Origin of the sequence: Solibacillus daqui (assembly GCF_028747805.1) — a bacterium.
Lineage (GTDB): Bacteria > Bacillota > Bacilli > Bacillales_A > Planococcaceae > Solibacillus > Solibacillus daqui.
The window spans coordinates 1270930-1386272 of record NZ_CP114887.1; the positions used below are offsets into that span (position 1 = coordinate 1270930).

A 115343-nucleotide genomic window follows, 5' to 3' on the forward strand; every position below is an offset into this window, starting at 1 on the left:
ATGCTATCGAAAAAGATGAAAAAACGATGAACTTCTATACAGAACAAATTCGTGAGCATTTCTTATTCTTAGATTATGCACCAATCGTATTCGTATCAGCGAAAACAAAACAGCGTGTCCGTAATATCCTACCAATCATCAAACGTGTAAGTGAAAATCATGCAATGCGTATTCAATCATCGATATTAAATGAAGTTATTGAAGACTCTGTTGCACGTAATCCTGCGCCAACAGACAAAGGTCGTCGCTTACGTATTTACTATGCAACACAAGTGGCGATTAAACCACCAACATTTGTTGTATTCGTAAATGAACCAGAAATGATGCACTTCTCATATGAGCGCTTCTTAGAAAACCGAATCCGTGAAACATTCGATTTCGAAGGAACACCAATTCGGTTAATTTCACGTGCTCGTGATTAATAAATGTGGCCTTCCAAAAAGTGTTTACCTTTCGGAAAGTACCAATTACATGTATTAATAATCCGTTGGAGACGGTGCTTCTAGGGTGGTCAGAAAAATTGATCGAATGCTAGAAGCGTCACATCGTGTGACAACGCATTCGTGACCAGTATCGTGCTGGCCTCCAACCTAGGAGCAAAGGGAATGTCCCGGAATTACTTCTCGGGCATTCCCTTTTCTTTCATAATGAAATTTGACTTAAAGATATCTGACAATAAAACTTTGAGTGAAATTGGGGGTTTTAAAATGGAAAATGTAGTAGTTTTAGGGGCAGGCTCTTGGGGAACTGCACTGGCAATTGTATTAGCTGAAAATGGCCATAATACGTTAATTTGGTCGCATCGTGAAGATCAGGCAAATGAAATTAATACGATGCATACAAACAAAAAATATTTGCCAAATACCGTATTGCCGGAATCATTAAGTGCAACAAGTGATTTACAGGTAGCGGCTCAACATGGCTCGACAATTGTTATGGCAGTTCCTACTAAGGGGATTCGTGAAGTTTGTGGTAATATTTCGCAATATTTGGAACAGCAAGCGCTATTTGTACATGTATCTAAAGGAATCGAACCAGATTCATTAATGCGCATTTCAGAATTAATGGAAGAAAGCTTAGCGGCACATGCGGTGAGTGATATCGTTGTTTTATCAGGACCATCACATGCAGAAGAGGTTGTATTACAGCATCCGACGACTGTAACAGCGGCATGCAAAAACTTAGCGGCTGCTGAAAAAGTGCAAGACTTATTTATGAACCAATATTTCCGAGTATACACAAACGATGATGTTGTAGGGGTAGAAATAGGGGGCGCATTGAAAAACGTAATTGCGTTAGCTGCAGGGATGACAGATGGCTTGGACTTTGGTGACAACGCGAAAGCCGCATTAATTACACGTGGATTAGCGGAAATTACACGTCTTGGTGTCAAAATGGGTGGTAATCCGTTTACGTTTGCTGGACTTACAGGTATGGGAGACTTAATCGTTACTTGTACAAGTGTGCACTCACGTAACTGGCGTGCAGGAAATATGTTAGGTAAAGGTATGAAGCTTGACCAAGTACTCGAAGAAATGGGTATGGTAGTTGAAGGTGTGCGTACTACTAAAGCAGCGCATCAATTAGCGATGAAATACGAGGTATCCATGCCGATTACCTCTGCACTTTATGATGTTTTATTTAAAGACATGGAACCAAAAGCATTAGTCGATTCATTAATGATTCGTACGAAAAAAAGAGAAATAGACGAAATGAGCTAATTCATAATAGCTTGCAATGAACGTGAAAAATTTAATAATTTGTCACAAATCGGGAGGTAACATTAGGTGCTTCCTGTATTTTTTTGCCTAAAAAGGCTATAATTATTTGCGGGATAGAGTGAAACTTTGTTCGGTGGGGGTTTTCCTCATCACAACGAGCATTAGCCTTCACCAATCGGGCTTTTAGGGACAGAGAAACACTCGCTAATTGTCTTGTTTTGAAGTGGACCTTAGTGAGGGATATACGTGAAATTAACAGGAAGGCGGTTTTAATGTTGCAACATCTTATGCAAATGAGCCCATCGGTATATGTATTAGCATCAGCACGTGGTCCGTTAGCAAGTATGCACGCACTTGATGTCATGTGGGTCTCGTTTTACTCAATCGGCTTATTGCTTGTTTCGTTATTAATAATTTCGGCCGTTCGTAAATGGGTACATAATGCTTTATTATCTTTTCTTTTGAAATTAGTCGCGTATGTTATGTTTTTTATCGGAACATTATTAATGGTGCTTGTCATATTAACATGGCCAAACTAATGAAAGAGGGATACATATGAAAAAGTTATCGAAATGTTTTGTTGTTTTATCATTTGTTGTAGTATTGCTAGCAGGTTGTGGCTCACCGGCAAATTTTGATCAGTCGAGTTTGCGTCCTGATATTGATATGCTTGCGGGTGTACAACGTGCAGTTGAAGAATATCAAAAGGATACGGGCGTGTTACCGATAAAAACGCGAGATGAAGATACAGATACTTTCATTAAATACTTAATTGATTTTGATAAGCTCGTGCCCAAATATATTGGTTCTCCTCCAGCGAATTCCTATGAAAAAGGCGGTATTTTTCAATATATGATTTGGGATGCGGAGAATAATCCGACCGTCAAATTAGTGGATTTACGTACACCAGAGCGCATGCGTGAGATTAATATTCGTTTCCATGCGGCCGAGTATCCGCAGTTTAAAGATAAGGTTCAAGAACATGTATACACGATCAATTATGAGAACATTGGTTTTGAAGACGAGAAAACGGTAAATAGCCCCTATTCAAACAACCAATTGCCATTTATCGTAACAGCTGAAGGGGATATTTATGTCGATTATTCCATCGATTTATATAATTATATGAAAGATAATAATCTAACTGCGAAGCCAGGTGATGACATTCGTGAGCTATTGGTAGATAATTTCCCAGTAGTGCCGGCATACTCATTACCGTATACAGTGGATGAAAATAATGAGCCGATTATTGTCTATGATCCTCTCAAAAAATAAATTGTAAAATCTCGCACTGTACGTGCGGGATTTTTTCATAGTATGGACGTTCAATTCATATGGTGTTAGTGAGCATTTTTGCAGTTTTTGATTTCGCTTAAAGAGGAGGCAGTGCAATTAGCGATCAAATTTTCCAACAGTTGGCACAACGGACAAACGGTGATTTGTATATTGGGGTAGTGGGACCTGTTCGAGTAGGGAAGTCGACATTTGTGAAAAAGGTAATGGAGAATGTTATATTACCGAATATTGATAATGCAGAAGACCGGATGCGCGCAATGGATGAATTACCTCAAAGTTCGCCGGGGCCGGTTATTATGACGTCTGAGCCGAAATTTGTTCCTGCACAGGGAACAACGGTTACATTTGGACAAAGTGCAATTCCAATGCGTGTGCGACTTGTAGATTGTGTAGGGTATGTTATTGACGGTGCGAAAGGTTATGAAGATGAGTCAGGTCCAAAATATGTCCAAACACCATGGCATAATGAAGCAATCGCGTTTCAAGAAGCGGCCAAAATTGGTACGGATAAAGTAATTAGAGATCATGCAAATATCGGTATTGTAATTACTGCGGACGGTACAGTAAATGGCATGAGTCGTGCGGCTGCTCAAAAAGCCGAAGAAGAAATTATCGGGCAGCTAACGGATATTGGCAAGCCGTTTGTCATTGTTTTAAACAGTAACACGCCAAATAGTATGGAAGCACAAACAATCCGCAAGCAATTAGCGGAGACGTATGAAGTACCGGTTATTGCGACATCTATTACAAATATGCAATTAGAGGATATTATGCATGTCCTTGAAGAAGCGCTATTTGAATTTCCAGTTAAAGAAATACAAGTAGAAAAGCCAGATTGGTTAGATGTACTTGATAACGATCACGAAATTAATGAAACACTTTCATTTGCAAGTGCTCAGCTGCAAGATGATTTTATGAAAATTCGTGATGTTGAAGAAGCAAGTGCGATTTTACAACAAATTGATTTTGTCGAAAGCTGTTCAGTGGAGGCAATTGATCCTGGGTTAGGTGTTGCGACTTTACGTGTAACGCTCTACAATGACATTTATAAGGACGTATGTAAACAATGGCTTGAAAAACCAGTAGATTCAAAAAAGGATTGGCTGTTATTTATTAAAGAAGCTTCAGAAGCTAAAAGTGCGCAGCAGCGTTTCCGCAATGCGATTGAAGAAGCTAAGGGTAGTGGCTACGGTGTGACATTACCAATGATGGATGAATTTGATCCGAGTGAGCCAGAACTGATTTCTCAAAATAATTTTTATGGCGTGCGCATGAAAGCCGTTGCGCCGTCTTACCACATTATTCGAATCGACATGGAAGCTGAGTTTGCACCATTAATTGGTTCGGAATTTCATAGCCAGCATTTGCTGAAGGATTTACAGCATGCGTATTCATATGACCGAAATGCGCTTTGGCAAACGCAATTATTTGGAACGCCATTACATGAGGTGCTGACAGAAAGTATTCGCTATAAGATGAAAGGCGTACCAGAACATGCTAAAAATCGTATGCGTTTAATGCTTGAACGAATGATTAATGAAGGTGAACGCGGCTTGATTACGTTTATCATCTAACGTGTTTTAGCAAAAAATCTAGTTATTCCCTCTGGCGGTTGTTACAGATTTTAGTAGGAGCTTTATTGTGGTGGTCAGCCTAAAAACATCACATTCTGTGATAAAGGCTGACTGATTCACGTACTGTGACCCTACGCTTAAAAATCTGAACGCAATTACGCCGAGGCGCAATGAATAAAAATAGGGTATAAAGAGAATAGTAATACCTGTGCAGGATAGCTCACTTTCTAGGTGATTTGTCCTGTAATTTATGTTTTTATGTAAAAAAAGTTAATTTATCAGTAAAACATGAATGAATTCAGTTGCGTAGCGGTTTTCAGTGTGTTACTCTTTTTACAGGATTTGATTCATGACCCTTTGAGAGGAGGTGAATGGTGTGAATAAAACAGAATTAGTAAACTCTGTTGCTGAAGCTGCAGGTCTTTCTAAAAAAGATGCTTCTAAAGCAGTTGAAGCTGTATTTGATACAATTCAAGATGCTCTTGCAAAGGGTGACAAAGTACAATTAATCGGTTTTGGTAACTTCGAAGTACGTGAACGTGCGGCTCGCAAAGGTCGTAACCCACAAACTGGTTTAGAAATCGAAATCGCTGCTTCAAAAGTACCTGCTTTTAAGCCAGGTAAAGCACTTAAAGACGCTGTAAAATAATTCAGCCTCTAGAGTTACATAGAGTAGTCCTCAGTTTACTTGAGGACTACTCTTTTTTCGTATGCAGCAGAAATAACCGACAATAAATATAGAATTGTAGTATTATTTTGAACGTAAAGCATTTTTCTACATTAACTATGATAAAAATAGAAGAACTGTTTTGAACTTAAGCGCCATATGTGCTACGATTCAAGGGTATGTTTAAAGTTAATAAATAAATAAACATGGAATAAAAATGTAAGTTTTCATATTCAATAATACATAAAACGTTTTGGTTTGTAGGAGGAACTTTTTTCATGACAAATGTCGATTTAAAGAAGATTGAAGAAGCAGTAAAAATGATTTTAGAAGCAGTTGGTGAAGATGTTGATCGTGAAGGGTTACTAGATACGCCAAAACGTGTTTCAAAGATGTATGCAGAAATGTTTAGTGGTTTAAACGAAGACCCGCGAGAATTTTTTAGCACTGTATTCCATGAAGACCATGAAGAATTTGTCTTAGTAAAAGATATCGCATTCCATTCAATGTGCGAGCATCATTTAGTTCCGTTTTACGGAAAGGCACATGTGGCATATATTCCAAAAGACGGTAAAGTAGCGGGTTTAAGTAAGCTAGGTCGCTGTGTGGAGTCTGTTGCACGCCGCCCTCAATTACAAGAGCGTATCACTTCTACTGTAGCCGATACAATTATGGAAATGCTTGATCCAAAAGGTGTATATGTTGTTGTGGAAGCAGAGCATATGTGTATGACGATGCGTGGACTAAAAAAACCAGGTGCTAAAACAGTAACAGCTGTTGCACGTGGTTTGTATGAAACAGACGATGTAAAACGTAATGAAGTCATTACGTTCATTCAAATGAATTAATTAAATTAATATATGGTATGATAAGAAAAACACGTTTCGCACAAAATAGTGCAAAATGATGTCTGATCTTATGTGGAATCAATAAAAATTAATATTTTTTATCCACTAGAAAAAGAATTTGAGATGTGGGGAGAACGAAACAATGGCACAACCAGATTATATTATTATTGAAGCTGAAGAAGATGGCGTACATGTAATTGGTTTAACTCGTGGCACAGATACTAAGTTTCACCATTCTGAAAAATTAGACGCAGGTGAAGTGATGATTGCGCAATTTACAGAGCATACGTCAGCGATGAAAATTCGCGGTAAAGCGAAAATTCATTCAGTACATGGTGTCGTACAAAGTAAAAAATAATCAAATACGATTTAGTATTTGAAGCTTGAAAACAGTGAAATGGAGTAATTTCTATGAGTGCAACATCTATTACACAAGCCATCAATACGTTACAATCAAATATTTTACAGCATGTTCATCATAGAGCATTACTACAAAATGTTGGACAACCTACATTGCAACAAGAGCAACTATTTTTCATTCAATTTCCATTTCTAAACGAAACGCCAATGAATGATGAGCAAATGAAAAGTGCGGTTGCTGTAGGGGTTGTGCATGCATCGCTATTAGAGCATGAAAATGTAAAAGAAACCGAGAGCACAAGCAAACAACAGCAACTAACTGTCCTTTCGGGTGATTATTATAGTGGGCGTTATTATCAAATATTAGCTCACACAGGTAATATCGCATTAATTCAAAAACTTTCGCAGGGTATCGTAGAGCGTTGTGAGCATCAAGTCCGTATTTACGAGCAGTCTCACACATTAGAAGATTGGATTGACAGCCTGACCGTGATTGAAAGTAAATTGATCGAGCAATTTTATGTGGTATACAACTTTACAGCATATATTGAGCTCATGAAACAATCGTTAACAGTCATTCGATTACAAAAAGAGCTGAATACGTTGCAACAAGGGCAATTTGGCTTTTTGTATAAAGCATTTTTGCTAGATGGGCAAGCGTTTTCACGCGATGCTTTAATTGAGGCGTTGCAACAGCAAATACAGCAGCGTAGTGAGCAATTGCAAGAGCTGCTAAACAAAACAAAAATTGATGAAGAGCTTAAGCTGACAATCGCGAAACTGATTGCGATTTAGTGATACAAGGAAGGTTTTGAAAAAATGGAAAAAACGAAAGAACAGCGAGTTCATGAAGTGTTTGAAAATATTTCAGACAGCTACGATAAAATGAATTCCGTAATTAGTTTCCAAATGCATATTGGCTGGCGTGATGATACGATGAAGCGTATGGACGTAAAAAAGGGTTCTAAATGCTTAGACATATGCTGTGGTACTGCCGACTGGACAATCGCCCTAGCAAAAGCAGTTGGCGAAGAAGGTACGGTAAAGGGACTAGATTTCAGTGAAAACATGTTAAAGGTCGGAAAAGAAAAAACGGCCAATATGAAAAACGTGGAGCTAATTCATGGTAATGCGATGGAACTACCATTTGAGGATAATACATTTGACTATGTAACAATCGGTTTTGGCTTACGAAATGTACCAGATTATATGCAAGTATTACGCGAAATGAATCGTGTCGTAAAACCAGGTGGCATGGTTGTATGTTTAGAAACATCGCAATCTGAAATTCCAGGATATCGTCAGTTATTCCGTTTTTACTTTAAATACATTATGCCGATTTTCGGAAAGCTATTTGCCAAAAGCTATAAGGAGTATTCTTGGTTACAAGAATCAGCAGATGATTTTCCAGGTATGAAAAAGCTAGCGCAAATGTTTAAAGAAGCGGGCTTACAAAGTGTGACGTATAAACCATATAGCGGTGGGGCAGCTGCTATGCATATGGGCTTTAAAAAGAAATAATAGTGGGAGTAGGTTTTGACGCGTGGAAAAGATGAAACTAAAAATGCTATATGCGGATATTAAATCAGATATAGAAATCATCGAAAACGAATTAGAACAAGCGTTGAATTCATCTTCACACATATTGAATAATGCCTCTATTTATTTACTACAAGGCGGCGGAAAGCGTATTCGCCCTGTATTTGTGTTACTAAGTGCAAAGTTTGGCGACTATAATATTGAGCGAATGAAAAATATCGCCGTACCATTAGAATTGATTCATATGGGGTCATTAGTGCATGATGATGTCATTGATGATTCAGATATGCGTCGTGGACGTGAAACAGTGAAGTCACAGTACAATAACCGTGTTGCGATGTATACAGGTAACTTTATTTTCGGTAAAGCATTGCAATATGTTACAGATATTGAAGATCCACGTGTGCATCGGATTTTAGCAGAAACGATGGTAGAGTTAGTAAATGGAGAGGTTATTCAAATCGAGGATAAGTTTCGTTTAGATCAACATTTGAAAGATTATTTCCGTCGCATTAAGCGTAAAACAGCGTTATTAATAGAATCAAGTTGCGAGCTAGGAGCAGTGGTTAGTGGAGCTGATGAAAAAACAATTCGTCACTTAAAACGCTACGGCTATTTTGTAGGAATGAGTTTCCAAATTGTTGACGATATTTTAGATTTCACTGCAACCGACAAGCAATTAGGGAAGCCTGCTGGAAGCGACTTGCTACAGGGAAATGTAACATTACCGATTCTATTAATGAAGGATGATCCGCAGTTGGTTCCATACTTAGAAAAGGTAGCATCACATGGATTAACTGAACAGGAGCGGCTAGAAATGCTAGCACTTGTTCGTAAATCGGCTGCTATAAAAGAGGCAACGAAAATTAGTAACCTTTACTTACAAAAAGCATTAAGAGAAGTAGAGGCATTACCAAATCATCCAATGAAGAAAAAACTGCGTGATATCGCGCTTTACATGGGTAAAAGAAAATCGTAAAATATTTGAGCAAATTTCGGCATTACTCTAATATTTGTTGCAGTTTTAGTGCGGTTTTGGTAATATTTATCGGTAGGTGTAAAACCCTTTACTCAAATTTAAGGAGTGTTTAATAATGGCAATCGAAAAAACTTTTTTAATGGTTAAACCTGATGGCGTTGAACGTCAAGTAGTTGGAGATATCGTAGACCGCTTTGAGCGTCGTGGTTTCGAATTACGTGGAGCAAAATTAATGGTAGCTTCTCGTGAGTTAGCTGAAGCACACTATGCTGAGCATGCTGAGCGTCCATTCTTCGGTGAATTAGTAGACTTCATCACTTCTGGCCCAGTATTTGGTATGGTTTGGGAAGGCGAAAACGTAATCCAATTAGCTCGTATCATGATGGGTGCAACTAAACCTGAAGATTCAAACCCAGGTACAATCCGCGGTGACTACGCTGTAACTTTATCTCACAACGTAATCCACGGTTCTGACTCTTTAGCTTCTGCTGAACGCGAAATCGGTTTATGGTTCCCAGAAGGTTTAGCTGAATAATCTAACCTATTCAAAAGCTATCACTTTAAGTGGTGGCTTTTTTCTTATTTATTGCAACGAATAATCTCAAATAATGCTATAATGTATCTGAATAATTGAACTAATTTCGATATATAACGTAAATAGTAGTAAAGGAGAGAATAATACATGTTATGGGTAATGATTATGGTAATCGCGGTTGTTGGAATTTTAACAGATACATATACTAAAAATAAAAAAATAGAACTAAAGCGATTAGACAAGGAAATCCAATTAGAGAAACTACGTCTAGAAAATTTTGATAAAGAGACAGAGAAGATGAAGCTAGAATTAGATTATACAAAGCAGCAGTTGTTAGAAACGAAACCACCATATAATAGTTTAGAAAAGTAAAGCAATAGATAAGGGAGTGTATTATTACTTATGGAAGCTATTATTATTTTGTCTATAATTTTTGGTTCAGGTGCTTTAATTGCCTTAACTGCTATTTTGACTGCGCATAAAAGATCTAGTTTAAAGCTACAAATCAAGATGCTGGAAACGGAAACGCAACTTGAGCAAATTCGTATGGAAAGCTATCAACTAGAAACAGAAAAAATGCGTTTAGAGCTCGAACATTCTAAACAACTTCTACTCGAAACTCGTAATGACTAAATCAATTACGCCTGGCGTAATTGCGTCCAGATTTTTTTCAAGCGCGGGGCCACAGGACGTGGGTCAGTCAGCCGTTGTCACACGACGTGACGTCTTTAGGCTGACTTCCTCTTTAAAACTCCATTAAAAAATCTGTGACATCCGCCGAGGATGAATCAAGTCAAATATACAATCCCTATTTCAGAATTTGGGATAATCGGCTATAATAGGCTTACGAAATATGAGGGGAAAGATGAAACAATGTCAGATTATGAACAATTTATAGATGGCATTAAGCGTAAAACGGGCATCGATTTAGCTCTTTATAAGGAAGCGCAAATGAAACGCCGATTAACTTCGCTTTATGAAAAGAAAGGTTTTAAAAACTTTGTTGAATTTTTAAATGTGTTAGAAAAAGATCGTGATTTAATGAATGAGTTTTTAGACCGTATGACAATTAACGTATCTGAGTTTTATCGTAATGGCAAGCGCTGGGAAGTGTTGCAGAATAAAATTTTCCCTATGCTCCTACAGACGAATAAGCGTCCTAAAATTTGGAGTGCTGCTTGTTCAACAGGTGAAGAGCCATATAGTTTAGCGATGGTGTTATCACATCATATACCATTATCTCAAGTAGGTATATTAGCAACAGATTTAGATGAGAATGTGATTCAAAAGGCTAAGCTGGGTCTTTATCCGGAGCGTTCATTAGCAGAGGTTCCAAAAGATGTACAAGCCAAGTACTTCGAAAAAGAAGGCCAATTTTATAAAGTAAAAGATGAAATTAAACGAACAGTTACATTTAAAAAACATAATTTATTAAAAGATAACTACGAATCGAATTTTGATTTAATCGTTTGTCGTAATGTCATGATATACTTTACGGAAGAAGCGAAAGATCAAATATATGAAAACTTTAGTAAAGCGCTACGTCCTGGTGGGATTTTATTCGTAGGTTCTACGGAGCAAATTTTCAATCCAGCACGCTATGGCTTTGAAGTAGAAGATACATTCTTTTATCGAAAAAAATAACCGTTATTTTATTTTGTATGTCGTGAAAGCAGAACGTCAAATTGAATTTTGAGGCTCAAATTAATGCGCTTTTCGTACAATCACGAAAGGCGTATTTTTGTTTTCAGTCAATAATAATTCAATGATTTGCTTTTCCGTGCATTATTTTTTAAGTAAAACGTTCAGAATATTCTAAAACAGTAAACGTATTTATGGAAAGGCTACTGCTATTTCAAATAAAATATGTTATAGTGAAAAATACATACTTTAGCGAGTTGAAGGGAGAAAGTGTTTTTATGCGTTATTTAACAGCAGGTGAGTCACATGGACCACAATTAACGACAATTATTGAGGGGTTGCCTTCACTTTTACCAGTTACTGCAGAGAAGATTAATTATGATTTAAAACGTCGCCAAGGAGGACATGGCCGTGGACGACGTATGCAAATTGAAACAGATACAGTGGAAATCGTGTCAGGTGTACGTCACGGTAAAACGCTAGGTTCCCCAGTGGCATTAGTTGTAACAAATGATGATTGGAAACACTGGACAAAAATAATGGGAGCTGAGGAGCTTCCGGAAGACATCGATCCAAACGAAATCAAGCGTCAAATTTCTCGCCCACGTCCAGGACATGCCGACTTAGTTGGTGGCATGAAGTATGGACACCGCGATTTACGTAATGTACTTGAGCGTTCAAGCGCGCGTGAAACAACGGTACGTGTAGCAGTTGGTTCGGTTGCCAAAGCATTATTAAATGAATTAGGTATCTCAATTGTTGCGCATGTAACAGAAATTGTTGGCATTAAAGCGGATACGGCACTTTTAGAAGGGAAATCAGCAGATGAAATTCGTGCAATTGTAGAAGAAGATCCGTGCTATTGTGTGGACCCAGAGGCTTCAGCAAAAATGGTAGAAGCGATTGACGATGCAAAAAAAGCAGGTGACTCTATCGGTGGCGTTGTAGAAGTAATCGTAGAAGGTTTACCAGCTGGTATCGGTTCGTACGTACATTATGACCGCAAATTAGATGCAAAGCTTGCAGCAGCCATGTTAAGCATTAACGCATTCAAAGGTGTGGAATTTGGAATTGGCTTTGAAATGGCACGCAAAAAAGGTTCGGAAGTTCATGATGAAATTTTGTGGGATGAAGAAAATGGTTATACGCGTGCAACAAATCGCTTAGGCGGTTTAGAAGGTGGTATGACAACAGGTATGCCTATCATCGTGCGCGGCGTGATGAAACCAATCCCTACACTATATAAACCATTACAAAGTGTAGATATCGAAACAAAAGAGCCGTTTAAAGCGAGTGTAGAGCGTTCAGATAGCTGTGCAGTTCCAGCAGCATCAATTGTGGCAGAGCATGTTATTGCCTGGGAAATAGCCAATGCCATCGTTGAACAGTTCCACAGTGATCAATTACCGCAATTAAAGGCGCAGCTAGACGCAATGCGTGCGTACACGAAGGAGTATTAATATGAAAATTCCAGTTCGTGCTGCATCCCATTCTTATGCTGTTACGATTGGGAAAGGCATATTAAACGAAGCGGTCACGTCTTTACAGGATGAGTTCGCAAAGGCAGATAAAATAATTGTATTAACAGACGAAAACGTATGGGCAGCGCAGCAAGGTTATTTTGAAGCGAATTTCCCACATGCGTTTCAAGTGATGGTTATGCCAGCCGGCGAAACGTGCAAAACATTTGATAATTACAACGCCGTTCAAACGTTTTTATTAGAAAAGAAATGTACACGTAAATCGTTGGTTATTGCCTTTGGTGGAGGTGCAGTTGGTGATTTAGCTGGCTTTGTCGCTGCAACGTATATGCGCGGGATTCCGTTCATTCAAGTGCCGACTACCATTTTAGCGCATGACTCTGCAGTTGGTGGTAAAACAGCTATCAATCACGTGCTTGGGAAAAATATGATCGGCGCGTTTTATCAGCCAGTAGCCGTTGTTTATGATACGAACTTTTTGCTAACGTTAAGTGAAAAAGAAGTGCGTTCGGGTATGGCGGAGGTAATTAAGCATGCATTAATTTCTGATGCGCAATGGGTAGAGGAACTGCTTGAAGGGGAGCATGTAACAGAGCTTCCTGAAGAACTACTGGCAAATTATTTAGCACATGGCGTGCAAGTAAAAGCAAATATCGTTGAGCAAGATGAAACCGAGCAATCTGTGCGTAAGTTTTTAAATTTAGGCCATACATACGGGCATGCGATTGAAGCAGCTGCTGGCTATGGCCGCGTAGCACATGGTGAAGCAGTGATGATTGGTTTAGTATATTGCTTATTATTAAGTGAGCGTTACGGCAAAATCAACCATGCGTTTACGAAGCGTTTCTTACATTTTGCTCAGGAAAATGGCTATCCATTTGCAGCGGTGCATGACTTTACATTTGAACAGTTAACAGAGTACTTAATGAAAGACAAAAAAGCAGATTACGGACAATTACAGTTTGTGTTATTGGAAACAATCGGCAAGCCATTTGTTCAAAAAGTAGATATTATGGAATGCGAAGAAATAGATGAGCAATTTAGACAGTTACTAGCGGAGGTGCAAGCATGATTCGAGGAGTACGCGGTGCGATTACAATTTCAGAAGACAAAGCGGAATATGTTTGGGACGAAACAGCAAGACTTGTCAAAGAGGTCGCACAAAGAAATAATATCGCACCTGAAGATATTGCATCGGTAACAATTTCAACTACCCCAGATATTCATTCAGCTTTCCCTGCAAAGTCAGTACGCTCGATGGAAGGCTGGCAGTATGTACCGATTATGTGCATGCACGAAATGGATGTACCAGGTGCGCTTCCATTATGTATTCGTGTATTATTACATGTAAATACTGAAACAGCGCAAAAAGACATCCTTCATGTATATTTAGAAGATGCTGTGAAACTACGACCAGATTTAGTGAAATAGGTTAGTTAGAGGAGACGTTGACAATGAAGTGGAAACAACAATTATTCGATATGAAGGCTTATAAACCAGGCAAGCCGATTGACGAAGTAAAAAAAGAATTTGGATTAGACGAAGTGGTAAAATTAGCATCAAATGAAAATCCATTTGGTAGTTCACCAAGAGTAAAAGCATTTTTACAATGTGATGAATCGAACCATGCCATTTATCCAGATGGCTATGCGCAAAATTTACGTACAGATTTAGCAAACTTTTATGGTGTTGCTGAAAATGAATTAATTTTAGGGAATGGCTCAGATGATTTAATCGCCATTATTACACGTGCGCTACTTTACCCAGGTGTCAATACAGTCATGGCGGACCTATCATTCTCTCAATACTGGCATAATGCTGAAATTGAAGGAGCAGAAGTGCGTAAAGTACCAATGAAAGAAGGCGTGCACGATTTAGATGCGATGCTTGAAGCAATCGATGATCAAACGTCGGTCGTATGGGTATGTAATCCGAATAACCCAACAGGAACTCTTGTATCTGATGAAGCATTAAGTGCCTTTTTAGCAAAAGTGCCAAGCGATGTATTTGTTGTATTAGATGAGGCGTACATTGAATATGTGAACGATCCGTCTTATAAAGATACCCTTCATTATTTCCGTGACTATAACAACCTAATTTTATTACGTACGTTCTCAAAAGCATATGGCCTTGCCTCATTCCGTGTTGGTTATGGTATTGCACAAGCAGAAGTAATTGCAAAGCTTGATCCAGTCCGCGCGCCGTTTAATAATACAATTTTAAGTCAAAAGGTCGCACAAATTGCCTTAGCAGACCAAGATTTTATCGCAAGTTGCCGTGTGCAAAATGACAATGGAAAAAAACAATATGAGGCATTTTGTGAAAAGCATGGCTTAAATTACTTCCCATCTCAAACGAACTTCGTAATGTTTGAAATTAAGGCAGATAGTGAAGTAGTGTTCAAAGAGTTGTTGAAGCGCGGCTTTATTATTCGTAGTGGGGCGGCACTTGGTCTGGATGGTTATATCCGTGTCACAATCGGTACAGAGGCGCAAAACTCGAAGTTTTTACAACAGCTTGAAGAAGTATTAACGGAACAAGGAGTTTTCGCATGACTCGTAATGTTTTCGTAATCGGACTTGGGCTAATTGGAGGATCTGTTGCATTAGCTCTACAAAAAGCGCCGCATACGAAGGTGTTTGGCTACGACTACCATGAACAGACAAGACAATTAGCTAGCACATTACAGGTGGTACATGAAGTTGTAGAAGACCCAGCTGAATTTGCCAAAGAGGCCGATGTAATTATTTTTGGAACACCAGTGAATAATACACTTGATTTTATGGAACAGTTAAAAACATGGAATTTAAAAAAGAGTGTAATTATTACCGACACAGGTAGTACGAAGGCGCAAATTATGGAAAAGGCGCTTGAATTGCGTGAAATGGGCATTACGTTTATTGGTGGACATCCAATGGCCGGTTCACACAAAAGCGGGATTAGCGCAGCAAAGCCCTATTTACTTGAAAATGCCTATTATATGTTAACGCCAAATGAAGGCGAAGAAATCGAAAAGCTTGCAGCACTCGATAGCTTGCTGAAATTTACATTAGGGAAAATGGTCGTTGTTGATGCAAAAGCGCATGATCATATGACTGCAGTTGTCAGCCATTTTCCGCATATTATTGCGGCATCACTTGTGCATCAGTTAAATTTTGAAAAGAAGGCATATCCGATGACATCTTCCCTTGCGGCAGGTGGTTTCCGTGATATTACAAGGATTGCTTCATCAAACCCAGCGCTATGGCGTGATATTACGATACAAAACCGTAAAGAGCTTGTTGGTCAATTGGATACGTGGTTGAACGAAATGGGCCGTGTCCGTGATATTTTAGATGCAGGTGACGCAAAAGCGGTTGAAGCTTACTTTAGCGAAGCACGTGATGTGCGTGATAAATTACCCGTTGCTAATGGTGCGTTATATATGCCTTATGATTTATATGTGGATATCCCTGACTATCCAGGTATTATTTCAGAGGTGACAGGCTATTTAGCAGAAGATAATATTAGCATTACGAATATTCGCATTGTAGAAACACGCGTTGACATATTCGGGATTTTAGTCATTAGTTTCCAAACAAATGATGACCGAGAACGTGCAGCAAAGTGTATTGAACACAAAGCAAATTTTGAAACGTATATTTCATAATAACAACATCTCGCTTTTACGAAAGGCGAGATGTATTTTTCTAGGGGGGATTAGCTATGAGTTCAAAAATTTTACAATATAATCAGCCATCATTAGTTGGTGACATTACCGTTCCTGGTGATAAATCCGTTTCACATCGTTCTGTTATGTTTGGCTCCATTGCGAAAGGTAAAACGACAGTTAGTGGCTTTTTATTAGGGGAAGATTGCTTAAGCACGATTGATTGCTTTAAACAGCTTGGTGTTTCAATTGAAGTAGATGGTACCAATGTGTCGATTGATAGTCCAGGAATTGATGACTGGGAAGAGCCAAAGGAAGTCCTATACACAGGGAATTCAGGTACGACAACGCGCTTAATGCTTGGGATTTTATCTGGTGCAAAGCTACATACAGTTATGACGGGAGATGCTTCAATTGGAAAGCGTCCGATGCGTCGCGTTGCGGATCCTTTACGATTAATGGGCGCACAAATTGCAGGTCGTGAAAATGGTCAATTTACACCGCTAGCCATTCAAGGTGGGGAACTCCAAGCGATAGATTATAAGATGCCAGTAGCGAGTGCTCAAGTGAAGTCAGCGATTTTACTTGCTGGGCTTCGAGCGAAAGGTACAACGATCGTTCGAGAAAGTGAAGTATCACGTGATCACACAGAGCGTATGCTTCGTCAATTTGGGGCAACAATTGATGTAACGGATGGGGTAGTCACTTTCAAAGGTGGTCAAACACTTACAGGTACGCATGTCAATGTACCAGGCGATATTTCATCTGCCGCATTTTTCTTAGTAGCAGGTGCAATCACTAGAGGTAGCCGAATTGTACTTAAAAATGTTGGCGTTAACGAAACACGTGACGGCATTATTGAGGTACTGCAAAATATGGGCGCAAAGATGGATATATCTTTGAACGATGATGAAAATGCAGCTGAACCAACAGCGACGATTACAATCGAAACATCGGAATTAATCGGTACAACAATTGAGGGGACCATTATTCCACGCCTAATCGATGAAATTCCGATTATCGCATTGCTTGCAACTCAGGCAAAAGGAAAAACAGTCATTAAAGATGCAGAAGAACTAAAAGTAAAAGAAACAAACCGAATTGATGCAGTTGTGAATGAGCTGAAAAAGCTAGGTGCTAATATCGAAGCAACAGATGACGGTATGATTATCGAAGGACCTACACCATTATCTGCGGGATCACTAAAAACATATGGTGACCACCGTATTGGCATGATGGGTGCAGTCGCTGCGTTAATCGCGCAGGGTAAAGTAGAGTTAGACGATGCGGATTGTATCGCCGTAAGCTACCCATCATTTTTTGAACATGTTGAAAAATTAATCTAAGAAAATGCGTCCGTGCAAAATAGCATGGGCGCATTTTTATTTGCGTATTTTTCTGTTTATTTTTGAATATTCTAATAATGTAGTAGAATTTCTGTCTAATAAGAGTTGATATGAAATAAAGTTTCAGAAAAGGGTGTTTTTATGAAAGATGCATTAACAAGAATTCGAATGGTTTATAACCATTTTAAGCCGGCACAAAAGCAAGTTGCTGAATTCATTTTGGAAAATCCACAACTTGTGATGAATAGCTCGATTAAACAAGTGTCACATGCAAGTAATTGTAGTGAAGCGACAATAGTTCGTTTTTGTAGGGAAATTGAGTTTGAAGGATTTAAAGATTTGAAAATGGGGATTTTAACATCTCTAAATCTTCAAAAAGAGACATTGCAACAAGGGATTCATAAGCAATTATTAAAAGATACAAATATTGAAGATTCTGTTGCAATCATTTCGCATAATAATCAACAAGCGATATTAGATATGTTGAAGCTAATGGATTATGAAAAATTAGAAAGTGCGATTGAACTATTATATAGTGCACGTTCGATTTGTATTGCGGGTGTTGGGGCTTCTGCGCTTGTAGCACAAGATTTTTTACTGAAATGTCAACGTATTAATAAGCAGTGTGAGGCGCTTCTGGACATGCATCAAATGCTTGTGAAATCGGTTCATTTAACAGAAGGGGATGTCATTTTTTTAATAACGTATTCGGGCGAAACACCAGAAATAATTGAATTTGCTAAATTAGCAAAAGAAAAGAATGTACCTATTATTGCTTTAACAACATTTAAATTTAATACTGTTCAATCGTTGGCCACTGTTAATCTATACGTTTCTGCAAGTGAAACAAATGAGCGGATTGGGGCGACGTCATCACGAATTTCTCAACTGAATATGATTGATATTTTGTTTACATGTATTGCACGCAAAGATTACGAAAGGTCGGTACAAATGTTTAAGGAAACAAAAGCAATTATTCAAAGAGAGGTGAAATGATTGGTTCGTGAAATCATTCAACAAGGAATATCACAGCAGCTTTATAGCGGGGCAGTATATAGTGTCTGGCAAAATGGTATAGAGAAACACTCTGGGGCTGTTGGCGTAGCAGATCGAGAGTCGAAAGAGGAAATGACAGTAGAGCATTTGTTTGATTTAGCTAGTGTAACAAAATTATTTACGACAACATTAATTCTTCGGCATATTTCGAACAACCTGTTGAAGTTAGAAGATACGTTAGCGACATTTCAAATAGGACCTCAAGAAATATCGGATATCAGCATACGACAATTATTGATGCATCGTTCAGGTTTAGTAGCTTGGTATCCATTTTATGAGGATAAAATGGATGGTTTGAAATTTGAAGAAGTTTTGCAAAGACTTCAGATTCTTCGTCCGCATAGTACGCATGAAGTGGTTTATAGTGACTTGAATTTCATGTTATTACAGACAGTTTGTGAACGAATAGATTCACGCAGTTTTGAGCAACAAATGTACGATATTTTGTTTGAATTAGGCGATAAAGATGCATTTTTTGGTCAGGCAACATCTACTCAGCTAATTGTAGCGTCAGAATATGGCAATCAAATCGAACAGAAAATGTGTGCAGAAAGAGGGTTGTCTTATCAACATTGGCGTGCGCAAAAAAAGGCGATAAAGGGGGAAATCAATGATGGCAATTGTCATTACTTCTTTAATGGGGTATCGGGTCATGCGGGGTTATTTGGTTCCAAAGATACACTATTAAAACTAGGGCAGCTTTATCTTAAAGGAGGTGGTTCACTCATTGATGCTGAGTTCGTCAAACAAGTTTTTTTGGATGAAGAGGGTGGAAGAACGCTAGGATTTAGTAAGGAAGGAATGTTCAACAACGGGATAGGACATACAGGCTTTACAGGAACGATGTTATACATTGAACCAACAAGCAATTTAATTATTGTACTATTAACTAATCGATTACATGTTGATACACCTAGAGACATTAGTGAAATTCGTAAAAAATTGATTGATTCGATTCATTAACGGAGGGGTTTCTATGAAAAAGTATTTGATATTCATTGTTAGTATGTTAGTCGCTATCTTATTAGTCGCTTGTTCAAATGACGATTCTAGTACTTCGACAGATTCACCGAATACAAACTCAACTGAAGATAAAACAAATGATACAGCTTCTGACAATTCAGCAACAGCGAGTGAAATCAAAATCGCAAACGATCAGGAACCAGCAGGCTTAGATCCACATAAAGTTCCTGCTGCGTCTTCATCACGAATTTATTCTCAAATTTATGAAGGCTTATTATCTTTCGATGAAAAGATGAATATTGTAGGTAGTTTAGCAACGGAATGGAATCAAGAAAACGATACAACATATGTCTTTACATTAAAGCAAGGTGTGCAATTCCATAACGGACGTGAAATGAAAGCAGAAGATGTGAAATTCAGTTTTGAGCGTATTTTAGATGAAAATACGGCTTCACATATTCGTTCTTATTTTGCAGATGTAGCTTCAATTGAAATTGTAGGTGATTATGAAGTGAAATTCACATTAAGTAAACCTAATGCGACATTTTTATCGAACTTAACACATGCGAGCGCGGTTGTTGTTCCAAAAGAAACGGTTGAGGCAAATGGTGATTTACAACAACATGCTGATGGTACAGGACCGTTTAAATTAGAGCAATGGGTTCCAGATAACAACGTAACTTTAGTGAGAAACGAAGCGTACCATGTTGATGGTGAACCAAAAGCAGCAAAAATTGCTTTCTATACAATGACTGAAGAATCCGCTCGCTTATCGGCTATTCGTACAGGAGAAATTGATTTTACTACGATATCTGCCAAATCTACGAAACTGCTAGAAGGAAATGGAGATATCAATATCATTCCTTACCAATCTCTTGAATATAGTTATGTTGGATTTAACAATACAAAAGCACCGCTAGACAATGAAAAAGTGCGCCAAGCATTAAGTTTAGCAACAGATCGTCAATCAGTACTAAATGTTGTTTGGAATGGTGAAGGCTTAATTTCTGGTCCAATCGCACCTTCAATGGGCGACTGGTCAATTGATGTAGAGGCACAAGATTTATACAAATTAAATATTGAAAAAGCGAAAGCATTATTAGCAGAAGCAGGCTTAGCGGATGGCTTCGACATTACGATTACGACAGCATCAACGTATCCTGATATGGTCGATACGGCACAGCTTTTACAGCAACAATGGAAAGAAATTGGCGTGAACGCAACGATTAAGCAAATTGAATGGGGCGAGTATGTAGATACATGGAGCAATAAAACTGCAGATATTTTAATTGGACGTAATACTTCAGGTATTGACCCAGACCGTGCGTTAAATTACTTCTTCAGTTCAACAGGCTCTGCGAACGTTTGGAATTTCTCAAACAAAGCATATGACGACCTTGTTGCAAAAGGCCTAGGTACAACAGATGAGGTAGAACGTCAAAAAGTGTACGTAGAAGCACAGGAAATGCTCATCAATTTATCGCCAAACTTATTTTTAGTATCTCCGAAAAACTATGTAGCGGTTCGTAAAGACATTTCTGGTTACACACCATACCCGCACAATGCATCAGATTATAATCATGTCGAGAAGAAATAATAGAAATTCAATAGAGTGATAGGGATTCCTAGCACTCTATTTTTTTAAATGTCTAGGCATTCGCGCCAGCTCCTCGCATCATTTCGGTCCCGCCGTCGAAAGTGGTGAATCGTTTACTTTCTAGTCGGGCCCTCCAATACCTGCAGGAGCTTAAAGGGCACGAATGCGCTTTCTAAAAAGGGGATGAAATCGAACAATGACAAGCTATATTATTCGACGATTGTTAATGCTTGTTCCTGTGCTGTTTGGCGTCTCGATTTTTATCTTTTTGATGATGCGTGTTGTACCAGGAGATGTCGCCCAAACGATTTTAGGTACAGACGCAACGCCAGAAGCACTAGAAGCTTTACGTAACCAATTTGGATTAAATGAATCGTATTTCAAACAGTATGTCAATTGGATAGGCGGTGTATTGACCGGGGATTTTGGCGAATCAATGCGCAATGGTCGTGAAGTGTTGCCCGAAATAGTAAATCGCTTTAAGTTAACGTTTGAATTAACAATTTTGGCGGCGATTATTTCTTGGATAATTTCCATTCCATTAGGCGTTTTAGCTGCTGTCAAAAGAAATAGTGCAACGGATCTTACAATTCGTACAATTTCATTATTCGGCGTATCGATACCAAATTTTGCGTTTGCAACGGTATTGTTGTTAGTTTTAGCACTGTATTTTAACTACAGTCCACCAATTGGATATGTCAGTTTTTTTGCAGACCCATTGAAAAATTTAGAGATAATGTTTTTGCCGGCTTTAGTGCTTGGAATGACGATGGCCGCAGCAGTCATGAGGATGACACGCTCATCGGTATTAGAAGTATTACGGCAAGATTTTGTAAGAACAGTTCGTGCAAAAGGCGCAAAAGAGCGAATTACAATTTTTAATCATGCATTACGTAATGCACTTATTCCAATTTTAACGATTATCGGAATGCAAATTGGTACGCTTTTAGGTGGTGCTGTAATTATTGAACAAATTTTCTCATTGCCAGGTTTAGGGCAATATGTGTTAACGGGAATTACACAGCGTGATTTAACAGTCGTACAAGGAAGTGTTCTGTTTATTTCATTCGTTTTTGTCATGATTAATTTAATTGTAGATATTTTATATGCTTATTTAGACCCACGGATTAATTATAAATAAGACTTGGGGTGAAAGAAATGAAAGAATTTGCAAGTCAACTAGTAAAGGATAAAGTAGGATTAATTGGGGCAATGGGTATTTTATTAATCGTCATTGTAAGTTTGTTTGCCTCAGTTATTGCACCGTTTTCACCCGAAAAGATGTTTACTGACTCGATTTTACAATCACCAAATGCGACGTATTATTTTGGTACAGATGAGTTCGGCCGAGATATTTTTTCTCGCATAATTTACGGTGCGCAAGTGTCTGTGAAAGTTAGTGTGATTGCAGTAGGTATCGGTGCATCTTTAGGATTAATATTTGGCTTAATAAGTGGTTATTTCCAAGGGAAAATAGATAGTGTCATTATGCGTGTAATGGATGTACTGTTTGCATTTCCTGATATTTTACTTGCGTTAGCAATCGTTGCGGTATTAGGTGCAAATATTACTAATACAATGATTGCCATAGGGATTGTTTTTACACCTGTTTTCACCAGGACGGTACGGGCGGCCACGATATCTGTAAAAGAAAATGAATACATTCTAAGTGCGGTAGCGATTGGTGTGCGACCATTACAAATTATTATCCGACATGTCTTACCAAATATTATCGCGCCATTTATTGTACAAGTAACACTTGCTCTATCTGGCGCTATTTTAACAGAAGCAGCACTTAGCTTTTTAGGGCTTGGTGTTCAACCACCGAACCCTTCTTGGGGAAGTATGTTAAACGAAAGCCGTACTTATATGGAGTTTGCCCCATGGACAATTATTTTTCCTGCAGTTGCAATTGTCATCACGATTTTTTGTTTCAATTTATTAGGGGATAGCTTACGTGATATTTTAGATCCTAAAATGAAATAGGAGGAATAGCATGGCAGATAAATTATTAACAGAAGCGCAAAATCCTTCAACTGAGTGGATAGATCAACAATCAATTCCGACCATTTTACAATGGATGAATAATGAAGATGCAACAGTAGCAGGTGCTGTGAAAAATGAGCTACCTCATATTAGCAAAGCAATTGAGCAGATTGTGGAACGGCTACAAAATGGGGGACGGTTATTTTATATTGGTGCGGGAACGAGTGGACGATTAGGTATATTAGATGCTTCAGAATGTCCACCAACATTTAATGTTCCGAAATCACTCGTACAAGGGATAATTGCAGGTGGGGCTTATGCCTTAACGAATGCAGTTGAAAATGTAGAAGATAATCGAACACAAGCGGTTAAAGATATTCAACAATATGATCTTACAGAAAAAGACGTGTTAGTTGGCATTGCTGCAAGTGGTAGGACCCCCTATGTAATTGCTGCCCTCCATTATGCACAACAGCAAGGCATCTATACAATTTCTCTAAGCTGTAACAAAAATAGTGAAATTTCACAATTTGCTAATACATGTATTGAAGTTGAAACAGGACCAGAAGTAATTGCAGGCTCTACAAGATTAAAAGCAGGAACTGCACAAAAAATGGTGCTAAATATGTTAACAACTGCTACGATGATCAAATTAAATAAAGTGTATAGCAATATTATGATTGATGTTCAAGCGACTAATGAAAAACTACGTCGCCGAGCACTTTTTATTTTGAAGCGTTTTACACAAGTTGACGAAGTAACGGGAACAGCATTATTAGAACAGACTAATTATAATATTCGAATTGCAATCGTTATGTACGGTGCTAAAGCCAGTGTGGAGCATGCGACAGAGGCATTGCAACAGCAACAGGGGAATATTGAGGAAGCGATAAAGTTGTTAAGAGGAGGTACTGAATAATGTATGCAATTGGTGTGATGTCAGGAACTTCATTAGATGGGTTAGACATTGTGTGTATTGATTTACATGTATATGAGCAACAACAGTCCATTCAATTAATAGCAAGCAAAACGGTAGATTATGATGTGACGTTTAAAAATCAGCTATCTGAACAATGTCATAATAACTCAGCTACTTTAGCCAATATTACAATGATGAACGCTTATCTAGGAAAATTTATAGGTGAACAGGTCGTCCAATTTCTCCATGAAAATAAAATCTCACCTCAAAAAGTTGCGTTTATTAGTTCACACGGGCAAACAATATTCCATGAGCCCCTTGGTGGTGAGCTAGAATTTGAAATTCCTTCAACCTTGCAAATAGGCGATATCTCTTATATTTCTGAAGTGACACGATTACCAGTTGTTGGAGATTTTAGAACGGGTGATATGGCAGCCGGTGGACAAGGAGCTCCGTTACTGTCCTATTTTGATGCCAATTTTTTGCATGCAGCTGATGTAGGGAGAGCAATTCAAAATATCGGTGGCATTGGTAATGTCACGTATGTTCCAAGTGATAAGCAGCAGGCAGTCATCTCTTTTGATACGGGTCCAGGTAATGTCCTTATTGATAGCACAATACAAAAATTAACGGATGGTCAGAAAAAATTTGATCATCATGGAGAAATGGCGAGTGAGGGTAACATTTATTACGAAGCCATTCAAGAATGGATGAATCATAGCTATTACTCGATACCTTTACCAAAAACGACGGGAAGAGAATTATATACAGTCAGTTATGTAAACGATCTTATTGAGAAATTACATGGTGCGAGTCTAGAAGACATGTTGGCAACGTTAACCGCCTATACGGTGGAAACCATTAAGCATAGCTATGAAAAATATTTGCCACTAAACCAAATTGATGAAATTTATATTAATGGTGGTGGGAGCTTGAATGCCTTTATGATGACGTTGTTAGCCCAAGCATTTCCAACGAAAAAAGTATTACCTTTAGAAGTATTAGGCGTGCCAGCAGTTTGGAAAGAAGCTATCGCCTTTGCACTGTTTGGTTATCAGACAATGCTTGGGCTACCGAATCAGCTACCTTCTGCGACTGGCGCAACTCGAGAAATCGTGATGGGAAAAGTGGCGTACTGTGATGGAAATCCATATGTACGTTTTGAACAATTAAGGGGTGAGATGTAATGGGTATTTTGCTAGCAATCGAAAACCTTTCAATTGCAGTAGGCAAAAAACTCACTGGCGAACCGCTTGTGAAAAATGTGTCATTGCAATTAGAAGAAGGAAAAACATACGGTATTGTAGGGGAATCTGGTAGTGGCAAAAGCTTAACCTCTTTGTCGATATTAAATTTATTAGCAGATAAATTAACCATTACAGAAGGTCAAATTCAATTTGCAGATAAGGGCAATCTATTGTCTCTAAAAAAGAACCAGCTTCAAAAAATACGTGGAAAAGAAATTTCGATGATTTTCCAAGAGCCTATGACCGCACTTGATCCTATGTATACCATACACTATCAATTGTTTGAAGTATTAAAATTTCATAAAAAACTCTCTAAGCAGCAAATGAATGAGCAAGTGATCAATATGCTAAATGCTGTTGGAATATCGAGACCAGAAAAAGTGTTAAAAAATTACCCACATGAACTATCTGGAGGCATGAGACAACGAATTATGATTGCTATGGCATTGCTATGTAATCCGAAGTTGTTAATCGCTGATGAACCAACAACTGCGCTTGATGTAACGATTCAAGCCCAAATATTAGAGCTGATGAAAAATTTGAAGCAGCAATATCAGTCCACAATTTTATTAATAACACATGATTTAGGGGTAATTGCTGAAAGCTGTGATGATGTTGCAGTTATGTATGCAGGACAAATTGTTGAAATTGGTAATGTGGAGGAGATTTTCGATCATCCAAAGCATCCGTATACACAGGGGCTATTAAAGGCGGTAAACAGTATTGGCAACGAAACGCAAGAATTATATGCAATCCCAGGGAATGTCCCAACGCAAGATGAGTTTAATGAAGGGTGTCGATTTGCGTCGAGATGTCCACTTGTTATCGAAAGATGTCACAATAATGTTCCCAATCTTACGCAAATCACACAAAGTCATACAGTGCGATGTTGGGCAGTGGAACAGGAGGGCGTATCCAATGAGGCATGAAGCCATATTAGAACTGAAAAACCTAAAGCAATACTTCCCCATCAAAGGCGGAATTTTTAAGCGGGTAGTGGGTCATGTCCGCGCGGTTGATGATATTTCCATTGCTATTAATGAGCAAGAAACTCTAGCATTAGTAGGGGAAAGTGGCTGCGGTAAATCCACAACAGGCAAAATGATTTTACGACTCATCCAACCTACTGACGGAGATATTTTATATAATGGACAAAATATAGCAGCGTTATCAAACGAACAGTTTAGGGCACTACGTAAAGATATTCAAATTATCTTCCAAGATCCATACAGTTCACTAAATCCCCGAATGACTGTACGACAATTATTGTTAGAGCCGATTTTAACGTATAAATTGATGCCTAAACAACAAGCAGAACATGAAATTATAGAAATCTTAAAACATGTTGGATTAACAGAAAAAAGTTTATCTAAATACCCACATGAATTTTCAGGTGGACAAAGACAGCGCATTAGTATCGCACGTGCATTAGTATTAAAGCCAAAGTTTTTAGTGTTAGATGAACCTGTTTCCGCGTTAGATGTGTCAATCCAAGCACAAATTTTAAATTTATTGAAAAAATTACAACAACAATACCAACTAACATACTTATTTATTTCACATGATTTAAATGTTGTACGTCATGTAAGTGATCGAATTGCTGTGATGTATTTAGGTCATATTGTAGAAATTGCACCAGCACAAGAGCTATTTGAAAATCCGAAGCACCCATATAGTCAGGCACTCATATCGGCAATTCCTAAAAAGCATCCGAATGATTCTGTAGAGCGGATTATTTTAAAAGGGGAAATCCCAGACCCTTCGAATCCACCCGAGGGCTGTCCATTTCATACACGCTGCTTATATGTACAAGAACAATGTAAATCTGGCACCATTCCAAGTTTTCAAATTTCAGAACAGCATGATGTAAAGTGTGTCTTATATGAAAATGCATAAATACCTGAAAAATCTAACACTTTCTCTAAGGGGTTAGATTTTTTTGTTCATAGAAAAATAATAATGAAAAAGGCGGTTTTTCTTGAGATACATGTCTTAGTCATGTAGCATATTATTGAGACAAAAGAAAAAGGTGAACGATGTATGGAACAATTATTACAGGCAATTCAAGAGGGCGATATCCAGTTAGTTAATCAACTTCTAGAATCATTTTTAGTAGATGCAGAACCGGCTGCACAGTACGAAATCGCGGAAGCCTTATTACACTTTGGTTTTTTAAGTGAGGCAGATCGTGTGTTTGAACATTTACAATTTTTATTCCCAGAGGAAGCGCAAATTTCCATTGATCGTGCAGGAGTTTTAATCGAATTAGGCGAAGAAGATGAGGCACTAGATTTATTGATGGCTGTATCAGATGATGTGCCAGAATATCCGCAGGCATTATTAGTATTAGCGGATTATTATCAAATGCAGGGGCTATTTGAAGTAGCAGAACAAAGAATTAATGAAGCATTGCAATTATTACCGAACGAAGCATTGTTACAATTTGCAAAAGCCGAGCTCTTATTTGAAACAGGCCGTTTTTCTGAAGCCGCTCGCATTTATGAAGAATTATATGAAATGGATAAAAAGTTTGCAGGTACGATTTTAGCGCAACGCTTAGCAGAAGTATATCGTGCAGGTGCAGCATATGAGTCAGCACTTGATTTTTATATGGAAGCGCTAGAAGAGGAAGTAACCGCTGATTTATTATTTGGTTCTGGATATGCAGCCTTCCAAATAGAAAAATTTGACTTAGCAATTAAACAGCTAGAAGATTTAAAGGAATTAGACCCTGATTATTTTTCAGCCTATTTATTATTGGCAGAAAGTTATTCGATGCAAGAAGATAATAAACGTGCTTTAAAAGTCATTCAAGAAGGCTTGAAGCGCGATGAATATGATAAGTCGTTGTATTTATTCGCCGGTAAGATGGCATTGAAAAACAGTATGCCGACAGAAGCTATTGGCTATTTAACAGAGGCAATCGCATTAGATCCAGAATATATGGAAGCCATTATGGTGCTTATGTCTGTGTATAGTCAGCAAGAAAGTTACGAAGAAATTATTTCACTATATGAACAACTTCAGCAATATGACTTTGAATGGGTGTCAATATATCCATTTGTTGCAAATGCATTCAATGAAGAAGAACTGTTCGATAAAGCATACGAAATTTACAAAGAGGCATATAATGAGTTTAACGAGGATGTTGAATTTTTAGAAAAATACTGCCTATTCTTAGTAGAAGATGGAAAACGTGAGGAAGCGAAACAAATTGCGGAGCGTTTAGTACAGCTCCAACCTTCTGAACAGCAATGGATTGACCTATTAGAACGCTTTGAGTAAAGGGAGGATCACATGTTGGCTTATTCCGTACCACTCAATGAAAAAAGAGTTTTCATTCGATGGTTTTTGAAAAATTATCAATTAAAACGACGTGAAGGTGTATGGATTTTAAATTATTTATTAAGTAATGAAGCGTTACTTGAGCATGTGCATTTTGTGGATGAAGCGCATTATTGTCCACGTGCCATTGTGATGTCCACCGTCGACACAACGAGCATACCGTTCCGTTTTTATAAAGATAATATTATGACTTCAGATGCTGAAAAGGCATTCCATGATTTACGAATTAATTCGACTGATGAAATATATTTTCAATTAAATTTCCCGAGCATCCCGCCAAATCCACTTTATTTGGCGGTGCTTGAAGAAAATCCATATGCACCGGATATTTTTATTCATGAAAAAGACCGTGTAGCAGCCCAACAATTATTGGAAAATAGTGTTTTAGAATTTCAAGAACATATGTTGTTAAAACAAATAGACGAAGCACTTGATACAGGTGATAAGGAGCGTTTCTTCGAGTTGTCCAATTTATTGCAAGCTTTGAAACATTCAAAGTAAAATTTTATTTGAAATCGTCGAAAAAAATACCTTTATTAGAAATTAAGTTTAGAAGTGTTATTAGGAGGAAAAATAATAATGATTTATAAAGTAAGTGATGTCGAACAATTTCAATCTCAAAAACAATTTATCGATACAGCAATCGTCCCATTAGTACAATTAGATTTTTCCGAAGTTGGAATGAAGCAGGCAAGTTCTGCTTCTGAATACTTAATGTCTTTGACTACATTTATAGAACAACAATTGCATGGACGCTTAATGTTATTACCACCTTTTTCGTATACGAAATTAACAAAATCTTCAGAATCAGCAATTTCTATTGAAAATGAATTAATAGAAGCAGGATTTAAATCGGTTATTTTTGTGACATGTGACCACGAATGGACGGCATTAAAAGAACGAATAAATGTACTATGGTTACCGGCAATCCCTTTAGAATCAATGGATAAGACCGTAAAGCAGCGCATTTTAGAAGATCAATTAAAACAAGTGCTGCCGGTATTAACTTCCGTTTGGGCACAGTAGACGTCACTACTTTCATTAAATGTTCACAATCTACACAAATGGAAATGAATGCTATATTGACCAACTTATTTACTTGATATATCATATATATGTCCTAGTTATTTACTATTTTTGAAAGTATGTCCGTTGGACTGACCTTTTAGTAAGAGGGGGGAAAAGGATGAGTAATAATCGAGTTACAAGACGTCAATTTTTAACATATTCACTTACTGGGGTAGGTGGATTCATGGCTGCTGGTATGTTAATGCCGATGGTTCGCTTTGCGGTTGACCCAATTCTTCAAACGAAAGAAGAAGGGGAGTTTGTATTAACGAGCCAAAAAGTTGCGGAAATTACAGACGCTCCTGTTAAAGTTGACTTCTCGTATGAGCAAACGGATGGTTGGTATAAATCAGAGGTTTCGGATTCAGCTTGGGTTTACAAAGAAGGCGACCTAATCATTGCATTATCACCTGTATGTAAGCACTTAGGTTGTACGGTAAACTGGGCTAGTAATTCAGATCACCCGGACCAGTTCTTCTGTGCATGTCACGCAGGACGTTATGAAAAAACTGGTGTAAACGTAAAAGGAACACCACCACTTGGACCACTTGATCAATATGAAGTAGATGAAAAAGATGGTTTCTTAATGCTTGGGAAAAAAATCGCAAACACACACAGTTAATTAAGTTAGGGGGTACGACACAGTGCTAAATAAAATTTATGATTGGGTCGATGAACGTTTAGATATTACTCCTATTTGGCGTGATATTGCCGACCATGAAGTGCCAGAGCACGTTAACCCTGCCCATCACTTTTCAGCATTCGTATACTGTTTTGGTGGATTAACATTCTTCATTACAGTTATCCAAATTCTATCAGGTATGTTTTTAACAATGTATTATGTACCAGACGTAGAAAATGCTTGGAAATCAGTTTACTATTTACAAAACGAAGTAGCGTTCGGTGAAATTGTTCGTGGTATGCACCACTGGGGAGCTTCACTTGTAATCGTGATGATGTTCTTACATACACTTCGTGTATTCTTCACGGGATCATACAAAAAACCTCGTGAATTAAACTGGTTAGTTGGTGTAGGTATCTTTGCAGTAATGTTAGGTTTAGGCTTCACAGGTTATTTATTACCTTGGGACATGAAAGCGCTATTCGCGACTAAAGTAGGTATCGAAATTGCAGCCTCTGTTCCGTTTTTAGGTGAAACAATTAAGGTTTTACTTGCTGGAGATTCAACAATTCTTGGTGCGCAAACATTAACTCGTTTCTTTGCGATTCATGTATTCTTCTTACCAGCAGTATTATTCGCTTTATTGGCTGTTCACTTTATTATGATCCGCCGACAAGGTATTTCAGGTCCTCTATGATCTGAAGCGATTCGTATGATTTACTAAAGGAGGGGACAATATGCATCGCGGAAAAGGTATGAAGTTCGTAGGCGATTCACGTGTAAAAGCAAATGATCGTATGCCGAACGTGCCAAAAGATTATTCCGAATATCCAGGGAAAACAGAAGCTTTCTGGCCTGACTTCTTATTAAAAGAATGGATGGTTGGTGCGGTTTTCTTAATTGGTTATTTATTATTAACTGTCGCTCACCCTTCACCACTTGAAGGCCCGGCAGATCCAACAAACTCATCTTATATTCCGTTACCAGACTGGTACTTCTTATCAATGTACCAATTATTAAAATACTCATATGCCTCTGGTCCTTATAACGTAATCGGAGCTATGATTATCCCTGGTATCGCATTTGGTGCATTAGCATTAGCGCCATTCTTAGATACAACACCAGATCGTCGTCCATCAAAACGTCCATTACCAACAGCATTTATGTTATTAGCTGTAGCTGCACTTATTTATACAACTTGGGAATCTGTACAAGCTACTAACTGGGAAGCTGTTGAAGCTCAAGGTGTAATTACGGACAAGCATTTAGGTTTATTACCTGATGTTGAAGTTGATGAAACGTCACAAGGTTATGAAATATTCCAATCACAGGCATCATGTATTGGATGTCACGGTGGCGATTTAGCCGGTGTATCTGGTCCGATGTTATTAGGCAATGAATTAACTGCTGAAGAAGTAGCTGAAGTAATTGCAAATGGCCGTGGTGGTATGCCAGCTGGTACATTTACAGGTACTGACGAAGAGTTACAAGTTTTAGCTGAGTTCATCGCAGGATTAAAAGAACAATAAATATTCAAAAGGGGGGCCAAGCTTTTGGCTCTCTTTTTTTATGACTATAAAAGTATTAATTTTCCAATGGAATCCACTGTCAAAAAACATCATTTCACGCGATTTGTGTTTTTCTAAAGTAAAAAGCATCCAAAAGGTAATTTATTGACAATAAATTTAATAGAAAAATGTAAAATGCTGTGAATACTTGCACAACCTCTCTTTCGGTATATAATAAAAGACGTACATATTATTTTAAAGTTGCACAAAATACATAAAGACAAATAGTAGGTTGAAGGAGAAAATATGAAAGCATATGCTATGCAAGCTTGGTATTTAATGAACCACCGCGTATTTTTAACGTTGTTGCTTATCGTAAATTTGTTTGGAACAATTTATGGCTATTATTGGTATCGAGGTCAGCTTGCGGTGACAGAGCCAATATATTATATTTTTGTGCCTGACTCACCAACAGCGAGTTTGTTTTTTTGCTTAGCAGTGATTGGTTGGTTGTTCGGCAAAAATTATAAATTAATGGAAGTATTAGCGCTCATTACATTGGTGAAATATGGGTTATGGGCAGTAGTAATGAACCTATTAACCTTTGCTGAAATGGGCTATTTGGAGCCAGAAAGCTGGATGTTAGTAGTATCGCATTTTTTAATGGCGGTGCAAGCAGTGCTCTATTTACCGAAATATCGCTTTACAAAGTGGCACGTAATGGTTGCGGCGATTTGGACATTACATAATGATGTGATTGATTATTTATTTGGGCAAATGCCGTTTTATCGTGTAATTAATGACTATCCAAGTCAGATTGGCTACTTTACATTTTGGCTTTCGATTGCATGTATTCTACTTGCATATGTAGAAAGTTACAAGCGCGAATATTTGCATCGACAATAGAAACCCTTTAAAATTAAAGGAGATTGTAAGATATAGAAGGGAAGTTCAAAAAATGGGAATGTATATTGTATACTTTATCATCATTATGCTGTTACCTTTATATGCGCAAATGAAAGTAAAAGGCACATATAAAAAGTTCGCTCAAGTTCCAGCTGAAAAAGGAATGACAGGTGCACAAGTAGCACGTTACATTTTAGATCAGCATGGCTTAACAGATGTTCGAGTTGTACCGACTCAAGGGTATTTAGCAGACCACTACAACCCAGCAACGAAAACAGTAGCCTTATCTGAAGATAACTATTACAATTCGTCAATTGCTGGAACGGCAGTAGCTGCGCACGAAGTTGGACATGCGATTCAGCATGCAGAGGCGTATTCGTTTTTAACATTACGCGCTAAATTAGTGCCGGTTGCGAATATTTCATCAAACATGTCATGGATTTTCGTTATGATTGGTATTTTTGCATCGTCTACAGGTTTTTTAGCACTAGGCATCGTTTTACTTCTTGCAGGGGTACTCTTCCAAGTTGTAACATTACCAGTAGAGTTTGATGCGTCAAAGCGTGCAATGAATGAAGTAGTAGCATTAGGGATTATTAATAACAATGAAGAGCGCTCTGCACGTAAAGTGTTAAATGCAGCAGCAATGACATATGTAGCAGCAGCAGCAGTTGCCATTATGGAGTTACTACGTTTAATTTTAATCTACACAGGCATGAATAACGAAGATTAATTATAAGGGAGTTAGGCGAAAAAACGCCTAACTTCTTTTTTATTGGATAGGGAGTATTGGTTTTCAATGAAATCGACAACTATAAAGACATAATTTGGAGTGAAATAAGTAATCAATAGTAATATGTCTAAAATGCTAGTTGCCAATCGTTTATAAAAAAATGATATATTAATTTGTCCGTAGATTGAATGAACATACTTTAAGTCTGTTCAAATGAAAAAACTGCGTGAAATGAGCAGTTTCACGCAGTTTTGAGCGATTTTTATTTACTTATAGTACCTAATAAAGAGCGATTAATTTATTTAAGCAAAAACGGCTTTAATTTGTTCGATAGCCCAGTCTAAATCTTCATTTGAAATAATAAGTGGTGGTGCAAAGCGGATTACTGTATCATGCGTCTCTTTACATAGTAATTGACGGTCCGCTAACTTTTCGCAGTAAGGGCGTGCAGCTTCTGTTAGCTCTACACCGATAAATAATCCTCGACCACGTACTTCTTTAATAACAGGGTTGTCAATTTTCTTTAATTCATTTTGGAAGTATTCACCTAATTCTAGAGAGCGCTTCGTTAATTGCTCTTCTTCAATCACTTCAAGCGCGGCAATAGATACAGCACATGCAAGTGGGTTACCACCGAATGTAGAGCCGTGTGAGCCTGGATTAAATACGCCTAAAATATCTTTATTGGCAATAACAGCTGAGATTGGGAATACACCGCCCCCTAAAGCTTTCCCTAAAATTAAAATATCTGGTGTAATGTCTTCCCATTCATATGCGAATAACTTACCTGTCCGTGAAAGACCTGTTTGAATTTCATCTGCAATGAATAGGACATTGTTTTCTTTACAAAGTTCAGCCGCAGCTTTAATGAAGCCCGCTGGTGGTAAGTTAATGCCTGCTTCCCCTTGAATTGGCTCGATAATAAACGCTGCTGTATTTGGTGTAATGGCAGCTTTTAATGCGTTAATATCACCGTATGGAATTAGCTCAAAGCCTGGTAGCATTGGACCAAAACCACGCTTGTATTCCGCTTCAGATGATAATGAAACAGCACCCATTGTACGACCGTGGAAGTTGCCGTTGCAGCCAATAATGACAGCTTGGTCAGCGGGAATGCCCTTTACCTCATAGCCCCAGCGACGTGCAGTTTTAATGGCAGTTTCTACCGCCTCGGCACCAGTGTTCATCGGTAATACCATATCTTTGCCTGTTAGCTTGCAAAGTTTTTCATACCAAACCCCAAGTTTATCGCTATGGAATGCGCGTGATGTTAATGTTACTAAATCTGCTTGATCCTTTAATGCTTGAATAATTTTTGGATGACGGTGACCTTGGTTTAATGCAGAATACGCTGATAGCATATCTAAATAACGATTTCCCTCTGGGTCTGTTACCCAAGCTCCTTCCGCTTTTTCAATTACGATTGGAAGTGGATGATAGTTATTTGCACCGAATTTTTGTGTTTTTTCAATTAATTGTGTTGTTTTTGTCATGTTGAACTCCTCCTTTAAAATGTTTCTGAAATTGATTTTGCTTGCACATGTAATAATAAATAATCTGGTGATCCAGCTTTTGAATCTGTGCCAGACATATTGAAGCCGCCAAATGGTTGATAGCCAACAATTGCCGCTGTACAGCCACGGTTAATATATAGGTTTCCGACATGGAATTCACGTTTAGCACGTTCGATATTCGCGGCATTTTGTGAAATAACAGCCCCTGTTAAGCCGTAATCTGTGTTGTTTGCAATTTGTAATAAGTGATCGAAATCTTTTGCTTTAGAGAAAGCAAGCACTGGTCCGAAAATTTCCTCTTTCATTAAACGAGCATTTTCATCAATATCTGCAAAAATAGTTGGCTCTACAAAATAGCCTGTTGAATCATCAACTTGACCACCTGTCATGAGACGACCCTCTGTTTTTCCGATTTCGATATAGCCTTTAATTTTTTCAAATGATTGTTCACTAATAACAGGACCCATAAACGTATTTTCTTCAGTTGGGTTGCCAACAATTAGTTGCTCTGTTAGCTCAACAACACGTTCTAATACAGCATCATAAACAGCTTCATGTACAACCGCACGTGAGCAAGCTGAGCATTTTTGGCCAGAATAGCCAAATGCCGATTTTGTGATGGACTGTGCAGCAAGTTCAATATCTGCTTCTTTGTCTACGATAATTGTATCTTTCCCGCCCATCTCAGCAATTACACGTTTTAACCAAATTTGACCTTCATGTACTTTTGCTGCGCGTTCATAAATGCGACAACCAACAGCGCGTGAACCTGTGAATGAAATAAAGCGTGTTTTTGGATGATCGACTAAATAGTCCCCAATTTCAGCACCGCTACCCGGTAAGTAGTTAACGATTCCATCCGGAAGACCAGCTTCTTTTAACACTTCCATAAATTTTGCTGCAATCACAGGTGCTGTTTCAGCAGGTTTTAAGACAACTGTATTTCCTGTCACAACTGCCGCTACAACTGTTCCCGCCATAATTGCCAGTGAAAAGTTAAATGGTGGAATAACAATGCCTACACCAAGTGGTAAGTAGGTAAATTCATTATGCTCCCAGGCATTATGGTTGAGTGGACGACCTTGAGAAAGCTCTAGTATTTGACGACCATAGTATTCTAAAAAATCGATACATTCAGCTGTTTCACCATCTGCCTCCGCCCATGGTTTTCCTACCTCTTTTACTAACCAAGCATTGAATTCGTGTTTACGACGACGTACAATCGCAGCTGCGCGGAATAAAATCCCTGCACGTAAGCTAGCAGATGTGTTTTTCCATGTTTCGAAATGTGTTAATGATGATTGAATGGCTTGCTCTGCGATTTCTTTTGTTGCGTAATGGACTCTTCCGATAATTTCAGCTTTATTAGCAGGGTTAATTGAATGAACGATGTGCGAACTTTCGATAAACTTGCCATCAATAATGATTGGGTATGTTTTGCCAAGCTCGCTTTCAACTTTATTAATCGAGGAAATAATTTCCGCTGTTGCAGCCGGATCCGTTTTAAAAGTTGATAGTGGCTCGTGTTTGTATGATACAGGCATTTATAAATCACTCCTTAATTAATGTAGGTGAAAAATATAGCCTAGGGCAAAACCAAACGCAATGGATTGCACGGTATGGCATATGTTTTCTGTTTTCAAAATAAATGCTTCACTTATTAATAAGCAAGAACGATGCCAATTGAAAATGGTGTGAAACACACGGTTTTCCGTACTAAAGCAAAATAATTTGGCGCAAAATAATTAAAAATTTCGTAATTGTGCCAAAATTTTGTGATAAGATGTGGGGGGGTGAGTGATGTGGCAGAAAATAATTTACAAAAGATGAATTTAATTTATCAAGAAATTATCGAACAGCTAGATGTTGGAATTCATGCTGTAGATGAAGCTGGAAATACATTAATTTATAATCGGAAAATGTGCGAAATGGAGTCAATGAAGAAGGAAGATGTTCTCGGAAAAAATATTCAGGATGTCTTTAAATTTCAGGAAAATCAAGAAAGCACATTGCTCCACTCGTTGCAAAGTAAAAAAGAAATTTTAAATGTCAAGCAAACCTATTTTAATAATCGTGGTATCGAGATTACAACGATTAATAAAACATTACCGATACAAGCGAATCGTCAAATGGTAGCAGCAGTTGAAATTGCAACGGATGTCACAAAGATGGAAAAGCTAATGCGTGCTAAAAAACAAACGAATGATGAAACCCTGTCATTTAATCAAATAATAGGGAAAAGTGAGCCGCTAATGGAAGTAATTGAGCTAGCCAAACGCGCAACTCGTACGAATTCAAATGTACTCATAGTTGGTGAGACAGGTACAGGGAAAGAATTATTTGCGCAAAGTATACATCATGAGAGTGACCGCGCAACAAAACCCTTTGTCTCGCAAAACTGTGCAGCACTACCGGATAGCTTAATTGAAAGTATTCTTTTTGGAACGGCACGCGGTGCTTTTACAGGTGCTCTTGATAGTCCGGGCTTATTTGAGCAGGCGCAAGGGGGGACCTTATTACTTGATGAACTGAATTCGTTAAATATTACGCTACAGGCCAAGCTACTTCGTGTGATTCAAGAAAAAAAGGTACGAAGACTAGGAGCTACAAAAGAAATAGATATTGATGTTCGTATCATTGCCACGATGAACGAGGATCCAGTAGATGCTATTGCTTCAGGGAAATTACGTAAAGATTTATATTTCCGCCTAGCCGTAATTACGGTAATGGTACCAGCATTACGTGAACGAATAGATGACTTACCTGTTTTAATGGACTATTTCATCAGTCAATATAATCAATTATTTTCGATGAATGTGGATGGGGTGTCTGAGGAGGTATTTGCATTATTTGCTACTCATAACTGGCCAGGAAATATACGAGAGCTTGAGCATGCAATTGAAGCGGCTATGAATTTAATGCATCATGAGCGTGAAATTATGTATGAGCATTTGCCTTACCATTACCGAAAGGGCGATAAAGGTCAACATAAATTGAGCCCATTGAAAAAAAACTATAGTGGTCAATTACTCGATCAGCTAGCTCAATTTGAGCAACAAGTGATTGAGGATACACTAAGGCAAAATGATAATCACATAACAAATTCAGCACAGCAGCTTGGATTAAGTCGTCAAAGCTTGCAATATCGAATGAAGCGCTTACAAATTCGTGGAGGAGAATAGTATGGAGTATTCGATGCATCAGCAGCAAGCTTTGCAATTGAAGTTAGCGATTACACCTTCGCTTCGACAATCGCTTGATATATTATCGTACACAGTATCAGATTTGATTACACATATTCAACAGCAAGCAGAAGCAAATCCACTGATGGACGTGTCGACTGCTCGTTTAGAATCGTATTGTGTAGAAATGGCGAAAATGCACAATGATACAAATAGTACACAATCCGATTTGTATGAGAAGGCGACAACGCTTCAAACAATGGAGCGTTTTTTATTAGAGCAAGTTGCAGGGGTCAAAACATGTACAGCTACCGAACGAGAGGTATTAATATTCTTTATCCGCAATTTAAATGATTCAGGTTATTTAATGTGTGATATAGAAGATGCAGCGGTGCAATTTGCGCTTACTTTAGAAGAAGTACTAGATGTTTTGAAAATTCTACAAAGCTTTGAGCCAGCTGGAATAGCTGCGAGGTCATTGGCGGAATGTTTGGCGTTACAGCTGCGTGAAGAAAAACAAGTACCGGCCTATACGGAAGAAATTATTTTACAGCATTTAGACGAGCTAGCATCGCGTAAATTTACAGAGCTTGCGACTATTTTTTCCTGTAGTGAAACCGAAATCGAACAGGTTTTACAGTTTATTCAAACGTTAAATCCGCGTCCAGTTTTTGAGGTGCAAACAGAGCAACCACAATATATTTTTCCTGATATCGTATTAGAAATTGTAGATGGTGTAGGTGTGCTACAAGTAAATGACAATTTTTTGCCTGAAATTTCAATTAGTTCAGCTTATGATGAGCTAATGAAGGAAAACGAAGAAGTAGCTCAATTTATGAAAGGGAAAATTTCTGAAATCTTACTCTTAAAAAAGGGAATTGAACAAAGGCATCTTACTTTGTATAAAGTGACTCAAGAAATTATGAGTGCGCAACCACATTTTCTACGGGAAGGGAAAAAGGGATTGCAGCCACTCCGTTTGAAAGAAATTGCTGAAAAAACAGGTTTTCATGAATCAACCATTAGTCGAACGATTAATAAAAAATACATCCAAACGCCTCATGGTATGTTTTTATTAAAGCAATTTTTCATTCGTGGATTATTAAATGAGCAAGGAATTAATCAAGATATTCAATTCATTCAATTGCAAATAAAAAAGACAATTGATGAGGAGGATAAAGTCAATCCGTATTCCGATCAGCGAATAGTTCAGCTTTTAGCTGATGAAGGGATTTTTATTGCGAGAAGAACGGTTGCAAAATATCGTGAGCATTTATGCATTCCGCCCTCTTCCAAAAGACGTATTTCCGATATGAAAGGATGAAGCAGCTTGTTTTCACCGATTCGAGAATTTGGGCAGCTATCAGATTACGATAATGTACTAGTTGTGAACTGTTGGCTTTGCTTGGGTAGTTCCTGCTTTTTTAGGGATGATTCTCGGCTACTTTAATCGAAAAAAATCAAAAGAGGCACAACTACCAGAATCGATAATGGAATAATGCAAAAGCTGGTTTTTAATAATCATCAACAATGATTTTGGAATTTTATTAAAAAAGTCGATTCATACTAAAAATAGTAGTATGAATCGACTTTTTCAGTGCTCTCTTTTAATGAATCGGTTGTTTTTTGTCATCTAATGTAAAGCCTTCACCTGAAACATCTCGTACATCCATAATGGTTACAAAAGCGTGAGGGTCAATGCCGTAAATAATATTTTTTAAACGTACAAGCTCATTTCGTGCAACGACACAATACAATACATCTCGGTGCTCTTTTGTAAAGTGACCATGACCATCGAATATTGTTACTCCTCGTTCCATCTGTTTAGAAATTAAATCGGCAATTTCATTTGATTTTGGAGAAATGATGAATGTCCCTTTTGCTGAATTGGCTCCTTCTTGAACGAAATCAATTACGCGCCCCCCTACATAAACAGCAACTAATGTATACATCATCGAGCGGGCATCCAAAAATGTTGCCCATGATAAAATAATAACGACAAAATCAAAGCCAAACATCGTTTTACCAATGCTCCAACCTAAATATTTATTTGCTAGGCGGGCGACGATATCAACTCCACCCGTTGTCCCACCGAAGCGGAATACAATCCCTAAACCAACCCCAACGAATACACCTGCAAATAAGGAAACGAGGAATAAATCCTCTTGTAGGTTCATTTTGAATTCATACACGTGGAATATTTTTAAGAAAACAGAAACACCAAATGTGCCGATAAGCGTGTAAATGAACGTTTTCTTCCCAAGTAAGCGCCAGCCAATAATAAACATCGGTATATTTAATAACAAATTCAGTAATGCTGGGTCCCAATTTAGTGTAAAATATAAAATAAGTGTAATGCCACTAAAACCGCCCTCACCAAGTTGGTTTTGCATATTAAAATGCACAAAACCAAAGCTAAAGATGGCAGTTCCAATGAGGATACCGATGATGTTTTTAATTTTGATGCCCTGCATTGTCATCCTCCTAAGATACGATTAAAATTTTGTTTAGAAAGCTGAAAAAGTTACATCGTTTGTCCCGTAAATTGGGCAGGAAAGTAATGGAAATGTGTGAAATGAAACAAGACAATGTAACAAGTAAGTGATTACCCGAAAAAACCGATTGGATGAAGATTCACCTTATTATGTTAGATTTTTGTACTTTTGACAACAACCATTGCATAATAAGGAAGGGTATTTATTTTGAGTGAATAGGAAAGTATTAATTTTTCATTGAAATCCAAATTAGAAAAAACAGCATTTCGCATAGAATATGTCTTTTTTAATTATTCATCATATTATTAATAATCATGTATAGGAAAAGGGAGTTTTTGTAATGTCAATTAAAGTAGCAATTGCTGGTGCGCGTGGAAAAATGGGAACCGAGGCCGTACATACTGTAATGAAGCATGAGGCAATGGAGTTAGTAGCGGTACTAGATTATAAAGAAATAGGAACAACATTAGCTGAGTTGGAACAATTCCCGACAACTTATGAAGTCCCAGTTTATACAGATTTTGCACGATTAGTAGCTGAAACGAAGCCGGATGTTTTCGTAGATTTAACAAACCCACATTTTGTGTATGAACGTACGAAGGAAGCATTATTACATAATATACGACCAGTAGTTGGAACGACAGGCTTTACCGACGAACAATTACAAGAGTTGCAAGATTTAGCGAAAGATAAGAAAATTGGTTGTATCATTGCACCGAACTTCGCAATTGGTGCGATATTAATGATGAAATTTGCAAAAGAGGCTTCTAAATACTTCCCAGATGTTGAAATTATCGAAATGCATCATGATCAAAAGTTAGATGCTCCGTCAGGAACAGGCATTAAAACAGCGCAAATGATTAGTGAAGTGCGCAATGCAAAACAACAAGGTCATCCAGATGAACAAGAAACACATACTGGTGCGCGTGGTGCTGAATACGAAGGGATGCGCATTCATTCAGTGCGTCTGCCCGGTTTAGTAGCGCATCAACAAGTATTATTTGGAGGAACAGGTGAATTATTAACGATTCGTCATGACTCATATAATCGTGGTAGCTTTATGGGGGGCATCGCGTTTTGTGTAGAAGAAGTGATGAAACGTGAATCGCTAATTTACGGGCTAGAGAATATTATTTAGAAACGAGATGACATATATGAAGATTGCATTAATTGCACATGATCGTAAAAAAGATAATTTAATTCAATTTGCAATTGCTTACCAAGCGATTTTAGCAGAGCATGACTTATATGCAACAGGTACCACAGGAACAATGATTGAAGCTGAAACAGGTTTACCGATTACCAAATTTCGCTCTGGCCCTCTTGGCGGAGATCAACAAATTGGCGCAATGATTGCTAATAATGATATGGATATGGTATTTTTCTTCCGCGATCCATTAACGGCACAACCTCATGAGCCGGACGTTATGGCATTAGTGCGATTATGTGACCTGTATCATATTCCTTTAGCGACAAATATGGGGACAGCTGAAATCCTATTAAAAGGATTAAAAGAAGGCTTTGTCGATTGGCGCACTTTAGGAGAACGTAGACAATAAAGAATCAATGACGCTTACTTTTATTTCATTCAGATTTATTTTGAAGTATAAGAAATTATAAATTTTTTCAAATTAGCGCTTTTCTTATAAAAACTCGAAGTTCCTAATAAAATTTGCAACAAATACCAGAGGCGTTACTTCTAACATGAGAAGGATACGTACTTTTGAAGGGTTGGTGAGACGAATGAAAAAATTAAAAATTGGTATTACATGTTACCCAACTGTAGGGGGCTCTGGTGTAATTGCAACAGAGCTAGGGAAAATGTTAGCAGAGCGTGGTCATGAAATTCATTTCATCACATCGAGCGTACCATTTCGATTAAACAAAATTTATCCAAACGTCTTTTTCCACGAAGTTGAAGTGAATAATTATTCGGTATTTCAATATCCACCATACGATATTGCACTTGCAAGTAAGATGGCGGACGTGATTAAAGAAGAACATTTAGATATTTTACATGTGCATTATGCGATACCACATGCAGTGTGTGCGGTTTTAGCACGTGATATGAGCGGACGAGACTTCGGTATTGTTACAACGCTTCATGGTACAGATATTTCAGTCCTTGGCGAAGATTCAACATTAGCACAGGCCATTAAATACGGTATTGATCGTTCTGATGCTGTAACGGCTGTTTCAGAAGCTTTAAAACAACAAACCTATGATTTAATTGACACAAATGCTCCTATTGACACAATTTATAACTTTGTTGATGAACAAGTCTTTAAACCAGGAGATCCAGGGAATTTAAAGCAGCAGTTTGGCATAGAGGACGATGAAAAAGTCATTATCCACGTTTCAAACTTCCGCAAAATTAAAAATTTACCTGATATCATCGAATCTTTTATGAAAATTCGAACTCGAATGCCAGCGAAACTATTACTTGTAGGCGATGGTCCTGAAAAACATCGTGTCATGGAACAAGTAAAAGCTTCGGCATATAAAAAAGATGTACTGTTTTTAGGGAAACAAGAAAATATAACAGAGCTTTATACGATTAGTGATTTAAAGTTACTCTTATCTGAAAAAGAATCTTTTGGACTTGTATTACTAGAAGCAATGGCTTGCGGTGTGCCAGGAATTGGTACGGCAATTGGTGGTATACCTGAAGTTATTGAGCATGGTGTCAATGGTTACATTGTAGAGCTAGGGGATACTCAGGCAGTAGCGGATTATGCAGTGCAACTGTTACAAGATGAACAACAGCATTCTGCATTCCGTCAAGCTGCACTTCATGCTGTATCCGAACATTTCCATCAGCACAAAATCATTAAGCAATACGAAGATCTATATGAAAGAGTGGTCGCAAAGAAAAATGATTCCGAAACAATGGCAAATCGCAATTGACGTAATTAATCAGATTGAACACGCCGGTTTTGAAGCATTTATCGTTGGTGGCGCGGTACGAGATTATTATTTGACGAAAGAAAATAATGACATTGATATTGCAACAAGCGCGTTACCACAAGAAATACAGGCAATTTTTCCACATACAATTGATGTTGGGATCGAGCATGGAACAGTGCTTGTATTACATCAAAACGAGCCAATTGAAGTGACGACGTATCGTACAGAATCAACTTACACCGACCATCGTAGACCGGATGCAGTGCATTTTGTCCGAAATTTAGCCGAGGATTTGAAGCGTCGGGATTTTACGATGAATGCAATGGCGCTAAGTCAATCAGGTGATTTTATTGATCTTTTCGATGGTTGCAAGCATATTGACGAGCAGTTAATTTGCGCAGTTGGGAATGCTGAGGAACGGTTTAAGGAAGATGCGTTACGCATGCTTCGAGCCGTTCGTTTTGCAGCGCAATTAAATTTTAAGATTGACGATCAGACATTTGCAGCGATTCAAAAACAGGCAGCATCGATTGAGTTAATCGCGATGGAGCGTATTCAAGTCGAATTATCAAAAATCTTTACATCACAATTTCCAACGCAAGGGATCCATTATATGCAAGAATCTAATCTTGCTAAGCATTTAAATGGTGAATTTGACTCTAAGGCTTGGCAATATTTCCAGTCAGAGAATCGCCAGGTCGGCTGGACGTATTTTTGTTTAGTGAATAACGAATTAGCGCTATTAACACAATACCGATGCTCGAATAAGGATAAACAGTTTGCTAAGCAGGTACTTGAAGCATATGATTGTCTTTTAAAAGGCATCGAAAAAATTGAGTTATTGTATTTTGATGTAGATATTTTGCGCACAGCGTATCAATTTACACAGTGGCAACAGCAAACTATTAATGTTTCATGGGAGCAATTACAACAACAAAAATTAACATTGCCAATTCAGTCTGCGAAAGAGCTAGCAATTACTGGGCAAGATGTGATGGCTTGGTCGCATAAAAAACGCGGTCCATGGATTAAGGAAATGTTAGACACTTCATTACGAGCCGTAGTAAATGGTGACGTAGTAAACGACAAACAAAAGTTAAAGGAATGGTTTCATGCAACTAACGTTGAAGGATGAAATTTTGCAGCGATTTTTACAGGCAAATGGTGAGCCGATATCAGGTCAGCAACTGGCTGATGAATTTCAAGTATCACGGACAGCCATTTGGAAGCATATGCAAAGTTTGCAGCAGGAAGGCTACACATTTGAAACAATAAAAAAGCGTGGCTATCAGTTAGTGGCAGTGCCGGATAAAGTGGATTTCGGTCAGTTAAAGCAGCTTTTAACGACGGAACGCTATGGTCAACAGGTGCATTATTTTGATAGCGTCGAATCTACGCAGTTTGTTGCACATGACCTAGTACGTCAAGGAGCGCCAGACGGGACACTTGTCATTGCAGAGCATCAATCTGCTGGCCGTGGTCGAATGATGCGTGAATGGGAGTCGTCTCAGGGAAAGGGTATCTGGATGACGATTATTATTCGACCAGAAATCGCACCGCATCAAGCACCGCAATTTACGCTTGTAACAGCTGTTGCAATTGTGAATGCCATGAAGACGATGTTTAAAAACTTCACACCACAAATAAAATGGCCCAATGATATTTTAGTAAATGGTAAAAAAACGACAGGTATTTTAACTGAAATGATTGCTGAAGAAAATCGTATACAAGCACTTTTAATCGGAATTGGGATTAACGTTAATCAGCAGCTTGAGGATTTTCCAGAAGAATTGCACGACATCGCGACTTCTTTAGCTATTGAAGGAAAAGAATCAATAGATCGTGTACATTTAGTTGCACAGGTACTCAATTATTTAGAGCAATATAGTGATCAGTATGTGAAAAATGGCTTTACGTTAATCAAAAAGCTATGGGAAGAATCTTCTTGTACTATTGGAAGCCAAGTGCGTGCGACAACGTTACGTGAAGTTGTAGAAGGTGAAGCAATCGCCATTACCGATTCAGGTGTACTTGAGATTCGTCAGGCTAATGGTGTCGTAAAGGGTGTTTATTCAGCTGATATTGAATTAATTTAACTTGCTTCAGCAGTTTCTTTTTGTACTATAAGCAAAGTGATAGGTAAAGAAGTTCTCTACTATGTCTTTTATTCACGGGGATTCAAATCCCGGCTGAATCAATTTATTGCCGCCGGCGGATTTCACAGATTTATTTCAAGTCAGCTCGAAATACATCTGGACAAAAGTTAGCGAAGTGTAATTTATTCCTCTGTACGTTTTCTTCTAAAATTGATATAGTGGTTCTAGGACAGTATCTAGTTAGCTAGAACTGTACCTAGCAAAGTAATTATTATACTACTATAAAAAATCTGCCTTGATCCATAGTGACAGGGACGGAAGAAAACACGCGTTAAATAACTTGTTTAGTAGGCAACTACTATTCTAAAAAAATCATTTTGTTGCAATTGCTGCAACATTTGTTTTTTGACGCATGAAAAAAACCTAATTGTTTAATTTACGCAATAGGGCTCTTCTGTCTAATTTAAGATGGGAGAGCTTTTTTGTTTTCTTCCTCAAAATGAAGGAGGACAAAATGAAAACGACAGCTCAGTTTTTAACGATGAAGCAGCAGCGAGAAAAAATCGTCATGGTGACGGCTTATGATTATCCAGGAGCAAGATTTGCTGAAGATGCTGGAGTGGATATGATTTTAGTGGGCGATTCTTTGGGGATGGTTGTCCTTGGTTATGAATCGACGATGCGCGTGACGGTGGATGACATGATTCATCATAGTAAAGCAGTTCGTCGCGGCGCACCACAGACGTTTATCGTTGTAGATATGCCATTTGGGTCGTATCACGGAGATGTAAATGACACATTGAAAACGGCGGTGCGTATGATGCAAGAAACTAATGCAAACGCAGTAAAAGTGGAAGGTGCAGGCGATATTGTACCAGTTATTAAAAAATTAACGGATGCAGGTATTCCGGTAGTTGCGCATTTAGGATTATTGCCACAATCAGCAGGAGTGCTAGGTGGTTATAAAGTACAGGGGAAAACAGCTGAACAAGCAGAACAGTTAATTCAAGACGCCTTAGAAGTTGAGCAAGCAGGGGCATGTGCGATTGTCTTAGAATGCATACCACATCAATTAACTGCGGTAGTATCCGAAAAGTTAACGATTCCTACAGTTGGTATTGGTGCAGGGCCAGAAGCAGACGGTCAAGTGCTTGTATTCCATGATTTATTGCAATTTGGCAAACATCATATGCCAAAATTTGTGCACAGCTTTGCTCAGGTTGGCGATGAAATTGAACGCGGTATTAAAGGCTATACGGATGCAGTGAAGGCTGGTACATTCCCAACATTAGCACATAGCTTTACAATGAAAGAAGAAGAGTTAAATGAGCTGTATGGAGGCGTAAAGTAATGAATGTAGTTACAACAATTGCACAATTACGAGAAATTGTTCTTCATGCAAAAAAACAACAGCAAACAATCGGATTAGTCCCGACAATGGGCTATTTACATGAGGGACATTTAACATTAGCAACGAATGCTAGACAAGAAAATGACTTAGTGGTTATGAGCATTTTCGTCAATCCAACTCAATTTGGTCCGAATGAAGATTTTGAGTTGTATCCACGTGATTTAGCGCGTGATACGAAGTTAGCAGAATCAGTTGGTGTTGATATTATTTTCGCGCCTTCAGTTGAAGAAATGTACCCTCAAGATGGTGGCATACGAATTCGAGCTGGTCGTCAAGCTGAATTACTATGTGGTGCCAGTCGTCCAGGACATTTTGATGGTGTGCTTCAAGTCGTTGCTAAACTATTTAATTTAGTTCATCCAGATCGGGCATATTTTGGTCAAAAGGATGCGCAGCAAGTGGCGATTATTCAAACAATGGTACGTGATTATAATTTTCCAATTGGATTGAGAATTGTACCCATTGTACGAGAAGAAGATGGCTTAGCAAAATCAAGTCGTAATGTCTATTTAACGCCGATAGACCGCTCGCAAGCACCTGCTATTCAACAAGCACTACAGCTTGCAAAACGTGAATTGCAAGAAACACATGAAGTTGAAAATGCGCTCGCATTAGCAACAAAGCTAATTGAATATAATACGGACGGCAAAATTGATTATTTATCAATTTTAGCTTATCCAGATTTAACAGAAGTGACTGCGGAAACGGAGCAAATCCTGTTAGCCGTTGCTGTGTATATTGGAAAAACACGTTTAATAGATAATGAAATCTTTTCGTTAAAAGGGGCAATCGCACATGTTTAGAATGATGATGAATAGTAAAATTCACCGCGCACAAGTGACGCAGGCAGATTTAAATTATGTTGGCTCAATTACAATCGACCAAGATATTTTAGATGCGGTAGGGATGTTAGCAAATGAAAAGGTGCATATTGTGAATAATAATAATGGTGCACGTTTTGAAACGTATATTATTGCAGGTGAGCGTGGATCTGGTGTGATTTGTGTAAACGGCGCAGCAGCTCGCCTTGTACAAAAGGGTGATGTTGTCATTATTATTTCGTACGTTTATGTAGACAACAAAGAAGTAGATAACCATAAGCCAACTGTTGCGATTATGGGCGAAAACAACACAATTAAAGAAATGATTAGTTACGAGCCAGAAGCAACAGTAATGTAAGAAAAAAAGGGTCTCCTTTTTGGACAGTGCTCGGCTCGTATATTAATAATCCGCTGTAGGCGGTGCTTCTGCAGTGGTCAGAATGAGGAACGAATGCTAAAAGCGTCACGTCCTGTGACAACGCATTCATGACCAACATCGTATTGGCCTCCATCCTCGGCGCAAAGGGAATGTCCCAGAATTACTTCTGGGACATTCCTTTTTTGTTACAAAAAAAGGTTGTGTTGTTTCATTTTGTAATAATTATATTATACACCTGTAATATCTTTGAAATATTTAATGTGTAAACTAATGGTAGTTGATAAATAACAAATATTTTAAATGTAACAGGAGGAAATGGCTATAATGTTTAAGCATAAATTAATTTTAAGCCTGTCTCTAGTCTTGTTCAGTTCAATTTTATTTGTAAATACTACTAATGCAGCCACATATACAGTAAAAGCCGGAGATAAAATAGAAGAAATTGCAAAGCGTTATGATACTACTGTCCAAGAATTATTAGAATTAAATCGATTACAAAATGCAAATGATATCGTAGAGCACTTAGTATTAATATTACCTGAGGAAAAACCAAAAGAAACGCCAAAAGAGCAGCCGAAAAAGTCAGTAGAAAAGATAGAAACAATAGATGATTATGAGGTTGTTAAAACTTTAACAGTAGAGGCAAGTGCCTTTACGGCAAGTTGTAATGGCTGTTCTGGAAAAACAGCATATGGTATTGATTTACACAAAAACCCTGATATTAAACTAATTGCGGTTGACCCAGATATGATTCCACTTGGAACAAAAGTATGGGTGAAGGGGTACGGGATTGCCATAGCTGGAGATACGGGTGGTTCAATTAAAGGCGGGAAAATTGATGTCTTTATGAAAACAAAAAAAGAAGCGTATAGCTGGGGACGTAAAAAAGTAGAAATCAAAATTCTAAAATAATTAAAAGCGCAAAAACCATTTAGATAACGGGTTTTTGCGTTTTTTCTTTTATTTATAAATAATGTAAGTGATAATAAAATAGATATTTATGTATGAAAGGAAGAGTTTTATGGAAATTATTTTAGCAGTGGGTGCAGTTTTAGGTGCGTTAACAGTAGCAATCGGTGCATTTGCCGCGCATGCGTTAAAAGGCAAATTTGCGGAGGAACGCTATGAGCAAACATTTGAAACAGGTGTACGTTATCAGATGTACCATAGCCTAGCAATCCTAAGTGTTGGATTAGTGATGCGTGTAGTAGGGGAATTACAAATTTTAGAAGTAGCGGCCTATTTAATGTTGGCTGGTATTGTACTGTTTTCGGGTAGTCTATATGTACTTTCAGTTACTGGAATTCGAAAGCTCGGTGCCATTACGCCAATTGGTGGGGTCTGCTTTATTGCTGGATGGATTTGTGTTGCTGTAGGTGTTCTGTAGCTAATGTTGTTCCAAATAGTCTACTTTGTTTTAGTTTATACATATGTAAAGATTCACATGAAATCTACTTTACACATGTAAAAAATTCAAGTTCGGTTGCATTCCAAATATTGTGGTGTTAATGTGAAAAATGAGGTGGAAAAAATGGAAAACTTTGATTTGGCTGTAATTGGTGCTGGTCCAGGTGGTTATGTAGCAGCAATTCATGCAGCAAAAAGTGGTTTGAGGGTCGCGCTAGTAGAACGCGATAAAGTAGGGGGTGCTTGTTATAACGTAGGGTGCATCCCATCTAAAATTATGCTAGAACATAGTAAATTAGTGCAAGAAATTCGACGTGGTACAGATTGGGGCGTTACGGTACCGACAATTAATATTGATTTTTCAAAGTTAATGAAGCGAAAAGATAAAGTGGTCGAAGAGTTGTTAACGAATATTGAAACATTTATTGAAAACGCACAAATTACAATGTATCGAGGGGAAGCAGCGGTCACAGCTGAGCGTAAAGTCATTGTAGGGAATGAATCATTTTCAGCCGACAAAGTGATTTTAGCCACAGGTAGTACACCGTTTGTACCCCCATTTAAAGGGATTGAAACAGCAAATTACCATACTACGGATACGTTCTTTAGTATTCAAGAGCTACCAAAGCAATTAACGATTATCGGTGGTGGGGTAATTGCAATTGAGATGGCCTTTGCTTTAGCACCAATGGGAACAAAGGTGACAGTATTAAATCATAGTCAAGATATTTTACAAACGGAAGAGCCAGATGCACGCCCAATTATCAAAGAGAAAATGAAACAATTAGGCATCGAACTCATTACAGAATTCACATTTGAGGAGATTCACGCAGATTATATTCAAACGTCGATTGGTAATTTCCCGTTTGAGAATTTATTGTTCGTAACAGGCAGACGTCCCAATACACAAATTGCTGACGCGCTTGAAATGGATATGGATGGTCGTTTGATCAAGGTGAATAATCATTATGAAACAAGTATCCCAGGCATTTTTGCGATTGGTGATTTAGTCGGTGGTTTCCAACTTGCTCACTCTGCTAGTGCAGAAGGAATACATGCGGTAGATTTCATTTTAGGGAAGCATCCAAAGGTGATCAATCAGCAAGAAATTCCACGATGTGTGTATACGCATCCAGAAATCGCCACATTCGGAATGCTTGAACACGAAGCACCGTCTGATTCAATCGTAACAAAAATGTATTTACCAACAAACCCGAAAGCGTTACTTGAGGGCAATATACAAGGCTTTATGAAGTTTGTGGCAAGTCCTGAAGGGGATATTTATGGTGCATGTGTTGTTGGTGATGGTGCAACGGAAATGATTAACTCCATGCTAACGGCTAAAGTATTAGGGGGATCAGTCAAAGATTTGGCACGTTTAATATTCCCACATCCAACTGTAAGTGAACATGTTGGAGATGCAGCACGTTCAGTATTTGGTAAAGCGATTCACGCATAATAGATAGTTAGAGCATGTTCATAATATTTGAACATGCTTTTCTTTATAGCCAATTAGTTATTCGCTATAATGATGATACAAAAGACTATATGAGGTGCACCGATGGAACAAGAAATAATAGGAATTATTGAAAAAGAAGTGGAGCAAGCACTTTTTACTTGTATCGATTTAAAGATTGAAGAAAATTATATTGCAATGGGTCAAGAGTTTGCCAAAATACTAGCTCAGTTACAAAAGCATGATTTCATAAGCCCGACTTTAAAGGTAATTGTAGATCCCGAAAGCTGCTTAACGGAGACTCGTATTTTACTAGAAAGTTTGCAAGAAGCACAGCGTCGTCATACTTCGCGCGGTAAGCTTTTAACACATCGCCAAATATTAAATGTTTGGTTACGTAAGAATGTGCATTATCAACGTGAGATTTTGCCTGGTTCCTTTTAATAAATTTTCAGAAAATGATAGAAAATTATTGCATGTTAGATTCTATTTCGTTAAAATAAATATATTCGAATACGAGAGCAAGGCATGGTGGAGACAGTCAATCTGGCTACAGCTATGCCTTTTTTAGTGTATAAAGAAAGGAGACACCAAATGTTTATTTTTCAAATTGTTATTGTTTTATTAGCGACAAAAATAGCCGGACATTTTTCGGTTCGACTTGGTCAACCTTCTGTACTAGGGAAAATCTTAATCGGGATTATTATAGGTCCGGCAATGCTAGGTTGGATTACTGATAGCGAAGTAATACAAACGTTTAGTCAGATTGGTGTTATTTTACTGATGTTTTTAGCCGGTTTAGAAACCGATTTAGAGGATTTAAATGCAAATATGAAAGGCGCAGTATTTGTAGCAGTAGGTGGTGTAATTTTACCAATTGCATTGAGCTATCCATTAGCATTGTCATTTGGACTAACGCAAGGTCAAGCTATTTTCATTGGTTTAACTCTTGCAGCAACGTCAGTTAGTATTTCTGTTCAAACTTTAAATGAAATTGGCTGGTTAAAAAGTAGAGAGGGTTCAGTATTACTTGGTGCGGCGGTACTTGATGATATTATCGTCGTTGTACTGATTGCAATTGCGATGAGTTTCTTAGTAGGGGATGATGTATCGATCCCAACATTAATCGGTGGGAAAGTATTCTTCTTTGTCTTATTATTCGTTGTGGCAAAGTACGTAATTCCTCCATTCTTGAAGGCATTTAGCCGTTTAAAAGTAACAGAGTCTTTACTAAGTGGTGCGCTCATAGCATGTTTTGCACTTGCGTACATTGGTGAACATTATTTCGGTATTGCAGCAATTATTGGTGCGTTCTTTATGGGGATTGCTATTGGTCGTACTGAGTTTAAAGAAACAATTGAACATAAGGTAGAACCGATTGCGAGTAGTATGTTCGTACCGTTCTTCTTTGTTAGTATTGGATTATCTGTAACGTTTGATGGCATTACGGAAAATATTTGGTTCTTAGTTGTGTTTTCAATTGTAGCGATTTTATCTAAACTAATTGGTTCGGGTTTAGGTGCAAAACTAGCAGGTTTCAGCTGGAAATCATCAACTGGAATCGGTGCGGGGATGATTTCACGTGGTGAGGTTGCATTAATTTTAGCCGGTATGGGTCTATCAAGTGGGTTACTACCTGCAGAAGACTATACACCAATGGTTATCGTTATTATTGTTACAACACTTGTGACACCGCCAATGTTAAAAGGAATTTTCGGAACACGCGAGCACTATCATTCTTAAAATTTGTACTTGCTAATTGCGTACAAATCGATTATTCTATTAAACAGGTGCCAAAACCTCGGTGAAGATTTAGTCTTCACATACAAAAGCTCCACCTAAACAGCACGGACTTGCTGGGAGACTTTTGTTTGTGCAGGGAGATGAGCCCCTGCACACCTTACATATGATAACTAACCTAGTGCTTGCGTTATTGCAGTACTAGGTTTTTTTGTATTTACATGACCTTACCTAACTTATTGTGTTAAAATGCCGTTATATTACTTGAACTGTGAGTTGAATGATTATGAATGAAAGTCAAAAATATGCCATTGTCGATATCGAAACGACTGGTCATTCCCCAGCAAATGGTGACCGTATGATTCAAATTGCGATTGTCATTATGCAACATTGGCAAGTAGTGAAAACTTATACGAAATTTATTCATCCAGGGAAGCCGATTCCGTTGTTTATTCAGGATTTGACGAATATTACTGACGATGATGTCAAAGATGCACTGCCGTTTGAAGCATATGCCGACACGATTTATGAACTGTTACAGGATACCGTATTTGTCGCACATAATACCGATTTTGATTTGGCGTTTTTACAGGCAGAGTTTACACGTGCAGGCCAACCGAAATGGCATGGTAAAAAAATGGATACGGTCGAGCTGGCAAAAATATTATTCCCGATGTCATTAAGCTATAAATTAGGGGATTTGGCGAGCGATTTGAACATTCCACTTGAAAGTGCGCACCGTGCTGATGAAGATGCGCTTGCGACGGCGTTTTTACTAAAGCGTTGCTGGGAAGAGTTGCTAACACTACCTTTAGTAACATTAGAACAGCTACACAAGCGTTCATTCCGTTTACGTTCCAATTTAGCGCAGTTATTTTTTGATGCACTTGTCATGAAGCGTTCAAAAGTTTCAGATGACCGTGAGCATGTTTTTTTCAATAAAATTGCGATTCGGAAAATGGCACCAATACCAAAAGGCTATGAACAACTACAACCGTATCCCCAAACAGTAGAAGAAAAATTGGCATTATTGAAAAAGGCGATTCCGAATTTTGAACTGCGCCCACAGCAATTTGTCATGATGGACCGTATTTATGAAAAGCTTGTGGCTAAACAAGAACATGTTATTGAAGCATCAACAGGTATCGGTAAAACGATGGGCTATTTAATCCCTTCTATTTTTTATGCGAAACAAACAAACCAAAAAGTTGGAATTAGTACGTATACATCACACTTACTTGACCAACTTTTGCAAAATGAAATCCCTGTCATTGAACAGATACTTGGTCAACCAATTAAAGTTGCGCTACTAAAGGGCATGAATCACTATGTGGATGTAGAAAAGTTTGAAAAGCAATTAAAGTCCCTAGACGATTCTTATGATGAAACGTTTACATTACTACAAACATTAATTTGGCTAGCCAAAACCAAAACAGGGGATTTAAACGAATTAAATGTCTCAGGCGGTGGGCAATTACTGCTCGATAAAATTCGCAAAACGGCATTACCAAAAACGACAATGCCGCTCTATGATTTTTATTCGCGTGCAATACAAACAAGTAAACAAGCGGACATTATTATAACAAACCATGCGATGTTACTAAGTGATTTAGTGCGCCATGACCAAATTTTTAATGAATTCGGTGGCTGGATTATCGATGAAGCGCATCAATTTATACAGGCTTCGATTAATCAAGACGAAAAAATCTTTTCATATATGAATTGGAAATATTTATTCGGTCAAATAGGTACCTACGAAGATGAAGCATTGTACTATAAATTAAGCAAAATGGCATTTAAAAAGCATGTCTCAAATCAGCAAACATTGCAACAATTAGAAAAACGTTTTGTACAAATGGTGCAAAGCTTTGATGAAGCAATTACCATATTATTTAATACGGTGAAAAAGCATCCGAAAAATGCACTTAAGCAGCAAAAAATCTCGCTGTTTTTAAACGAATTAGAACTACCGCAAGCACCCTTTGAAAAAGTGGCATCACTTGTTCAGCAATGGTTGGACGGTGCAAAATCACTTCATATGCAGTTTATGACGGATGTAAATGAGCTTGCACCAGAGCATCAATATTTACTTGAGCAATGGCAATATTGGATGGATGAATTTAAGATTAAATTGTCCGAGTGGGATGATGTTTTTTTACGTCAAGAAGACAATTTTTCATGCTGGATTGAACTTGATAAACGTAGCTTACCCGGCAGTATTCAGCTTTATAAAAAGCCTGTGGATGTAACGGATATGATTCATAAACTATTTGCACCAATTCGGGAGCAAAGCGCGGTCATTTGGACATCAGGAACATTAACAGTACCGAATAATGAACGCTTCATCACGAACCAATTGGGCATTGACGCGTCTATACAAATTGAAAAATTACATGCTGACCCGAGCTACTATGACGGGGCGAATGTCTATATTGTTGACGATATGCCCGATATTCAGACCGTATCACAATCGGATTATATCGAAGAAGTGGCACATGCGATTACAAATGCGGTGCGAATGACAGAAGGACGTTCGTTTGTATTATTTACTTCACAAGAGATGCTACGTCAAACAGTGGATTTAATTCATGAAAGTGAATTGCTAAGTGACTATATGCTGTTTGCGCAAGGAGTTACTGCAGGTAGTCGTATGCGCTTGTTAAAATCATTCCAGAAGTTCAATCATTCGGTGTTATTTGGTACGAATAGTTTCTGGGAAGGAGTGGATGTGCCCGGAGACGGGTTAGCAACGGTCATTGTTGTGCGTCTGCCATTTTCTGCACCAGAAGAGCCATCATTTAAAGCGCGCGCTGAGCATTTACAAAAACAAGGAGTAAATGCATTTACAGAACTGGCATTGCCAGAAGCTGTTCTTCGCTTTAAACAAGGTTTTGGTCGATTAATTCGTTCAAGTCATGACAGGGGGGCGTTTATCGTTTTAGATCGCCGAATAGAAACGAAATCTTACGGACAAGAGTTTATCGAGGCATTACCGCCAATATCAATACAAAAACTGCCTCTTCACAGTATGGTACAACAGCTTGGAAATTGGTATAATGAAAAACGATGAGGAAGGAAAGCAGGTCGACAAATATGAAACGAAACTATCCATTCAGTACAGCGAATGTCACTGTACTACAAAATCAATTGAAATGTAAGGTGCAGCCATGAAAAACTGGATCATCTTTTCAGTTGTCTTTATTTTATCTTTGTCACTTGTTATCTCGGTCTTCGTAATTTGGAAGGCAGACAAGCCGTTTTCTGACATAGAGCAAAAAGCCGAGCAGTTTGCAATAGATACGAAGGCACTTGCTGTTGTTGAAGATTCATACGTATACAACGGAAATAAGCCGTATGTAACCGTATTTGGTATAGACGAATATGGTAAAGATAAGGCAATCTTCGTCCCGATGAGTTTAGATGAAAATTCAATGCAAGAGGTTTTTTTGGCAGATGGAATTACAGAGGATGAGGCGTTAGAGCGCTTCCGTAATGAAACTGCTGTAAAAGAAATACTTCATACAAAATTAGGCTATGAGCAACCTGGCCCAGTGTGGGAAATTACCTACATTTCTAAGTCTGGAAGCTTAAATTATGTCTATTTATTGCATGAAGATGGACAATGGTGGAAACGCATATTGAATTTGTAGAGGAGAAATGACAATGAAACAACTGTTAGCAAAGCGTGTTAAAACATTAACACCATCTTCAACTTTAGCAATTACTGCGAAGGCGAAAGAACTAAAAGAGCAGGGGATTGATGTAATCGGGCTAGGAGCAGGGGAACCTGACTTCAACACACCAGAAAACATTTTAAATGCAGCAAAAGCGTCAATGGATGCAGGTTTAACAAAGTATACGCCAGCTGGTGGTTTACCTGTATTAAAGAAAGCAATCATTGACAAATTACAGCGTGATAATGGGCTTACATATCAAGCGAATGAAATTTTAGTTGGTGTTGGTGCAAAGCATGTATTGTATACATTGTTCCAAGTGATCTTAGATGAGGGCGATGAAGTAATCATCCCAATTCCATATTGGGTTTCATATCCAGAGCAAGTGAAGTTAGCAGGAGGTGTGCCAGTATACGTAGAAGGTACAGCAGAGCAAGGCTACAAAATTACGGCTTCTCAATTACGTGATGCGATTACAAACAAAACGAAAGCAGTTATTATTAACTCGCCTTCAAACCCTTCTGGCATGATTTATTCAAAAGAAGAATTAACAGAGCTTGCAAAAGTTGCAGAAGAAAAAGATATTTTAATCGTTTCAGATGAAATTTATGAAAAGCTTGTTTACAATGGAGTAGAGCATTTTTCAATTGCACAGCTTTCTGATGCAATTAAAGCGCGTACAATCGTTGTAAATGGTGTTGCAAAATCACACTCAATGACAGGCTGGCGTATCGGTTACGCTGCTGGCGATAAAGATATTATTAATGCAATGACGGACTTAGCGTCACATTCTACTTCAAATGCAACAACTACTGCGCAATATGCAACTGTAGAAGCGTACAACGGTTCTCAAGAAACAGTTGAAATGATGCGTCAAGCGTTTGAATCTCGTTTAGAGGCGATTTTCCCGAAATTAGCGGCGATTCCTGGTTTCAAAGTATTAAAGCCACAAGGTGCATTCTACTTACTACCAGACGTATCAGAAGCAGCAGCTAAAACAGGTTATGCATCTGTGGATGATTTTGCAAATGCATTATTAACAGAAGCCAACGTAGCGGTAATCCCAGGCTCAGGCTTTGGTGCACCTGCAACAATGCGCTTATCATATGCAACATCTTTAGAATTATTAGAAGAAGCAGTCAATCGAATTGAAACTTTTGTGAAAGCAAAGTGGCAAGATAAATAGAGCTGCAACTTAGTTTTGGAGGACTTTATGAAAAAAATTATGATCAAAGATATGCCTGCGCATATCGGCGAAACAGTCAAAATTGGTGCTTGGTTAGCAAACAAACGCGCTAGCGGGAAACTAGCATTCTTACAATTACGTGATGGCTCAGGCTTCGCACAAGGCGTTGTTGTAAAAGAAGAAGTAGGCGAAGAGTTATTTGCAGTAGCAAAAGGTATGACGCAAGAAACTTCAATGTACATCGTTGGTGAAGTAAAAGCAGATGAGCGTTCTACTTTTGGTGCAGAGTTAAATGTAACAGGTATCGAAGTGATTCACGCAGCAGTGGACTTCCCAATCACACCAAAAGAGCACGGTACTGAGTTCTTAATGGACAACCGTCACTTATGGTTACGTTCTCGTAAACAACACGCAGTAATGAAAGTGCGTAACGAAATTATTCGTGCAACTTATGAGTTCTTCAACGACAACGGATTTACAAAAATGGATCCACCAATCCTAACTGGTTCAGCTCCAGAAGGTACTTCAGAGCTATTTGCTACGAAATACTTTGATGAGGATGCTTACCTTTCACAATCTGGTCAGCTATACATGGAAGCTGCGGCAATGGCACTAGGGAAAGTATTCTCTTTTGGTCCAACATTCCGTGCAGAAAAATCGAAAACGCGTCGTCACTTAATCGAATTTTGGATGATCGAGCCTGAAATGGCATTCGTAGAGTTTGAAGAAAACTTAGAAGTACAAGAACAGTATGTATCTCATATCGTACAATCGGTTCTTAAAAATTGTAAAATGGATTTAGAGCGTCTTGGACGTGATACATCAAAATTAGAAAACATTCAAGCACCATTCCCACGTATTTCTTATGATGATGCAATCAAGTTCTTACACGAACAAGGCTTTGATGATATTCAGTGGGGCGATGATTTCGGTGCGCCACACGAAACAGCGATTGCCAATGCTTACGACAAGCCAGTATTTATTACTTGCTACCCAGTAGGTATTAAGCCATTTTACATGCAACCACATCCAGAGCGCGATGACGTAGTATTATGTGCGGACTTAATTGCACCAGAAGGCTACGGAGAAATTATCGGTGGTTCTGAGCGTATTCACGATTATGAATTATTAAAATCTCGCTTAGAAGAGCACAACTTATCAATGGACGCATACGCTTGGTATTTAGAGCTTCGTAAACAAGGCTCAGTACCGCACTCAGGCTTCGGTCTTGGTTTAGAGCGTACAGTAGCGTGGATTTCAGGAACTGAGCACATCCGTGAAACAATTCCATTCCCACGTTTATTAAACCGTCTGTACCCATAATATAAATGCTACATTTTTCACAGAGCGTCCGGTCAATTAACCGGGCGCTTTGTTATTACAATAGTGACAAAGGGGATTCTAGCTATGGACAATCAATTTAATCGAATCCGCGTTTGGACAGAGCAACAACAAATAACGGTTCCACAACTGTTTTTTAAACATTATAGTGAAATGAACATTCAAGATGATGAAGCGTTAATCGCCTTACATTTAATGAGCTTTGCACAAGAGGGTGTTGATTTCCCAACACCCAATGATTTACTAGCGCGTACAAGCTTTCAAATGATGACCATCAGCCAACTTTTGCAGCGCCTAATGCAAAAGGGTTTTGTCGAAATTTCACAAAGCACCGACGAATCAGGTCGTATTGTTGAGAAATATTCGTTGCATCCACTTTGGGAGCGACTGCTTGATTTATTGCAATCAAAAGAAATGCAAAGCCAAGTGAAAACACAAAAGATTGACGAGGCAAAGATTTTCCAATTGTTTGAGCAGGAATTGGGGCGCTTATTATCGCCAATTGAAATTGAAACAATTAGTATGTGGATGGATATTGACCATCATACGCCTGAAGTTATTAAAGCGGCGCTCAAAGAGGCGGTGCTAGCAAGTAAGGTAAGTCTACGCTATATTGACCGAATTTTAATTGAATGGAAAAAGAAAAATATTAAAACTCCATCACAAATCGAGCAGCATAGCGAACAGTACCGAAAATTTACGATGCAGCCACCTACTCAAAAGCCATACAATCAACAACAGGCACCACAATCAAAAAAAGCGCCGTTCTATAATTGGTTAGAAGAACGCGAATAGAAGGGAGAAGCGCGCATGTTAACAAAAGCGAAATGGCTAGAATTTTTAGATACGATGGACGATATGTATCCAGACGCACACTGTGAACTTGTGCACGACAATCCGTTTGAATTAACGATTGCGACACTTCTTTCAGCGCAGTGTACAGACGTACTAGTCAATAAAGTAACAAAGGATTTGTTCCAAAAATATAAAACACCGCAAGACTATTTAAATGTGTCACTAGAAGAACTGCAAAATGATATTCGTTCGATAGGGCTTTACCGCAATAAGGCAAAAAACATTCAGCTGTTATGTGAACGAATATTGGCTGAATATGATGGTGAAATTCCTGCTTCGCGCGAGGAGCTTGTGACATTACCAGGTGTTGGACGAAAAACGGCTAACGTTGTGTTGTCGGTAGCGTTTAATGTACCTGCAATGGCGGTGGACACGCATGTAGAGCGTGTAACAAAGCGCTTGGGCTTATGTCGATGGAAAGATAATGTGCTTGAAGTAGAAGAAACGATAATGAAGAAAACACCAATTGAACGTTGGAGCCGCGCACATCATCAAATCATTTTCTTTGGACGATATCATTGTAAAGCACAAAATCCAGGCTGTGAAAAATGCCCGTTACTTGCAGATTGCCGAGAAGGTCAAAAACGCTTGAAAAAAGGTTTGGTGAAGGTATGATAGCCGTAAAAAAAGACATGATTTCTAAAGAGCGCGTTGATACTTGGTTTAACGAATGGGAAGTGTTACGTGAGGACATCCATGCCGCACATGACCGCCGTGATGGCTCGGCTCTAGAGGCAATGCTAAAGGGGATCGCACATTACGAGCAGCTATTAATTAACAGCTCGGAATCCGATATAGGCTTTTCGGTGCAGGCGGAGTATGAGCTGATGCCAATTAACGGTATGGAGCGATTCCAATTCATCAAAATGCGCCCAGCACAATATGCTTGCTATCGTCAGTTGGATGAGCTATATAAGGAAACAAAAAAGCGCTGTGCAAGATTGCGATTGAAGTAAAGAAAAGGCTAAGCAAAGAATAATGTTCTTCGCTTAGCCTTTTCTATTTTAATTGTTATTCTCCATCGTCAGTAGTACCATCGTCTGTACCTGGCTGAGTAGGGTCAGTTGGTTGTGTTGGCGGTGAAGTAGGTATTTCTGGTTCTTCCGTGTTGCCACTGCCATTACCGTTACCGTTGCCATTACCACTGTTATTATTGCCGTTGCCACCGTTGTTACCATTGTTATTACCGTTACCATTGCCATTATTACCGTTATCCGTAGAATCATTTGGATTTTCTGGTTGGCCTGGATTTTCGTTATTGTCGTCTGGTTCTTCAGGCTCTGTAGGTTCTTCCACGACTGGTTCACCTTCAACAAATAATGTTACAGAAGCTGGATCACTGCGTAAATCACCTGAAATTGCAGTTACTGTAAAGTTATACGTTTTTCCTTTTTCAATACCTGGAATTTGAGCGGTAGTTGCACTTGATGTTGCTACGACACTAGTTGCCCCACCTTCAACGCTCATTTTCACTTCATATGTGACTGGATCACCGTTTTCATCCGTACCTTCTGTAAGTGAAGGGTGTGTCCATGATAAGTCTGCAAGCTGTGCCACTTCATTGAATGTTGCAGTTAGATCTGTTGGAGCATCCAACGTTTGTGGAACATATTCTTCTGAATATTCAGTTGGTTGTGTACCTTTAACAAATAGCTCTTTGCTACGCATATTTGATGGTGTGTATTTGGTTGCTAATTGTAAAGGTTTTGACCCAATCACAACATCTGCAGACACAACCGAGCTTGGCTGTTTAAATGAAGATGATGGATTGTTGCGATCTAAATCAGTCATAATTGATTTGAATAAATATTGAGGCATCCAGCGTTCGTCCCAAGTCGTGATGGCATCTTTTCGCTTTGAATACCCGCCCCAAATGGCAATCGAGTAGTTCGTTGAGTATCCAGCAAACCATGAATCTGGTACAGAACCACGTTTTAAATTAAATTTACTAAATTCATCTGAAGAATAGTTAGTAGTTCCTGTTTTCCCAGCGATATCAACACCTGAAACTGCAGCACGTGGTGCAGAGGCGTTACGCTTGTTACTGACAACATCACGTAAAATATCTGTCACCATATAAGCTGTATAATCACTCATTGCAATTTTTGGTTCTGGTTTATAAGATTTTGATGTTTTCCCATCACGGAATACGATTTTTGAAATCGAATGTGCGTCGTTATACGTGCCGTTATTACCAAATGCTGCATAAGATGCAGCCATTTGAATTGGTGACATTGTTACATGACCGCCACCGATTGCATCTGACTCTACTAAGTTATCCGTTTTAATGCCTAAGTTAGCAAGAAATTGTTTTGCACGGTCTGGGCCAACTTCTTTAAATGCCTTAACTGCTGGGATATTTCGAGATGCATACAATGCTTCACGTGCTGTCATCGGACCTAAGTACTTGCTATCCCAGTTTGTGATAACTTGTTTTGATCCTGTGTAATTCATAGGTTCATCGACCAATGTTTGACCTGTTGACCATTTTAAATATTCAATAGCTGGACCGTAGTCGATTAACGGTTTAATTGTTGAACCTGGAGAGCGCGATTGGTTGTCATAGGCAAAGTTATAGTTAAAACCTTTATAGTTACGACCACCACCAATGGCACGAATTTCACCTGTTTGTGTATCGACAACTGCAACACCCGCTTCAATGTCTTCGGTAGGGAAGTTGCTGTCATTATTCATGACATTTTCGACAATTGTTTGTGCTTCTGGATCAAGTGTTGTGTACACTTTAATTCCTTCAGCCATCAACTCACCATCGCCTTTTTCTTCAAGCTCTGATAACACAACGTCTAAAAACGCAGGGTATTTTGTTTCGAGATTGGCCACACGTTGTTCTTCAGGAATTAAACCAGCTGTAATATCTACGGCTTTTGCTTCATCCGCTTGAGCTTGTGTAATTTTATTGTGTTGTACCATTAAAGAAAGAACAATATTACGACGCTTTTCAGCATTTTCTGGTTTTTTGTATGGGTTAAAGTTATTTGGGCTTTGTGGCATACCCGCTAATTGAGCAGATTCTGCTAATGTTAATTCGCTTAATTCTTTGCCATAAAATTCTTTAGCCGCTGTTCCAAATCCATAAATTCGACCAGACATTAATATTTTATTGAAGTACATTTCAAAAATTTCTTCTTTTGAATATTGGCGTTCTAGCTGCACAGCAAGCCATGCTTCTTGCGCTTTACGCTCTAATTTTTTCTCATTTGTAAAGAATGAATTTTTGACAACTTGTTGAGTAATTGTACTCGCACCTTGCGCACCAAAGCCGTCTCGGAAGTTGGCAAATACCGCGCCACCTAAACGCCATAAATCGACACCGAAATGTTCAAAGAAACGAGAATCTTCTGTTGCAATGATGGCATCAATCATTTGTTGTGGAATATCTTCATATTTGACATATTCACGATTTTCTGCCCCTAATTTCGCAAATAGCTCTCCATTCACATCGTAAAACTCAGAAGATATAGGGTCTTTTAATAATTCCTCATCTAATTCTGGTGCTTTGCTTACGTAGTAGCCAAATAATGCGGCCCCACTCGCTAAACCTAACCCACCGATTAAGACAATGGTTAACACGATGCGTTTAATCCATTTTCCAGCGGATGTTTTATTTTTAGTTTTTTTTGCTTTTTGTTGTGATTGACGTTCACGCTTAATATCTTCACGTGTTCTTCTTTTTTCCGTCACGTTATTTCTCCTCACTTTCACAAACTGCTTTGTCTGCGATTAATACATCCACTGCTTTTAAATAATCTAGCCGAGGTAAATAGCCTTCGTGAATTTCAATTGCCTCGGTTTCAAAAACAGTGAATGGAATCGATTTTCTACCACCATTCTTCATATTCTCGTAGAATCGTTCCACAATTTCATATAATACGACAAAGTTGCGTTGAAGCGTACTAAAACGCACGATAAAAAACGAAATACCACGTTGATGTAGAACCGATTTCATATGTTCCATTTGGTGTGGGTGGATATTTTTCAGAGGAAAGGATGATTTACTATCCGTTTCCTTTGCTTCAAAATCGATATAGTAGCCATTGTACACACCATTATAATCCGTCGTTGAAGGCGTGCGGAAATATGCCTCACGAATAACTGCAGCACTTCTTGCCGGATAATCTACTTTGACGATTTGGATTGGAACAGGTTTCTTGTGTATAATTGCCAATTTTTGCTGTAAATAAAACACATTTGTTTCATTTAAATCATCTTCTAAGCTTTTTCCACGGTTACTATACGAAACTTCTTTGTTTTTTGTTCCTTTTGATGCCCTCACTTTTGTCTGTTTTGGCTCATCTTCTTTCGTACCGACGTAAAGTTTACCATTTGGGTAACGTATGACCATGGAATCACCATCCTTCTTGTTACGAAATCGTACGTCAACATTTTACCATAAAGAAACTAATACAAAAAAAAAAAATAATATCTTTAATCTTGTTGTAATTAATAAAAATATTGCAAAAAAGCACTACTTTTAGCGAATCAGCACCAGTTTTGTCTTAGACAAAGGAATAAATAAGACTTTAGCGAATCTATTCAAAAAAAAAGGGGGGAACCGATTGAGTAAAATTGCATCTATCATTCGGCAAATCGACTTAGCACAAAATTTGCTTACACTACAATTTGAACAGCAACGCCTGCATCTTTCACAACACTATTTATTGCGTACCCTTGCCGTTTATCAAAAGGTTAGCTTAGCAGAAAATAGAGAGCAAGTAAAGAATACATGTTCGTATATGAGTAGTACAAATGATTAGAATTTGATACACTAAACGAAAAATGAGCTTTTACGTTGAGGTGTATACTATGCAATTAATGGATGAAACTAAAATTTTAATACAAGAATGCGAGGCGTGTTTAACACGTTTTCAAACAATGCGTGATGAGGATCGGGAGCCAGATTTTTTTAATGAAGTAAAGCCGCATGCAGATTTGATTCATGTCCAATTAAAAAACTGGCAACAGCTCGCGCAAATTTGGATTACAAAAACAGCGCCCAAAAATTTATATGTACAACAAATTGACCATGCAGCTGATGCGATGGAGCAATTTGTTGTGCAGTCTTTTTATAAAGGCACAAGTAAAAAACGCTTCATTCAATCGATTCAATCTACGATGTATACGCTCCATTTAGTCGTACGAAAAATTGAGGAAGGTGATGCACATGTTGAGTAAAAAACGTACGTTAAGTGAGCTATTAGCAGAATGGCAATTCGATGAGGAAATGAAACACAATATTACAAGCATGCATACCATCGAAGCCACACCAGCTCATTATGCGGATTTCCCTGCTGAAATGCATCCTTCTATTAAAAAGGCACTTCATGCACGAGGTATCAAACAGCTATATACACATCAGCGTCAAGCGTTTGACTATGCACAGCAAGATAAGCACTTTACGGCAATTACACCAACAGCATCAGGTAAATCGTATTGCTATCATTTACCGGTGTTACAAAAAATTTTAGAAGATAAATCAAGTCGTGCAATTTATTTATTTCCTACAAAAGCGTTAGCTCAAGACCAAAAATCGGATTTAAATGAACTAATTGAGCTAATGGACGAGGATGTTTTAAGCTATACATATGATGGTGACACAGCGCCTGGTATTCGCCAAAAAATTCGTAAGGCAGGTCATATCGTGATGACAAACCCGGATATGCTACATTCGGGCATTTTGCCGCACCATACGAAATGGGTATCGTTGTTTGAAAACTTAAAGTACATTGTGATCGATGAGTTACATTCGTATAAAGGGGTATTTGGTTCACATGTGGCACATGTCATTCGCCGATTACAGCGCATTTGCGAATTTTACGGAAGTAATCCTATTTTCATTTGTACAAGTGCGACCATTAAAAATCCAAAAGAGCTTGCCGAAAGTTTAACGAACGCGCAACATGAACTCATTGCAAAGTCAGGTGCGCCAGTAGGGAAGAAAACTTTTGTCTTTTACAATCCACCGATTATACATCCCACATTTGGTGTACGTCGGAGCGCGGTACTAGAAGTGCGTGATATTTCGAGACGACTTTTTGAAGCAGGCATTCAAACAATTATTTTTGCGAAATCCCGTGTGCGTGTAGAAATGCTTGTGACGTACTTAAAATCATTGACAACGAAAAAAATTGGTGATGAATCCATTCAAGGTTACCGAGGTGGCTATTTACCGAGTGAGCGCCGAGAAATCGAAAAAGGTTTGCGCGATGGCAAAATTCAAATGGTCATAAGTACAAATGCGCTTGAACTAGGGGTTGATATTGGTCAATTACAAGCATGCATTATGACAGGATACCCTGGGAATATTGCGAGTGCATGGCAACAAGCAGGGCGCGCGGGAAGACGTCAAGACGAGGCATTAATTGTTTATGTAGCTCAATCTACCGCGCTCGATCAATATGTTGTGCAGCATCCGAGCTTTATGTTAGGTAGCTCGCCTGAGGAAGCCCGTATTAATCCTGAAAACATGTTAATTTTAATGGAGCATTTAAAGTGTGCCGCTTTTGAATTGCCTTTTTCAATGGCCGATTCATACGGTGAATATGAGGTACAGGAGTTGCTTGCTTATTTGGAGGAAGAGGGCGTACTTGTCAAAACATCGACAAAATGGCACTGGATGAGTGACCGTTTCCCAGCGCATGAAATTTCATTGCGTTCTGCTGCTCAGGAAAATGTCGTAATTATAGATATTTCAACGCCTGCCAATACAAAAGTAATCGGTGAAATGGATACTTACAGTGCAATGACGCTTTTACATGAAGAGGCCATTTATATTCATCAAGGGACGCAATTCCAGGTGGAAAAGCTCGATTGGGAAGAAAAGAAGGCATTTGTACGAGAGGTTGATGTAGATTATTTTACGGATGCCAATTTAGCAGTAGAATTAAAAGTATTAAGTGAAGACAAATCAGCAAGCTTCAGTGGTGCGACGGTTAGCTACGGAGATGTCAGTCTGCTTGCTATTCCAACGATTTTCAAAAAAATTAAGCTGCATGAAAAAAACGAGAATATTGGCTCGGGCCCAATTAACTTACCACCGATGGAAATGCACACAAATGCTACATGGTTAAGCTTTGAAGTAGTCGAAGGTTGGAATGATGAAAGGTTGGCAGAAGCGCTTGAAGGTGCTGCACAAGCTCTAGGAAGTTTTATCCCATTATTCATTCATTGTGATCGTACCGATGTTTCAGTAGTCCCACAGGTTAAAGCTACGCACAATGAGAAACCGACGCTGTTTATCTATGACAGCTATCCAGGTGGTATCGGGTTAAGTGAGAAGGTTTATGATATTATTTTAAGCCTTGTAGAAAGAACGTTAAAGCATGTTCAATTATGTCCTTGCCCAAGAGGTTGCCCTTCATGTGTAGGACCACAAAACAGTTTAACTGACAGTCCAAAAAAAGATGCGATTAAACTATTGCAAAACTTAGCAAGTGAATTAAATAAATAAACGTAAAAGAGGTTGGACGCTATTGATGCATTCAACCTAATAAATTTCCTTCTTTTATTAGATTGTAAATCATTTTTCGGTTTACCCCTGCTGATTTCCTCAAGTTTTCTTCCCAAAGCGTCAAGGAAATCCTTCAGAGTATTTGTAATAGCATCTACACATTCATATGTAACTAAAAAAGATTTCTGGACATTGGATTAAATTTTATTTGGAACGAACGGTAATCGTAAAAAAAGTGAAATTATTTCAAAAAATATTTGTATAAATATGGATTATTCCCCTCAATTCGCTTATAATCAACCGCGGGTATAAATTAGTATCATTAAACGAGTGTATATAGATAAGGAGCGAGAGAATAGCAGTTACGATGATAATAGACCCACTGTAAGATAAGAAAGAAAAAAAGCGAGTATGCATAAGTTTTTAGAAAGCTAAAACCTGTTTATCGTAAAATATTGAGTATTTTATATTTTGATTCTTTAATGTTTATTGTTGAAAAGCTATTAAATTAAATAAATAGCCTATCATCGTAACAAGGGGTTGACGAATGGTGAAGGAAGCACTCAAGGCTCAAAGAAACAGTTGTTTTACTTATATTTTCACTTGGTAATCGTACTTCGAATGTGGCTAGAACGATTATCAATATGCAACCGCTACATTTGGTGATGAACTAAATAAAATGAAATTATAATGAAAGTGGTAAGGATATGAATAGCTTAAAAACAAAAATGGTAGTGGTGTTTTCTGTGTTAATTTTACTAATGGGGGGTTCTATTGGTTTTCTGGTTAATCAGTCCTCTTCTAAATTAGTCATTCAATCCATAAGTAAGCAAGCGACTAAAATAGGTGAATATACTCTTAGTCAAGTGGATGCAGAAAAATATAGTGAGATTGTAAAAGACAGAAAAGAAAACGATTATTTTAATCAATTACAAGACAAGTTTGAGGAAATAAGCGTAGCAAATGATTTGAATTATCTTTATACAATGAGCAGAGAGAAAACAGACAGTGGATATGAATATTTTTATGTTATTACAGGGGATGCGGTTGCTTTAGGTGATATTGAAGAAAACGGTGCAGAGTATGACAAGATGGTGCAAACTTTTGAGACAGGACAAATAAGTGAACCTGAAATATCCTCTGACGATTTCGGGAATTTACTTTCAATATACATACCAATTAAGGATAAATCCGGGGAAGTTATTAGTGTATTAGGCGTGGATTACAATGCAACAGATATTCTCAATTTAGAGAAAAAGAATGGTTTGAAAATGGTTCTACTTACAGGTATTTTTCTGATTATTAGTATAATTATTATTTTTATATTTTCTAAAATAGTCACTAAACCTTTAGAAAGTTTAACGAAGCAAGCAAAGAAAATTTCTGAAGGAGACTTAAGTTTCCAGGTAAAAACGGAAGGCAAGGATGAAATAAGTGCATTGTCACGTTCATTTGAAAAAATGGTTGTCGACCTAAGAGAAATTATTGCAGATATCAATTCAACAACAGTTACAATGAATGATACGACACAAGAGCTCAGCCAATTTGTGAAAACAACTGAAGAAGCTTCGGGTAATATTACACAATCAATGGAAGAAACAGCTATAGGAATTGATAAGCAATCCGAAGAAGTGAATAATATTTTAGAAATGATGTCAAATATGATGACATTTCTACATGAAGGAGTTGCCCAAGTAAAGAGAACTGTTGAAAATGCCAAAATTTCAACGGATACAGCACAAAAGGGTAAGGAATCAATGCGTGAGGCCACAGTTCAACTTCATGAGTTAATTAAAACTGTAGAATCTGCAACTGGAACGGTTCAAAGTTTAGCCAAGCGTTCCGATGAGGTAGGAGAAATTATTAATGTAATTTCTGACATTGCAAATCAAACGAATTTACTTGCTTTAAATGCAGCAATTGAAGCGGCAAGAGCAGGGGAAAATGGAAAAGGTTTTGCCGTTGTGGCAGATGAAGTTCGAAAACTGGCTGAGCAATCTCAATCAGCTGCCAATAAAATAATTGATTTAATTGAATCTATCCAAAAAGAGACGAATGAAACAGTGGTTAAGATGGAACAAAACTTGAAGGCTGTTCAAAAGCAAGAGCAATTGATTGACCAAGGAGACGAAGCCTTAAATGTGATTGTTAACATGGTAGGGCAAACGGAAAAAGATACGAGTCAGATTGAAGATGTCTTTAATGATATTCAAAAAGATTCTCAAAAAGTTTTAGAAGCCTTAGAAACTATCTCAGCTGTCATTGAAGAAAATACAGCGGTTACGGAGGAAGTAGCTTCAGCTTCAAAAGATCAATCCACTGTAATTAGCCGCATTGTCGTAAATGTGCATAAAGTTGAAGGGATATCTAAAGTTCTAAAAAATAAAGTAGATAAGTTTAAATTATAACGGACATACACCTTGTCCTTTTCTATGATTCCAATGGTTGGGGAATGCAAGTGGAAAATAATCAAATAGATCTAACTTTTCGTCGTGGTAGTAGGTTTCAGACTTTAGTGAGAAATGAAAAGTCTTGATTTGGGAATGATAAGTGGGCGTGCAAGTAAATTTTAATATTTTACCCATAGATACATTCTTGGGTAGTATAGGGAGAGTACTGTTCAATTTGAGCAGTGCTTTTTTCCTTTTAGGTAAATAGATTGCAATGTTGTGTTTACCTCTAAAAACCATAATAAACATGTATTTATAGTAAACTATAAACAATTTAAACGATAATAAAGTGTGAAGTGAAAATTTGTAAATTAGATAGGCATATATTGAATATGTAACCCAAATACGCCTATACACTTATAAATTATGGAATTCGTATTCTTGTGTTTACTTTGTTTACTGTTCAAATTATTGTTATTATAAAGGGTAGAATATCTAGTATTAAGATGAATAGAGATGTGCCTATATTTTGTGTGTTGAAACATGAATTACAATAAAATTCGCTTCAACAGGCATGATAATATTGGCACTGGTCCTATTTCGATACCACCGACAACATTAATCAACGAAATGATGTGAAGGCATGTCATATGAAAATAAAATCTTACAAATGAAAAAAATGCTTGGTAAAAAAACAGAAACGAAACAGGAAAAGGTGAAGTTTTTAAAGCCCGAAGCACCAAGTTATACAGAGTCTTGGCGACAAGCTGGACTTGAGCTAGTAGAAAATGATTTTGGTGTACTCTTCAAACGAGAGGTACATTACCCATTTATATACCAACACGGCAATTATCTTCTTGGGGAACTATTTACGGCGTTAAAACGTTGGAAATCGCAGGGGGAGGATCATCCGTTTGCCATTTCGGAGGACGAGGCGATTGTTTTTTTTGATACTGAAACAACAGGTCTAAAAGGTGCGGGTACGCATATCTTTTTATTAGGTTTTTTAGAGTCAGATGATGAAGGCTTTACATTGACGCAATATGTATTAGCAGATCCATCAAATGAGGCTGCACTGCTTTTCGAATCGAAAATGTGGCAGCGTAATGTGACGATTGTGTCGTATAATGGCAAAAGTTTTGACTGGCCACAGCTGCATGTACGCTGGACATTGAATCAGCAACATATTCCTAAATTAAAAGAACAGCGCCAAGTCGATTTACTGCATAGCTCGAAGCGTTTATGGAAAGACGACTTGTCGCGCATGAAGCTAACGCAAGTAGAGCAGGATAAGCTCGGTTTTTATCGAAAAGGGGATATTCCTGGTCATTTAGCGCCGATTATTTATTTCGATGCGGTGAAAAGTGGAAATGCAGAAACGTTAATGAAGGTGCTAGTTCATAATGAATGGGACTTATTATCGCTAATTACACTCTATATTCATTCGACGAATTTATTGCTAGATACGATCACAACAGAATCGGCGACAACCTATACGAATATTGGGAAATGGTTCGGTGATTTAAAGCAACGTCAAACGAGCGCGGACATTTTAAAGGCTGTTACAGCACATTTTGACTCTACTGAAACAGGGTTTGCGCATTTTTATTTAGCGTATGAATTAAAGCGTGAAGGCGAGTATGAGCTGGCTATTGAAGCGTTTCAATCAGCATTGTCAACAATCCCTGACAAAAAACAATTGCAAGCATATGAACAACTTGCAATGCTTTTTGAGCACAAAATGAAGGATTATGCCCAAGCCTTTATCTATTCAAAAAAGGGGCGCGAACTAATTGAGGATATTGCTTTTGAGAAACAGACACAATATGAAAAACAACAACAAAGCTGGCAAAAAAGATTACAACGTATAGCTACAAAGAATCAAAATAAATAACATCACCATGACAACGAGTAGAAAAACAAATTTTGCGTCACAATAACGTAAGTGGATGTCTTATCTTGTATGGAATTTATTGCCGTTTTATAATACCCAATCCAACAAAAAATTCGCAATGGCGACATATGTAATAGGTACGAAAGGGTTGACCTATGTTATAATACAATCAAGAAAGTTGCGTGATGGAAGGACGAGGTACAATGGATATTAAATTAACAGCTGACAATATATTAGAAAAAGAATTTAAAAAAAGTATGAAGGGCTATAATATAGATGAGGTCGACCAATTTTTAGATGCTATTCGCGAAGATTATGACGCCTTTACAGCGAAAATTGCGGCACTTGAAGAAGAAAATGCACGCTTAAAGCAGGAAGTAGCAACTCCAAGTCGTAAAACGGTGGCAACACCATCGCCAATAAGCACAAACAATACAAATTTTGACATTTTAAAACGACTGTCGAATTTAGAAAAACATGTATTTGGAAGTAAACTATACGAATAGTTAAACTATTTTTTAGTATGTTGTTTTTTTATAACATGTGCAGTATACTTTAGTCATACATCAATTATCGAGTAATCGCTGCACTCTTTGAAGTGTAGAGGAAAGTCCATGCTCACACGCGGCTGCGATGCCCGTAGTGTTCGTGCTTACTGAAAAAATAAGGTAAGGCAAAGAGATTCTCTTTGACGGCGGAAGGAAGTCCTAAGTCTTTTGATATGGATGACACTTCCTGAAAGTGCCACAGTGACGGAGCTTATTAGGAAACTAATAAGGTGGAACGAGGTAAACCCCATGAGTGAGAAACCCAAATTATGGTAGGGGCACTCTCCTGAAGGAAATGAACGGATGGAGGGACGTAAGAACTTCTTACGTAGATAGATGATTACTACCTAGTCGTACGAGGCGAAAGCCGTTTGAGTACTTAGGAACAAAACATGGCTTATTGATTATTGATGCTTTTTTTAAAATTAAAAGGGCTCTCCATTATTTTTTGTGGAGAGCTTTTCTTAATAGAAAAAACAATCAATTAGATACATTAATACATAAAAGTAGTTTGTGAATAGAATATAAGGAGAAATTTACGTGAACGGAATCATGTCAGATTTATCAGCTGTACAAGAGCTAACATTATCGCAGTATCCGAAAAATCTTATTGAACAAGTATTTGCTAATATTGCGGATGGTATCATGATTACGGATCGACATAAAAAAATCGTAACAGTAAATGCAGCATTTGAAATTGTAACAGGGTATACAAGTGAAGAGGTACGAGGGAAAAAACCTTCAGTCATACAATCGGGTATACATGATCGAACGTTTTATGTGAACATGTGGAGCCGAATTGACGAAGAGGGCATGTGGCAAGGTGAAATTTGGAACCGACGTAAAACTGGAGAACTTTACCCGGAATGGTTGAAGATTTTAGCCATCAAGTCTGAAGAAGGTGAAATTACAAACTACTGTGCGATTTTTACGGATTTGTCGGAACGTAAAGTCGTAGAAGATGAATTAGCAAAACGATCGTTATATGATTCATTAACAGATGTTTGTAATCGTTTTGCTTTTATCGATCGTATGAAAACGCTATTAGAAGTATCCGATAACAAAGTACAACGAATTCAGCATGCCGTATTTTTTTTAGATTTGGATCGATTCAAGCAAGTGAATGATACACTTGGTCATACTATAGGTGATTTATTGCTAGTAGAAGTGTCAAAGCGTTTAAAAAGCTTATTAAAAAATAAAGATATTTTAGCTCGTTTTGGCGGCGATGAATTTGTTGTTACGTTATCGAATATTAAGCATCCTCGTGAAGCAGCGCAATTTGCCGAACGTGTAATTCATGCATTTGAGCAACCGATACGCATTCAAGATCAAGATATGTATGTGTCTACGAGCATCGGAATTAGTATTTATCCTGAAGATGGCACATCAACGGAAATGTTAATTAACCGTGCTGTCAAGGCAATGACTTTCTCAAAGGAAAGTGGGCGTAATTGTTTCTCGTTTTATTTTGAAGAATTAAAAACGGATTCAAATCGTGTGTTAGCGTTAGATGGTGAGCTACGTAAGGCAATTGAAAAACGTGAATTTACTTTAGCATTTCAGCCGAAAATTTGTGTAAAAACACAAAATATTATTGGTTTAGAGGCGCTAGTACGATGGAAGAGTGAAAAATTGGGCTTTGTGTCACCTGCAGAATTTATTGAGTATGCGGAAGAATCGGGTTTAATCATTCCGCTTAGCGAAATTATTTTTGAATTGGCATGTGAAGGGTATCATAAGCTTGTAGCGGCAGGATATCCGAAAGTACCAATTGCAATTAATGTATCGAGCATACATTTCCAGCAACAAAGCTTTTTAGAGTCGATGCAAACCATATTAGAGCGTAATAATACATCGGCACAAAGTTTTGAAATAGAAGTGACAGAGCGCACAGTGATGAATACTGCACAAGAAACGATTAGTAAACTCGTGAAGCTAAAGCAACTTGGGTTTAAATTATCAATTGATGACTTTGGGACAGGCTATTCTTCACTAAGTTATTTAGTACGATTCCCGCTAGATGTATTAAAAATTGACCGAAGTTTTATTCAGCATATTTGCTCGCTGGATGATAAGCAGGCAATTGTTGATGCTATTATTCAAATGGCACATCGTTTACAAATAAAAGTTGTAGCAGAGGGCGTTGAAAATGTTCAACAAGTAGAGCTGCTAAGATCGATGGGCTGTGATTTTATTCAAGGTTACTATTATAGCAAACCGCTACCGATGGACGAATTAATCGACTTCATTCATTTTTGGGAAGTTGAGCATCAAGGAAGGATTTAATTTATGACAAAATTTCAATTAGTCGCGACTGCAGCAATGGGATTAGAGGCAATCGTTGCAGACGAAGTGCGTGAATTAGGCTACGAAGCACGTGTCGATAACGGCAAAGTTTATTTTGAAGGCGACGAGTTAGCAATTGCTCGTACGAATTTATGGTTACGTGTAGCAGACCGAGTGAAAATTGTAGTGGCAAAATTCCCAGCAAAAACATTCGATCAGTTATTCGAAGGTGTCAAAGCCATTCAGTGGGAAAAATATTTACCGGTGGATGCGAATTTCCCGGTATCAGGTAAATCGGTAAAATCGAAATTATACAGTGTGCCAGACTGCCAAGCTATCACTAAAAAAGCGATTGTTGAGCGCATGAAGCTGGCGTATAAACGTTTAGGCTTTTTAGATGAATCGGGTCCATTATTTAAAATTGAAATTTCAATTTTAAAGGACGAGGCAACATTAACAATTGATACATCTGGTGCTGGACTCCATAAGCGTGGCTACCGTACAAGCCAAGGTGAAGCGCCATTAAAAGAAACATTAGCAGCGGCACTTATAAAAGTATCAAAATGGTCACCAAGCCGTCCATTCGTTGACCCATTCTGTGGCTCTGGTACAATTGCACTTGAAGCAGCAATGATTGGTCAAAACATTGCACCAGGCTACAACCGTGAGTTCGTGTCAGAAGCTTGGCCATGGATGAAGCAAGCAATTTGGGATCAAGCGCGTGATGAAGCAGATGAAAAGGCAGATTATGATCAAGAACTAACAATTATTGGAACAGATATCGATCATCGTATGGTTTCTATTGCACAGGAAAACGCGATCGAGGCAGGCTTTGGTGATATGATTACATTTAAGCAAATGCAAGCAATCGATTTTACTACGAAATTAACAGACGGTGTTATTGTAACGAATCCACCATATGGGGAACGTATCGGTGAACGTGAAGAAATAGAAAAAATGCTACGCCAATTCGGCGATGTCATGAAAAACTATCCAACATGGTCAGTTTACATGCTGTCTTCAATGGAAGATTTAGAAGTACATTATGGCAAAAAGGCTACAAAAAAACGTAAGCTATTTAATGGTTTCATCCGCACAGATTACTATCAATTCTGGGGACAAAAATCAAAACGCGAGCAATAAAAGTAACCTAGCGTTTAAATTTACATTTATTTTAGAACTCCAGTTGCTATTTATGAGGCAATTGGAGTTTTTTTGTTTTATTTTAGGATGTTATGAGTAGGATTTTCTTTTGAAACATAGTATAATAATCAGTACTGAATTTTTTTGTATATGTAAAAATGACTTCATGCGGAAGGGATGAGTGAGCGTTCCTTCCGCTTCATATTGAGGGGGAACTTTGATTTGAGAAAATCATTACCGTTTGAATTATCACGGGAAAAAACGTTTTTCGATTCTCTTGGCGATTGGCTAGGAGACGTTCTGTATGATGAATTACCAGAGCGCGGCTTTGAGTGTCGTGATGAGCAAATTTTCATGGCTTACCAAATCGAGCAAGCATTAAAAGAAAAGAACGTATTATTCGCAGAAGCAGGTGTAGGTACAGGGAAAACAATTGCCTATTTATTACCGGCTGTATCATATGCGCGCTATACAGGAAAACCGGCGTTAATCGCATGTGCAGATGAAACATTAATCGACCAGCTTGTTAAAGAGGGTGGCGATATTCATAAATTACGTGATGTTCTAGGATTAGATATCGACGTACGTTTAGCAAAATCGCGTGACCAATATTTATGTTTAAAGCGCTTTGAAGAAGCTGAGAAGACAGAAACAGAAGAGTGGATTGATGATATCGCCTTTTCTATTCCTGATGGTGTGTACGCTCAAGGAAGTATGATTGCCGTGCAGCCATATGGCGATCGTTCAGATTACCCAGGCGTGAGCGATGAAGATTGGCAAAAAGTCAATTACAACTCAATTATGCAATGTGCAGTATGTGATTTACGTAACCGCTGTGGGCAAACTTTGCATCGCGCACACTACCGTAAATCATCAGACTTAATCATCTGTTCTCAAGACTTTTTAATGGAGCATTTAGCGACAAAGGAATCACGTGAACGTGAAGGCCAATTGCCATTACTTCCGGAAGTGTCAATGGTTGTACTTGATGAAGGTCACTTGTTAGAGTATGCGGCACAAAAAGCATTAACCTATAAAGTACAAGCATATACGATTGTTGAGCTACTTGAACGCTTAATGGTAGATGGTGTTCGTGAGCGTACGCTTTATGCGATGGAGCACTTACAAGATCACCATGAGCTATTTTTCGATCAATTACGTGATGATGTAGTGCCATCAGAGGAAGATCGCAAGCGCATTAGTAAATCAGAGCGCCTTATTCAATTAGGCCAACGTGTTATTGCGGATGTTGAGCAACTATTAGAGGAATTTGTATTTGAGTCTGAATTATATATGATTCCAGAATATGAATTAAATATGGCCGAGGAGTTTTTAGAACATTACGCAGCTGCGATTCGCATTTTTGTAGCGCAAGGCGATGCAGTTGATTGGTTAGAGGATACAGACGGTGAAGAAACATTAGTCATTATGCCTCGACTGATTACGGATGTTCTATCAGAAACATTATTCTCGAAAAAAATGCCGATTGTTTTCTCATCAGCGACATTATCGGTTAAAAAAGACTTCAGCTATATCGCAACAAGCCTAGGCATTGATAAATTCCAAAGCTTCAGCGTTCCGTCACCGTTTGACTATGAGGAAGTAATGAAAATTTACTTGCATGAACTATCACAAGTTGAAAAAGTAGCGCAAGTGGAAGCGTTATTGAAAGATAATAAAAAAACACTAATATTATTTAAATCCAAACAAGCGATGAATGATTTCAAATCAAAACTTAGTTTAATGACGCGCTTGAATGTTGCGTTTGAAGGGGAACGAGAACTTTCTGCGATTGTACGCGATTTCCAAAATGGCGACATTCAGACATTATGTTCCTATCATTTATGGGAAGGGCTAGATTTACCAGAGGAAGCATTAACACGTGTGGTCATTTTTGATTTACCATTCCCACCGCAAGACCCATTATTTGATGCGAAGCGTTCATTTGTGACGAATCCGTTCGAAGAAGTGGAGCTACCATTCATGCTATTACGTTTACAGCAAGGGATGGGCCGTTTAATTCGTACTTCGAATGACCATGGCGATATTCATATTCTATTAAATGAACAAGAAGCACAGTCAAAAGACAAATTTTTTGATATTTTAGCGGTAGAGCCGCAATAATGATAAGCCCGTTCGAGTTATTCGAACGGGTTTTTGTTTGTAGATAGGAAAGAACCAATCTTTGTGTCAAGAAAATTTAATGAAACCCAGATGACGTGGAAAGGTCATTTTACTAGTTTAGTTATTATTTTAGGATTTGTCTTATTCGTATAAAAAATCGCTCGCATGCTTCTATGCGAACGATTTTTTTGTTTTTAGTTTTCATCATCAATTGTGTATAAAATGCAAATGTCACCAATGCCTTCGATTGTAGCAGGTAACTTAAATGCTTGTTGGAAGCCAAATAGTTTCGTGTGGCCGACCATCACTGTTGGAGGGGTAATATCTAGCTCTAAATCATTCTGGCCGGTAAATGTACATAAGTTACCTGCAATCATATTACCAAGTTCCCCCGTAAATGATTCAAGCATTGGACCCTCAAGTGGCATACCGAACATGCCTGAACCAACTGCACCGAAAATTTCAGGTGATCCATCGATAATAATACGTCCCTTTAAATCGCCAACTAAGCCGATTAAAACACCCATTTCCTTTTGCTCATATGGCTCATTAGCAATACTGGGTGATTTTACGTCTATATTCATAGGTAAAATAGTTTTTAATGAATGTATGGTCCCATTTAAAATCGTTTGAATATGTTTCGAAGCGTTCAAAAATTAACACGTCCTCTCATGAACCTTTACAATATTTTACCACTATTTTCGACAAAATGTATAGATATAATGTCGAATAATTGAACTTGATTTAACCGAGGTGGAATTGATTATTGACGTATGATAATATAATCATTATAATGATATTGATAATTATTATCGATTGATAAAGGGCGGTGTAACAAATGCTTTATACATTGATTGGAGCAACGGTGCTAGCGTATTTAGCGATTGGCAATTATGTATTAAAAAATACAGTGAAATAATACCGCAATCTATAACTTTAAAAAATAAATCATTCCATCGCATTGTCGCAATTGATAATGCGCTTTTTTTATAGCTATTTCTATAAATTATTTCTATAAAAACTATTCGATAATCTTAACTGTCAATTATCGGAAAATAGCAATTTGGATACCTAAAGGTAAGTAAATACACGAAATTTATGGAAAAAAATGATTCTGACAATAATTTTTGCGAAAACGTGCCGATTTTCTCTAAAAATCATGGTACTATAGATTTGTGACAAAACTAAGGCAAAACCGTATAAAGGGGAAACAAGTATGACATTGTTTGATGATAAAATTCAAGGATTGTTACAACAATCTGCATTACAATACATAATCTATAAAGAGAACGAAGATACAGAGCGCATTGAAAAATTAAACCTTTTCGCGCGCAAATTATTACAAAAAGAATTCGTAATTGGTTTTGCGGGGCACTTCTCTGCTGGTAAATCAAGTATGATCAATGCATTATCTGGAGAGAACATTTTAGCAACAAGTCCAATTCCGACAAGTGCTAACATCGTAAAGGTCCATAAATCAGATGAGGACTTTGCAATTCTTTATTTACACAACGAAAAGCCAGTTAAATTTGAGGCTGGATATGATATTAAGCAAGTAAAAGAACTAAGTAAAAATGGTGAGCTCGTTTCACAAATTGAAATTGGCCATAGTACATCAAGTTTGCCAGAAGGTGTAACTGTAATGGATACACCAGGGGTTGACTCAACAGATGATGCACATGCGATGAGTACAGAGTCTGCACTACATATTGCAGATATGGTGTTCTATACAATGGACTACAATCACGTCCAATCCGAGTTAAACTTCCAATTTACGAAGCAATTGATGAAATATAATCCAAACGTATATTTAATTGTTAACCAAATTGATAAGCACCGTGATACAGAGCTATCATTCGAAGATTTCAAACAATCGGTGCACAATTCATTCGCAGCGTGGGGCGTTTATCCGAAAGATATTTTCTTCACGTCTTTACGTGAAAAAGAATTACCAAACAACGATTTCGATAAAGTGAAAAAAATTGTTATGGATTCAATGAACGATTGGCAGGAACAATTAATTTTAACAGCAGAAAACACGCTAACAAAATTACAGCATGAGCATGAAACATACTTGGAAGAAGAGAAGCAAGATCGTTTCACAACATATGCAGAAATGGTGTCAGATGATGATTGGCAGCACCGTGATGATATTTTAGAGCAATACGATAAATTAACGCGTCAAACGGAACTATTCTCATTTGACGTATTTGATAAGCAATTTGATGAAAATCGTAAAGAACTTCTTGCAAACGCTGCCATTATGCCAGCCGATGTACGTGAAAAATTACGTGAGTATTTGGAAAGTCAGCAAGATGATTTTAAAGTGGGCGGTCTATTTACAGCCAAAAAGAAAACCGCAGAAGCGAAAGTACAGCGTCAAGAAGAGGCGTATGTGGCATTTAACCACGTTGTACAATCACAAATTACAGGTCATATGAAGGCTTTAATGAAAACAGCATTAAAGGATGTAGGTGCACTAAACGATGAACGTGCAGCAGACATTGATGCAAAGGAATTTAACTTCCCGTTTTCAATTATTGAAGACCAAGTACAAAAAAGTGCGGTCATTACAGGGGATGCGGTACTGAACTTTGCTAACCGTGTGTCTGAAGCGGTAAAACGTTACTTCATTCAAATGACAGACGCTTGGAAGCTAGAGCAAAAAGCAACATTAGAACAAGTAGCAGCCGAAGCAGCAGCGCCAGTCAAATTAAAAATTAATGCGATGACAGAAAAAGTACAAGCATTAAAACACATCATTCAAGTTGAACAATTCCAAGCATTTAGCAATACGCTAATGAAGCAAGTATCAAATGAAATTCGTGCGGAATCAAAAATTCATTTAGAAAAATGGACGCGTGAGCATGAGCAGGCGTTAAAGGATATTCGTCCGTTTGATGAATCGATGTTACTAACGAATACTGCAACAGAAGAAATCGTTGAAGACCAACAGCTTGAAAAAATCGGCTCAGGTTTAAATATTGAAAAAGTTACAGAGCGAGCATTAAAAACAGCTCATATTTTATCAGATGTGCAGGGCTTTAAAGAGGTATCGAACTTCTTGACGAAAAAGGTCGAACGTCTGCAAAAACGTGATTTTACAATCGCTTTATTCGGTGCGTTCTCTGCTGGTAAATCAAGTTTCTCGAATGCATTAATGGGTGATAGAGTATTACCGGTTTCACCAAACCCAACAACTGCAGCGATTAACAAAATTCGCCCAGTAACACCAGATCATCCACATGAAACAGCTGATGTGCACTTAAAAACAGAAGAGCAATTATTAGAAGATATTAAAGGTTCTTACGCGGCAATTGGCTTAACAGTGAGCTCGTTACAGGAGGCGTTTGATCGTGCGTCAGAAGGCTTAGCGGTTCAGTTAACAGACGAGCGCTTAAACGTACACAAATCATTTATTCGTGCCTATTCTGAAGGCTTCGAAACATTCTTGCCGAAATTAGGTACGACATTACGTGTAAACCGCCATGATTTCGAAAAGTATGTAGCGCAAGAAAATCGTTCATGTTTCGTTGATAATATTGATTTCTATTTTGATTCTCCACTTACTCGTATGGGTGTTACATTAGTCGATACACCAGGTGCAGACTCAATTAACGCACGTCATACAGGGGTTGCGTTTGATTATATTCGTAATGCGGATGCGATTTTATTCATTACGTATTACAACCATGCATTCGCGAAAGCAGACCGTGAATTCTTAATTCAATTAGGTCGTGTAAAGGATGCCTTCGAGTTAGATAAAATGTTCTTCATTGTCAATGCGATTGATTTAGCGTCAACAATGGACGAAGAGGAAGAAGTAAAAGGCTATGTACGCACAGAGTTACAACGCTTCGGAATCCGTTTCCCAAGACTTTACGGCGTATCAAGCTTACTAGCATTAAAAGAAAAGCAAGAACAAAAAGAACATGAATCAGGTATGGCGCCGTTTGAAGATGCATTCCATCACTTCTTAAACGACGAGTTAATGGGCATTGCGGTACAAGCCTTGCAAGAGGAAATCGAGAAAACAGAGGACCGCCTGCATGATTTAATTACGCAAACCGAAGACAACTTAAAGCGTAAAGATGAGCGTTTAGGAGAACTTGCACACTTAGAGCAGCACGTGCGCGGAAAATACCAAACAACGCAAACATCGATGGTAGAAAGTGACTCAAAGCAAGAGCTAGATGAACTACTTTATTACGTATTACAACGTGTGTACTACCGTTACCCTGATTTCTTCCGCGAAAGCTACAACCCGTCGACATTTGCACAAATGCCGGTACAGCAAGCGTTAGAAACAGCACTAAAAGAAGTTTTACAAGCATTAAGCTTTGACTTTGCACAGGAATTACGTGTAACGAACTTCCGTTTAGCACAATTTGTTGAAAAGAAAATGAATGAACGCTACAAAGATGAAGCACGTGATTTAAAAGAGTTAAACCCAAGCTTTGCATTTATGGCTTATGAAACGGGCGAGCCAGAAATTTTGGATTACACAGGACCATTTAACGACCCAGCCCCATATGTAGGCGTGAAATCAAACTTCAAAAATGTTAAAGCCTTCTTCGAGAAAAACGAAAAAGAACTATTACGTGACGCGTTAGAGCAATTAACAAAGCCAGATGCACAAAAATATTTGGATACAGAAAAGATCAAATTAATCGAATGGGCGAATCGTTTCATTGCAATCGAAGCAGAAGGGTTACGTCAACATATGCTAGAACAAGCCGTCGAGCAAATTGAGACAGAGCGCTTGTTATTACAAGAAGAAAGCCGTTTAGCAGTTTGGAAAGATATCTACGCACAATTAAAAGCGTAAAGGGGAATCGATATGCAAACAACGATTTTTGTATCAGCCAATAAAATGGAACGTAACGGACGAATCATTGACGTCCGTTATGATTTAACAAATGAACAATTAGGCAAACAATTATATAAGGAAGGGCATATTGAAGGCGCAATCTATTGGGATTTAAACGATGACCTTTCCGATATGACACGTGATGAAGGACGTCATCCACTTCCAAGTAAAGAGCAACTACAACAGCTTTTCGAGCAAAATGGATTACGTGTTAATGATGCCATTTACATTTATGATCAAGGTGCATCACCATTTGCAACTCGTGCCTGGTGGATTTTACATTATGCTGGCTTTAATCATGCTTACGTTGTAAATGGTGGTTTTGAAGCTATGAAGGGGGCAGGTTTTGCTATATCGCAGGAAGTTCCTAAATTTGCCCCTACAATGTTGAATTTACAATGGAATGATGAGATATTATTGAAACGTTCGGATATGAAACGAATAATTGATGGAGAATCTAAGACAACCTTACTGGATGCTCGTGCAAATGCGCGTTACCGTGGAGAGATAGAGCCACTAGATGCCATTGCAGGCCATATCCCAACAGCAAAAAACTACGATTGGGAACAGTTACGCGAAGGTAAAAACTTAGTTGTAACGTCATCCTTATTAGCGAAAGTAAAAAAAGACGAGGATATTGTTGTGTACTGTGGTTCAGGTGTAACTGCTACTCCAGTTTATTCGATATTAAAACAGGCGGGCTATGAAAAAGTAAAAATTTACATGGCTGGCTATAGTGACTGGGTAAAGCACGAAACAGTTGAACAAAGCGAGAATTTGTAAGCACAACAGACTTAGCTCATAGAAAAAGATTTAGCGCAATTTTTCATAACTTGAAAAATTGCGCTTTTCATTTGTAAATTTTATGCAAAAAATGAGTCGCTATTCATAAAGTGTGATAAAGTATAAATAAGTGAAACTGCAGAATAAAGGAGTGAAAAGTTATGTTTTTTAAGAAAAAATCTGAACAGCATACACAATCTGGTGTAAATATGGTCAATGGATTTGTATCATTTCAGGCAATTAAGCTTAATGTACATTGCTTTGAAATTGACGGTGTATTAATCGATACTGGCTCGGCATCACTCTTACAGGAATTTAAACCATTTTTCTCACAGCTTGATATCGATCAAATTGTTCTAACGCATTATCATGAAGATCATTCAGGTGGTGCGCATTATTTACAAACAAAATATAATGTACCTGTTTATATGAGTGACGTTCGTTGCCAAGAGTGTACATATAAAGCGAGATATCCGTTATACCGCAAGCTATTTTGGGGTAGTCGTGAGCCGTTTGAAGCAAATGGGATTGGTAACCGTTTTTCATCACGTACGGCAAACTGGCAAGTAATTAAAACACCTGGGCATTCAGATGATCATTTAGCATTTTTAAATGAACAAACGGGCCAGCTTTTTACAGGAGATTTATATGTAACACCAAAAACAAAGGTTGTATTACGTGAGGAAAGTATTCCACAAATTATATCTTCCATAGAGCGTGTGTTAACATATGATTTTGGCGAGGTATTTTGTAACCATGCAGGCTATATAAAGGACGGAAAACAAGCGTTACGTATGAAGCTAGATTATTTACAAGATTTACGTGGCAAAATTGAAATGATGAATGACGAAGGGCTGTCTGTGAAGGAAATTACTGCGCAGCTTTTCGAGAAAAAATATCCGATTATGAAACTGTCGTTAGGTGAATGGGACTCAGCGCATATTGTGTCATCGGTTTTACGTAAAAGCTAAAAAATGGAGAGAATTTCTTATGCGAGTTATAGAAATTCTCTTTTTTGTTGATTGATAAATATGCAATAAAATCTTTACAATTCCTTTACAATTAAAATAATTGTAAAAAGGGTAAGATAATATTTAATAATTAATTAGATATTTTTTTTGTCGAAAATGTCGAATTTCGTCATATTATTATCTTTTTTTGTTGTTGTTCTGAAAATTTCGGCGAGTTGGAAGTGCCTACATGAAAAAGAAGTGAAGAACCGATTGTTGTGCTTTGTAAATGTTTTGTTAAGAAAAACAAGAAGTATTGAAGATATTGAAAAATAGATGTTATGATAGCGAAGGTTTTGATTTACAAACTTAATTTTAGGAGGATTCACATCCATGTTTAACTCAAAAAAACCAGATCCATTTTTCGAAGGATTATTAAATATTGCTAAAAATGTACAGCAAGGTGTTAACTTCGCAAAAGAAAGTACAATCACAAATGTTGCTGACTTAAAACAAATTCAAATTAAAATGAAATCATTTGAAACAGCAGGTGACAAATTAATTCACGAATTAATTGTAAAACTAAATGATTCATTCATGACGCCAATCGAGCGTGAAGATATTTTAGCGCTAGCAATTAAATTAGATGACATTTTAGATGGTATTGAAAACACAATCGCGCATTTCGAAATGTATGCTTTTACAGAAGTGAACCAACATATGCGTGATTTTGTAGACTACATTGCAAAATCTTCAGTTGAAGCAGTAAAAGCAATGGAGCTTTTAAACAAAAAGGATTTAATCGGCATGCGACAACATGCGATTTTAATAAAGGATTACGAGCGTGAATGTGACGAAATTTTCCGTAAATCGATTACAGAGTTATTCCAAGTGGAAAAAGATCCAATTCGTTTAATCATTTTTAAAGATTTATATGAGCAGTTAGAGGAAATTGCAGACTACTGCCAAAATGTAGCAAACACAATCGAATCTATTATTATGCGTAACGCGTAACAAAAAGGAGTAAACTATGGATACGTTATTAATTATTACCGTCCTTGTAGTCATCTTTGCGTTAGCATTCGATTTTATTAACGGCTTCCACGATACAGCGAATGCGATTGCTACTTCTGTTTCAACACGTGCGTTAAAACCACGTGTGGCAGTTCTGATGGCGGCAGTTATGAACTTTATCGGGGCGATGACGTTCGTAGGTGTAGCAAAAGCGGTAGCGTCAGGCATCGTTGACCCGTTCTCGTTAAACGCATTTGAAGGTGATGTAACGGGTTCGGTTGTTATTTTAGCAGCACTTAGTTCGGCGATTACGTGGAACTTATTAACATGGTATTTCGGGATTCCATCAAGTTCTTCACATACTTTAATTGGTTCAATCGCAGGTGCGGCTGTAGCATCAGCAGGCTTCGGTATTTTAAACTATGAAGGTTTCTTAAAGATTTTACAGGCATTAATTATTTCACCAATTCTAGCATTAGCGCTTGGTTACGTTGTGATGAAAATTTTCAAATTTATCTTCCAGCGTTCACCATTATATTCAACAACTAAAGCTTTCCGTTTAACGCAAATTGGTACAGCCGCATTACAATCATTCACGCACGGTACGAACGATGCGCAAAAAGCGATGGGTATCATTACAATGGCGTTAATCGCAGCAAACTGGCAATCGACAGATGAAGTACAAGGTTGGGTACGCTTCGCCTGTGCATTAGCAATGGGTCTTGGTACATCAATAGGTGGTTACAAAATCATTAAAACAGTAGGCGGTAAAATTATGAAAATCCGTCCAATTAACGGGGTTGCAGCAGACTTGACTTCTGCATCGATTATTTTCGGTGCGACAGTGATCGCTTTACCAGTCTCGACAACGCACGTAATTTCTTCTGCAATTATGGGTGTAGGTGCTGCACAACGTGTAAAAGGTGTTAACTGGGGTATGGCACGTAAGATTGTTATTACGTGGTTTATCACATTACCAATTTCGGCACTGATGGCTGGTTTATTCTATTTCTTATTCAGCTTAATTTTCTAATACAAAACGGCGCTCACTAATGACAGTGACGCCGTTTTTTTTATTAAACTCATTTATCAATTACGCCTCTGCGTAATTGCGTCCAGATTTTTTTCGAGCTTGGGGCCACAGGACGTGGGTCAGTCAGCCGTTGTCACACGATGTGACGTCTTTAGGCTGACTTCCTCTTTTAAATTCCTCTAAAAATCTGTGACATCCGCCGGGGCATTAACTTGATTCAGCCAGGCTTGGAACCTCGTTAAATGAGGATATACTTAGATTCATTCCCCTCTTTTAGAAGTGGAGGATTTTTGCTGAAGCAAGTTAAATTGACTGTGCACATTTTCAATTGGGATAAATAAACCGACTTTTCCATAATTATCACGGCTACCTGTTGCGAACACGACACCAATAACCTCGCCCGCCTCATTAATTACAGGGCTTCCACTATTTCCTCTGTAAACGGGTGCATTCATCATAATAATATCTGGTGTAACGCCAATTGCATTTGTGTAGCCTAATATTTCGCCTTCATTAGCAATGCCGCTAAACGCAAGTGGATTGCCGATGAAATAAACATGCTCGTTTTGCTTGAAGGAACTAGAATCTGCTAATTTTAAATAAGGAATATCGGTAGCTTCGATTTTTAATAGCGCTAAATCATAATCCTCATAGCTTTCAATGATTTGTGCCTTGTATAGCGTGTCATCAGGAAAGACTACAGTGATTGTTAAGGCATTGTTGATGACGTGCTCATTGGTAATTATGTAGCCATCCTCTGAAACCGCAAAGCCCGTTCCTTTTCCTGAATCGGTATTAATCGTAACGACTGCTTTTTTATATAGTTGTACATCTTCTTGATTTGATAATTTTGCGGATACTTTTAAAAATTCAATAGCAGGAATGGAGTATACGTTAAAAATAACCGCAAATGTATTAAAAATTAATGTTAATGCCATGAGCCAAACGACGACGCGCACAACTGGATTTTGGCGCTTTGGTTTTTTAGGGATAGGATTTAAACGGCGTTCGCGTTCTTTAGCGAGCGCTTTTTCTTGTTCATCTAACACAAGTTCTAAAAATTCTTCTTCTGTGAGCTCTTCAGTTGTTTTGTTTTCAGTCATGTCATTCCCTCCGTTATGTATTATTTTAACAAATTGCGAGAAATTTTTGACGACATCTTTTTGAATAAATATTTTTTTTATGAAGTTTGTGAATTTCTTCATATTACACGAACAAAAATACTTCGTGCAAACAATCACACACTTTAGCCCTTTAATGCGCTAGTTTGAAAATGATAGCCCTCACATTAATTATATCGATATAATTGATTGTGCAAGAATGAGCAAACTTATGAGAAGTGGTAAAAACGGATTAAGTGTTGGTGTTAAAGGATTTGTGGTAGGTTTCATTGGTTTATCTTGGAGTTTTAATGTTATCGTTGACAAATTAATAAAAACACCATAACATACGTAATTATAATAAAATTCAAATTATAAAAAAGGGTGATGAAGATGGATTTAATGAAAAAGTCATTAGAGATGCATGAAAATTTTGGTGGTAAGATGGAAATTCGCGCAAAGGTTCCTGTTCAAGACAAATACGATTTAAGTTTAGCGTATTCGCCAGGCGTAGCAGCACCTTGCTTGGAAATTGAAAAAAATCCATCAAAAGTGTATGACTACACAATGAAGGGCAATTTAGTAGCAGTTATTACGGATGGGACAGCAGTGTTGGGATTAGGGGATATTGGCCCAGAAGCAGCATTACCGGTTATGGAAGGGAAGGCACTACTATTAAAGCGTTTTGCCAATGTTGATGCCGTTCCAGTTTGTTTAAATACAAAAGATGTTGATGAAATTGTGCAAGTAGTAAAAGCGATTTCGCCAACTTACGGGGGCATTAATTTGGAGGATATTTCAGCACCGCGTTGTTTTGAAATTGAAGACCGTTTACGTGCTGAATGTAACATTCCCGTATTCCATGACGATCAGCATGGTACAGCGATTGTCGTAGGGGCAGCGTTAATCAATGCATTAAAAATTGTTAAAAAGCAGCCAGAAAATATGAAGGTTGTCATTAATGGTGCTGGTGCAGCGGGTATCGCGATTTTACGTATTTTAATTCAGATGGGTTATGTAAATGTACTAATGTGTGATACGAAAGGAATCATTTACGAAGGCCGACAAGAGGGGATGAACCCGATTAAAGAGCAAGTCGCAAGTTTAACGAACCCATACCAATTACGAGGAACGTTAGATGAAGCGCTAGTTGATGCAGATGTATTCATCGGCGTATCTGCTGCTGACTTGTTGAAGGAGCACCATATTAAATCAATGGCAGCAGAACCAATCGTTTTTGCCTTAGCCAATCCAAATCCTGAGGTGACACCTGAAAATGCAAAAAAATGGGGAGTAAAAATTATCGGGACAGGACGCTCAGATTATGCTAATCAAATTAATAATATGCTTGCATTCCCTGGTATTTTCCGTGGTGCATTAGATGTGCGGGCAACAGATATTAATGAGGACATGAAATTAGCTGCAGTTGAAGCAATTGCCTCTTTGGTGACGGATGAAGAGTTAAATGAAGACTTTATCGTGCCAAGCTCAATGGATGAGCGTGTGGCAGGTGCTGTTGCAAAAGCTGTAGGTTCTGCGGCGATTGGATCAGGCGTGTCAGATTTGTTCCAGCAAACATCAGTTGTACAAGATATAATTGCTATTTAACTTGCTTCGAGGCGTAATTGCTTAAAAGCGATGGGACCATTTATAAAGAGTCCCATCGCTTATTATTATATTTTAGCTTCGATTTCTACTGTTAGTTCTTCAAGCTGTGTTATTAACTCGCCAATAAATGCAATTGTATCGCGTAAAGGCTGTTCCGTTGAAATATCTACTCCGGCCATTTGCGCTAACTCTAGCGGTGTTTTTGTACCACCAGCTTTTAATACTTCAATCCATTCTGCAACCGCTGACTCATCTCCACTAGAAATACGACGATATACTTGTGTAGAAATTGTTAAACCAGCTGAATACGTGTATGGATATAAGCCCATGTAGTAGTGTGGTTGGCGCATCCAAGTAAGCTCGGCACCTTCGTTAATTTCTACTGTATCACCCCAGAACGCTTCTAATACTTCGCGTTTTAATTCGTTAAGCTTCGGTGCGTTTACTGTACCACCAGCGTCTATCATTTCATACACTTTACGTTGATAAGCTGCTTCTAGTAAATGAGTGACAAAGTTGTGGTAATAAGTACGGCTAATAATTGTTGAAATGACCCAACGTTTGAAGCGTGCATCTGTTGAGTTTTTCAGCAAATAGTTGGCCATTAACATTTCATTCATTGTTGATGGTGCCTCGATGAAATAAAGTGATGGACGTGCATTGAAAATGTTCTGTGCGTCGTTTGCTAAATAGAAATGGCCAGCGTGACCAAGCTCATGCGCAAGAACGAATACTTCATTCATACGGCTTGTCCAAGAAATTAAAATATATGGGTGTACACCATATGGGCTTGAGCAAAATGCCCCTGTTGATTTTCCGGCATTTTGTGCGAAATCAATCCAGCGCTCATCAAATGAACGATCCAGCATGTGGGCATAATCTTCGCCCATAATTGCTAAGCCATCTTTCATATATTTGCGCGACTCTTCGATTGTGATCGTTGGCTCGTATGTTGGGTCTAATGAAATTTTTAGATCGGCAAATGTCATGCTGTCTAAGTTATGTGTTTTTTGAACAAGTTTTGCATAACGGCGCATATGTGGCGCTAGCTCGGATGTAATAAGATCGATTTGACGATCATACATTGAGCGGTCTACTTGCTGGTCTTGTAATAATGAATCAAAAATGGATTCGTAGCCGCGTAAATCTGCCTCTGTTTTTTCCATTTGAATATGTGTGTTGTATGTTTTTGCAGTAGTGTGTTGGTAGTCACGTAATTTGCTAGAGAATGCATCAAAAGCAGCGCGGCGTTTTTCTGTATCCGTTTCTAGCTCCCAATCACCTTCAAACAAGTTGTAGCTCATTGGATAAGATTTTCCATTTACCTCGAAATCCGGGAATTGCATATCAACTAATTTTGTCGTGTTATAAAGTTCATAAGGTGCGTTAAATGTTGCGCCAAATGCAGCTAATGCTTTTTCGGCCTGTGGGTGTAATTGGTGCGGTTTTTGAACTAATAATTTATCGATAAAGTTTTTGTATTCAGGCATTAAGTTTTGAGCCTTTTTTAATACGCCTTCATCTAATGCTAGTAAATCACTTGTAACAAATGATAGCTTTGTCGCGATTGCAGCTGCTAAAGAACCAAAGCCTGCTGAACGCAATTGATTTTCTGTATTCGTTTGCTCTACGCTAATTGCAAGGTTTGCGTATGTTCCAATTGGGATCATTTTCTCTCGGATTTTTTCAGTTGCTTCAATTGCCTTTATGGCACCATCCACATCCGTAATTTTTCCTGCTAAGCTTGTTACGGCTTCATCTACAATTGCTTTTAGGTCTGCAATAGCATCCGTGTAAGCCTCTTCTGTTGTGAATAAATCTTGTAAATTCCATGTTTCTTGCAAAGTTACATCATTACGCTTTACTGTTGACATAGTATTACCTCCTATTTGTTACGAAGTTCGAAATAAATAATAACATATTTCAGAATATTTAGGAAGTAAATGTGAATAATAAATACTTTGTTGTAAATTTGGGGAAACCTTATAATGGAGTTAAGTATTTTCATAATAATGAAAGAGTGTGATGTCAGTGAATGAAGTTAGGGATTGCAGTTTAATTTTAGAAGGGGGTACATTCCGAACGGTATATACAGCGGGAGTGCTTGATGCGTTAATGGAGGAAAAAATCGTTATGCCGTATATTGCAGCGATTTCGGCTGGTGCGATTAATGCGGTATCATATATGTCGAATCAACCAGAGCGTACGATGCGTGTATTAACGACATACCGAAATGATCCACGCTACATGGGAACGCGCAACTTTTTAAAAGAAAAGAGTATTTTCGGGCTCGATTTTGCTTACAATGTCGTACCAAATGAGCTCGATTTATTTGATTGGGATGCATATTATAATTACCCAGGTGAAGTGGAATTTGGCGTAACGAATGCTTATACCGGAAAGGTGGAGTACAAGCAAGCACATACGATGACAAAGACATGTGATATTTTACAAGCAACTTGCGCGATTCCACTATTATTTCCAGAAATTAAAATCGGCAACGCGCCTTATTATGATGGTGGATTAGCGGATTCTATTCCGGTGAAACGTGCAATTGAAAAGGGCTTTGAAAAACATTTGCTCATCTTAACACGTGAACCAGGCTATTTAAAAGCGGCATCAAAATCTTCAAGTTGGGCGACGAAGCTATTTAAAAAACGCTACCCGCGTTTAGCGGCTGCAATGAATCAAAGACCTGATATGTATAATGAAACAATGCAGTTTATTAGTGAACTTGAACAAGACGGGAACGCGTTCATTTTCAAACCTGAACGCGCACTAAATAGCTTTGAAAGTAAGGTAGATCAAATGAAGGCGAACTATCATATGGGCTACGAGCAAGCAACAAAGCAAATGCCGGAGTTGAAGCAATTTTTAGGAATTTAGAAGTAAGATGAGGTGTATTAATAAGCCTAAAGCGAAAAGGCATGTGAAATCATAATAGATTTTTCATGTCTTTTTTAATGAACAAATCAATATTGCTGTGTTGGAAAAAATTGTTTAATTGAAGGTTGATTTTGTTGCTCTAACTCTTGTCAATTTTTTCGTTACTAAATTCTGGAGGTTCAGCGATTTGCTGTTTATTTTTTAAATAAAGTCCCACTTCTGAGTAATTAATGCCATGTTTTACTGCTAAAAAAATCACGACATATAAACCAATTCCCCAAAATATTATTCCCATTTTGATTCTCCTTCTAAAATATTTAATTAATAAATATTACCATATTTTAGTCAGGGATGGTTTTTAAAAAAATAGACAAGCAATTACGTAGTGTAAATTGCTTGCCTTAAAATAGATTTGCTCAAAACAGATAATTATAAATGCTAGTGCGTTTCTTTTGTAATGGTGATATTTAGCCAGCCAAATAAAATCGTCATGACTGGACTAAGTAAGCAGAAAAATGCGAACGGTAAGTAATCTAGTACGGAAACATTCAGAGTAGATGCGATAAATAAACCACATACACTCCAAGGAACAAGCGGGTTTATGACCGTTCCTGCATCTTCAATTGCACGTGCTAAGTTTTTCGGATGCAGCTTTAGTTGCTTGAATTTTTCTTTAAATGCTTCTCCTGTTAATAGTAGCGATAAATATTGTTCGCCAATTGTTAAGTTAATACCGATAGCAGTAAACGCAGCACCAGTAATGACAGAGCCAACTGATTGTAATCTGTTTTGCAATGCTTCAAGAAGTGCTTGAATAATACCAAGTGCAAATAATAGACCGCCCATCGAGAGTGACAGCACAATTAAAATAATGGTAAACAGCATACTATTCATGCCACCACGTGATAATAGCGAATCAATTGCGGCTACACCTGTTTCCATAGAAAAGCCGTTATATAAAATCGAAAATAGTTCATTTAAAGGAATCGTGCTATGGAAATATGCAATTACAACACCGCTGATAGCACTTATTGCAAGTGTTACAAGGCTCGGCAGTTTAAATAATGTACAAATAATTAGCACAATGAGTGGTATCACAGAATACCAATGAATTAAATTTGTTGCAACCAGTGTATCCTTGTAGTTAATAATAAGCGCGGTATCTATTTTCTGTGCACTTGGCGAAAGCAACGCGTAGCCAATGAGCGAAAGTATAAATGCTGGAATCGTTGTGTACATCATATTTTTGATATGTGTAAAAAGGTCAATACGAACGACACTTGCTGCAAGAGTTGTTGTATCAGAGAGCGGTGACATCTTATCCCCGAAAAAAGCCCCCGATACAATCGCACCTGCCGTAATGACAAGAGAGGCTTCAATTGAGCTTGCGACACCAAGCATTGCGACACCAATTGTAGCTACGGTCGTAAGTGAGCTGCCGATCGCTGTTCCGATAATACTTGTAATGATAAAAACAATTGCATAAAAGAAACTCGCAGAAACAATAGACAAGCCAATATATAGTAGTGTCGGAATCGTCCCCCCAATGAGCCAGCTACTAATTAAAACACCGATTAATAGAAAAATATAAATCGCGCCTATGCTTGAGGAAACAGACTGAACCATACTTTGTTCCATTGTTTTATAGGGCACTTTTTTTAGGGTACCGTAGACAATTAACAATGTAATCGATATTAATATTGGAATGTGGGGCACGCTCTCAAGCTTGATAATTGAATAGGAAATAATCCCAATAATGCTAAGCATAAGGAGCGATGCCTCGATTACATGAGGCTTTACGTGCTGAGATTGATTCATGAAGTCAAAACCTTTCAGTATAATAATTTCGCGCTTCAACGCGTCGAAGTACGAAAGTAAGTGTAACACTTTTTGTTGTAAAAGGGAAGGGGAAATAGAAAGGAGCTGCGCGAAAAGTAAATATTTCTCGCGCAGTGCTTCGTTCGTGTATTAATTATCCGCTGCAGGCGGTGCTTCTGCGGTAGTCAGAATAAGGAACGAATGCTAAAAGTGTCACATCCTGTGACAACGCATTCATGACCAACATCGTGTTGGCCTCTATCCTCGGCGCAAAGGGGGTGTCCCAGAATCACTTCTCGGACACCCCCTTGTTAACCAATTATTTCGCTAACATAATTTGTTCTAATTCTAATGGCTCGATATAAGTAGCGCCTTTGTATGCGCGCATATTACCGCCAGAAATTTCATCGATTAATATAATTTCGTTTGTTTTTGCATCGCGACCAAATTCTAATTTAATATCATAAAGTGTTAAGTCTTTTTTCGCTAGCTCAGCACCAACGAATTTTGCGATTTCAATTGTACGTTCTTTTAAAATTGCATATTCTTCGTGTGTTAAAAGGTTTAACATTGCTAATGCATCTTCTGAAATTGGAGGATCTAAACGGTCGTCGTCTTTAATTGTTACTTCCACAAACGCATCTAAATCTTGACCTTCTTGTACGTAAGCACCGTAACGACGTAAGAATGAGCCAACTGCTTTGAAACGGCAAATAACTTCTAAACCTTTTCCGAATACTGTTGCAGGTTTTACAGTCATTGTTTGCTCTTCGAAGTTTGCATCTACATAGTGTGTAGGTACTTCAAGCTCGTTTAATTTAGAGTAGAAGAACGATGTTAATTTTAGGCCAGCTAAACCAGCACCATCGATTGTTAAGCCAACAGTGTTAGCACCTGGATCGAACACACCGTTTTCACCTGTTACATCATCTTTGAATTTTAATAAGTAAAGTTCGTTTTCTAATTTAAATACATCTTTTGTTTTACCAGTATAAATTAATTCCACGCTAAAAAACCTCCAATTTGAATTCGTTTCTATTATAACACGAATGTTATATCGTTGAATATATAAAATTGTTCGCTTTTGTATGAAAGACGTCTAACAACAATTGCTGAAAATGGAAATATCAGTGCAAATCGTTGCGTACATTTGCTATACTACAATTAAGTAAAGGAGTGGTAATCATGGTAGAAACATATCACAACGTTGTCGTAGCAGTAGACTTTTCAGAAAAAGCGAAAATTGCATTTGAGCGCGGTGTACGTATTGCAAAATTAACAGGTGCAACACTTCACCTAGTTAGTGTAATTGATACACATTCGTTTGGTTCAGTTGAAGCATATGATTTAAAATATGCGAAAGAATTAAAAGAAAAAGCAGCCGTATATTTAGAAGAGTACAAAGTAAAAGCTGTTGAAGCAGGTGTTGAGAAAATCCGAACAATCGTTGAAGAGGGCTCACCAAAAGTTATTTTAACAAGCTTAACCGAATCGGATTTAATCATTGTTGGTGCAACAGGGCTAAACCGTGCAGAACGTTTCTTACTTGGTTCTGTATCAGAAAATGTAGTACGTAATGCGAAATGTGACGTATTAGTCGTACGTTAAGCGAATTTGAAAACCGCAACCCCAAAGAGGAGATTGCGGTTTTTTCATTGTATATTAGTACACGCCTTCAACAAGCATACCGTTCGCTACTTTAATAAAGCCTGCAATGTTAGAGCCTACTACTAGGTTACCTTCATAGCCATATTTTTTTGCTGCTTCTGAACTTTCAGTGAAAATTGATTTCATAATATCGTGTAATTTTGAATCAACTTCTTGGAATGACCAGTACGTACGGCTAGAGTTTTGTGCCATTTCTAATGCCGATACTGCAACGCCACCAGCATTTGCTGCTTTTGCAGGTCCGAATAATACACCGTTATCTATGAATTCATTAATTGCTTCTAAGTTCGAAGGCATGTTTGCACCTTCTGCAACGACTTTTACACCGTTTGCGATTAATGTACGTGCTTGCTCGCCGTTAATTTCGTTTTGAGTTGCGCAAGGTAGGGCAATGTCACATGGAATTGTCCAAATACCATCGCATCCTGCTGTAAATACAGCGTTAGGTCGGTATGTTACATATTCACTAATACGATTGCCTTCTACTTCTTTTAATCGTTTTACAATTTTTAAATCAATGCCTTCAGCGTCGTAAATATATCCTGAAGAGTCAGAGCAAGCGACTACTTTAGCTCCAAAATGTTGTGCTTTTTCGATTGCATAAATTGCAACGTTACCTGAACCAGAAACAACTACTTTTTTGTTTAAAAATGTGTCACTTGCCTCACGTAACATTTCGCTTACGAAGTATATTAAACCATAGCCAGTTGCTTCTGTACGAGCTAATGAACCACCGTAACCCGGTTTTTTACCAGTTAACACACCTGCTTCGTATGCACCGCGAATACGCTTGTATTGACCCCATAAGTAACCAACCTCACGAGCACCTACACCGATATCACCTGCTGGAACATCGACATCTGGACCAACATAACGGTATAATTCTGTCATGAATGCTTGGCAGAAGCGCATAATTTCTGCATCTGATTTCCCTTTTGGATCGAAGTCAGAACCACCTTTACCACCACCAATAGCTTGACCAGTTAATGCATTTTTGAAAATTTGTTCAAACGCTAAAAACTTCATAATTGATTCGTTTACAGTAGGGTGGAAGCGTAGGCCTCCTTTATATGGCCCGATTACATTATTGTATTGTACACGGTAACCACGGTTTACTTGTACATCGTTGTTATCATCTTGCCAAGCAACGCGGAACGAAACGATACGGTCAGGTTCTACGATACGTTCTAAAATATTATGCTTGATATATTCAGGATGTTGTTCGAATACAGGAACTAATGAAAGGAAAATTTCTTCCGCAGCTTGTAAGAATTCTGGTTGGTGAGCGTTCTTTGTTTGTAATTTTGAGAATACGTTATCAACGTATTGTTTTGCATTATTAAGCAATGCTGTTGTCATTTTGTAACCCCCAAATTTGTTAATAGCTATACATTAGTATGAATTATCTCGCAATTCAATTTAATTTTATATGACATACGCTTGTAAAATTGATGTGAGAAAGGGAAAACGTTTTCATAAAGTTATATCGAAATAATAAAAATTACTTAATTTCAGAAGGGATTGATATTTATTTTAAAGCTGTTAATTGATGCGGATTCCTGCCCAGTTGTTGATTTGGCGCTGTTTGTTTCATCTCAATTTGAGATAATACCCATCTTATTCTGCGATACGTCTCATCGCATTGAGCGAGAAAATGTAAAAACTATTATTGTCGACAAAGGACCAGATTCGGTCGACTTTAAGCTCGTAAGTGAGCTTAAACGAGGAGATATTGTCATTACAGGAGATTATGGACTTGCTGCTATGTGTTTGGCAAAAGGTGGAATTGTCCTGACACATAACGGAAAAGAACTGACGTCTGACAATATAGATCAGCTGTTGGCATTTCGTTATGAAAATGCGAAAATAAGACGTGCAGGAGGTCGCACAAAGGGACCTAAAAAGCGTACTGAAGAAAACAATTTGGCGTTTGAAATGAAATTTCGACAAATTTGTGAACGTGCGATTTTGCAGAAGGAGGAGAACAACCATGGGTGAACAGAAAATCGATGTAAACGCTTTAACAGCAAGCTTTCCATTAATTGAAAAGCTGCAAATGCAACAATATGTATTTTGGATAAATGAGCAGTTAAATAAAGAAAAGCCAACGATTTCATCTATTTCTATGGAAATGATTCGGGAAGCAGAGCAAAAATTGCAACGCTTTTCTTCATATATAAAAGAAGCGTTTCCGATTACAAAGTTTTCTAACGGTCTGATTGAATCGGAATTAAAGGAAATTCCATATATGAAAAAGTTAATCGAAGGTCGCCGTGGATTTGCAATTCCAGGGACACTCATGTTGAAATGTGACCATGCTTTACCTATTGCTGGTTCTATTAAAGCACGTGGGGGCATTTATGAGGTATTAAGTTACGCCGAAAAGCTAGCACTTGAAGCTGGACTTATCTCAAAATCAGATGATTATGCCAAATTTGCAACAGATGATATGCGCGCGTTTTTTAACCAATACAAAATTGCTGTTGGATCGACAGGGAATTTAGGGTTAAGTATTGGGATGATCAGTGCTAGATTAGGCTTTCAAGTAACGGTGCATATGAGCGTCGAGGCTAAACAATGGAAAAAGGATTTATTGCGTAAAAACGGTGTTGAAGTTATTGAACATAAAACTGATTATACAGAAGCAGTGCGTCAAGGTCGAATCTCAGCTGAAAAGGATAACACATGCCACTTTGTCGATGATGAAAATTCAGTTGATTTATTTTTAGGCTATGCTGTAGCTGGACTTCGTTTACAGGAACAGTTAAAGCAAGCGAAAGTAAAAGTTGACGCAGATCATCCATTATTTGTGTATTTACCTTGTGGTGTTGGTGGTGGCCCTGGTGGTGTCGCATATAGTTTGAAGCAAATTTACGGTAAGAATGTCCATATTTTCTTTGGTGAGCCAATGCAGTCACCTTGTATGCTATTAGGGATGATGACAGGTTTACATGATGAAATAAGTGTTGGGGATATTGGTTTAACCAATCAAACAGAGGCTGACGGATTAGCAGTTGGTCGCCCCTCACGCTTTGTAGGGACAGTAATGGAATCCGTAATTAGTGGATGCTATACTGTGGACGATAGCTTTTTGTTTAGAAGTTTAAAAGGGATGTTCGAAACAGAAAATATTTTTATGGAGCCATCTGCACATGCGGGGGTTTATGGACCAATCGAATTAATGATGCAAGGTGTTACGTATTTAGAGAAACATAATTTACAACAAAAGCTAGATAGCGCAACGCACATTATTTGGTCTACTGGTGGTGACTTGGTGCCAGAAGAACTACGTCAGCAGTATTTACAGACAGAGATTTAGAGGGGAAGACAGCTGTGTTAATTTTTATCGTCATTGTAGCGTTATTTGCGGCAGGGATGCTAGATTTAAAGCTACGCAAGAAATTTAATATCGAAAAGAACCAAAAATTTATGGATCAGTATGTGGGCGTTTGGCATTTGTTTTTAGAAGTGTTCCTATGCTTTATGTTCCTATCATTTGTAACCGTAAATCTATTTGATCAGAAAACAGTCTACGCATTGTTGATGGCATTCATCATGCTGTTATTTATGATTCGTGGATTCTTTGAATTTTTATTTAGACGTGATAAGCGTCGTCATGTTATCTCATTTACATACGTTGCGCTTTGTGCGGTATGTAGTGTAGCGATTGCGTTGTTTATGTAATGAAAACAAGGTGTGCCACTTACGAAATCACGTAAGCGACACACCTTGTTTTTTTAATCCTGTTGTACTTCTTCCACAGTTGCTTCTACTTCGGCACGTGACATTTTTTCACGGCCATCACGCATTGCTTGTAGCGTTTTATGGGCTAATGCGAGTGGGAGTTTGCAGAACAACTTAATGGAACGTTTGTCTAAATCTTTCATGTAAAGGTCGGCTTTTTCTAAGTTTTCCTCGGCGTAAGCAAACAGCTCGGCGCGAGTCCAGTCATCAGGTACAAAGCTTACACCACGCTCGTCTAAATCTTCTTGCTCATTACGTAAAATATTCACTGCCTGTAAGCCACGGCCATAACCAATTGCAAGCTCGCGGTCTGTTTTTGTGCCTGCGCTCCATTCCCAAAGGTCAGAAAGCATGACACCTACTAAGCCGGCTACGTAATATGTATAGTCGTCTAAATCTTCCTTCGTATGCACTTGCCAGTTTGCGAGTGCCCATTTAGCCATACCCTCAGCCATTTCGCTCGTTGCTGACATGACGATTGTACGCGCATCTTGTGGACATACTTCCAACCAGTCTGCTAAACGTGTTGTTACCTCAGGCATTTTATCTGATACAGGCGCTAATGCCTCGATGTAAGCCGTGTTATCGAATGTAGGGGCTTTTAAAATCGCTGCTACTCTTAATAAGGTTGTGTTTTTTATTTCATTTGAAACGTCTTCGTGGTCTTCAATTTCATCAATAGCACGCATAGCTAAATAGGCGGCTGCGACCGTTAGTTTTAATTCTTTATCTAAAAAGGTAATTGGGATATAAAATGTACGGCTCGTTTCTTTTAATACGCGCATCGCATCTTTTTGTAATTGTTTGATTGTCATACGAAGCATCCTCCAATATCTATTGCATCCATCTATTATCGTAACGCAAATTGACAAAAAGTGAAAATAAAAGTTCTGTTAATGTTTCTGCTAGTGGTGAAGTGTGGATATTTATCTGTATTTGAGTGTCTAATTTTTAAAATCATATGGAATTTTGTTATATATTATAGAAGATTATTGTAATATAGATGGGAGGAGTGAGGGAATTGAAATTTTTACAATTTATTGTGGTTGGCGCAATAATTGGACTGGTTGTTGGGATGTTGAACTTACCGTCATATACCATCGCGATCGCAGCAGTAGTACTTTTTATTGGGATAATGGGGAACTTTTTTTACGTTACCATGTATACGAAAAATCTAAAGAAGATAGAAAAGGTTATTAAGAGCAATCGTAAAAATCCAATATATCGTAGTTTGCAGCTATTAGCTGAAGGTACAGATGAGGAATTTGAGGAAAGCTTAGAGGTCATATTAAAAAAATATAAAAATACAAAATACGAGGGGACATATGGTGCACTGCTTGCGATGATGCGGGGAGATTTTGAGCAAGCACATCGTTACAATGAACGCCTATTACATAAAGAAGTTGGGCAATATACAAATTATATTATTGATATTGTATCAGGAAAAGAAATTGAAGACGTTCCTGCATTTAAACAGAGCTGGATGAACTCGAGTATTGAAGCACATAAAGCGTTTATGAGTCATGACGTACATGCCTTTGAAGATTTTTCAAAACAAGCAACGGAGCAAGCAAAAGGTATACAATATTATGGGAATTATTATACGTTTAAGCGGATGCGGAATAAACTATCAGAAGAGTTTCAAACACAATAGAAAAAAGGCGTATTTATTTTAAATGGTAAGACAGGCTTAACTTATTGCAACAGCAATATGTATGCCTGTTTTTTTATGGATTTAACATGTGTACAATTGCTAATGAAATATGATTATTTTGAATGATTGTCGTTTTTGTGATGATTTGTATGTTTTGTCTAGCGTTTAGTTTACGGAAGCAAGAACTAAACGGCTAAATAGCTTTTGAATACCGAGTGAGTGTATGAAAACTTCTTCTTTTGGGAGAGGGCTTTCATACACTTTTTTATTAATTAACTTCACATACTCGAAATAATTTTTGCGAATATATAAAAACTGCCATTTATTAAGCAAATGATTAATGCTGAAAATGCATAGGATCTACTGTTTTTAAATTCGTAAATAAAGGTGATTACACCGAGAGTTAATAAACAAATCCAGCTACTATCCCACAAGATACTTGCTAATTTGTCAGGGAAAAGCGTGTAAACGCCAGTTAAAAAACAGGTCCAAATAACAACGGTTGAATTGAAAAAAATGTAACTTAATTTAGATGCCTTTACTGTATTTCCTTTAAAGAAGTAAAGCATGGCAACAATACAAATGCTTATGAAAACAACGATTAGAAATATAAGTGGAAAACGTTCCCTCCAGTATTTAGCCAATGAATTTCGCGAACCATGCAACATAATGTGAAGCGGGAATAAATAGTATTTGGGCAAATAGTGTACCTAAAAATCTTGAGCTTATCATCATGATGGAAGCCTTTTTTAAATGTACATAGCTTCCTCGATTATTAATGACTGCATCTGAAAGAAGAGAAATTTTTGGATCGATGAAAACAATCAATAAAATCGTTCCAATACCGTTTATTAGCCCAGAAGCCATAATGGCTGTTGTTTTATATTCAGGTACTAATAAGCTTGCATATAATGCGGAAAACACACCGGTTGTATAAACTGCTGTCACGATAACGTTAATTAGAAATAACTTTTTTGGTACATCTTTTAATCCGATGCCTCGTAAATATGAAAAACGAGGCTTACGAATATGTCCCACTGCACGACGTAGATATTCGAATGATAGGCCTTTTTTGAATAAGGCGGGAATAGACCCACGTTCTGCGACTAAATGAATAATGGCTCTAGAAAAGATCGCGACAAATGTAGGGAGTAGTAGCATTCCTATTAAAGTGCCTAATGAAGCAGAGCCCAAAATAAAACGAAATTGATTTTCTACAAATTGAAGTGTGTTTTCAGGAGGGGCGTTATCGATTAAACTCCCTGTAAAAGGTTGCTGCATCATGTTTGATAATCTTGAAACCATCACCATAATATTGAAAAGTGATAATGCAGTTGCTAATAAACGTGCACGCGCTCCAGATAATCGAACAGCATAAGCCAAAGTTTCGATTGAATGGATAATCAAAATAAATAAAGCAATAATAATAACCTTTCCTGTTATCAGTTCCATTTTACACAAACTCCCAAATTTTATTTTGTGATTTGACGTTTTCAGTGGGGATTAGTTTCTCGTGATTTTAGGATAGTTGTCTAATTAGCTTTATACTCAAAATGCACTGGTTAATAATGTGATTTCAAAAAAATGTTGAAACTGACAACCCTGTCACTTTATAATAGTGACAAGGTTGTCAGTTTTTGATTTTTATTATGAAATGGGGGACATAATGATGACTAGTGTTACTTATTCAAAGCATCTGTATAAAAATAAGCCTTTTTTGTTTTTAATTGCTTCTCAAATTGTTTCGGCTATTGGTAATTGGTTGGATCTTTTAGCCATTATGACTTTGGTTGCTGTAAAGTGGAATGCTTCACCCTTGGCGGTGTCTGGTGTCATGCTAGTGTTTGTAGGTCCTATGGTTTTGTTTGGTCCGATTAGTGGGGTGCTAAGTGATCGTATTGAAAGACGATTCATCATGGTGCTATCTGATTTAGTGTGCTTGGTTCTCGTTCTAGGGGTAGCTTTTTCAACAGAGTTATGGCAAGTATATGTTTTGTTGTTTTTGAAAAGTTCATTTGTTGCATTATTTATTCCCGCAAAAAATGGTAAATTAAAAGAAATCGTAGAAGAAGACCAAATTCAAACTGCAATGGGAATTAGCGCAATGATTGATAATGGGGCAAAAATTATTGGCCCCGTACTTAGTGGAATGGTTGTTGCTACGTTAGGCATTCAATTGGCATTTTATATTGATGCGCTTACGTTTGCTTTGTCAGCCCTATTATTACTGGGTGTCCCAAAGTATGATCGTAATGTTGTAGCAAAAGAAACCGAACAGAAGAGGTTAATGATATTTTCAAATTTACTAGTAGAGATGAAAGAAGGTTTTACTTTCCTTAAAGGGATTCCTGTTATTTTAGTTAGTTTGATTATTAGCACATTACTGCTTCTTGTTTTACAAATTGCCGATACACAATTTATGGTCCTTTTAAGGGAGATCTTTAAAGATCCAGTAACCGTTGCGGGCTATAGCATGGCAGCTAGCGGTGGAGGAATGTTTATAGCATCCGCTATTTTTACAAAAAAACAGATTCATTCGACGCTGAATTGTATGTTTTTTGGAGCTTTTGGCCTTGGAATTTCATTAATAGCAGTTGCTGCTATGTCGCATCTTTCCACTACATTTCTTACAATTGCCTATCCAATGGTATTTTTTTTAGCCGGCTTTTCATTTGGTTCGGCGATTATTCCTTTAAATATCCTTGCACAAAAAAGTACTCCAGTTGATAAAACTGGGCGTGTATTCGGAATAATCAACAGTATGACAACACTTGGGACATTCATTGGAATGGTTTTAGGTGGAATTCTGTCCGAATTGTTTGGTGTTGTAATGACATTCATTGTGTCAGGTACATCCTTGGTTGTGGTGAGCTTGCTAACCATTATTATTAAATCTCTATCGAAAGAAGGTATCGAAATGTCACCTAAAGTTTCGCAACAATATAAAGAAAATCGCAAACATGAAATATTGAGGGCTGCAGAAACTGTATTCTGTCAAAAGGGGTTCGAACCGACAACTATGAAAGACGTTGTTGAATTGTCAGGGATGAGCCGGGGCGGAGTATATCAATATTTTTCTAGTACAGAAGAAATGTTGAAGAGCATCCTGGCAGAAAGAGACGAACAGTTTGAAAAGAAAATTCATGATTTTATCGAAAGTAATCAACCTGTTTGGGAAACGGTAGAGTCTATATTAGATGCGTATAATAAAGAAACATTCCATAAAATTAGTGCCGTTACTTATGAATATTTTGTAACGGGATGGCGTAGTGAAGGAATGGAGCGTATTCCTTATTTGTTAACACGCTTCAATCGGGCAAGGGAGAATCTTATTAAACTGCTTGAAAAAGGAGTGGAAACAGGAGAATTTGATCCGATACAGCCACTTCATACGATTGCTACCTTTATAATCAATGTTACTGACGGCATCTTATTACAAACACTTCTCGCTGGAAATAAGGAAGCGGACACAGAAGGACAGATAGAAGCTTTAAAAATATATCTGAAAACAGTATTACAAATAAACTAGTTACTTATAAATGATTCCTTTATTAAATAAATTTAAATTACCCTTAAGACCAATCTGTATTGAACTCCACCTTAATTGTTAGGGCATGTTATTTTAAGGTTAAATCATTCACGGAAATTGGTCTTTTTGTATTTCAGAATATCTAATGAATAGATACCCTAAAAAACTTCTTACTATTACCTTACAATTTATGTAATTATGGTGTATATTTTACTAATCAAATTAAAAGGAGAGAGGAATATGTTAGTCATTACTTTATCAATCACAAACGAATCGGAGGGTATGTTGAACTAATTTAATATTGTCACTTATTCTCCGATTTGAGTTTCATAACTGACTCAAAAAATTCGGAGGGCAAAAAATTGGACATTAAAAACATTTACTATTTTTTATCGAGTTCACGCTCGTTTTGTATTCATATCGTATTTACACTAAATGCGATTTATTATGTTTCTCAGGCAGGTTTGAACCCGCTACAGTTGGTGTTAATTGGAACGATTATGGAATTGGCCATCTTATTCTTTGAAATACCAACTGGATTAGTAGCAGATTTTTGGGGACGAAAAAAATCATTTGTTATTGGTACATTCATTATAGGGGTTGCGCATCTATTAGAAGGAAGTTTCCCAGAATTTTGGGCAATTGCAATAGGTGCTGCTTTATGGGGCATTGGATGGACATTCATTAGTGGTGCGGAAACGGCATGGATTGCAGACGAGTTAGAAAATAATGAATTAGATTCTGTTTTTCTAAAAGGCGCCAGGTATGGCTCAATTGGTAGTTTCTTGGGGATTATTGTTAGTGTCCTTTTAGCTACTGCTTTTTCGGTGCAAATTACAATCTTAATAGCGGGTGGATTACTCGTTGTCATTGCAATCATTTCTTTAAGAATCGTACCTGAAACTAAATTTGTGCGAATGGCCAATGAAGGGACGACAGGTTTTCATCAAATGCAGCTAGCAATCAAGGGCGGATTTGCTCAAATAAAAGGTAATTCAATTTTACTTGGTCTTGCTGCTATTACATTATTTGTGGGATTGGCTAGCGAAGGTTTTGATAGACTTTGGGGAGCTCATTTTATAGAAGGTTTTCAATTGAAGGCAGAAGAAGCAGTTTACTGGTTTGGCGCTTTTTACGCAATTGCCTTTTTATTAAATATAGGTATTTTAAAAGTTGTCGAAACGTATGTGAAAAAACGATTTACGGGCGTTTTACTAGTACTTAATGGATTGCTCTTCATGGCTATGCTGTTCTTCGCAATGAGTGAGGAGTTTATACTGGCAATATTACTATACTGGGTAATAGCTTCACTACGAGCAGTAAATTCACCTTTAATAACTGCTGTAACGAATAAACAATTACAATCACAAGGACGTGCTACTGCGCTATCCATGTATGGTCAGCTTGATGCATTTGGTCAAGTAGCTGGCGGACCACTAGTTGGGATGGTTGCTCTTTATACATCGGTTCAAGGTGGGATTATTATGTCTGCTATTTTAATTATTCCTACAGTGTACTTTTTATGGAGAATGCGGAAAATAGCTTAAAGAAACAGTTTGTAATCTGGGTTTCTTCACGTAGAAAATTGTTGGAAAAATAAAACGGAAACGTTGACTTTACAGCGTTTCCGTTTTTTTTTTTGTGGATAGTAAAGTATAAATTCTAAAGGAAATCCACAAAAATGTGACATCATTTGGTGCGAAATGTATTTTTCTAATTTAGATCCCACTTTATAAAAAGGTTTGTATTTGTTTCATATGGTGAATATCATGCTCCATTAAACCTTTTAAATAGGTATAAAGGGATAATGTCGATTGGTTAATGTTCAATTCAGCTAACCAAATTTCTTCAGGTAGTTCGTTTAATGTTTCAACTAATTCAGTCCGAATACGAATACACTTTTCAAATGTGTGTTGAATCGGTTCATTTCTTGCAAGATGAGCTGAACGTAAATTTAAATCGTCAGCGTTAGGACTTGGTGGGAAACTGCTATTAGTTAATAAGTAAGGAAGCCTATTTTGCAAGACAAATTCATCCCAAGGGTAAAAGTGACCAATTATTTCGATGACCGACCATTTTCCATCACATATAGGTGTTAGTAAAACATTTTCATTAATATGTTCTAAGCTTTGTATGAAATTAAGAAAGTTACGTTGATGTGCTAGTATTTCGGATTTTTCTTTCAGCGAGTTAATTACCTCCTACCGACCTTTTCTTTTAAGAGCAAATAGATATGTAATGCGAACAATTTACAGATTCAGTTAATATCCCACATTATAGTTAAGCCATCTAGTTACTTCCTTCGCTATTTTATCTGGATGGACACGATGTAAATAATGATGACCCTCCAACAAAATATAAGTAGTGTTATTTCCAGCATATTCAGAGCAACGGTATTCGTTTTCGCGGAAAGGTTGTAAAAATATTAGTACAGGAAGATTCTTATTTTTAGGTAATTGCGAAATACTTTGTAAATTTTTTTGTCCCATTAAATATTCATTAAATAATGTACTGCCTTCAGTGATATGTTTTGCAGTTCGTTCTTCCTCTAGTTTTTCATTTTCTGTCCACTCCGAGTCGATGAAAATCTGATTACGCTCCTCAGGGGAAAGTTTATCCATCCAAGAAATCGCGACTTTATATGCTTTTGTTTGAAATAAAAAATCGCCATCTTTTGTGGTAGGCTCAATACCAATTATGCCAAGTACTTCCTCTGAATATGCATGCTGATAAGCGAGAGCAAGAGGACCATTTGCTGAATGGGCAAAAAATATAATAGGACTATGTTCAACATGTTCGATTAACTCATGAATTTCAAATACGATATTTTCCCAAGTTCTCTCAACATCTGTTTCATCACTTTCACAAACACCTAAGCGATCAATAAACAATTTTGGATAACGAGTATCTATTCTCTTTGCTATATTTTTTAAGCCTAAATAATTGCTTGCTCCTCCAAATCCGTCCATAAAAATAATTGTTGGAAAATCTTTCTTTCCTTCAATTTTTACATAAGACATTTTACCGTGACAACCGTTAAAGAATTGTTTTGCAACCAACAAAATTCTCCTTTCACTATTAATCTTCGAAATAACGGAAAAACCCTCGATTGCATTTAAATCGTTGCAGCGATCTTATTTATCGCTAAAGAAAAATTTTCTTCCTTTTATTTGCAGTATATCTTTTTTGATCGAAATATGGTAATATTAAAATAATTTAAATGAACGGAGGTGAACAGAATGAATAAGTTAGCTATGGAGACAGGTGTAAAAGTGGATACAGCTATGTATTTTGCACGTGTCATTACGTTTAAATTTGCGTCTAACGGGATAGGTATGCCCTTTTTTAGACAATTTAAAAATAATGCGTAGCTAATTAACCTCATTCTTTTCACCATAGCGATGGAAAGACTGTTTCGTTAAGGAGCAGTCTTTTTTTCGTGGAGAAAATAAGAAATTTAATTCCATGCTACGCTGTGGAGGCGTAGAAATATGCAATTAAAAGCAGAAAATATAACGAAAACAATGGGTGGTAACACCATTTTTAAAGATCTTTCTTTTGAAGTAAATACGGGAGAACGTGTGGCGATAGTAGGTCGGAATGGTAGTGGGAAAACGACACTCTTTAAAGTGCTAGCAGGAATCGAACAACCTGATCAAGGTCGCATTATTAAAGCGAAGGGGCAATCGATTGGCTATTTGCATCAAATTCCTAGCTACACAGATACAACCGTTTTTGATGTATTATCTGAAGCGTTTGCCGAATTACATGCAATGAAAGCAAGACTTATGGATTTAGAACAGCGTATGCAGACGGATATGTCGGAGAAAATTCTTAATCAATATGGTGAAATACAGGAGCAATATCTTGCCAATGGCGGATATGAAATTGAGGCGAAAATTGCTTCCATTGCGAATGGATTAAAGATTACTAAGTTATTAGAGCAATCATTTGAGGCGTTAAGTGGTGGAGAAAAAACGAAAGTCATGCTTGCTCAAATATTATTGCAACAGCCGAGTATCCTTCTTTTAGATGAACCAACGAATCATTTAGATTTAGCCGCAACGGAATGGCTGGAAGACTATTTACATTATTTCAAAGGGACGGTCATTGTGATTTCACATGACCGAATGTTTTTAAACAACATTGTGCAATATGTTGCTGAAATTGAAGACGGAGAAATTTGGGTGAGCAAGGGGAATTACGATCAATACCTACAAAATAAAGAAGCAAAAATAGCTCAACAATTTGCAGACTATGAAGAACAGCAGAAAAAAATTCAAAAAATAAAAGAGGCGATTCGTCGACTACGTCAATGGGCGAATGAAGCGTCGCCACCGAATCCTGATTTATATCGAAAAGCGAAAACGATGGAAAAAATGCTTGCGCGCATGGAATTAGTAAAAAAGCCAAAAAAAGAACGTCAAATGAATATACAACTAAAAACAGAGGATCGAACAGGGAAAGAAGTGTTTATGTTAAGTGATGTTTCGCATGGTTTTGCTCAGGATTTTTTATTTATGGATATTCAGTTGTCCGTTTATTACCAAGATCGGTTAGCGATTGTCGGAAATAACGGGACAGGGAAATCAACGCTTATGAAAATCCTGCTTGGACAATTGCAGCCACTAGATGGGCACATAAAGCAAGGGAGCAATTTGAAAATTGGCTACCTTGCGCAGCAATTTGACCAATTCGATGGTAAGCAACGATTAATCGATGCGTTTCGCGAACAAGTGTCATTAACGGAATATGATGCGCGGCATATGTTGGCACAGTTTTTATTTTATGGTCATGATGTATTTAAAAAAGTCGAGCAGCTTAGCGGTGGTGAAAAAATGCGACTTCGTCTAGCGCAACTTATGGTTCAAAAATGCAATGTTCTTGTGTTGGATGAACCAACGAATCATTTAGACATCGAATCAAGAGAAGCACTGGAAGAAGCGCTTGAAAATTTTGAAGGGACCATAATTACGATTAGTCATGACCGCTACTTTTTACAAAAATTATTTACGAGAACGGCATGGCTAGAAAATCAGCAACTGACCGTCCATGAGGGTCCCTTTGAATGGGCGAAATCGAAACAAAAGGAGTTAAGCAGATGAATAAGATTGAAGCATATTGGAATCATTTTTGTGAACTAGAAGGATTAACAAATATTCGATATACAGAGGCGTTCCAGTTTGGGGAGAAAGCAGATTGGTTAGCAAGCCTAGTAGTGGATGGAACAAAAACAGCGACTTGTTCAAGCTATCCTTTATATGAAATTGAGGGGGAAGCTTTACCTGCAGTAGGTGATTATCAAATTGTCTTAAACAGTCAAGATGAACCTGTTGCAATTATTAAATCCTTTTCAATAGAAATTTATCCATTTAATGAAGTGCCCGTTGATTTTGCATTAGCAGAAGGTGAAGGAACTTATGAACAATGGAAAGAGGCTCACATCGCATTCTTTGGAAATATTTCACTTGAATACAATCTAGAATTTTCAGAAAAAATGCTAACAGTTTGTGATCGATTTGAAAAAGTGTATCCGAAATAGTTAACATCTCATTAAAATAGACGCAACGCTGCTCGTAAATGACATCATTAGCGTATAAAATGTGGTTTAGTGAAAATGAATTCTTAAAATTTAAAATTATATTATTTTTCTTTTTGAATCTAAATCCGCTCAAATTTCGCAACCTTTATTACTACAAATCGTTTCATAATAGTTGCATAAAACATAGATTTTTTGATATAGTGATTAATGTTTTTCTAACAATATTGAAAAGCTTTTGAACAAAGAAAGAGTGATCAAAGAGATGAAAGATTTAGTAGGAAAAAAAGGAGTTCAATTGAACGGCTTTTTAGGGATTTATCTATTAGCTGTCTTTATGATTTGGATAAAAACCTATATAACGCAATTGACACAATTTGATTTAAGCGTTGAGGGAATGCTTCAGCATTTTTTATTATTAATTAACCCACTAGGTTCAGCACTATTATTTTTATCAGTAGCCTTTTTATTTAGAGGCAAAAGAAAAATGAGCATTTTGATAGTCGTCTATACACTAATGACGATTTTATTATATTCAAATGTCGTGTATTACCGATTCTTTAGCGACTTTATTACGTTACCAACGATTTATCAACCGCAAAACTTTGGGGATTTAACCGGTAGTGTGCGTGCGCTGATTCGCCCATTGGATTTATTGTATTTCATTGATATTGCCTTACTTATCTACTTACGAATTGCAAAAAAAGAGCAGTTTAAGCAAGTAAAAACGGGCTTCAAAATGCCAGTCATCGCGGTTGCCTTGGCATTGATGGTTTCTTCGATGAATTTATTATTAGCAGAAAAAGATCGTCCTGATTTACTAGTACGTGGTTTTGACCGTAGTTATATTGTGAAATATTTAGGGATGTACAATTATGCGATTTACGACACAGTAAAAACGGCAGAAGCATCTTCAGAACGTGCACTTGCGGATAGTAGTGACATCACGGAAATTATCAACTATACAAAATCAAATTATGCTGAACCAAATCCTGAATATTTCGGCTTAGCAAAAGATATGAACGTTATTTATTTACATTTAGAATCTATGCAAACATTTTTAATTGATTATGAGTTAAATGGTCAGCAAGTAACACCGTTTTTAAATTCATTAGCGAAAAATGAAAATACAATGTTTTTTGATAATTTCTACCATCAAACAGCACAAGGGAAAACGTCTGATGCAGAGTTTATGCTAGAAAATTCATTGTACGGTTTGCCACAAGGTTCGGCCTTTATTACGAAAGGGCAAAATAAGTACCAAGCAGCACCGACGATCTTAAAAGACTACGGTTATACATCTGCAGTATTCCACGGCAACAGTGGTACGTTCTGGAATCGTAACATTATTTATGATCAATTTGGATATGATGAGTTTTTCAGTGCAGATAGCTATGACACAAGCGATCCTAAAAACATGGCGGAATACGGTTTATTAGATAAACCATTTTTCGAGCAGTCACAGAGTTTATTAGAAACATTGCCACAGCCGTTTTATACAAAATTTATTACGGTTGCGCACCATTTCCCATTTAAAATGGATCAAGATTTAGTGACAATTGACAAAGCGACAACAGGTGATACAAGTGTCGATAATTACTTCCAAACAGCGCGCTATGCGGATGAAGCAATCGAGGAGTTCTTTACTTATTTAAAAGAATCAGGTCTTTATGACAACACGATGATTGTTATGTATGGCGACCATTATGGTATTTCCGATAATCATAACCGTGCTATGTCGGAGATTATCGGTGAAGAAGTAACACCTGTTGTAAACGCCGATTTACAACGTGTTCCGTTACTTATTCATGTGCCGGGCATGGAAGGTGGCATTAACCACACGTATGCTGGACAAATGGACCTTTTACCAACCGTGCTACATTTATTAGGTGTGGAGACACAAAACAATATTCACTTTGGTTCAGATATTTTATCTGCAGATCATAGCGAAGTTATTCCATTTAGAAATGGTAACTTTGTCAGCCCAACTATTTATTCGTTAGACGGCAAATTTTATGATCGTAAAACGGGATTAGAATTAGATCCTTCACAATATGAGCAGGCTGAGAAATTACATGCTATGGTTCAAGAAAAACTAAATTATTCTGATAAAGTTGTAAACGGAGACTTATTACGTTTTTATTCAAAAGACGGTAAAGTTCTTTCGGAATAACTAAAATTGAGACACTGCCTAATTTTATTAAATTTCGCAGTGTCTTTTTTATTACTTCTTTTACAAAAGGTAGCTTTTGATATATGTTAAGTTAAGATCTTTTTAATCGAGACAGTAGGTGATCTAAATCAAACAAAACATAGACATACGCGTAATGAAGACAAGGCAAAAGCTGTTTGATGCGTATTTATCGTTGCTTGAACAACAAACACCAGAGAGAATGACTATTCAAATGTTAACGACGAAAGCTAATATCAATCGCGTGACATTTTATAAGCATTTTCACAATTTAGTGGAATTTCATGAACAATTTATTGAACATTATATTTTAGAGCTTTACGAATTTATGAAGCCGCTTAATTACAAAACGTATACGAAAGGCTTTGAGTATGAAGCGTTATTGCAGCTATTAGAGCATATCAAAGCAAATCAAATAACATACAAAATTTTGTTAACATCGCAAAATATTACGGGTTTTAATAAGGCGTTATTAGCGCATTTTCAACAGCGTATTTCAAAGCATACGACGGAGCTTGCGAAATTTGATTTTCCTGGGACAGGTGTCAATCAAATTATTGTATCGTGGTACGGGGTTTCGGCATTATTCGGTACTATTCGGTACTATCATAATGTGGGCGGAGTCTGATTTTAAATATTCTCCTGAGCAATTAGTGAATGCGATTGTCAGATTATCTCCGCATTCAGATTAGTATGGCTACATTTTAATAGAATTTGTTTATTATTTATCCATTAATTTGTCTTATACTGAATGCAAATAAACAAGGGGGTAAATAAAATGACAAACTATCAAGCAGGAATTTATAAAGGTGCTAATTTAGTAGAAGTAGAGGAGCGCTCAATGCCAAAAGTCGGTCCAAATGATGTCTTATTACGTAATTTACGTGGGGGTATTTGCGGTACGGATATTAATATTGTGAAATACGGTTCTGAAATGGGCATTCGTTTTGAGCAGGAATTCGGCCATGAATTTGCGGGCATTATTGAAGCAAAAGGGGAAAATGTAGCAGATTTAGAAGTGGGGATGTTTGTTGCTGTTAACCCGATTACAGCAAAACGCGCAGGTCGTCGTTATTCTTTGGAAGCGGGCGGGTTTTCACAATATATTATAATAGAAGATGCAAAAAAGCATCATAATTTATATCCGTTAAACGATGATGTATCACCTGAAGAGGGGACGTTAGTGGAACCGATGAGTGTAGGCTGTCACGGTGCATTTTCTGTGAAGCCACAAACAGATGAAAATATTGTTATTTTAGGTGCGGGTCCAATTGGTTTATCGGCTGCAGCGATGTTAATCGGTGAAGGAATTACAAATGTTGCAGTAGTAGATATGGTAGGTTGGCGTTTAGAAAAGGCAAAAGAAATTGGCGCAACTGTTGTGGATACATCAAAGGTATCGTTAGTAGAAGGCCTTACTGATATCTTTGGTACAGTAAATGTATACGGTGTAGATGTACCAAATGTAGATGCATTTGTTGATGCAGCAGGCGCGGCACCATTATTTACACAAGTGATGGAAATTGTTAAACCAAATGCTCGTATTGCGGTTATCGCAGTGTATAAAAATGAAGTACCTATAAGCTTAGCACAAGTGATGAGTAAAGAGGTGCAAATTGTTGGGGCGTCAGGTTATACGAACGAGGATATTTTAAAAGTAATTAAACATTTAAACAACAAGAAAACAAATATTGCAACAATGGTAACGCAAGTGTATCCGCTAAGCGAGATCCAAACAGCGTTCGACACAGCAATTGCTGGCAAGGATTCAATCAAAGTAATTGTTGATGTAACGAACTAATTAACAAAGTAAGTGAGCCTGCTTCGTAATAGAAGCAGGCTAAAATTGTTATTCCACAGCTTTTTCTAAAATCGTAAACTTCTTATTGTCACAATCAATTTCAGCAAGTATACCGTATGGCAAAATAAACTTTGGCTCTGTATGCCCGAAATTCATGTTATACAGTACTGGTAAGTGTTCAAGATTATATTCTTTTAGCACCTTTAAAATTTCGGTTTTATATTCTTCGTAATACTTCTCGTTTTGAGGTTTACCGAATATGATGCCGTTTGCTTGCTGTAAAATACCTTGTAAGGCATAGTTTCGTAGCCAGTAGCGTAAATTATTTGGCTTTGGTAGCTCTTCAGACGTTTCAAAAAAGAGAATGCTATCTTGCCAATGTTCTTTGTTTGGCCAAAGTGAGGTGCCATTCACGAAATTTAACACTTCAATACAGCCACCGATTAAGCGTCCTTGTACTGTACCGGCTCCTTGTAGTACCTCATAGCCTCTGTTATTATTGCGCATTGTACGGCGAGTGTATTTGTTTGATTGACTCCAATCTAAAAATTCACTCGTCCATTTTGGGGCGGGTAAGATTTCACCAATTACCTCGCTTGAAAACAATGTGCGTTCTATTGATTCAATTGTATAAGGGTCCATTTCAACATTTTCTGCAAAATCAGTTAAAATAGCTGGTCCATAGAATGATGAGATGCCTACCTTTAAGCAAAATAAATGCGAAATTGTTGTATCAGAATACCCCATAAAAATCTTTGGATTGTCACGAATCACATCAAAATCTATATATGGTAGTAGCCGAACACTATCCTCACCACCGATATTTGCGATGATGGCTTTAATATTGGAATCCTGAAACGCCGCCATTAAATCTTCGGCGCGTGCTTCTGGATGCTCGTATAAATACTGTGCACCTTTCAAACTGTTTGGCATGGCAATAACGTTCAAGCCAAATACTTCCTCAAGCCTTCTTACTCCTTGTTCATAGCGCCAGCGTAAATCTATTTCACCTGCTCCACCCCATGAAGGGCTAATTGTGGCAACTGTATCACCACGCTTAAGTTTTGTTGGTTTCTTTAGCATCCTCATCACCTCAAATGGATTAGTAAGTAAAAATATGTAAATGCTATTGTAGCGGATTCTGAGACAATTTGCTAGAGAAAATTGCATTACCTGTTTTTCTAACTTTTCTTTTCGCTTAAAGTTACGGTATGATACAGGTTATACATAGTTTTAGCAAGAAAGGGCG

At 37.7% G+C, this 115343-nt stretch carries 106 protein-coding genes and 1 other RNA gene (1 of these 107 running past the window's edge); 90 read left to right on the top strand and 17 right to left on the bottom strand.

The genetic code is table 11. From position 1 onward, the window contains the following. From der to O7776_RS06190, 38 genes are all read left to right on the top strand, one after another. A protein-coding gene (gene der / locus O7776_RS06005; RefSeq protein WP_274309698.1) for a ribosome biogenesis GTPase Der crosses the window boundary here: on the top strand, positions 1 to 422 show its 3' end. The gene continues 889 nt to the left of window position 1, outside the view; the window shows 422 of its 1311 coding nt (coding positions 890–1311); the start codon falls outside the window, past its left edge; its stop codon occupies positions 420 to 422. Between the two features lie 285 nt (positions 423 to 707). Then, positions 708 to 1721, top strand: a complete 1014-nt coding sequence (locus O7776_RS06010; protein ID WP_274309699.1) for an NAD(P)H-dependent glycerol-3-phosphate dehydrogenase — start codon at positions 708 to 710, stop codon at positions 1719 to 1721. A gap of 272 nt (positions 1722 to 1993) precedes the next feature. Then, positions 1994 to 2260, top strand: a complete 267-nt coding sequence (locus O7776_RS06015) for a DUF2768 domain-containing protein (protein ID WP_241368255.1) — start codon at positions 1994 to 1996, stop codon at positions 2258 to 2260. 16 nt (positions 2261 to 2276) lie between these two features. Next, positions 2277 to 2996 carry a hypothetical protein gene (locus O7776_RS06020; RefSeq protein ID WP_274309700.1) on the top strand — a complete coding sequence of 240 codons (720 nt, stop codon included), beginning with the start codon at positions 2277 to 2279 and terminating at the stop codon, positions 2994 to 2996. A 128-nt stretch (positions 2997 to 3124) separates the two neighbouring features. Beyond that, on the top strand, positions 3125 to 4591 hold the full coding sequence (gene spoIVA / locus O7776_RS06025; RefSeq protein ID WP_337999465.1) for a stage IV sporulation protein A: 1467 nt from the start codon (positions 3125 to 3127) through the stop codon (positions 4589 to 4591). 376 nt (positions 4592 to 4967) lie between these two features. Continuing rightward, entirely contained in the window at positions 4968 to 5240 is a 273-nt protein-coding gene (locus tag O7776_RS06030; RefSeq protein ID WP_241368257.1) for an HU family DNA-binding protein, read from the top strand. Positions 5241 to 5536: 296 nt separating this feature from the next. Further along, positions 5537 to 6106: a GTP cyclohydrolase I FolE gene (gene folE / locus O7776_RS06035; RefSeq protein WP_241368258.1), complete on the top strand. Its 570-nt coding sequence runs from the start codon at positions 5537 to 5539 to the stop codon at positions 6104 to 6106. A 142-nt stretch (positions 6107 to 6248) separates the two neighbouring features. Continuing rightward, positions 6249 to 6464, top strand: coding sequence for a trp RNA-binding attenuation protein MtrB (gene mtrB, locus O7776_RS06040; protein WP_241368259.1), 216 nt, complete (start codon positions 6249 to 6251; stop codon positions 6462 to 6464). 53 nt (positions 6465 to 6517) lie between these two features. After that, on the top strand, positions 6518 to 7261 hold the full coding sequence (locus O7776_RS06045; RefSeq protein ID WP_274309701.1) for a heptaprenyl diphosphate synthase component 1: 744 nt from the start codon (positions 6518 to 6520) through the stop codon (positions 7259 to 7261). Positions 7262 to 7285: 24 nt separating this feature from the next. Next, positions 7286 to 7987, top strand: coding sequence for a demethylmenaquinone methyltransferase (locus O7776_RS06050; protein ID WP_274309702.1), 702 nt, complete (start codon positions 7286 to 7288; stop codon positions 7985 to 7987). Positions 7988 to 8009: 22 nt separating this feature from the next. After that, positions 8010 to 8984 (top strand): heptaprenyl diphosphate synthase component II, encoded by a 975-nt coding sequence (hepT, locus tag O7776_RS06055; RefSeq protein WP_274309703.1) that lies wholly within the window; start codon positions 8010 to 8012, stop codon positions 8982 to 8984. Between the two features lie 115 nt (positions 8985 to 9099). Beyond that, positions 9100 to 9519: a nucleoside-diphosphate kinase gene (gene ndk / locus O7776_RS06060; protein ID WP_241368263.1), complete on the top strand. Its 420-nt coding sequence runs from the start codon at positions 9100 to 9102 to the stop codon at positions 9517 to 9519. Between the two features lie 147 nt (positions 9520 to 9666). Next, positions 9667 to 9891 (top strand): hypothetical protein, encoded by a 225-nt coding sequence (locus tag O7776_RS06065; RefSeq protein WP_274309704.1) that lies wholly within the window; start codon positions 9667 to 9669, stop codon positions 9889 to 9891. Between the two features lie 30 nt (positions 9892 to 9921). Further along, positions 9922 to 10152, top strand: coding sequence for a hypothetical protein (locus O7776_RS06070; RefSeq protein ID WP_274309705.1), 231 nt, complete (start codon positions 9922 to 9924; stop codon positions 10150 to 10152). Positions 10153 to 10392: 240 nt separating this feature from the next. Continuing rightward, positions 10393 to 11163, top strand: a complete 771-nt coding sequence (locus tag O7776_RS06075) for a CheR family methyltransferase (RefSeq protein WP_274310453.1) — start codon at positions 10393 to 10395, stop codon at positions 11161 to 11163. Between the two features lie 275 nt (positions 11164 to 11438). Continuing rightward, positions 11439 to 12620, top strand: a complete 1182-nt coding sequence (gene aroC / locus O7776_RS06080; RefSeq protein WP_274309706.1) for a chorismate synthase — start codon at positions 11439 to 11441, stop codon at positions 12618 to 12620. A gap of 1 nt (position 12621) precedes the next feature. Further along, a complete protein-coding gene (gene aroB / locus O7776_RS06085) occupies positions 12622 to 13713 on the top strand; it encodes a 3-dehydroquinate synthase (protein WP_274309707.1) in 1092 nt (363 codons plus the stop codon). Next, positions 13710 to 14072, top strand: a complete 363-nt coding sequence (gene aroH, locus O7776_RS06090; protein WP_274309708.1) for a chorismate mutase — start codon at positions 13710 to 13712, stop codon at positions 14070 to 14072. Before aroB ends, aroH begins: the two co-directional genes overlap by 4 nt. A 23-nt stretch (positions 14073 to 14095) precedes the next feature. Continuing rightward, positions 14096 to 15196: a histidinol-phosphate transaminase gene (gene hisC / locus O7776_RS06095; RefSeq protein WP_274309709.1), complete on the top strand. Its 1101-nt coding sequence runs from the start codon at positions 14096 to 14098 to the stop codon at positions 15194 to 15196. Further along, the gene (locus tag O7776_RS06100; protein ID WP_274309710.1) at positions 15193 to 16290 is read left to right on the top strand and encodes a prephenate dehydrogenase; all 1098 of its coding nucleotides are present in this window, start codon (positions 15193 to 15195) and stop codon (positions 16288 to 16290) included. Before hisC ends, O7776_RS06100 begins: the two co-directional genes overlap by 4 nt. A gap of 56 nt (positions 16291 to 16346) precedes the next feature. Next, positions 16347 to 17636, top strand: a complete 1290-nt coding sequence (aroA, locus tag O7776_RS06105; protein WP_274309711.1) for a 3-phosphoshikimate 1-carboxyvinyltransferase — start codon at positions 16347 to 16349, stop codon at positions 17634 to 17636. Between the two features lie 141 nt (positions 17637 to 17777). Beyond that, the gene (locus O7776_RS06110) at positions 17778 to 18632 is read left to right on the top strand and encodes a MurR/RpiR family transcriptional regulator (RefSeq protein ID WP_274309712.1); all 855 of its coding nucleotides are present in this window, start codon (positions 17778 to 17780) and stop codon (positions 18630 to 18632) included. Beyond that, the gene (locus O7776_RS06115) at positions 18633 to 19655 is read left to right on the top strand and encodes a serine hydrolase domain-containing protein (RefSeq protein ID WP_274309713.1); all 1023 of its coding nucleotides are present in this window, start codon (positions 18633 to 18635) and stop codon (positions 19653 to 19655) included. Positions 19656 to 19668: 13 nt separating this feature from the next. Beyond that, on the top strand, positions 19669 to 21252 hold the full coding sequence (locus O7776_RS06120) for an ABC transporter substrate-binding protein (RefSeq protein ID WP_274309714.1): 1584 nt from the start codon (positions 19669 to 19671) through the stop codon (positions 21250 to 21252). A 196-nt stretch (positions 21253 to 21448) separates the two neighbouring features. Next, complete coding sequence (locus tag O7776_RS06125) at positions 21449 to 22393, top strand: ABC transporter permease (protein ID WP_274309715.1); 945 nt, start codon at positions 21449 to 21451, stop codon at positions 22391 to 22393. A gap of 17 nt (positions 22394 to 22410) precedes the next feature. Next, positions 22411 to 23238, top strand: a complete 828-nt coding sequence (locus tag O7776_RS06130) for an ABC transporter permease (RefSeq protein WP_241368277.1) — start codon at positions 22411 to 22413, stop codon at positions 23236 to 23238. Positions 23239 to 23248: 10 nt separating this feature from the next. Next, positions 23249 to 24157: an N-acetylmuramic acid 6-phosphate etherase gene (murQ, locus tag O7776_RS06135; protein ID WP_274309716.1), complete on the top strand. Its 909-nt coding sequence runs from the start codon at positions 23249 to 23251 to the stop codon at positions 24155 to 24157. Further along, a complete protein-coding gene (locus O7776_RS06140) occupies positions 24157 to 25344 on the top strand; it encodes an anhydro-N-acetylmuramic acid kinase (protein WP_274309717.1) in 1188 nt (395 codons plus the stop codon). Before murQ ends, O7776_RS06140 begins: the two co-directional genes overlap by 1 nt. Next, positions 25344 to 26333, top strand: coding sequence for an ABC transporter ATP-binding protein (locus O7776_RS06145; protein WP_274309718.1), 990 nt, complete (start codon positions 25344 to 25346; stop codon positions 26331 to 26333). Before O7776_RS06140 ends, O7776_RS06145 begins: the two co-directional genes overlap by 1 nt. Further along, complete coding sequence (locus O7776_RS06150; RefSeq protein ID WP_274309719.1) at positions 26323 to 27300, top strand: ABC transporter ATP-binding protein; 978 nt, start codon at positions 26323 to 26325, stop codon at positions 27298 to 27300. The genes O7776_RS06145 and O7776_RS06150 overlap by 11 nt, the downstream gene beginning before the upstream one ends. Before the next feature lie 144 nt (positions 27301 to 27444). Then, positions 27445 to 28689 carry a tetratricopeptide repeat protein gene (locus O7776_RS06155; protein WP_274309720.1) on the top strand — a complete coding sequence of 415 codons (1245 nt, stop codon included), beginning with the start codon at positions 27445 to 27447 and terminating at the stop codon, positions 28687 to 28689. 15 nt (positions 28690 to 28704) lie between these two features. Further along, the gene (locus O7776_RS06160; RefSeq protein WP_274309721.1) at positions 28705 to 29250 is read left to right on the top strand and encodes a ReoY family proteolytic degradation factor; all 546 of its coding nucleotides are present in this window, start codon (positions 28705 to 28707) and stop codon (positions 29248 to 29250) included. A gap of 78 nt (positions 29251 to 29328) precedes the next feature. Beyond that, a complete protein-coding gene (locus O7776_RS06165) occupies positions 29329 to 29775 on the top strand; it encodes a YpiF family protein (RefSeq protein ID WP_274309722.1) in 447 nt (148 codons plus the stop codon). Between the two features lie 160 nt (positions 29776 to 29935). Next, positions 29936 to 30439 (top strand): QcrA and Rieske domain-containing protein, encoded by a 504-nt coding sequence (locus O7776_RS06170; protein ID WP_274309723.1) that lies wholly within the window; start codon positions 29936 to 29938, stop codon positions 30437 to 30439. Between the two features lie 22 nt (positions 30440 to 30461). Continuing rightward, complete coding sequence (qcrB, locus tag O7776_RS06175; RefSeq protein ID WP_241368286.1) at positions 30462 to 31136, top strand: menaquinol-cytochrome c reductase cytochrome b subunit; 675 nt, start codon at positions 30462 to 30464, stop codon at positions 31134 to 31136. Between the two features lie 40 nt (positions 31137 to 31176). Then, a complete protein-coding gene (locus O7776_RS06180) occupies positions 31177 to 31968 on the top strand; it encodes a menaquinol-cytochrome c reductase cytochrome b/c subunit (protein WP_274309724.1) in 792 nt (263 codons plus the stop codon). 285 nt (positions 31969 to 32253) lie between these two features. Continuing rightward, a complete protein-coding gene (gene lhaT, locus O7776_RS06185) occupies positions 32254 to 32853 on the top strand; it encodes a lipoprotein heptaprenylglyceryl N-acetyltransferase LhaT (RefSeq protein ID WP_274309725.1) in 600 nt (199 codons plus the stop codon). Between the two features lie 52 nt (positions 32854 to 32905). Next, positions 32906 to 33586, top strand: coding sequence for a zinc metallopeptidase (locus O7776_RS06190; RefSeq protein WP_274309726.1), 681 nt, complete (start codon positions 32906 to 32908; stop codon positions 33584 to 33586). A 302-nt stretch (positions 33587 to 33888) separates the two neighbouring features. Here the strand turns inward: O7776_RS06190 and O7776_RS06195 are convergent, their stop codons facing one another. Then, a complete protein-coding gene (locus O7776_RS06195; RefSeq protein ID WP_274309727.1) occupies positions 33889 to 35079 on the bottom strand; it encodes an ornithine--oxo-acid transaminase in 1191 nt (396 codons plus the stop codon). Between the two features lie 14 nt (positions 35080 to 35093). Continuing rightward, positions 35094 to 36644 carry an L-glutamate gamma-semialdehyde dehydrogenase gene (gene pruA / locus O7776_RS06200; RefSeq protein WP_274309728.1) on the bottom strand — a complete coding sequence of 517 codons (1551 nt, stop codon included), beginning with the start codon at positions 36642 to 36644 and terminating at the stop codon, positions 35094 to 35096. A 282-nt stretch (positions 36645 to 36926) separates the two neighbouring features. Here pruA and O7776_RS06205 point away from each other — a divergent pair, with 282 nt between their 5' ends. Beyond that, positions 36927 to 38282 carry a sigma-54 interaction domain-containing protein gene (locus tag O7776_RS06205; RefSeq protein ID WP_274310454.1) on the top strand — a complete coding sequence of 452 codons (1356 nt, stop codon included), beginning with the start codon at positions 36927 to 36929 and terminating at the stop codon, positions 38280 to 38282. A gap of 1 nt (position 38283) precedes the next feature. Then, positions 38284 to 39606, top strand: coding sequence for an RNA polymerase factor sigma-54 (rpoN, locus tag O7776_RS06210; RefSeq protein WP_274309729.1), 1323 nt, complete (start codon positions 38284 to 38286; stop codon positions 39604 to 39606). A 283-nt stretch (positions 39607 to 39889) separates the two neighbouring features. On the opposite strand, the gene O7776_RS06215 is transcribed toward rpoN, so the two are convergent. Next, the gene (locus tag O7776_RS06215; protein ID WP_274309730.1) at positions 39890 to 40756 is read right to left on the bottom strand and encodes a YitT family protein; all 867 of its coding nucleotides are present in this window, start codon (positions 40754 to 40756) and stop codon (positions 39890 to 39892) included. A gap of 361 nt (positions 40757 to 41117) precedes the next feature. Between O7776_RS06215 and dapB the strand changes: the two genes are divergently transcribed. The 20 genes from dapB (at position 41118) to O7776_RS06315 (ending at position 61006) form a co-directional block, all read left to right on the top strand. Next, a complete protein-coding gene (gene dapB / locus O7776_RS06220; protein WP_274309731.1) occupies positions 41118 to 41915 on the top strand; it encodes a 4-hydroxy-tetrahydrodipicolinate reductase in 798 nt (265 codons plus the stop codon). A gap of 16 nt (positions 41916 to 41931) precedes the next feature. After that, a complete protein-coding gene (gene mgsA, locus O7776_RS06225) occupies positions 41932 to 42336 on the top strand; it encodes a methylglyoxal synthase (RefSeq protein ID WP_241368296.1) in 405 nt (134 codons plus the stop codon). A gap of 184 nt (positions 42337 to 42520) precedes the next feature. Beyond that, positions 42521 to 43684 carry an N-acetyl-alpha-D-glucosaminyl L-malate synthase BshA gene (bshA, locus tag O7776_RS06230; RefSeq protein WP_274309732.1) on the top strand — a complete coding sequence of 388 codons (1164 nt, stop codon included), beginning with the start codon at positions 42521 to 42523 and terminating at the stop codon, positions 43682 to 43684. After that, the gene (locus tag O7776_RS06235) at positions 43653 to 44819 is read left to right on the top strand and encodes a CCA tRNA nucleotidyltransferase (protein ID WP_274309733.1); all 1167 of its coding nucleotides are present in this window, start codon (positions 43653 to 43655) and stop codon (positions 44817 to 44819) included. Before bshA ends, O7776_RS06235 begins: the two co-directional genes overlap by 32 nt. After that, a complete protein-coding gene (locus O7776_RS06240; RefSeq protein WP_274309734.1) occupies positions 44797 to 45780 on the top strand; it encodes a biotin--[acetyl-CoA-carboxylase] ligase in 984 nt (327 codons plus the stop codon). Before O7776_RS06235 ends, O7776_RS06240 begins: the two co-directional genes overlap by 23 nt. Positions 45781 to 46294: 514 nt before the next feature. Further along, entirely contained in the window at positions 46295 to 47131 is an 837-nt protein-coding gene (panB, locus tag O7776_RS06245) for a 3-methyl-2-oxobutanoate hydroxymethyltransferase (protein ID WP_274309735.1), read from the top strand. Then, positions 47131 to 47994: a pantoate--beta-alanine ligase gene (gene panC, locus O7776_RS06250; protein WP_274309736.1), complete on the top strand. Its 864-nt coding sequence runs from the start codon at positions 47131 to 47133 to the stop codon at positions 47992 to 47994. Before panB ends, panC begins: the two co-directional genes overlap by 1 nt. Next, complete coding sequence (gene panD / locus O7776_RS06255) at positions 47987 to 48370, top strand: aspartate 1-decarboxylase (protein ID WP_241368302.1); 384 nt, start codon at positions 47987 to 47989, stop codon at positions 48368 to 48370. The genes panC and panD overlap by 8 nt, the downstream gene beginning before the upstream one ends. Positions 48371 to 48715: 345 nt before the next feature. Continuing rightward, entirely contained in the window at positions 48716 to 49303 is a 588-nt protein-coding gene (locus O7776_RS06260) for a 3D domain-containing protein (protein ID WP_274309737.1), read from the top strand. Between the two features lie 109 nt (positions 49304 to 49412). Continuing rightward, positions 49413 to 49778 (top strand): DUF423 domain-containing protein, encoded by a 366-nt coding sequence (locus O7776_RS06265; protein WP_274309738.1) that lies wholly within the window; start codon positions 49413 to 49415, stop codon positions 49776 to 49778. Positions 49779 to 49922: 144 nt separating this feature from the next. Further along, positions 49923 to 51257 (top strand): dihydrolipoyl dehydrogenase, encoded by a 1335-nt coding sequence (gene lpdA / locus O7776_RS06270; protein WP_274309739.1) that lies wholly within the window; start codon positions 49923 to 49925, stop codon positions 51255 to 51257. Positions 51258 to 51359: 102 nt separating this feature from the next. Next, entirely contained in the window at positions 51360 to 51698 is a 339-nt protein-coding gene (locus O7776_RS06275) for a transketolase (protein ID WP_274309740.1), read from the top strand. 150 nt (positions 51699 to 51848) lie between these two features. Continuing rightward, a complete protein-coding gene (locus O7776_RS06280) occupies positions 51849 to 52997 on the top strand; it encodes a cation:proton antiporter (RefSeq protein ID WP_274309741.1) in 1149 nt (382 codons plus the stop codon). A gap of 283 nt (positions 52998 to 53280) precedes the next feature. Continuing rightward, positions 53281 to 56064 (top strand): ATP-dependent DNA helicase DinG, encoded by a 2784-nt coding sequence (gene dinG / locus O7776_RS06285; protein ID WP_274309742.1) that lies wholly within the window; start codon positions 53281 to 53283, stop codon positions 56062 to 56064. 97 nt (positions 56065 to 56161) lie between these two features. Next, positions 56162 to 56644, top strand: coding sequence for a cell wall elongation regulator TseB-like domain-containing protein (locus O7776_RS06290; RefSeq protein WP_274309743.1), 483 nt, complete (start codon positions 56162 to 56164; stop codon positions 56642 to 56644). A gap of 13 nt (positions 56645 to 56657) precedes the next feature. Further along, positions 56658 to 57854 carry a pyridoxal phosphate-dependent aminotransferase gene (locus tag O7776_RS06295; protein WP_274309744.1) on the top strand — a complete coding sequence of 399 codons (1197 nt, stop codon included), beginning with the start codon at positions 56658 to 56660 and terminating at the stop codon, positions 57852 to 57854. 27 nt (positions 57855 to 57881) lie between these two features. Then, positions 57882 to 59177 carry an asparagine--tRNA ligase gene (gene asnS, locus O7776_RS06300; protein WP_274309745.1) on the top strand — a complete coding sequence of 432 codons (1296 nt, stop codon included), beginning with the start codon at positions 57882 to 57884 and terminating at the stop codon, positions 59175 to 59177. Positions 59178 to 59261: 84 nt separating this feature from the next. Continuing rightward, positions 59262 to 59990: a DnaD domain-containing protein gene (locus tag O7776_RS06305; RefSeq protein WP_274309746.1), complete on the top strand. Its 729-nt coding sequence runs from the start codon at positions 59262 to 59264 to the stop codon at positions 59988 to 59990. Positions 59991 to 60005: 15 nt separating this feature from the next. Next, a complete protein-coding gene (gene nth / locus O7776_RS06310) occupies positions 60006 to 60665 on the top strand; it encodes an endonuclease III (RefSeq protein WP_274309747.1) in 660 nt (219 codons plus the stop codon). Then, positions 60662 to 61006 (top strand): YpoC family protein, encoded by a 345-nt coding sequence (locus O7776_RS06315; protein WP_274309748.1) that lies wholly within the window; start codon positions 60662 to 60664, stop codon positions 61004 to 61006. The genes nth and O7776_RS06315 overlap by 4 nt, the downstream gene beginning before the upstream one ends. A gap of 55 nt (positions 61007 to 61061) precedes the next feature. Here the strand turns inward: O7776_RS06315 and O7776_RS06320 are convergent, their stop codons facing one another. Together O7776_RS06320 and recU are read right to left on the bottom strand one after the other, a co-directional pair. Further along, positions 61062 to 63752 carry a penicillin-binding protein 1A gene (locus O7776_RS06320; protein WP_274309749.1) on the bottom strand — a complete coding sequence of 897 codons (2691 nt, stop codon included), beginning with the start codon at positions 63750 to 63752 and terminating at the stop codon, positions 61062 to 61064. 1 nt (position 63753) lies between these two features. Further along, entirely contained in the window at positions 63754 to 64413 is a 660-nt protein-coding gene (gene recU / locus O7776_RS06325; protein ID WP_274309750.1) for a Holliday junction resolvase RecU, read from the bottom strand. Positions 64414 to 64627: 214 nt separating this feature from the next. Between recU and O7776_RS06330 the strand changes: the two genes are divergently transcribed. From O7776_RS06330 to O7776_RS06375, 10 genes are all read left to right on the top strand, one after another. After that, positions 64628 to 64825, top strand: a complete 198-nt coding sequence (locus O7776_RS06330) for a molecular chaperone (protein ID WP_274309751.1) — start codon at positions 64628 to 64630, stop codon at positions 64823 to 64825. 49 nt (positions 64826 to 64874) lie between these two features. Further along, positions 64875 to 65243, top strand: coding sequence for a YppE family protein (locus tag O7776_RS06335; protein WP_274309752.1), 369 nt, complete (start codon positions 64875 to 64877; stop codon positions 65241 to 65243). After that, entirely contained in the window at positions 65233 to 67518 is a 2286-nt protein-coding gene (locus O7776_RS06340) for a DEAD/DEAH box helicase (RefSeq protein ID WP_274309753.1), read from the top strand. The genes O7776_RS06335 and O7776_RS06340 overlap by 11 nt, the downstream gene beginning before the upstream one ends. A gap of 707 nt (positions 67519 to 68225) precedes the next feature. Next, positions 68226 to 69926: a methyl-accepting chemotaxis protein gene (locus O7776_RS06345; RefSeq protein WP_274309754.1), complete on the top strand. Its 1701-nt coding sequence runs from the start codon at positions 68226 to 68228 to the stop codon at positions 69924 to 69926. Between the two features lie 625 nt (positions 69927 to 70551). After that, complete coding sequence (locus O7776_RS06350) at positions 70552 to 71802, top strand: ribonuclease H-like domain-containing protein (RefSeq protein WP_274309755.1); 1251 nt, start codon at positions 70552 to 70554, stop codon at positions 71800 to 71802. Between the two features lie 203 nt (positions 71803 to 72005). Beyond that, positions 72006 to 72308 (top strand): cell division regulator GpsB, encoded by a 303-nt coding sequence (gpsB, locus tag O7776_RS06355; protein WP_274309756.1) that lies wholly within the window; start codon positions 72006 to 72008, stop codon positions 72306 to 72308. Between the two features lie 63 nt (positions 72309 to 72371). Beyond that, positions 72372 to 72755: RNase P RNA component class B (gene rnpB / locus O7776_RS06360), an RNA gene on the top strand. 147 nt (positions 72756 to 72902) lie between these two features. After that, positions 72903 to 74639 (top strand): putative bifunctional diguanylate cyclase/phosphodiesterase, encoded by a 1737-nt coding sequence (locus tag O7776_RS06365; RefSeq protein WP_420802169.1) that lies wholly within the window; start codon positions 72903 to 72905, stop codon positions 74637 to 74639. A gap of 3 nt (positions 74640 to 74642) precedes the next feature. Further along, entirely contained in the window at positions 74643 to 75782 is a 1140-nt protein-coding gene (locus O7776_RS06370) for a THUMP domain-containing class I SAM-dependent RNA methyltransferase (protein ID WP_274309758.1), read from the top strand. 222 nt (positions 75783 to 76004) lie between these two features. Continuing rightward, on the top strand, positions 76005 to 77906 hold the full coding sequence (locus O7776_RS06375) for an ATP-dependent DNA helicase (RefSeq protein WP_274309759.1): 1902 nt from the start codon (positions 76005 to 76007) through the stop codon (positions 77904 to 77906). A 194-nt stretch (positions 77907 to 78100) separates the two neighbouring features. Here O7776_RS06375 and O7776_RS06380 read toward each other — a convergent pair whose 3' ends face one another. Then, positions 78101 to 78559, bottom strand: coding sequence for a chemotaxis protein CheX (locus O7776_RS06380; protein ID WP_241368329.1), 459 nt, complete (start codon positions 78557 to 78559; stop codon positions 78101 to 78103). Positions 78560 to 79122: 563 nt separating this feature from the next. Here O7776_RS06380 and O7776_RS06385 point away from each other — a divergent pair. From O7776_RS06385 to O7776_RS06405, 5 genes are all read left to right on the top strand, one after another. Continuing rightward, the gene (locus O7776_RS06385; protein WP_274309760.1) at positions 79123 to 82734 is read left to right on the top strand and encodes a dynamin family protein; all 3612 of its coding nucleotides are present in this window, start codon (positions 79123 to 79125) and stop codon (positions 82732 to 82734) included. A gap of 12 nt (positions 82735 to 82746) precedes the next feature. Further along, positions 82747 to 83559, top strand: a complete 813-nt coding sequence (locus O7776_RS06390) for a sulfurtransferase (RefSeq protein ID WP_274309761.1) — start codon at positions 82747 to 82749, stop codon at positions 83557 to 83559. Positions 83560 to 83720: 161 nt separating this feature from the next. Beyond that, positions 83721 to 84530 carry an MBL fold metallo-hydrolase gene (locus O7776_RS06395; RefSeq protein WP_274309762.1) on the top strand — a complete coding sequence of 270 codons (810 nt, stop codon included), beginning with the start codon at positions 83721 to 83723 and terminating at the stop codon, positions 84528 to 84530. A 372-nt stretch (positions 84531 to 84902) separates the two neighbouring features. Further along, positions 84903 to 85523 (top strand): DUF47 domain-containing protein, encoded by a 621-nt coding sequence (locus O7776_RS06400; protein WP_274309763.1) that lies wholly within the window; start codon positions 84903 to 84905, stop codon positions 85521 to 85523. Between the two features lie 16 nt (positions 85524 to 85539). Beyond that, entirely contained in the window at positions 85540 to 86556 is a 1017-nt protein-coding gene (locus O7776_RS06405; RefSeq protein WP_274309764.1) for an inorganic phosphate transporter, read from the top strand. Positions 86557 to 86816: 260 nt separating this feature from the next. On the opposite strand, the gene O7776_RS06410 is transcribed toward O7776_RS06405, so the two are convergent. Further along, on the bottom strand, positions 86817 to 87659 hold the full coding sequence (locus O7776_RS06410) for a S1C family serine protease (protein ID WP_274309765.1): 843 nt from the start codon (positions 87657 to 87659) through the stop codon (positions 86817 to 86819). A 390-nt stretch (positions 87660 to 88049) separates the two neighbouring features. Here O7776_RS06410 and O7776_RS06415 point away from each other — a divergent pair, with 390 nt between their 5' ends. Next, positions 88050 to 89264 (top strand): NAD(P)-dependent malic enzyme, encoded by a 1215-nt coding sequence (locus O7776_RS06415; protein WP_274309766.1) that lies wholly within the window; start codon positions 88050 to 88052, stop codon positions 89262 to 89264. 65 nt (positions 89265 to 89329) lie between these two features. Here the strand turns inward: O7776_RS06415 and pepF are convergent, their stop codons facing one another. After that, a complete protein-coding gene (pepF, locus tag O7776_RS06420; RefSeq protein WP_274309767.1) occupies positions 89330 to 91138 on the bottom strand; it encodes an oligoendopeptidase F in 1809 nt (602 codons plus the stop codon). A 151-nt stretch (positions 91139 to 91289) separates the two neighbouring features. Between pepF and O7776_RS06425 the strand changes: the two genes are divergently transcribed. Then, positions 91290 to 92150 carry a patatin-like phospholipase family protein gene (locus tag O7776_RS06425; RefSeq protein ID WP_274309768.1) on the top strand — a complete coding sequence of 287 codons (861 nt, stop codon included), beginning with the start codon at positions 91290 to 91292 and terminating at the stop codon, positions 92148 to 92150. A 139-nt stretch (positions 92151 to 92289) separates the two neighbouring features. Here the strand turns inward: O7776_RS06425 and O7776_RS06430 are convergent, their stop codons facing one another. The 3 genes from O7776_RS06430 to O7776_RS06440 all read right to left on the bottom strand — a co-directional run bounded on the left by O7776_RS06430 (position 92290) and on the right by O7776_RS06440 (position 94974). Further along, positions 92290 to 92445, bottom strand: coding sequence for a hypothetical protein (locus O7776_RS06430; RefSeq protein WP_274309769.1), 156 nt, complete (start codon positions 92443 to 92445; stop codon positions 92290 to 92292). Positions 92446 to 92588: 143 nt separating this feature from the next. Continuing rightward, a complete protein-coding gene (gene nhaC, locus O7776_RS06435; protein ID WP_274309770.1) occupies positions 92589 to 93968 on the bottom strand; it encodes a Na+/H+ antiporter NhaC in 1380 nt (459 codons plus the stop codon). Positions 93969 to 94287: 319 nt separating this feature from the next. Beyond that, positions 94288 to 94974, bottom strand: a complete 687-nt coding sequence (locus O7776_RS06440) for a phosphoribosylaminoimidazolesuccinocarboxamide synthase (protein ID WP_274309771.1) — start codon at positions 94972 to 94974, stop codon at positions 94288 to 94290. Positions 94975 to 95153: 179 nt separating this feature from the next. Between O7776_RS06440 and O7776_RS06445 the strand changes: the two genes are divergently transcribed. Next, positions 95154 to 95576, top strand: coding sequence for a universal stress protein (locus O7776_RS06445; protein ID WP_274309772.1), 423 nt, complete (start codon positions 95154 to 95156; stop codon positions 95574 to 95576). 54 nt (positions 95577 to 95630) lie between these two features. Here the strand turns inward: O7776_RS06445 and gdhA are convergent, their stop codons facing one another. Continuing rightward, positions 95631 to 96995, bottom strand: a complete 1365-nt coding sequence (gene gdhA, locus O7776_RS06450) for an NADP-specific glutamate dehydrogenase (protein ID WP_274309773.1) — start codon at positions 96993 to 96995, stop codon at positions 95631 to 95633. A 171-nt stretch (positions 96996 to 97166) separates the two neighbouring features. Between gdhA and O7776_RS06455 the strand changes: the two genes are divergently transcribed. From O7776_RS06455 to O7776_RS06465, 3 genes are read left to right on the top strand one after another with little or no spacing between them, the layout of a single operon-like run. Beyond that, positions 97167 to 97634, top strand: coding sequence for a YaiI/YqxD family protein (locus O7776_RS06455; RefSeq protein ID WP_274310455.1), 468 nt, complete (start codon positions 97167 to 97169; stop codon positions 97632 to 97634). Next, positions 97627 to 98955 (top strand): D-serine ammonia-lyase, encoded by a 1329-nt coding sequence (locus O7776_RS06460; protein ID WP_274309774.1) that lies wholly within the window; start codon positions 97627 to 97629, stop codon positions 98953 to 98955. The genes O7776_RS06455 and O7776_RS06460 overlap by 8 nt, the downstream gene beginning before the upstream one ends. Positions 98956 to 98969: 14 nt before the next feature. After that, positions 98970 to 99320 carry a DUF4181 domain-containing protein gene (locus O7776_RS06465; RefSeq protein ID WP_274309775.1) on the top strand — a complete coding sequence of 117 codons (351 nt, stop codon included), beginning with the start codon at positions 98970 to 98972 and terminating at the stop codon, positions 99318 to 99320. Between the two features lie 53 nt (positions 99321 to 99373). Here the strand turns inward: O7776_RS06465 and O7776_RS06470 are convergent, their stop codons facing one another. Further along, positions 99374 to 100195, bottom strand: coding sequence for a squalene/phytoene synthase family protein (locus O7776_RS06470; protein WP_274309776.1), 822 nt, complete (start codon positions 100193 to 100195; stop codon positions 99374 to 99376). Positions 100196 to 100401: 206 nt separating this feature from the next. On the opposite strand from O7776_RS06470, the gene O7776_RS06475 reads away from it, so the two are divergent. Then, positions 100402 to 101034, top strand: coding sequence for a hypothetical protein (locus O7776_RS06475; RefSeq protein WP_274309777.1), 633 nt, complete (start codon positions 100402 to 100404; stop codon positions 101032 to 101034). Between the two features lie 636 nt (positions 101035 to 101670). Here O7776_RS06475 and O7776_RS06480 read toward each other — a convergent pair. Beyond that, positions 101671 to 102486, bottom strand: a complete 816-nt coding sequence (locus O7776_RS06480; RefSeq protein ID WP_274309778.1) for a lipid II flippase Amj family protein — start codon at positions 102484 to 102486, stop codon at positions 101671 to 101673. 217 nt (positions 102487 to 102703) lie between these two features. Between O7776_RS06480 and O7776_RS06485 the strand changes: the two genes are divergently transcribed. Together O7776_RS06485 and O7776_RS06490 are read left to right on the top strand one after the other, a co-directional pair. Further along, a complete protein-coding gene (locus tag O7776_RS06485) occupies positions 102704 to 104563 on the top strand; it encodes an MFS transporter (protein WP_274309779.1) in 1860 nt (619 codons plus the stop codon). A gap of 362 nt (positions 104564 to 104925) precedes the next feature. Continuing rightward, positions 104926 to 106110 (top strand): MFS transporter, encoded by a 1185-nt coding sequence (locus O7776_RS06490; RefSeq protein ID WP_274309780.1) that lies wholly within the window; start codon positions 104926 to 104928, stop codon positions 106108 to 106110. A 183-nt stretch (positions 106111 to 106293) separates the two neighbouring features. Here O7776_RS06490 and O7776_RS06495 read toward each other — a convergent pair whose 3' ends face one another. Both O7776_RS06495 and O7776_RS06500 read right to left on the bottom strand, forming a co-directional pair. Beyond that, positions 106294 to 106758 (bottom strand): DinB family protein, encoded by a 465-nt coding sequence (locus tag O7776_RS06495; RefSeq protein WP_337999466.1) that lies wholly within the window; start codon positions 106756 to 106758, stop codon positions 106294 to 106296. Between the two features lie 66 nt (positions 106759 to 106824). Then, positions 106825 to 107622 (bottom strand): alpha/beta fold hydrolase, encoded by a 798-nt coding sequence (locus O7776_RS06500; protein WP_274309781.1) that lies wholly within the window; start codon positions 107620 to 107622, stop codon positions 106825 to 106827. 180 nt (positions 107623 to 107802) lie between these two features. Between O7776_RS06500 and O7776_RS06505 the strand changes: the two genes are divergently transcribed. The 6 genes from O7776_RS06505 (at position 107803) to O7776_RS06530 (ending at position 114094) form a co-directional block, all read left to right on the top strand. Beyond that, a complete protein-coding gene (locus O7776_RS06505; RefSeq protein ID WP_274309782.1) occupies positions 107803 to 107934 on the top strand; it encodes an RAxF-45 family protein in 132 nt (43 codons plus the stop codon). Positions 107935 to 108054: 120 nt separating this feature from the next. Further along, a complete protein-coding gene (gene abc-f, locus O7776_RS06510; RefSeq protein WP_274309783.1) occupies positions 108055 to 109668 on the top strand; it encodes a ribosomal protection-like ABC-F family protein in 1614 nt (537 codons plus the stop codon). Then, positions 109665 to 110105 (top strand): ASCH domain-containing protein, encoded by a 441-nt coding sequence (locus O7776_RS06515; RefSeq protein ID WP_274309784.1) that lies wholly within the window; start codon positions 109665 to 109667, stop codon positions 110103 to 110105. Before abc-f ends, O7776_RS06515 begins: the two co-directional genes overlap by 4 nt. A gap of 262 nt (positions 110106 to 110367) precedes the next feature. After that, positions 110368 to 112275 carry a lipoteichoic acid synthase gene (ltaS, locus tag O7776_RS06520; RefSeq protein WP_274309785.1) on the top strand — a complete coding sequence of 636 codons (1908 nt, stop codon included), beginning with the start codon at positions 110368 to 110370 and terminating at the stop codon, positions 112273 to 112275. 154 nt (positions 112276 to 112429) lie between these two features. Continuing rightward, positions 112430 to 112921 (top strand): TetR/AcrR family transcriptional regulator, encoded by a 492-nt coding sequence (locus O7776_RS06525; RefSeq protein ID WP_274309786.1) that lies wholly within the window; start codon positions 112430 to 112432, stop codon positions 112919 to 112921. A 150-nt stretch (positions 112922 to 113071) separates the two neighbouring features. Then, positions 113072 to 114094, top strand: a complete 1023-nt coding sequence (locus O7776_RS06530) for a zinc-dependent alcohol dehydrogenase (protein WP_274309787.1) — start codon at positions 113072 to 113074, stop codon at positions 114092 to 114094. A gap of 48 nt (positions 114095 to 114142) precedes the next feature. On the opposite strand, the gene O7776_RS06535 is transcribed toward O7776_RS06530, so the two are convergent. Beyond that, entirely contained in the window at positions 114143 to 115177 is a 1035-nt protein-coding gene (locus O7776_RS06535) for a S66 family peptidase (protein ID WP_274309788.1), read from the bottom strand. Positions 115178 to 115343 lie beyond the last annotated feature (166 nt).

Bases quoted from the DNA above. Each gene is read 5' to 3' on its own strand.
- O7776_RS06010 (WP_274309699.1), top strand. From the start codon at position 708: ATGGAAAATGTAGTAGTTTTAGGGGCAGGCTCTTGGGGAACTGCACTG.
- O7776_RS06015 (WP_241368255.1), top strand. From the start codon at position 1,994: ATGTTGCAACATCTTATGCAAATGAGCCCATCGGTATATGTATTAGCA.
- O7776_RS06020 (WP_274309700.1), top strand. From the start codon at position 2,277: ATGAAAAAGTTATCGAAATGTTTTGTTGTTTTATCATTTGTTGTAGTA.
- folE (WP_241368258.1), top strand. From the start codon at position 5,537: ATGACAAATGTCGATTTAAAGAAGATTGAAGAAGCAGTAAAAATGATT.
- mtrB (WP_241368259.1), top strand. From the start codon at position 6,249: ATGGCACAACCAGATTATATTATTATTGAAGCTGAAGAAGATGGCGTA.
- O7776_RS06045 (WP_274309701.1), top strand. From the start codon at position 6,518: ATGAGTGCAACATCTATTACACAAGCCATCAATACGTTACAATCAAAT.
- O7776_RS06050 (WP_274309702.1), top strand. From the start codon at position 7,286: ATGGAAAAAACGAAAGAACAGCGAGTTCATGAAGTGTTTGAAAATATT.
- ndk (WP_241368263.1), top strand. From the start codon at position 9,100: ATGGCAATCGAAAAAACTTTTTTAATGGTTAAACCTGATGGCGTTGAA.
- O7776_RS06065 (WP_274309704.1), top strand. From the start codon at position 9,667: ATGTTATGGGTAATGATTATGGTAATCGCGGTTGTTGGAATTTTAACA.
- O7776_RS06070 (WP_274309705.1), top strand. From the start codon at position 9,922: ATGGAAGCTATTATTATTTTGTCTATAATTTTTGGTTCAGGTGCTTTA.
- O7776_RS06075 (WP_274310453.1), top strand. From the start codon at position 10,393: ATGTCAGATTATGAACAATTTATAGATGGCATTAAGCGTAAAACGGGC.
- aroC (WP_274309706.1), top strand. From the start codon at position 11,439: ATGCGTTATTTAACAGCAGGTGAGTCACATGGACCACAATTAACGACA.
- aroB (WP_274309707.1), top strand. From the start codon at position 12,622: ATGAAAATTCCAGTTCGTGCTGCATCCCATTCTTATGCTGTTACGATT.
- aroH (WP_274309708.1), top strand. From the start codon at position 13,710: ATGATTCGAGGAGTACGCGGTGCGATTACAATTTCAGAAGACAAAGCG.
- hisC (WP_274309709.1), top strand. From the start codon at position 14,096: ATGAAGTGGAAACAACAATTATTCGATATGAAGGCTTATAAACCAGGC.
- O7776_RS06100 (WP_274309710.1), top strand. From the start codon at position 15,193: ATGACTCGTAATGTTTTCGTAATCGGACTTGGGCTAATTGGAGGATCT.
- aroA (WP_274309711.1), top strand. From the start codon at position 16,347: ATGAGTTCAAAAATTTTACAATATAATCAGCCATCATTAGTTGGTGAC.
- O7776_RS06110 (WP_274309712.1), top strand. From the start codon at position 17,778: ATGAAAGATGCATTAACAAGAATTCGAATGGTTTATAACCATTTTAAG.
- O7776_RS06120 (WP_274309714.1), top strand. From the start codon at position 19,669: ATGAAAAAGTATTTGATATTCATTGTTAGTATGTTAGTCGCTATCTTA.
- O7776_RS06125 (WP_274309715.1), top strand. From the start codon at position 21,449: ATGACAAGCTATATTATTCGACGATTGTTAATGCTTGTTCCTGTGCTG.
- O7776_RS06130 (WP_241368277.1), top strand. From the start codon at position 22,411: ATGAAAGAATTTGCAAGTCAACTAGTAAAGGATAAAGTAGGATTAATT.
- murQ (WP_274309716.1), top strand. From the start codon at position 23,249: ATGGCAGATAAATTATTAACAGAAGCGCAAAATCCTTCAACTGAGTGG.
- O7776_RS06140 (WP_274309717.1), top strand. From the start codon at position 24,157: ATGTATGCAATTGGTGTGATGTCAGGAACTTCATTAGATGGGTTAGAC.
- O7776_RS06145 (WP_274309718.1), top strand. From the start codon at position 25,344: ATGGGTATTTTGCTAGCAATCGAAAACCTTTCAATTGCAGTAGGCAAA.
- O7776_RS06150 (WP_274309719.1), top strand. From the start codon at position 26,323: ATGAGGCATGAAGCCATATTAGAACTGAAAAACCTAAAGCAATACTTC.
- O7776_RS06155 (WP_274309720.1), top strand. From the start codon at position 27,445: ATGGAACAATTATTACAGGCAATTCAAGAGGGCGATATCCAGTTAGTT.
- O7776_RS06165 (WP_274309722.1), top strand. From the start codon at position 29,329: ATGATTTATAAAGTAAGTGATGTCGAACAATTTCAATCTCAAAAACAA.
- O7776_RS06170 (WP_274309723.1), top strand. From the start codon at position 29,936: ATGAGTAATAATCGAGTTACAAGACGTCAATTTTTAACATATTCACTT.
- O7776_RS06180 (WP_274309724.1), top strand. From the start codon at position 31,177: ATGCATCGCGGAAAAGGTATGAAGTTCGTAGGCGATTCACGTGTAAAA.
- lhaT (WP_274309725.1), top strand. From the start codon at position 32,254: ATGAAAGCATATGCTATGCAAGCTTGGTATTTAATGAACCACCGCGTA.
- O7776_RS06190 (WP_274309726.1), top strand. From the start codon at position 32,906: ATGGGAATGTATATTGTATACTTTATCATCATTATGCTGTTACCTTTA.
- O7776_RS06195 (WP_274309727.1), bottom strand. From the start codon at position 35,079: ATGACAAAAACAACACAATTAATTGAAAAAACACAAAAATTCGGTGCA.
- pruA (WP_274309728.1), bottom strand. From the start codon at position 36,644: ATGCCTGTATCATACAAACACGAGCCACTATCAACTTTTAAAACGGAT.
- O7776_RS06205 (WP_274310454.1), top strand. From the start codon at position 36,927: ATGAATTTAATTTATCAAGAAATTATCGAACAGCTAGATGTTGGAATT.
- rpoN (WP_274309729.1), top strand. From the start codon at position 38,284: ATGGAGTATTCGATGCATCAGCAGCAAGCTTTGCAATTGAAGTTAGCG.
- O7776_RS06215 (WP_274309730.1), bottom strand. From the start codon at position 40,756: ATGCAGGGCATCAAAATTAAAAACATCATCGGTATCCTCATTGGAACT.
- dapB (WP_274309731.1), top strand. From the start codon at position 41,118: ATGTCAATTAAAGTAGCAATTGCTGGTGCGCGTGGAAAAATGGGAACC.
- mgsA (WP_241368296.1), top strand. From the start codon at position 41,932: ATGAAGATTGCATTAATTGCACATGATCGTAAAAAAGATAATTTAATT.
- bshA (WP_274309732.1), top strand. From the start codon at position 42,521: ATGAAAAAATTAAAAATTGGTATTACATGTTACCCAACTGTAGGGGGC.
- O7776_RS06235 (WP_274309733.1), top strand. From the start codon at position 43,653: ATGATTCCGAAACAATGGCAAATCGCAATTGACGTAATTAATCAGATT.
- O7776_RS06240 (WP_274309734.1), top strand. From the start codon at position 44,797: ATGCAACTAACGTTGAAGGATGAAATTTTGCAGCGATTTTTACAGGCA.
- panB (WP_274309735.1), top strand. From the start codon at position 46,295: ATGAAAACGACAGCTCAGTTTTTAACGATGAAGCAGCAGCGAGAAAAA.
- panC (WP_274309736.1), top strand. From the start codon at position 47,131: ATGAATGTAGTTACAACAATTGCACAATTACGAGAAATTGTTCTTCAT.
- panD (WP_241368302.1), top strand. From the start codon at position 47,987: ATGTTTAGAATGATGATGAATAGTAAAATTCACCGCGCACAAGTGACG.
- O7776_RS06260 (WP_274309737.1), top strand. From the start codon at position 48,716: ATGTTTAAGCATAAATTAATTTTAAGCCTGTCTCTAGTCTTGTTCAGT.
- O7776_RS06265 (WP_274309738.1), top strand. From the start codon at position 49,413: ATGGAAATTATTTTAGCAGTGGGTGCAGTTTTAGGTGCGTTAACAGTA.
- lpdA (WP_274309739.1), top strand. From the start codon at position 49,923: ATGGAAAACTTTGATTTGGCTGTAATTGGTGCTGGTCCAGGTGGTTAT.
- O7776_RS06275 (WP_274309740.1), top strand. From the start codon at position 51,360: ATGGAACAAGAAATAATAGGAATTATTGAAAAAGAAGTGGAGCAAGCA.
- O7776_RS06280 (WP_274309741.1), top strand. From the start codon at position 51,849: ATGTTTATTTTTCAAATTGTTATTGTTTTATTAGCGACAAAAATAGCC.
- dinG (WP_274309742.1), top strand. From the start codon at position 53,281: ATGAATGAAAGTCAAAAATATGCCATTGTCGATATCGAAACGACTGGT.
- O7776_RS06290 (WP_274309743.1), top strand. From the start codon at position 56,162: ATGAAAAACTGGATCATCTTTTCAGTTGTCTTTATTTTATCTTTGTCA.
- O7776_RS06295 (WP_274309744.1), top strand. From the start codon at position 56,658: ATGAAACAACTGTTAGCAAAGCGTGTTAAAACATTAACACCATCTTCA.
- asnS (WP_274309745.1), top strand. From the start codon at position 57,882: ATGAAAAAAATTATGATCAAAGATATGCCTGCGCATATCGGCGAAACA.
- O7776_RS06305 (WP_274309746.1), top strand. From the start codon at position 59,262: ATGGACAATCAATTTAATCGAATCCGCGTTTGGACAGAGCAACAACAA.
- nth (WP_274309747.1), top strand. From the start codon at position 60,006: ATGTTAACAAAAGCGAAATGGCTAGAATTTTTAGATACGATGGACGAT.
- O7776_RS06315 (WP_274309748.1), top strand. From the start codon at position 60,662: ATGATAGCCGTAAAAAAAGACATGATTTCTAAAGAGCGCGTTGATACT.
- recU (WP_274309750.1), bottom strand. From the start codon at position 64,413: ATGGTCATACGTTACCCAAATGGTAAACTTTACGTCGGTACGAAAGAA.
- O7776_RS06335 (WP_274309752.1), top strand. From the start codon at position 64,875: ATGCAATTAATGGATGAAACTAAAATTTTAATACAAGAATGCGAGGCG.
- O7776_RS06340 (WP_274309753.1), top strand. From the start codon at position 65,233: ATGTTGAGTAAAAAACGTACGTTAAGTGAGCTATTAGCAGAATGGCAA.
- O7776_RS06345 (WP_274309754.1), top strand. From the start codon at position 68,226: ATGAATAGCTTAAAAACAAAAATGGTAGTGGTGTTTTCTGTGTTAATT.
- O7776_RS06350 (WP_274309755.1), top strand. From the start codon at position 70,552: ATGTCATATGAAAATAAAATCTTACAAATGAAAAAAATGCTTGGTAAA.
- gpsB (WP_274309756.1), top strand. From the start codon at position 72,006: ATGGATATTAAATTAACAGCTGACAATATATTAGAAAAAGAATTTAAA.
- O7776_RS06365 (WP_420802169.1), top strand. From the start codon at position 72,903: ATGTCAGATTTATCAGCTGTACAAGAGCTAACATTATCGCAGTATCCG.
- O7776_RS06370 (WP_274309758.1), top strand. From the start codon at position 74,643: ATGACAAAATTTCAATTAGTCGCGACTGCAGCAATGGGATTAGAGGCA.
- O7776_RS06385 (WP_274309760.1), top strand. From the start codon at position 79,123: ATGACATTGTTTGATGATAAAATTCAAGGATTGTTACAACAATCTGCA.
- O7776_RS06390 (WP_274309761.1), top strand. From the start codon at position 82,747: ATGCAAACAACGATTTTTGTATCAGCCAATAAAATGGAACGTAACGGA.
- O7776_RS06395 (WP_274309762.1), top strand. From the start codon at position 83,721: ATGTTTTTTAAGAAAAAATCTGAACAGCATACACAATCTGGTGTAAAT.
- O7776_RS06400 (WP_274309763.1), top strand. From the start codon at position 84,903: ATGTTTAACTCAAAAAAACCAGATCCATTTTTCGAAGGATTATTAAAT.
- O7776_RS06405 (WP_274309764.1), top strand. From the start codon at position 85,540: ATGGATACGTTATTAATTATTACCGTCCTTGTAGTCATCTTTGCGTTA.
- O7776_RS06410 (WP_274309765.1), bottom strand. From the start codon at position 87,659: ATGACTGAAAACAAAACAACTGAAGAGCTCACAGAAGAAGAATTTTTA.
- O7776_RS06415 (WP_274309766.1), top strand. From the start codon at position 88,050: ATGGATTTAATGAAAAAGTCATTAGAGATGCATGAAAATTTTGGTGGT.
- pepF (WP_274309767.1), bottom strand. From the start codon at position 91,138: ATGTCAACAGTAAAGCGTAATGATGTAACTTTGCAAGAAACATGGAAT.
- O7776_RS06425 (WP_274309768.1), top strand. From the start codon at position 91,290: ATGTCAGTGAATGAAGTTAGGGATTGCAGTTTAATTTTAGAAGGGGGT.
- O7776_RS06430 (WP_274309769.1), bottom strand. From the start codon at position 92,445: ATGGGAATAATATTTTGGGGAATTGGTTTATATGTCGTGATTTTTTTA.
- nhaC (WP_274309770.1), bottom strand. From the start codon at position 93,968: ATGAATCAATCTCAGCACGTAAAGCCTCATGTAATCGAGGCATCGCTC.
- O7776_RS06445 (WP_274309772.1), top strand. From the start codon at position 95,154: ATGGTAGAAACATATCACAACGTTGTCGTAGCAGTAGACTTTTCAGAA.
- gdhA (WP_274309773.1), bottom strand. From the start codon at position 96,995: ATGACAACAGCATTGCTTAATAATGCAAAACAATACGTTGATAACGTA.
- O7776_RS06460 (WP_274309774.1), top strand. From the start codon at position 97,627: ATGGGTGAACAGAAAATCGATGTAAACGCTTTAACAGCAAGCTTTCCA.
- O7776_RS06470 (WP_274309776.1), bottom strand. From the start codon at position 100,195: ATGACAATCAAACAATTACAAAAAGATGCGATGCGCGTATTAAAAGAA.
- O7776_RS06480 (WP_274309778.1), bottom strand. From the start codon at position 102,486: ATGGAACTGATAACAGGAAAGGTTATTATTATTGCTTTATTTATTTTG.
- O7776_RS06485 (WP_274309779.1), top strand. From the start codon at position 102,704: ATGACTAGTGTTACTTATTCAAAGCATCTGTATAAAAATAAGCCTTTT.
- O7776_RS06505 (WP_274309782.1), top strand. From the start codon at position 107,803: ATGAATAAGTTAGCTATGGAGACAGGTGTAAAAGTGGATACAGCTATG.
- abc-f (WP_274309783.1), top strand. From the start codon at position 108,055: ATGCAATTAAAAGCAGAAAATATAACGAAAACAATGGGTGGTAACACC.
- O7776_RS06515 (WP_274309784.1), top strand. From the start codon at position 109,665: ATGAATAAGATTGAAGCATATTGGAATCATTTTTGTGAACTAGAAGGA.
- ltaS (WP_274309785.1), top strand. From the start codon at position 110,368: ATGAAAGATTTAGTAGGAAAAAAAGGAGTTCAATTGAACGGCTTTTTA.
- O7776_RS06525 (WP_274309786.1), top strand. From the start codon at position 112,430: ATGAAGACAAGGCAAAAGCTGTTTGATGCGTATTTATCGTTGCTTGAA.
- O7776_RS06530 (WP_274309787.1), top strand. From the start codon at position 113,072: ATGACAAACTATCAAGCAGGAATTTATAAAGGTGCTAATTTAGTAGAA.
- O7776_RS06535 (WP_274309788.1), bottom strand. From the start codon at position 115,177: ATGCTAAAGAAACCAACAAAACTTAAGCGTGGTGATACAGTTGCCACA.